The organism is Hirschia baltica ATCC 49814, assembly GCF_000023785.1.
Classification (GTDB): Bacteria; Pseudomonadota; Alphaproteobacteria; order Caulobacterales; family Hyphomonadaceae; genus Hirschia; species Hirschia baltica.
The window spans coordinates 346,030-461,372 of sequence record NC_012982.1 but is presented as its reverse complement, the minus strand read 5'-3'; the positions used below and the strand labels follow the sequence as shown (position 1 = coordinate 461,372).

At 46.4% G+C, this 115,343-nt stretch carries 109 protein-coding genes and 1 other RNA gene (2 of these 110 only partly in view); 38 read left to right on the top strand and 72 right to left on the bottom strand.

Going from position 1 to position 115,343, the window contains the following annotated elements; genetic code table 11:
• A protein-coding gene (locus HBAL_RS02125; RefSeq protein ID WP_015826277.1) for a DUF4287 domain-containing protein crosses the window boundary here: on the bottom strand, positions 1-40 show its start. The gene continues 515 nt to the left of window position 1, outside the view; the window shows 40 of its 555 coding nt (coding positions 1-40); its start codon is at positions 38-40; its stop codon lies beyond the left edge, outside the window.
• 141 nt (positions 41-181) lie between these two features.
• Between HBAL_RS02125 and HBAL_RS02120 the strand changes: the two genes are divergently transcribed.
• From HBAL_RS02120 to HBAL_RS16960, 6 genes are all read left to right on the top strand, one after another.
• A complete protein-coding gene (locus tag HBAL_RS02120; protein ID WP_015826276.1) occupies positions 182-1,558 on the top strand; it encodes a chloride channel protein in 1,377 nt (458 codons plus the stop codon).
• A 24-nt stretch (positions 1,559-1,582) separates the two neighbouring features.
• The gene (locus tag HBAL_RS02115; RefSeq protein WP_015826275.1) at positions 1,583-2,311 is read left to right on the top strand and encodes an HAD family hydrolase; all 729 of its coding nucleotides are present in this window, start codon (positions 1,583-1,585) and stop codon (positions 2,309-2,311) included.
• Positions 2,312-2,445: 134 nt separating this feature from the next.
• Positions 2,446-4,827, top strand: coding sequence for an ATP-dependent helicase (locus HBAL_RS02110; RefSeq protein WP_015826274.1), 2,382 nt, complete (start codon positions 2,446-2,448; stop codon positions 4,825-4,827).
• Between the two features lie 17 nt (positions 4,828-4,844).
• The gene (locus HBAL_RS02105; protein ID WP_015826273.1) at positions 4,845-5,678 is read left to right on the top strand and encodes a hypothetical protein; all 834 of its coding nucleotides are present in this window, start codon (positions 4,845-4,847) and stop codon (positions 5,676-5,678) included.
• Between the two features lie 433 nt (positions 5,679-6,111).
• Positions 6,112-6,411, top strand: coding sequence for a GIY-YIG nuclease family protein (locus HBAL_RS02100; RefSeq protein ID WP_015826272.1), 300 nt, complete (start codon positions 6,112-6,114; stop codon positions 6,409-6,411).
• Positions 6,412-6,425: 14 nt separating this feature from the next.
• Complete coding sequence (locus HBAL_RS16960; protein WP_015826271.1) at positions 6,426-6,548, top strand: hypothetical protein; 123 nt, start codon at positions 6,426-6,428, stop codon at positions 6,546-6,548.
• A gap of 356 nt (positions 6,549-6,904) precedes the next feature.
• Here the strand turns inward: HBAL_RS16960 and HBAL_RS02095 are convergent, their stop codons facing one another.
• Positions 6,905-8,587 carry a PKD domain-containing protein gene (locus HBAL_RS02095; RefSeq protein WP_015826270.1) on the bottom strand — a complete coding sequence of 561 codons (1,683 nt, stop codon included), beginning with the start codon at positions 8,585-8,587 and terminating at the stop codon, positions 6,905-6,907.
• Between the two features lie 522 nt (positions 8,588-9,109).
• On the opposite strand from HBAL_RS02095, the gene HBAL_RS02090 reads away from it, so the two are divergent.
• A complete protein-coding gene (locus HBAL_RS02090) occupies positions 9,110-9,673 on the top strand; it encodes a hypothetical protein (protein ID WP_015826269.1) in 564 nt (187 codons plus the stop codon).
• 71 nt (positions 9,674-9,744) lie between these two features.
• On the opposite strand, the gene HBAL_RS02085 is transcribed toward HBAL_RS02090, so the two are convergent.
• The 4 genes from HBAL_RS02085 to HBAL_RS02070 all read right to left on the bottom strand — a co-directional run bounded on the left by HBAL_RS02085 (position 9,745) and on the right by HBAL_RS02070 (position 15,378).
• Positions 9,745-10,764, bottom strand: a complete 1,020-nt coding sequence (locus tag HBAL_RS02085) for a phytase (protein WP_015826268.1) — start codon at positions 10,762-10,764, stop codon at positions 9,745-9,747.
• Positions 10,765-10,846: 82 nt separating this feature from the next.
• Complete coding sequence (locus HBAL_RS02080) at positions 10,847-13,714, bottom strand: TonB-dependent receptor (protein ID WP_015826267.1); 2,868 nt, start codon at positions 13,712-13,714, stop codon at positions 10,847-10,849.
• 463 nt (positions 13,715-14,177) lie between these two features.
• On the bottom strand, positions 14,178-14,978 hold the full coding sequence (locus HBAL_RS02075) for a hypothetical protein (RefSeq protein ID WP_015826266.1): 801 nt from the start codon (positions 14,976-14,978) through the stop codon (positions 14,178-14,180).
• Positions 14,979-15,063: 85 nt separating this feature from the next.
• Positions 15,064-15,378 carry a hypothetical protein gene (locus HBAL_RS02070; RefSeq protein ID WP_233356725.1) on the bottom strand — a complete coding sequence of 105 codons (315 nt, stop codon included), beginning with the start codon at positions 15,376-15,378 and terminating at the stop codon, positions 15,064-15,066.
• A gap of 77 nt (positions 15,379-15,455) precedes the next feature.
• On the opposite strand from HBAL_RS02070, the gene HBAL_RS02065 reads away from it, so the two are divergent.
• Together HBAL_RS02065 and HBAL_RS02060 are read left to right on the top strand one after the other, a co-directional pair.
• Positions 15,456-16,397 (top strand): 50S ribosomal protein L11 methyltransferase, encoded by a 942-nt coding sequence (locus HBAL_RS02065; RefSeq protein ID WP_015826264.1) that lies wholly within the window; start codon positions 15,456-15,458, stop codon positions 16,395-16,397.
• Positions 16,398-16,490: 93 nt separating this feature from the next.
• Entirely contained in the window at positions 16,491-18,302 is a 1,812-nt protein-coding gene (locus HBAL_RS02060; protein ID WP_015826263.1) for an aminopeptidase P family protein, read from the top strand.
• A 31-nt stretch (positions 18,303-18,333) separates the two neighbouring features.
• Here HBAL_RS02060 and ligA read toward each other — a convergent pair whose 3' ends face one another.
• The 8 genes from ligA to HBAL_RS02020 all read right to left on the bottom strand — a co-directional run bounded on the left by ligA (position 18,334) and on the right by HBAL_RS02020 (position 29,302).
• Positions 18,334-20,703: an NAD-dependent DNA ligase LigA gene (ligA, locus tag HBAL_RS02055; RefSeq protein ID WP_041301820.1), complete on the bottom strand. Its 2,370-nt coding sequence runs from the start codon at positions 20,701-20,703 to the stop codon at positions 18,334-18,336.
• A gap of 21 nt (positions 20,704-20,724) precedes the next feature.
• Positions 20,725-22,428 (bottom strand): DNA repair protein RecN, encoded by a 1,704-nt coding sequence (gene recN, locus HBAL_RS02050; protein WP_015826261.1) that lies wholly within the window; start codon positions 22,426-22,428, stop codon positions 20,725-20,727.
• A 79-nt stretch (positions 22,429-22,507) separates the two neighbouring features.
• Positions 22,508-23,290 carry an outer membrane protein assembly factor BamD gene (locus HBAL_RS02045; protein WP_015826260.1) on the bottom strand — a complete coding sequence of 261 codons (783 nt, stop codon included), beginning with the start codon at positions 23,288-23,290 and terminating at the stop codon, positions 22,508-22,510.
• 138 nt (positions 23,291-23,428) lie between these two features.
• Entirely contained in the window at positions 23,429-24,385 is a 957-nt protein-coding gene (gene lpxC, locus HBAL_RS02040) for a UDP-3-O-acyl-N-acetylglucosamine deacetylase (protein WP_015826259.1), read from the bottom strand.
• Positions 24,386-24,598: 213 nt separating this feature from the next.
• A complete protein-coding gene (gene ftsZ / locus HBAL_RS02035; RefSeq protein ID WP_015826258.1) occupies positions 24,599-26,005 on the bottom strand; it encodes a cell division protein FtsZ in 1,407 nt (468 codons plus the stop codon).
• Positions 26,006-26,226: 221 nt separating this feature from the next.
• Positions 26,227-27,522: a cell division protein FtsA gene (gene ftsA / locus HBAL_RS02030; RefSeq protein ID WP_015826257.1), complete on the bottom strand. Its 1,296-nt coding sequence runs from the start codon at positions 27,520-27,522 to the stop codon at positions 26,227-26,229.
• Between the two features lie 2 nt (positions 27,523-27,524).
• Complete coding sequence (locus HBAL_RS02025) at positions 27,525-28,406, bottom strand: cell division protein FtsQ/DivIB (RefSeq protein WP_015826256.1); 882 nt, start codon at positions 28,404-28,406, stop codon at positions 27,525-27,527.
• Positions 28,394-29,302: a D-alanine--D-alanine ligase gene (locus HBAL_RS02020; RefSeq protein WP_015826255.1), complete on the bottom strand. Its 909-nt coding sequence runs from the start codon at positions 29,300-29,302 to the stop codon at positions 28,394-28,396. Before HBAL_RS02020 ends, HBAL_RS02025 begins: the two co-directional genes overlap by 13 nt.
• Before the next feature lie 412 nt (positions 29,303-29,714).
• On the opposite strand from HBAL_RS02020, the gene HBAL_RS02015 reads away from it, so the two are divergent.
• Both HBAL_RS02015 and HBAL_RS02010 read left to right on the top strand, forming a co-directional pair.
• Positions 29,715-31,766, top strand: coding sequence for a TonB-dependent receptor (locus tag HBAL_RS02015; protein WP_015826254.1), 2,052 nt, complete (start codon positions 29,715-29,717; stop codon positions 31,764-31,766).
• A 213-nt stretch (positions 31,767-31,979) separates the two neighbouring features.
• Positions 31,980-32,441, top strand: coding sequence for a glyoxalase superfamily protein (locus tag HBAL_RS02010; protein ID WP_015826253.1), 462 nt, complete (start codon positions 31,980-31,982; stop codon positions 32,439-32,441).
• A 20-nt stretch (positions 32,442-32,461) separates the two neighbouring features.
• Here HBAL_RS02010 and murB read toward each other — a convergent pair whose 3' ends face one another.
• Positions 32,462-33,379 carry a UDP-N-acetylmuramate dehydrogenase gene (murB, locus tag HBAL_RS02005; RefSeq protein ID WP_015826252.1) on the bottom strand — a complete coding sequence of 306 codons (918 nt, stop codon included), beginning with the start codon at positions 33,377-33,379 and terminating at the stop codon, positions 32,462-32,464.
• 332 nt (positions 33,380-33,711) lie between these two features.
• Between murB and rsgA the strand changes: the two genes are divergently transcribed.
• Positions 33,712-34,788 carry a ribosome small subunit-dependent GTPase A gene (gene rsgA, locus HBAL_RS02000; RefSeq protein ID WP_015826251.1) on the top strand — a complete coding sequence of 359 codons (1,077 nt, stop codon included), beginning with the start codon at positions 33,712-33,714 and terminating at the stop codon, positions 34,786-34,788.
• A gap of 67 nt (positions 34,789-34,855) precedes the next feature.
• On the opposite strand, the gene HBAL_RS01995 is transcribed toward rsgA, so the two are convergent.
• The gene (locus HBAL_RS01995; protein ID WP_015826250.1) at positions 34,856-35,416 is read right to left on the bottom strand and encodes a carboxymuconolactone decarboxylase family protein; all 561 of its coding nucleotides are present in this window, start codon (positions 35,414-35,416) and stop codon (positions 34,856-34,858) included.
• Positions 35,417-35,578: 162 nt separating this feature from the next.
• Between HBAL_RS01995 and HBAL_RS01990 the strand changes: the two genes are divergently transcribed.
• Positions 35,579-36,022 carry a cystatin family protein gene (locus tag HBAL_RS01990; RefSeq protein WP_015826249.1) on the top strand — a complete coding sequence of 148 codons (444 nt, stop codon included), beginning with the start codon at positions 35,579-35,581 and terminating at the stop codon, positions 36,020-36,022.
• A 6-nt stretch (positions 36,023-36,028) separates the two neighbouring features.
• Here HBAL_RS01990 and HBAL_RS01985 read toward each other — a convergent pair whose 3' ends face one another.
• The 27 genes from HBAL_RS01985 to HBAL_RS01855 form a co-directional block, all read right to left on the bottom strand.
• On the bottom strand, positions 36,029-36,970 hold the full coding sequence (locus HBAL_RS01985; protein ID WP_015826248.1) for a hypothetical protein: 942 nt from the start codon (positions 36,968-36,970) through the stop codon (positions 36,029-36,031).
• Between the two features lie 74 nt (positions 36,971-37,044).
• On the bottom strand, positions 37,045-37,605 hold the full coding sequence (locus HBAL_RS01980) for a GNAT family N-acetyltransferase (RefSeq protein ID WP_015826247.1): 561 nt from the start codon (positions 37,603-37,605) through the stop codon (positions 37,045-37,047).
• A 38-nt stretch (positions 37,606-37,643) separates the two neighbouring features.
• Positions 37,644-39,068 carry a UDP-N-acetylmuramate--L-alanine ligase gene (murC, locus tag HBAL_RS01975; RefSeq protein WP_015826246.1) on the bottom strand — a complete coding sequence of 475 codons (1,425 nt, stop codon included), beginning with the start codon at positions 39,066-39,068 and terminating at the stop codon, positions 37,644-37,646.
• A gap of 73 nt (positions 39,069-39,141) precedes the next feature.
• A complete protein-coding gene (gene murG, locus HBAL_RS01970; protein WP_015826245.1) occupies positions 39,142-40,260 on the bottom strand; it encodes an undecaprenyldiphospho-muramoylpentapeptide beta-N-acetylglucosaminyltransferase in 1,119 nt (372 codons plus the stop codon).
• Positions 40,260-41,396, bottom strand: coding sequence for an FtsW/RodA/SpoVE family cell cycle protein (locus HBAL_RS01965; RefSeq protein ID WP_015826244.1), 1,137 nt, complete (start codon positions 41,394-41,396; stop codon positions 40,260-40,262). The genes murG and HBAL_RS01965 overlap by 1 nt, the downstream gene beginning before the upstream one ends.
• Before the next feature lie 32 nt (positions 41,397-41,428).
• The gene (gene murD, locus HBAL_RS01960; protein ID WP_015826243.1) at positions 41,429-42,853 is read right to left on the bottom strand and encodes a UDP-N-acetylmuramoyl-L-alanine--D-glutamate ligase; all 1,425 of its coding nucleotides are present in this window, start codon (positions 42,851-42,853) and stop codon (positions 41,429-41,431) included.
• Between the two features lie 7 nt (positions 42,854-42,860).
• The gene (gene mraY / locus HBAL_RS01955; RefSeq protein ID WP_015826242.1) at positions 42,861-44,063 is read right to left on the bottom strand and encodes a phospho-N-acetylmuramoyl-pentapeptide-transferase; all 1,203 of its coding nucleotides are present in this window, start codon (positions 44,061-44,063) and stop codon (positions 42,861-42,863) included.
• Complete coding sequence (locus tag HBAL_RS01950; protein WP_015826241.1) at positions 44,063-45,499, bottom strand: UDP-N-acetylmuramoyl-tripeptide--D-alanyl-D-alanine ligase; 1,437 nt, start codon at positions 45,497-45,499, stop codon at positions 44,063-44,065. The genes mraY and HBAL_RS01950 overlap by 1 nt, the downstream gene beginning before the upstream one ends.
• The gene (locus HBAL_RS01945; RefSeq protein WP_015826240.1) at positions 45,496-46,947 is read right to left on the bottom strand and encodes a UDP-N-acetylmuramoyl-L-alanyl-D-glutamate--2,6-diaminopimelate ligase; all 1,452 of its coding nucleotides are present in this window, start codon (positions 46,945-46,947) and stop codon (positions 45,496-45,498) included. Before HBAL_RS01945 ends, HBAL_RS01950 begins: the two co-directional genes overlap by 4 nt.
• On the bottom strand, positions 46,944-48,623 hold the full coding sequence (locus HBAL_RS01940; protein ID WP_015826239.1) for a peptidoglycan D,D-transpeptidase FtsI family protein: 1,680 nt from the start codon (positions 48,621-48,623) through the stop codon (positions 46,944-46,946). Before HBAL_RS01940 ends, HBAL_RS01945 begins: the two co-directional genes overlap by 4 nt.
• The gene (gene ftsL / locus HBAL_RS01935) at positions 48,610-48,942 is read right to left on the bottom strand and encodes a cell division protein FtsL (RefSeq protein ID WP_015826238.1); all 333 of its coding nucleotides are present in this window, start codon (positions 48,940-48,942) and stop codon (positions 48,610-48,612) included. Before ftsL ends, HBAL_RS01940 begins: the two co-directional genes overlap by 14 nt.
• Complete coding sequence (gene rsmH, locus HBAL_RS01930; protein ID WP_015826237.1) at positions 48,939-49,949, bottom strand: 16S rRNA (cytosine(1402)-N(4))-methyltransferase RsmH; 1,011 nt, start codon at positions 49,947-49,949, stop codon at positions 48,939-48,941. The genes ftsL and rsmH overlap by 4 nt, the downstream gene beginning before the upstream one ends.
• The gene (locus HBAL_RS01925; protein WP_015826236.1) at positions 49,946-50,425 is read right to left on the bottom strand and encodes a division/cell wall cluster transcriptional repressor MraZ; all 480 of its coding nucleotides are present in this window, start codon (positions 50,423-50,425) and stop codon (positions 49,946-49,948) included. Before HBAL_RS01925 ends, rsmH begins: the two co-directional genes overlap by 4 nt.
• A 598-nt stretch (positions 50,426-51,023) precedes the next feature.
• Positions 51,024-51,429: RNase P RNA component class A (gene rnpB / locus HBAL_RS16510), an RNA gene on the bottom strand.
• A 40-nt stretch (positions 51,430-51,469) separates the two neighbouring features.
• Positions 51,470-52,180, bottom strand: a complete 711-nt coding sequence (locus HBAL_RS01915) for an N-acetylmuramoyl-L-alanine amidase (RefSeq protein ID WP_015826235.1) — start codon at positions 52,178-52,180, stop codon at positions 51,470-51,472.
• Positions 52,181-52,201: 21 nt separating this feature from the next.
• The gene (locus HBAL_RS01910) at positions 52,202-52,555 is read right to left on the bottom strand and encodes a hypothetical protein (RefSeq protein WP_015826234.1); all 354 of its coding nucleotides are present in this window, start codon (positions 52,553-52,555) and stop codon (positions 52,202-52,204) included.
• A gap of 53 nt (positions 52,556-52,608) precedes the next feature.
• Positions 52,609-53,388, bottom strand: a complete 780-nt coding sequence (locus tag HBAL_RS01905) for a molecular chaperone DjiA (protein WP_015826233.1) — start codon at positions 53,386-53,388, stop codon at positions 52,609-52,611.
• A gap of 95 nt (positions 53,389-53,483) precedes the next feature.
• On the bottom strand, positions 53,484-54,389 hold the full coding sequence (locus HBAL_RS01900) for an ion transporter (protein ID WP_015826232.1): 906 nt from the start codon (positions 54,387-54,389) through the stop codon (positions 53,484-53,486).
• Positions 54,390-54,400: 11 nt separating this feature from the next.
• A complete protein-coding gene (locus HBAL_RS01895) occupies positions 54,401-54,679 on the bottom strand; it encodes a putative quinol monooxygenase (protein ID WP_015826231.1) in 279 nt (92 codons plus the stop codon).
• Positions 54,680-54,742: 63 nt separating this feature from the next.
• On the bottom strand, positions 54,743-55,237 hold the full coding sequence (locus tag HBAL_RS01890) for a DUF4440 domain-containing protein (RefSeq protein WP_015826230.1): 495 nt from the start codon (positions 55,235-55,237) through the stop codon (positions 54,743-54,745).
• A 137-nt stretch (positions 55,238-55,374) separates the two neighbouring features.
• Entirely contained in the window at positions 55,375-56,097 is a 723-nt protein-coding gene (locus tag HBAL_RS01885) for a hypothetical protein (protein ID WP_015826229.1), read from the bottom strand.
• 18 nt (positions 56,098-56,115) lie between these two features.
• A complete protein-coding gene (locus HBAL_RS01880; RefSeq protein ID WP_233356724.1) occupies positions 56,116-56,736 on the bottom strand; it encodes a hypothetical protein in 621 nt (206 codons plus the stop codon).
• A 209-nt stretch (positions 56,737-56,945) separates the two neighbouring features.
• Positions 56,946-59,600, bottom strand: coding sequence for a methionine synthase (metH, locus tag HBAL_RS01875; RefSeq protein ID WP_015826227.1), 2,655 nt, complete (start codon positions 59,598-59,600; stop codon positions 56,946-56,948).
• A gap of 2 nt (positions 59,601-59,602) precedes the next feature.
• Entirely contained in the window at positions 59,603-59,875 is a 273-nt protein-coding gene (locus HBAL_RS01870; protein ID WP_015826226.1) for a hypothetical protein, read from the bottom strand.
• A 12-nt stretch (positions 59,876-59,887) separates the two neighbouring features.
• On the bottom strand, positions 59,888-60,940 hold the full coding sequence (locus HBAL_RS01865; protein WP_015826225.1) for a homocysteine S-methyltransferase family protein: 1,053 nt from the start codon (positions 60,938-60,940) through the stop codon (positions 59,888-59,890).
• Positions 60,937-61,809: a methylenetetrahydrofolate reductase [NAD(P)H] gene (metF, locus tag HBAL_RS01860; RefSeq protein WP_015826224.1), complete on the bottom strand. Its 873-nt coding sequence runs from the start codon at positions 61,807-61,809 to the stop codon at positions 60,937-60,939. Before metF ends, HBAL_RS01865 begins: the two co-directional genes overlap by 4 nt.
• Positions 61,806-62,834 (bottom strand): ArsR/SmtB family transcription factor, encoded by a 1,029-nt coding sequence (locus HBAL_RS01855; RefSeq protein ID WP_015826223.1) that lies wholly within the window; start codon positions 62,832-62,834, stop codon positions 61,806-61,808. Before HBAL_RS01855 ends, metF begins: the two co-directional genes overlap by 4 nt.
• A 230-nt stretch (positions 62,835-63,064) precedes the next feature.
• Between HBAL_RS01855 and HBAL_RS01850 the strand changes: the two genes are divergently transcribed.
• Positions 63,065-63,805 (top strand): MlaA family lipoprotein, encoded by a 741-nt coding sequence (locus HBAL_RS01850; protein WP_015826222.1) that lies wholly within the window; start codon positions 63,065-63,067, stop codon positions 63,803-63,805.
• A 36-nt stretch (positions 63,806-63,841) separates the two neighbouring features.
• On the top strand, positions 63,842-64,513 hold the full coding sequence (locus HBAL_RS01845; protein ID WP_015826221.1) for an MlaC/ttg2D family ABC transporter substrate-binding protein: 672 nt from the start codon (positions 63,842-63,844) through the stop codon (positions 64,511-64,513).
• A 91-nt stretch (positions 64,514-64,604) separates the two neighbouring features.
• Here HBAL_RS01845 and HBAL_RS01840 read toward each other — a convergent pair whose 3' ends face one another.
• Both HBAL_RS01840 and HBAL_RS01835 read right to left on the bottom strand, forming a co-directional pair.
• On the bottom strand, positions 64,605-65,462 hold the full coding sequence (locus HBAL_RS01840) for a response regulator (RefSeq protein ID WP_015826220.1): 858 nt from the start codon (positions 65,460-65,462) through the stop codon (positions 64,605-64,607).
• 184 nt (positions 65,463-65,646) lie between these two features.
• Positions 65,647-66,249 (bottom strand): glutathione S-transferase family protein, encoded by a 603-nt coding sequence (locus HBAL_RS01835; RefSeq protein WP_015826219.1) that lies wholly within the window; start codon positions 66,247-66,249, stop codon positions 65,647-65,649.
• A gap of 224 nt (positions 66,250-66,473) precedes the next feature.
• Here HBAL_RS01835 and HBAL_RS01830 point away from each other — a divergent pair, with 224 nt between their 5' ends.
• Positions 66,474-68,228, top strand: coding sequence for a cation:proton antiporter domain-containing protein (locus tag HBAL_RS01830; RefSeq protein WP_015826218.1), 1,755 nt, complete (start codon positions 66,474-66,476; stop codon positions 68,226-68,228).
• Positions 68,225-68,719: a hypothetical protein gene (locus HBAL_RS01825; protein WP_015826217.1), complete on the top strand. Its 495-nt coding sequence runs from the start codon at positions 68,225-68,227 to the stop codon at positions 68,717-68,719. The genes HBAL_RS01830 and HBAL_RS01825 overlap by 4 nt, the downstream gene beginning before the upstream one ends.
• A gap of 22 nt (positions 68,720-68,741) precedes the next feature.
• Here HBAL_RS01825 and HBAL_RS01820 read toward each other — a convergent pair whose 3' ends face one another.
• From HBAL_RS01820 to HBAL_RS01810, 3 genes are all read right to left on the bottom strand, one after another.
• Positions 68,742-69,620, bottom strand: coding sequence for an aldose 1-epimerase family protein (locus tag HBAL_RS01820; protein ID WP_015826216.1), 879 nt, complete (start codon positions 69,618-69,620; stop codon positions 68,742-68,744).
• Between the two features lie 74 nt (positions 69,621-69,694).
• Positions 69,695-71,359, bottom strand: a complete 1,665-nt coding sequence (gene ettA, locus HBAL_RS01815; protein ID WP_015826215.1) for an energy-dependent translational throttle protein EttA — start codon at positions 71,357-71,359, stop codon at positions 69,695-69,697.
• 79 nt (positions 71,360-71,438) lie between these two features.
• On the bottom strand, positions 71,439-71,933 hold the full coding sequence (locus HBAL_RS01810; RefSeq protein ID WP_015826214.1) for a hypothetical protein: 495 nt from the start codon (positions 71,931-71,933) through the stop codon (positions 71,439-71,441).
• Positions 71,934-72,110: 177 nt separating this feature from the next.
• Between HBAL_RS01810 and HBAL_RS01805 the strand changes: the two genes are divergently transcribed.
• Complete coding sequence (locus HBAL_RS01805) at positions 72,111-72,539, top strand: hypothetical protein (RefSeq protein WP_015826213.1); 429 nt, start codon at positions 72,111-72,113, stop codon at positions 72,537-72,539.
• Positions 72,540-72,548: 9 nt separating this feature from the next.
• Here the strand turns inward: HBAL_RS01805 and HBAL_RS01800 are convergent, their stop codons facing one another.
• Positions 72,549-73,004, bottom strand: coding sequence for a thioredoxin domain-containing protein (locus tag HBAL_RS01800; protein WP_015826212.1), 456 nt, complete (start codon positions 73,002-73,004; stop codon positions 72,549-72,551).
• A 203-nt stretch (positions 73,005-73,207) separates the two neighbouring features.
• Here HBAL_RS01800 and HBAL_RS01795 point away from each other — a divergent pair, with 203 nt between their 5' ends.
• A complete protein-coding gene (locus HBAL_RS01795; protein WP_015826211.1) occupies positions 73,208-75,529 on the top strand; it encodes a S9 family peptidase in 2,322 nt (773 codons plus the stop codon).
• 293 nt (positions 75,530-75,822) lie between these two features.
• On the opposite strand, the gene HBAL_RS01790 is transcribed toward HBAL_RS01795, so the two are convergent.
• Together HBAL_RS01790 and HBAL_RS01785 are read right to left on the bottom strand one after the other, a co-directional pair.
• Positions 75,823-76,902, bottom strand: a complete 1,080-nt coding sequence (locus tag HBAL_RS01790; protein WP_015826210.1) for a YqiA/YcfP family alpha/beta fold hydrolase — start codon at positions 76,900-76,902, stop codon at positions 75,823-75,825.
• Positions 76,903-76,920: 18 nt separating this feature from the next.
• Positions 76,921-77,415 carry a GAF domain-containing protein gene (locus tag HBAL_RS01785; protein ID WP_015826209.1) on the bottom strand — a complete coding sequence of 165 codons (495 nt, stop codon included), beginning with the start codon at positions 77,413-77,415 and terminating at the stop codon, positions 76,921-76,923.
• Positions 77,416-77,571: 156 nt separating this feature from the next.
• Here HBAL_RS01785 and HBAL_RS01780 point away from each other — a divergent pair, with 156 nt between their 5' ends.
• Positions 77,572-78,090: an SPOR domain-containing protein gene (locus tag HBAL_RS01780; protein ID WP_015826208.1), complete on the top strand. Its 519-nt coding sequence runs from the start codon at positions 77,572-77,574 to the stop codon at positions 78,088-78,090.
• A gap of 13 nt (positions 78,091-78,103) precedes the next feature.
• Here HBAL_RS01780 and HBAL_RS01775 read toward each other — a convergent pair whose 3' ends face one another.
• Complete coding sequence (locus HBAL_RS01775; protein WP_015826207.1) at positions 78,104-78,511, bottom strand: MarR family winged helix-turn-helix transcriptional regulator; 408 nt, start codon at positions 78,509-78,511, stop codon at positions 78,104-78,106.
• A gap of 137 nt (positions 78,512-78,648) precedes the next feature.
• Between HBAL_RS01775 and HBAL_RS01770 the strand changes: the two genes are divergently transcribed.
• Positions 78,649-79,593 (top strand): radical SAM protein, encoded by a 945-nt coding sequence (locus HBAL_RS01770; protein ID WP_015826206.1) that lies wholly within the window; start codon positions 78,649-78,651, stop codon positions 79,591-79,593.
• A 25-nt stretch (positions 79,594-79,618) separates the two neighbouring features.
• Here HBAL_RS01770 and HBAL_RS01765 read toward each other — a convergent pair whose 3' ends face one another.
• From HBAL_RS01765 to HBAL_RS01750, 4 genes are all read right to left on the bottom strand, one after another.
• A complete protein-coding gene (locus HBAL_RS01765; RefSeq protein ID WP_015826205.1) occupies positions 79,619-79,837 on the bottom strand; it encodes a helix-turn-helix transcriptional regulator in 219 nt (72 codons plus the stop codon).
• Positions 79,838-79,842: 5 nt separating this feature from the next.
• Complete coding sequence (locus HBAL_RS01760; protein WP_015826204.1) at positions 79,843-80,286, bottom strand: hypothetical protein; 444 nt, start codon at positions 80,284-80,286, stop codon at positions 79,843-79,845.
• A 1-nt stretch (position 80,287) separates the two neighbouring features.
• Positions 80,288-80,698, bottom strand: a complete 411-nt coding sequence (locus HBAL_RS01755) for a hypothetical protein (protein ID WP_015826203.1) — start codon at positions 80,696-80,698, stop codon at positions 80,288-80,290.
• Positions 80,699-80,770: 72 nt separating this feature from the next.
• On the bottom strand, positions 80,771-81,808 hold the full coding sequence (locus HBAL_RS01750) for a 2'-deoxycytidine 5'-triphosphate deaminase (RefSeq protein ID WP_015826202.1): 1,038 nt from the start codon (positions 81,806-81,808) through the stop codon (positions 80,771-80,773).
• Between the two features lie 63 nt (positions 81,809-81,871).
• Here HBAL_RS01750 and metZ point away from each other — a divergent pair, with 63 nt between their 5' ends.
• The 3 genes from metZ (at position 81,872) to HBAL_RS01735 (ending at position 85,064) form a co-directional block, all read left to right on the top strand.
• Positions 81,872-83,077, top strand: coding sequence for an O-succinylhomoserine sulfhydrylase (gene metZ, locus HBAL_RS01745; RefSeq protein ID WP_015826201.1), 1,206 nt, complete (start codon positions 81,872-81,874; stop codon positions 83,075-83,077).
• Positions 83,078-83,192: 115 nt separating this feature from the next.
• Positions 83,193-83,600, top strand: coding sequence for a Co2+/Mg2+ efflux protein ApaG (apaG, locus tag HBAL_RS01740; protein WP_012778208.1), 408 nt, complete (start codon positions 83,193-83,195; stop codon positions 83,598-83,600).
• A 15-nt stretch (positions 83,601-83,615) separates the two neighbouring features.
• Complete coding sequence (locus HBAL_RS01735; RefSeq protein WP_012778207.1) at positions 83,616-85,064, top strand: TrkH family potassium uptake protein; 1,449 nt, start codon at positions 83,616-83,618, stop codon at positions 85,062-85,064.
• Here the strand turns inward: HBAL_RS01735 and hslO are convergent.
• The 5 genes from hslO to HBAL_RS01710 form a co-directional block, all read right to left on the bottom strand.
• A complete protein-coding gene (gene hslO / locus HBAL_RS01730; RefSeq protein ID WP_012778206.1) occupies positions 85,061-86,011 on the bottom strand; it encodes an Hsp33 family molecular chaperone HslO in 951 nt (316 codons plus the stop codon). The two genes, HBAL_RS01735 and hslO, sit on opposite strands and share 4 nt — an antisense overlap.
• A 65-nt stretch (positions 86,012-86,076) precedes the next feature.
• A complete protein-coding gene (cysK, locus tag HBAL_RS01725; RefSeq protein ID WP_012778205.1) occupies positions 86,077-87,066 on the bottom strand; it encodes a cysteine synthase A in 990 nt (329 codons plus the stop codon).
• Positions 87,067-87,235: 169 nt separating this feature from the next.
• Complete coding sequence (argF, locus tag HBAL_RS01720; protein ID WP_012778204.1) at positions 87,236-88,162, bottom strand: ornithine carbamoyltransferase; 927 nt, start codon at positions 88,160-88,162, stop codon at positions 87,236-87,238.
• Positions 88,159-89,358 (bottom strand): aspartate aminotransferase family protein, encoded by a 1,200-nt coding sequence (locus HBAL_RS01715; RefSeq protein ID WP_012778203.1) that lies wholly within the window; start codon positions 89,356-89,358, stop codon positions 88,159-88,161. Before HBAL_RS01715 ends, argF begins: the two co-directional genes overlap by 4 nt.
• A 99-nt stretch (positions 89,359-89,457) precedes the next feature.
• A complete protein-coding gene (locus HBAL_RS01710) occupies positions 89,458-90,318 on the bottom strand; it encodes an ABC transporter permease (protein ID WP_012778202.1) in 861 nt (286 codons plus the stop codon).
• A gap of 258 nt (positions 90,319-90,576) precedes the next feature.
• On the opposite strand from HBAL_RS01710, the gene HBAL_RS01705 reads away from it, so the two are divergent.
• A complete protein-coding gene (locus tag HBAL_RS01705) occupies positions 90,577-91,110 on the top strand; it encodes a GcrA family cell cycle regulator (RefSeq protein ID WP_012778201.1) in 534 nt (177 codons plus the stop codon).
• A gap of 122 nt (positions 91,111-91,232) precedes the next feature.
• On the opposite strand, the gene phoB is transcribed toward HBAL_RS01705, so the two are convergent.
• From phoB to HBAL_RS01690, 3 genes are all read right to left on the bottom strand, one after another.
• On the bottom strand, positions 91,233-91,979 hold the full coding sequence (phoB, locus tag HBAL_RS01700; RefSeq protein WP_012778200.1) for a phosphate regulon transcriptional regulator PhoB: 747 nt from the start codon (positions 91,977-91,979) through the stop codon (positions 91,233-91,235).
• Entirely contained in the window at positions 91,969-92,652 is a 684-nt protein-coding gene (gene phoU, locus HBAL_RS01695) for a phosphate signaling complex protein PhoU (RefSeq protein ID WP_012778199.1), read from the bottom strand. Before phoU ends, phoB begins: the two co-directional genes overlap by 11 nt.
• Before the next feature lie 257 nt (positions 92,653-92,909).
• The gene (locus tag HBAL_RS01690; protein WP_233356722.1) at positions 92,910-94,415 is read right to left on the bottom strand and encodes a sensor histidine kinase; all 1,506 of its coding nucleotides are present in this window, start codon (positions 94,413-94,415) and stop codon (positions 92,910-92,912) included.
• Between the two features lie 240 nt (positions 94,416-94,655).
• On the opposite strand from HBAL_RS01690, the gene HBAL_RS01685 reads away from it, so the two are divergent.
• The 9 genes from HBAL_RS01685 (at position 94,656) to HBAL_RS01645 (ending at position 106,176) form a co-directional block, all read left to right on the top strand.
• Positions 94,656-96,047 (top strand): efflux transporter outer membrane subunit, encoded by a 1,392-nt coding sequence (locus tag HBAL_RS01685; protein ID WP_012778197.1) that lies wholly within the window; start codon positions 94,656-94,658, stop codon positions 96,045-96,047.
• Between the two features lie 4 nt (positions 96,048-96,051).
• Positions 96,052-97,554, top strand: coding sequence for an efflux RND transporter periplasmic adaptor subunit (locus HBAL_RS01680; protein ID WP_012778196.1), 1,503 nt, complete (start codon positions 96,052-96,054; stop codon positions 97,552-97,554).
• Positions 97,554-100,763: an efflux RND transporter permease subunit gene (locus tag HBAL_RS01675; RefSeq protein WP_012778195.1), complete on the top strand. Its 3,210-nt coding sequence runs from the start codon at positions 97,554-97,556 to the stop codon at positions 100,761-100,763. Before HBAL_RS01680 ends, HBAL_RS01675 begins: the two co-directional genes overlap by 1 nt.
• A 96-nt stretch (positions 100,764-100,859) precedes the next feature.
• Positions 100,860-103,040 carry a M13 family metallopeptidase gene (locus tag HBAL_RS01670; protein WP_012778194.1) on the top strand — a complete coding sequence of 727 codons (2,181 nt, stop codon included), beginning with the start codon at positions 100,860-100,862 and terminating at the stop codon, positions 103,038-103,040.
• A 75-nt stretch (positions 103,041-103,115) separates the two neighbouring features.
• Complete coding sequence (locus HBAL_RS01665; RefSeq protein WP_012778193.1) at positions 103,116-103,646, top strand: hypothetical protein; 531 nt, start codon at positions 103,116-103,118, stop codon at positions 103,644-103,646.
• A gap of 106 nt (positions 103,647-103,752) precedes the next feature.
• A complete protein-coding gene (locus HBAL_RS01660) occupies positions 103,753-104,271 on the top strand; it encodes a hypothetical protein (protein WP_012778192.1) in 519 nt (172 codons plus the stop codon).
• Between the two features lie 56 nt (positions 104,272-104,327).
• Entirely contained in the window at positions 104,328-105,077 is a 750-nt protein-coding gene (locus tag HBAL_RS01655; RefSeq protein WP_012778191.1) for a sulfite exporter TauE/SafE family protein, read from the top strand.
• Between the two features lie 49 nt (positions 105,078-105,126).
• On the top strand, positions 105,127-105,564 hold the full coding sequence (locus HBAL_RS01650; RefSeq protein WP_012778190.1) for a hypothetical protein: 438 nt from the start codon (positions 105,127-105,129) through the stop codon (positions 105,562-105,564).
• Positions 105,565-105,897: 333 nt separating this feature from the next.
• Positions 105,898-106,176, top strand: coding sequence for a hypothetical protein (locus HBAL_RS01645; protein ID WP_012778189.1), 279 nt, complete (start codon positions 105,898-105,900; stop codon positions 106,174-106,176).
• A 164-nt stretch (positions 106,177-106,340) separates the two neighbouring features.
• Here HBAL_RS01645 and HBAL_RS01640 read toward each other — a convergent pair whose 3' ends face one another.
• The gene (locus tag HBAL_RS01640) at positions 106,341-106,541 is read right to left on the bottom strand and encodes a hypothetical protein (RefSeq protein ID WP_012778188.1); all 201 of its coding nucleotides are present in this window, start codon (positions 106,539-106,541) and stop codon (positions 106,341-106,343) included.
• Between the two features lie 256 nt (positions 106,542-106,797).
• Here HBAL_RS01640 and HBAL_RS01635 point away from each other — a divergent pair, with 256 nt between their 5' ends.
• Positions 106,798-107,418: a S24 family peptidase gene (locus HBAL_RS01635; RefSeq protein WP_012778187.1), complete on the top strand. Its 621-nt coding sequence runs from the start codon at positions 106,798-106,800 to the stop codon at positions 107,416-107,418.
• Positions 107,419-107,438: 20 nt separating this feature from the next.
• Here HBAL_RS01635 and HBAL_RS01630 read toward each other — a convergent pair whose 3' ends face one another.
• The 3 genes from HBAL_RS01630 to HBAL_RS01620 form a co-directional block, all read right to left on the bottom strand.
• Positions 107,439-107,765 carry a transcriptional regulator gene (locus HBAL_RS01630; protein ID WP_012778186.1) on the bottom strand — a complete coding sequence of 109 codons (327 nt, stop codon included), beginning with the start codon at positions 107,763-107,765 and terminating at the stop codon, positions 107,439-107,441.
• Positions 107,766-107,773: 8 nt separating this feature from the next.
• On the bottom strand, positions 107,774-109,393 hold the full coding sequence (locus tag HBAL_RS01625) for a lysine--tRNA ligase (protein ID WP_012778185.1): 1,620 nt from the start codon (positions 109,391-109,393) through the stop codon (positions 107,774-107,776).
• Between the two features lie 121 nt (positions 109,394-109,514).
• The gene (locus HBAL_RS01620) at positions 109,515-110,579 is read right to left on the bottom strand and encodes a CFI-box-CTERM domain-containing protein (RefSeq protein WP_012778184.1); all 1,065 of its coding nucleotides are present in this window, start codon (positions 110,577-110,579) and stop codon (positions 109,515-109,517) included.
• Positions 110,580-110,680: 101 nt separating this feature from the next.
• On the opposite strand from HBAL_RS01620, the gene HBAL_RS01615 reads away from it, so the two are divergent.
• Both HBAL_RS01615 and bfr read left to right on the top strand, forming a co-directional pair.
• A complete protein-coding gene (locus HBAL_RS01615; protein WP_233356721.1) occupies positions 110,681-110,920 on the top strand; it encodes a (2Fe-2S)-binding protein in 240 nt (79 codons plus the stop codon).
• Between the two features lie 155 nt (positions 110,921-111,075).
• Complete coding sequence (gene bfr / locus HBAL_RS01610; protein WP_012778182.1) at positions 111,076-111,552, top strand: bacterioferritin; 477 nt, start codon at positions 111,076-111,078, stop codon at positions 111,550-111,552.
• A 67-nt stretch (positions 111,553-111,619) separates the two neighbouring features.
• Here bfr and HBAL_RS01605 read toward each other — a convergent pair whose 3' ends face one another.
• The gene (locus HBAL_RS01605) at positions 111,620-113,200 is read right to left on the bottom strand and encodes an FMN-binding glutamate synthase family protein (protein WP_012778181.1); all 1,581 of its coding nucleotides are present in this window, start codon (positions 113,198-113,200) and stop codon (positions 111,620-111,622) included.
• A 232-nt stretch (positions 113,201-113,432) separates the two neighbouring features.
• Between HBAL_RS01605 and HBAL_RS01600 the strand changes: the two genes are divergently transcribed.
• Complete coding sequence (locus tag HBAL_RS01600; RefSeq protein WP_012778180.1) at positions 113,433-113,936, top strand: SixA phosphatase family protein; 504 nt, start codon at positions 113,433-113,435, stop codon at positions 113,934-113,936.
• A 26-nt stretch (positions 113,937-113,962) separates the two neighbouring features.
• Here HBAL_RS01600 and HBAL_RS01595 read toward each other — a convergent pair whose 3' ends face one another.
• The 3 genes in view from HBAL_RS01595 to HBAL_RS01585 are tightly spaced (at most 3 nt apart) and all read right to left on the bottom strand, a layout consistent with a single transcriptional unit that may run on beyond the window.
• Positions 113,963-114,337 carry a dihydroneopterin aldolase gene (locus HBAL_RS01595; protein ID WP_012778179.1) on the bottom strand — a complete coding sequence of 125 codons (375 nt, stop codon included), beginning with the start codon at positions 114,335-114,337 and terminating at the stop codon, positions 113,963-113,965.
• Positions 114,338-114,340: 3 nt separating this feature from the next.
• Entirely contained in the window at positions 114,341-115,102 is a 762-nt protein-coding gene (locus tag HBAL_RS01590; protein ID WP_012778178.1) for an SDR family oxidoreductase, read from the bottom strand.
• Positions 115,099-115,343, bottom strand: the final stretch of a protein-coding gene (locus HBAL_RS01585; RefSeq protein WP_012778177.1) for a calcium/sodium antiporter. It continues 793 nt past the right edge of the window; 245 of the gene's 1,038 nt are visible here — the last part of the coding sequence; its start codon lies off the right edge, out of view; its stop codon occupies positions 115,099-115,101. Before HBAL_RS01585 ends, HBAL_RS01590 begins: the two co-directional genes overlap by 4 nt.

Here is a 115,343-nt window from a genome sequence, read left to right as displayed (position 1 = left end):
TCTGTATCATTGTTTCTAAGTATTGATCTTGTAATGCCATAATTTCTATCCCACATTTTAACCACGACCCGATCAGTATTACATATTAATCGCCAAATATAATGCTCTATAACTAAATTTCCCGATCTCACTCTCTACAAGCGGTTGACGCGACGCCATTTGGGTGTGTCTAACAAGAAGCATGAAACGTTTATTCTCACCCGCCCGAAAACTCCTAAACAAACAAACATCGACGGCATCAAAGCTGTGGCCGATCGCGCTTGAAATGTGGGTTGTCGCCGCCGTTATCGGCATTGTGGTAGGGCTTGCGGTGATCGGTTTGCGCCGAGTGATCATGGCAGGAGAATTCTTTTTCTTCAGTGCAAAACATGAAAATCTAGCGACAGCTGCTGCTAGTCTTCCCCTATGGCAAATTATTGCTGCGCCGGTGACAGGTGGTTGTTTAGTTGGGATTTTATTGTGGATTGGTAGCAAGCTTGGATGGGGAGATGACCCGCGAGCCTATGGTATTGCAGATGTCATCAAAGCCCGCCGTTTTCCCAAACGTATCGAAAAAACTGGCTTAAATTTTAAAGAAGGTCTGCTTTCGGTTGCGATCTCTGCCATTGCGCTGGGGTCGGGTGCATCAGCAGGTCGAGAAGGCCCTGCCGTGCATATGGGAGCCATGCTTGCACGCGCTGGAACCGTTTGGTTAAACCTAGATATGCGCAATGTTCGCACACTGATTGGGTGTGGGGCAGCAGCTGCGGTTTCGGCTTCTTTTCATGCGCCTTTAGCGGGTGTTTTGTTTGCGCGAGAAGTCATTTTACAACGCTATAGAACTGTGGATATCGGGCCTGTTTCTGTGGCATCTGTTGTTGCTGCATTGCTAGCCAGAGACAGCTTTGGAAACGAGCCAATTTTCGTTGCAAACATCATAGAAAACCCAGATGCGGCTCTCTTTTTAGGGACGCCTTTCATGGGGTTACTTGCCGCTGGTCTTGCCCTAATTATGATCTGGCTGTGGTCAAAAGCACCAGAAACTGGCGAACAATTTGCCAAACACTTACGACTTCCTGTGTGGTTACTGCCGCCTTTGGGTGGACTTGCTATCGGTTTATTTGCGACTGCCTTCCCACAAATTTTGGGGGTTGGGTATGAAAGTACAGCCGCCGCGCTCGCCGGAAGTTATGGTGCACTATTTATGCTGGTTCTGGTGTTTGCCAAAATGGCCGCGACGGCAATTTGTCTGGGTGCCAGATTTGGTAGCGGTGTTTTCTCACCATCGATTTATGTGGGCGCAATGCTAGGCGGAGCCTTTGGGGCTTTTTATGGCTGGATCACAGGTGACACTGAAACGGGTATGGCCTTTTTCACAATTGTGGGTATGGGCGCAGTGTCGGGCGCGGTTTTGGGGGCACCTGTTTCAACCACTTTGATCGTATTTGAACTCACCTCATCCTATGAAACCGCTGCCGCCTGTCTGATATCTGTGTCTTTGGCCACTGTACTGGTGCAATCTCGCGGCGGCGGTATCTTTGAGCGTCAGGTTAAAATGCGGATGCGCCAGAGTTATTGATCTGAGTTTTGAAACGGAGCCAATATGCCAGATGCACCCCTCAATATTGCAGACGCAAGCTTTGATCTGATCGGTATAGATGGAGATGACACGCTCTGGCATGATATCGGCAATTACAATCTTACCGAAGAAAAATACCGCACCATTTTGAGCGCTTATTGCGACTTGGAAAACATGGGGGACATTCTTCTAAAAACAGAACGTAAGAACCTGAAAATATTTGGTTTTGGTGTAAAGGGCTACACGCTTTCTCTCATTGAAACTGCAATTGAAATCACCAATGGCCAGATCAAAGCCGAGGGTATTCAGCAAATCATTGATCTTGGCAAGGAGATGATGTCGGGCTCAATCGACATTCTCGATAATGTGATTGAAGCATTAGAATTGCTGCGCCCAAGTTATAAAATCATCGTCATTACTAAAGGTGATCTCTTCCACCAAGAAGCCAAGTTTGCACGCTCTGGATTGACCCATTTTTTCGATGGATTGGAAGTTGTCAGCAATAAAGATGTGCAGACATATGGTGCGCTTTTATCCCGCTATAAAATTGCGCCTGAGAATTTCTTGATGGTGGGTAACTCTTTGCCATCTGATATTCTGCCTGTGCTGGAATTGGGCGCCTGGGGCGTTCACATCCCCTATCATACCGTGTGGGAAATGGAGCATTCAGACAAGGATATCAGCGATATCTCACGCGCTGTGACGTTGGATAACCTGGTGGATGTTCCCAATCTCTTATTGGGGGATAAATAAGCTTTAAGCCGACTCCCCCTTTCCTCATTCCTGCCACTTGTTTACTATAGAACAAAATGCGAATCGTTGGGCCACAGAGATGCGCGCTAAACGGTTGACCGCATATTAGTTTTCCCAGACGTGAAGAGCCGATAATGAGCCATTCAGACGATTTTGATAATCTACCCATTTCCCAGCGCGCAATGGCGAGACCGCCGAGTGCGCCTGCGCGAGATGCCGATTATCTGGACGGGCTAAATGCCGAACAACGCGATGCTGTGGAGACAACCGACGGTGCTTTATTGGTATTGGCGGGTGCAGGAACAGGAAAAACCCGTGTATTAACAACACGTTTGGCGCATATTCTGAACCAACGCAAAGCTTGGGCCAGCCAAACACTGACCGTGACTTTTACCAACAAAGCCGCGCGAGAAATGCGCGAACGGGCTGAAAAATTGATTGGTGATGAAGCCCAATCTTTGAGTTGGCTGGGGACATTTCACTCTGTTTCGTCGAAGATTTTGCGCCGTCATGCAGAGATTGTGGGGCTGGAAAGCAATTTCACCATTATCGACACGGATGACCAATTACGCCTTTTAAAACAAATCATTGAAGCCGAAAACATCGACACGAAGCGCTGGACTCCGCGCTTTATGGCGGGGCTGATTGATGGCTGGAAAAACCGCGCTGTGACGCCGGATAAAGTGCCTGCTGGTGAAGGGCATGAATTTGCCAATGGGCGCGGCATAGAAATTTACAAGACATATCAACACCGTTTGCGGGTTTTGAATGCATGTGATTTTGGCGATTTGCTGATGCATTGTATCGCGATTTTCCAAAAAAGCCCCGATATTCTGGCCGATTATCACAAGCGTTTTAAGTATATTCTGGTCGATGAGTATCAAGATACTAACGTGGCGCAGTACCTTTGGTTACGACTTCTTGCGCAAGGAACGGGTAATATCTGTTGTGTTGGTGATGATGATCAGTCGATTTACGGTTGGCGCGGCGCGGAAGTGGACAACATATTACGATTTGAGAAAGATTTCCCCGGCGCGAAAGTGATCCGGCTTGAGCGCAATTATAGATCGACCGCAAAAATCCTCGCCTGTGCCTCGCATTTGATTACGGCCAACCAAGACCGGCTTGGCAAAACATTGCACACAGAAGACGAAGATGGCGACGCGGTGAAAGTGCGCGGGCTTTGGGATGGCGAAGCTGAGGCGCGCTTGATTGGGGAAGATATTGAAAGCTGGCGCTCATCTGGCCGCAAATATGCGGAATGCGCGGTTATGGTGCGGGCCTCATGGCAGATGCGTCTGTTTGAGGAACGCTTCATCATGCTGGGCATTCCTTACAAGGTGATTGGTGGGCCGCGCTTTTTCGAGCGGGCTGAAATTCGCGATGCGATGGCGTATCTGCGGCTGATCCGATCTGAAAATGATGATTTGGCATTTGAGCGCGTGGTCAACCAGCCCAAACGCGGCGTTGGCGCAACCTCAATCCAGAAAATCCAAGTTGTGGCGCGGGAGATGGAACGCCCCCTCACCGTGACCGCCGAGATTATGCTGCGCGGCAATGAGATACGCGGCAAGGCGCAAACAGGTATTCGGGCTTTCCTGAATGATTTAGAACGCTGGCGGGCGCAGGCGCGGGAAATGGAGCATCCGCGCATTATGGAAATCATCCTTGATGAGAGCGGCTATACCGCCATGCTGAAGGCCGACAAAACACCCCAAGCGCAAACCCGCCTAGAAAACCTCAAAGAGCTTGTGCGGGCTATGGGTGAATTTGAAAGCCTGAATGCATTTATGGAGCATGTTGAGCTGGTGATGGATGCATCACAGGGCAATGAATCCGATGATCAGGTGCAAATTCTGACGCTGCACGGGGCCAAAGGGCTGGAATGGCCACAAGTGTTTTTGCCGGGTTGGGAGGAAGAGGTTTTCCCATCCAAACGGGCCATTGATGAAGGCGGGATAAAATCGCTGGAAGAAGAGCGCCGCCTTGCCTATGTGGGCATTACGCGCGCGCGGGAGCGTTGCTATATATCCTTTGTGGCCAACCGCATGATTTTTGGCCGCTGGCAATCTGTGATGCCGTCTCGTTTTGTGGATGAATTGCCGCCTGAACATGTGGATGCCGTCTCGGAAACGGGATATTCGGCTGCGCCCGATGGCTTGAATAGCGCGGGATTTGGCGGGGTAAGCCGATTTGATAGCGATGAAAGCTTTGGTGGCTCCACCTATGAAAGCCCCGGCTGGAAACGCGCCCAAGCGGCCCGCAACACAACCGATGGCAGAGCCCAATATGGCAATTGGCCCCAGAAAAAACGCCCGCCGGATATCAACCCATCAGGCCGCCTCACCGCCACATCGGACCCCGAAGCAGCCTCTGGCCTGAAGCTGGGCCAACGCGTCTTCCACATCAAATTTGGCTATGGGAAAATCAAACAAATCGACGGCACCAAACTCACCGTCGACTTTGAAAAAGCCGGCGTGAAAAAGGTGGTCGAAAAGTTTGTTGAGGCGGCTTAGGTAAGGGGTTGGGGGATATGGATAACTGGTTCAAAAAAGCAACAAAAGACGAGGAAAGTACAAATTTCTTTCTCGTTAGATTGTTTTGGGTCGCTGGAATTGCCTTTGCCTTAGTAGTTTTCCTAGCACTAATACCGCACATTCTGCGATGGTGTTTTTATCTTTTTACTGGAGAGATTCCTAGCTTCGTTACAACGGAAAAACTTGGTGAAATTGGAGCATTTGGAGACTTCATTGGCGGTGTCCTAAACCCGATACTCACCTTCATTTCATTTATGGCTCTGATTATCACGATCATACTTCAACAACGCGAATTATCAGACGCGAGAAAAGAATTTCAACGCACTGCCAATGCTTTAGAAAAAGAGAACATCGAAAACACATTTTTCAAACTTTTAGACAGAGTGGATACTGCGCTGAACAACGTAACAAAGAATCAAAAAAATGGCCGAGTGGTAATCGATAATGCAGTGGACATATTCAAAAAAAGCTTCAACGGCCAAAAAGGCGTTCAATGGCCTCATGTTGGAAAGCTCAAAGAAGCCCGCGAAGAAACTTACGCAAACAACAATTCATTCAACTATTTCAGCGCTATCTCTTCAGCAGCTCAACTTGCTATACAGGCCGACAATACCCTCCCCTCTCCAATCGAGAAAAATTTTTATACCGAATTGCTAAAAGACCAACTCACGCCTGAGGATATTTGGTCATTTTACTATTTTCTTCGTTGTAACAAATCAGACGAAGAATTAAAAACACTCATCCCAAAATTTAGAGTTATTTGGCTAAAAATGGATCACACCACCCTGCTAGAGAGTAGCGACAAAGAACCATTCCATATTTATGAATAGTTATACCGTCATCCCCGACGCGATAGCGTCTGGGGATCCATCTCCCCATGTCTCACCAAGCAACCGCTTCGTGATGGATACCCTGATGGCAAGCCATCGGGCATGACGGTTATAAGAGCGCAATGTCGCTCTCAACCTCTGGCACAAAAACACGCAGGCACTCAAACCCAATAATTCACAGACTTGTCCCAACCCTAACCGTCATCCCCGACGCGGAGCGTCTGGGGATCCATCTCCCAATGTCTCACCAAGCAACCGCTTCGTGATGGATACCCTGATGAGCTAGCTCATCGGGCATGACGGTGATAAGAGCGCAATATGCGCTAAATAATCCCTCCGTCAAACACGATAGATTCAACTCCAAGAAGAATCCCATTGCATACAAACTAAGCTTTTTCACATGATATAAACGGGATATCAGGGGGGTAACCACGTGGCACATTGGGATCGCATCACAGCCGTCTATATTGTTGCAAATCGCAAAAACGGCGCACTTTATACAGGCGTTACCAGTCATTTAATCCAACGCATTCACCAACATAAACAGGGCGTCGCTGATGGGTATACAAAGCGATATGGATGCAAAAATCTCGTCTGGTATGAATTGCACGAGGATATTCGCGAAGCTATACGCCGAGAAAAATCTCTCAAATCCTATCGACGTCAAAATAAGATCAACATGATTGTCAAAAACAATCCCCATTGGTCAGACTTATATTTTTCCTTGTTATAGTGAGCTTATCGGGCATGACGCGGGAAGAGATTGAAAAGCCAGTCTCAATTGCGCAAGATACCTGCCTTCGCAGGCATGAGCGGACAGGGTTTGAAGCTTGGTTTTTACATGCCTTACGCCTTATTCCTGATGGCTAGCTATCGGGCATGATGTGGGAAGAGATTGAAAAGCTAGTCTCATTGGTCAGTGGATCCTGACTTTCGTCAGGATGACAATTTGAATGTCGGGCTTGGCAGTGTGCGTCAGGGTGACGGCGTAGGTTAGGTTGGCAGATTCAGCGTGTTGGGTGAGTGGTCGGCAAACATCTAACTGTCATCCCAAACTTGATTTGGGATCCACGCAGCAACAAGACTGGCCTTTCTATTCCATGACAAATCTTGGCGTGATTAACCATGTGACAGTGTCACAGTCACTCAAACAATTACTTCCCCTCAGAGAGCCAATCCTATCTCCATTGCGATGGATATCAGACTGTTTGGGTTTACGGGGAAGGCTAATTCACCGTGGCTGAATGCGAGAACACACGCACTCGGCCTTCTTCTGCATAGGCCACATACATATCTTCGTCGACGCGATAATAGTCATCAGAATCGAAATTGAGAAATGAGCCGCCAAACCCGACATCTATGTATTGCGCATCCTCGAAATTCGTTGCGTCGGCATAGCCTGTGCCTTGAGCGGCATTATTTTCAAAATACACAACATAAGGACTATCTGGACTGATAATAAAAAGGTCTGATGTTTGCTCATTATAGGGAATGCCATCTGATTGATGCGGAATGGCATAAATATCCGTGGGGACACCATTGGGCAGGCGCATGTATTTCATTTCGTTGAAATTTTCATTTATGACAATGACATAATGCTCTCCATCATGCGTTTTTGTAGTTAGACCAATTGCCCAAAAGTGGTTTGCGGTGCCATGGTCTTCATAAATGCTGGCTTGGACTTGCGGTATCCCGCTGAGTGTCTCGCTGGTGATGCTAGCTGTGCTCATCTGGGCTATCGGCGCTGCGTTGACAAATGGCTCTACACCTGAGGCCGCGAACAATTGCAAATTCTGGCTATCTTCATCAAAGAGAATAAAATTATGACCGGTAACCTCCAATGCGTGTCCGTCACTTGTAGGTGTTTTCACCACCTGCTTACCGAGTAAGCCTGAGCAATAATTTCCGCCTTCTTTAAAAACGCTGCTAGTCTCTGCATATTTACCCCAATTCATCGAATTTGCAGTATCGGGAAAGCCTGTAGCGGTCAAAACTCTATTGCCAAGGTTTTCATATTCAATGATTCCCCCCGTATCCAGCGCAACCAGTAAATTAGGAAATACCTTTGGCGAATTTGAATTGGCGACTGAATCAAAACCCTCTATAAACTCAGAATTAAACACAGCACATGCTGCCGAAGGAAGCTGAAGTATTTGAGGGTTTTCTAAGTCCGCATTATCTCTAATTTCAATGGTGTTATTGGAAGATACGTATTGATAAAAATCATTCCAAACAGACGTATCTAATCTATAATTAACTGGGGGCGTAAAAGGCTCGCTAAAATTGGCTGGATGATTATAGCTCAAGCTGTAATCATAGTTTCCGGCCCCTCTAGGTTCGTAATAATACTCAGAATATTTACCTTCTTGCGTGTCAGTAGCTGGTGTATAAACATTGGTCAGGAAATAACTTCCATTATTTGACCAGAATGGTGGAACGATCTGTCCATCTGTTTGATACCCACCAAATTGATTGCCCCACTCTGTCGCCAGAGGAGTCAGCACAATTTTGCGGCCGATGATCTCGATTGTTTGGGTTGTTGAGGCTTGCCCATCGGAGGCAGTAAGCTCGATTGTGTAGGTTTCATCGGCTGTGAGTTCTGGGACTTGAGCGGTGAAAGTGTCTCCGGTTTGCGTGCCTGCGCCAAGGTCGGGTCCGGCGATTTGCGACCAGCTATAAGTGAGGCTATCTCCGTCAGCATCGCTTGATCCTGCGGCGGAAAGGGAAATCTCTTGACGTTCATCCGTGACCACATTGGTCGTGGATATATCAGCATTTGGAGGCGTGTTCACTGCGGGTGCGCTTGGTGAAGGAGGCGTCGGGCTGGAAGATCCACCGCCGCCACCGCATGCGCTAAGTGTTGTTGCAAGCGCGAATGCTCCAAGTGCTACGCACGATTTTAATTTCATCGGATTTCCCCCAACTCCTAATTTTTTATTTTCATCTTCGATAACAGCTATTTAGCCATTTTAGAATACAAATTCGTGACAGAAAAACGGATAAAGTCATGAATAACAACGCTGTTAGTTCACACAACACCCCTCACCGCCCCCAAAAGCAAATCAGATGCAGGAAATTTTCGGGGGACGATTTGAACACAGGAGCCAGTCTGCATTGATACGTGGATCCTGACTTTCGTCAGGGTGACAGGTTGAACGTCGCAGTGACAGCGTGCATATGGGTGACGGCGTGCGTTCGGATGGCAGGTTGAGCGTGTTGGGTGAGTGGTCGGCAAATATCTAAATGTCATCCCAAACTTGATTTGGGATCTACGCCACAACAAGACTGGCCCTTCTATTCCATGACAAATATTGGCGTGTCTTTGCTGGTTCAGCAATCTGTACGCTTAATTTAATCTCCGTCTTGATCATGGCTTAAAATTGCAGAATATAGATTTTCGTTTAGGTATTTTTTTGGGGAGATGCATCTAAATGCGAATGAAATTTTTAGCGCTTGGTGTCGCCGCATTATTTGTCTGCAACGCTGCGATGGGTCAGACGAAATCGGTTGATGAATATAAATCTATGAGCACATTCTGCTCGCTGGAGGCCAGTCAGCTTGATTGGCGAAAGTCGACTGAAGAAGCCAATCAAGTGAAGAATCTGAACCGGTGTAAAATGTCTTGTAAGACAGCTGCCGACATGATGCAGCAGGGTTTAAATCATCCGCAATTGAAAAATAATGTGTTGGTTTGCGATCAATCTTTTTCAGAATTACCCGCCTCTATTTCATCCAAATACAATGGGCAGGTAACGCCCAAAGCCGAAACCCTGTTTACGGAGACAGAATTGTTGGCTTTTTCAGATGAATGCACCGCACTTGCGCAGCAATATCCGCAAATGTCAGCTAATAATAGAGAGCCTAATTTCTTGAAATGCGCGCGTTTTTGTAAAAGTGCAGCACAGGAAGTTGCGAAAAATAGTCCGCGACAAGGGTCGAAAATTCTTGCGTGTGAACGTGAATATACTGGCTCGAAAGCCCGCCTCAATCCATAGATCGGGAAGGCGTTGAAAGCTTAAAACGAGCGGGCTGAATAAAGAAAAGCCCGCTCGTTTTACTTTATGGATTAATCGATTTGGAGCGCAGTTTGAATGCTTTCCCAATCTACGATTTTGAAGTTCTGGTCGACACCGCTTTTTGGGTTTCCATCATCTTGAACAACCAATATGCCCGCTGGATAACCCGGCAATGATGCGGATGACACATCAAGGCCATCTGTGTGCGTGACAGCGTCAATTGCACCATCTGCACTGGCTGTGATTGTGATAATGCCGCGTGGTGCGTGCGGCGCTTTGCGGTCATAGACGACGAAACGGTCGGAAGCTTGCGCAGAAGCGACAAGATAGCCCTCGCCGTTTTCACCGCGCCACAGAGAAAGACCTTCTGTGTCTGCGACAAGGCCGTTACCATCTTCGATGAAGTCAACTTTTTGGGGTGCAGAATCCGCATTGGCCAGATCAAGCGACCAGATGCCTTTTGTTTCTTCACCGATGAACAGCAGGCTTTGCTCATCATCAAACACGCAGCCTTCAAGCTGAGTTTCGAGCTTGGCTGAACGCTCAAATTTCGCGCTGACTGTGCCATCTTCTTGGAGCGTGCCTGTCCAGATTTGAACAGTCCCATCTTTATAGGTCACACCGGCTTGGTAGCTATTATCAAGATTGCCCATGCAAATGCCGTATGGCTCGACGATGTCGACAGGTGTGTCGTTTAGGTGTTGGACATTGCTTGTGGCCGGATCGATAGAGAACCAACTAATACCGCCGGTTTCATCATTGGAAGCAACAGCAAGATTACCGCGCACATCAACATTATTGACAGCACCCACATCAAGAAACTGAAGTTCTTTACCTGCAAGCGAATACACATGCAGGCCTTCGTCTTTGTTTGTGCCTAGAATGAGTGAATTCGCGACATCATTTGGCGATACCCATACGGCTGGATCATCAGCGCGATCACCAACGCCGACCATTGGGTCTGTTTCAACTTGAGCAGGAATGCTCTTGATTTCAAAAGGAAGAACTTCTGGAGTTGTACAAGCAAAAGCAGCAAGCATTAGCGGAGCAAGACAGATTGAGCGCAACATAGGATTATCCGATCTATAAAATAAATAAAGCGAGGGCTGGAAACAGGAAGCCCCGTTTCCAGCCCTGATCTTTTGAACTTTACTAATAAGTGAAGCGTGCGCCTATAATGAATGTACGTCCAAATTCGTCATATTGTGACAGACGACGTTGGTTTCCAAAATAGTAATATTCTGGCGCGTCAGTGAGGTTTTTACCCTCAACATAGAGCTGAATATTGTCATTTACAGTGTATTTGGCAGACGCTTCGACCAATGTGCGATCATCTGTGTAACGATCGAGATCTTCATCAACCAATTCATCAATTTGGTTGCCACGGAAATTGGCAGATACGCGCAGATCCCACGGACCTTTGTCATAGCCAAGTGCCATGTTCCAAACTGTGTTAGATTGTTGAAGGAAGGATACTTTGCGGCCATCCGGCAATGTGCTTTCGGAGTCGCTTAATGTCAGGTTGGCGGACAGAAGGAAACCATTTAATGCTTCTGATAAATCACCAAGGTTTTGAACATAGTTGAACTCAACCCCGTAAATCTCACTGTCACCGACATTGATAAAGGTGGCAACTTCTTCGATTTCGCCTGTGTCTACAACACCTGGAGAAATTTCATCACCCTCTTCGATACCATTGAGGAATTCTCCCGGGATAGCGGAGAGGTCGATACTGTCTGGAAGGTCTTCAATGTCATATGTGGTTGGGAATATCGCGTTAGAGATATCCTTGTAGAACACACCGACTGACATAACAGAAAGCTCTGTTGGGTAGAATTCTAAACCAAGGTCGAAATTGTTTGCTTCAAGTGGGTCAAGATTTGGGTTTCCGATTTCAGCTTCATCACGATCATCATTGATGAAGAAGAATGGTGCCATCTCGCCAAATGCAGGACGCACAACAGCCGCGTAATAAGCACCACGTGCAATCAACGTGTCAGAGAATGCATATTTCGCATTTATGCTCGGTAGAACATGCGTGTAGTCATTGGAGAAATTAGTGGTGACTGCCTCTAATTCATCTTCAAGGACGACGCGCCCTTCCAAATCAACATTTGTTTGCTCAACACGAACACCAGCAACAAGGGTTAGGTCACCAATATTGAAAGTACCCATACCGTAACCGGCAAAGATCTGCTCATCAATTTTGTAATCTTCACCATTGGAGTCAAAGAAGCTGCCTTCAACATCAAGATCATCATCGGTGAACGCATTGCGCAATGAACGCGTCAGGTTTGCATCTGGCCATGTAGGTTGCTCATTCCCGATGCGCCAGTCTGGGATAAGGTTACCAGTGGAATAATCTGCGAGGTTGATAGAATCGTCTTCATAGACAAGCACATTTACATCGCGAATTTTTTCACGATCGCGGATTTTTAGTCCACCCTTCCAAGTGACAGGAATCTGACCGAGCAGTCCATCTTTGGAAATGTTAAACTTTGCTGCGACTTCAGTATCTTCATTCGCAGTGAACTCACGCTCAAACGCATCTAGATTGTAATTGGCAGGATCGTAAATCGCATCCAGAATTGCACCTTCGCTTAAGCGCAGAATTTTCGGGTCTGAATAATCTAGCGTGATGTTGCCCGGAACAACGTCTTGGATGTCTTCAAACCGGAAAGCTGCGTCGTGATTGTCGCTGTCGTCTTCTTCTGCATATGCATAGGAGATTTCATAATCTGTTTTCCAGTCATTCAAGACTGTCTCACCACCGATGGCGATTGTTTGGATTTGACGAACTTCGCGGCGAACACGAACTTCTGCTTGTGTCTCATTCAATGGGAAACTGGCTGAAGTGTCTGTCAGAGTTGAACCATCTGCAACAACTTCATTTTCATCATCATCCTCTTCGACCACATCCCCAAGATCACGGAAGGCAAGAACATTACGCACTTCATCGTCTTCATAATTGTTGAAGAGCGTACGAAGGTAAAGGTCTGTGCTGTTGTTGACGCGCCAGTCAAAATTCCCAACAAAGCCAAGACGCTCACGGTTTAGGCCATACCAACGGTGTTCAGCACCATCAGAAAGGTAGAATGTGCCATCGTCTAACTGGCTCCACTCATCGGCTTCGTTATTGTGTGCTTCGATACGCAAATCTTGGTAATTCGCGGACAAAGCAACACCGAATTTGTCAGCAAAAACCTCAGAATATGTGAGTGCGGCTTTAGGAGAAATCTCTTCAGAAATTTCGTTGTATGCACCTTCAATTTTTGCGCGGATAAAGCGCCCATCACGGTCAAAAGCGGAAATCGTTTTAAGGTTGATCACCCCACCTAGTGTATCAGCATCGACATCTGGGGTCAGAGATTTTTGAACTTCAATACCGTCAAGCAAATCAGAGGGAACACCATCAAGCAACACACCGCGACGATCTTCCGGTGAAGGTGTACGCACACCATTGATAGAGGCAGAGATTAGGTCTGGGTTGATCCCACGCACTGATACATAACGGCCTTCACCTTGGTCTGTTTTGATGGAGAGACCTGGCAGGCGTTGAAGTGAGTCTGCCACAGTTGTGTCAGGGAAACTTCCAAGGCCATCAGAGTCGATGACTGAAAGAAAAGAGTTGGATGCACGCTGTTGGTTCAAAGCCCCCGCTTGAGCCGCCGCGCTACCCACAATAATTGTGTTTTCCATATAGCGAACATCGTCACCAAGCTTTACATCAAGCGTAGCGCGATCTGTATCGATAACCACTGGCATAGTCGCGTTCGGCGCACCGATATATGAAACAGTTAAGTTGTATGTGCCTTCAGGTACGCCGCCAAAACGGTATTTACCAAAGCGGTCTGTTGTCGTTGTGCGGTTCAGCTCTTCGAGAACGACGCGTGCGCCTTCAAGAGGTGCTGCACCTGTTTGATCCGTCACACGTCCATCAAGCACTTGTGCACTCGCGGCGCTTGCTAACCCAAGCCCCAAAAATGTTGCCGACAATAATTTTGATCGAGATAATGCCATGATTTTCCCCTCTTGGCTGAAGCCAGTGGGTTATCATCTGTAAAGCGACACTTTCGTGATATTTGTTAGACAGTTTTACGACAAAAACGCCGCCTAATAGCTTGCACTCAATCAAACTATTCAAATTGATGTATTGAAAGAAACAAAACAAACAGAAACATCCGCATAGGGACATTATGCGGGTATATTATATAAAGCCGGAAGCAGGGGCACGAGGTGCGCGCTTGGCGGATGTGATGTCAGCGCTTGGCTGACGGATATTATGTGCTGGTCCTGACCAATGATTCAGGATGCCAGCGGCCTAAATGCCTCACGACACCTCGTATGATGCGTTTAAGCACCATTCCAATCACACTAGCGTTCGCGAGCCGCCCCAATGAATGGATAGCCATAATATGGGGCGAAATGCGATCGCGTTGGAAAACTTTGCAGATATCCCCCACTCACTCAGGAGGATATGACGCTATTTCACAGCAGAGGCGGCGTCTTTTTTAGCTTGTTCTGCTTTAAAGGCTTTGTATTTTTCTTCAGCGAGCAACAATAGTCTATGCGCTTTTTGCTGGTCTTCACTTAGAGGCCCGACATAAAGCGGCATACCATCGGCTTGAAAGCCAAAATCATTTTTATTTTGACGAATATATTCGTGATAGGCTTTGGAAGACTTTACCTGAACCTGCGCAACAGACTGGTCGCCTGGTGGCAACGTATATTGCACACCCAATTGCATACGCTGTATTGGATTCAGATTTCCCACCCAATCACGAAAATGCTCTTCACTTTGCTCTAGCACATAGAACAAACCATCTTCGATATAGAGCACACCGTAATCATGCTTGACTTCCATGCCTTTATCAAAACATCCATCTCGATTTGCAGAATAAAGATGGAAAGGCCCTGTGACATGCTCAACGATGAAAAAATGGTTCTCGTCTTCGGATTCAACTTTGTAACAATGACCAACTCGTTCAAGTGTGGGATGATTGAGATTATCCAGAGGTAAAGCGATCCATTCTTGGGATTTTATAAATTTTTGTTCTGGCAAAGAAAGAAAATCCATGCCTGAAAGTTCTTCTTTGGCGATTGATTGTTTCAATTTGCTTTGGGTGACAACTCCGTAGATTTCACCTTCAGGAAAGCTAGTAATTGCATCCTTACTTGAAATGACATGCACATCATTTCTGTGGAAGGAGGCATCACACGCCGCAACAAGCAGCACAGAACACGATAGAAATACGGATTTAACTAGATTTGAAAATTGAAACATCTTTTCCCTCAACCAGAAACTTACCTAAGCGTATGATTTTAGGAAAGGACTGCCAACCGCTAATGCTGAGATTATCTCAAAACAATCAGACAAGAATATCCAATAATCGTTCTTGCATGTCATCGGCCACCTTTAAGACTGCCGTATTGGCTTTAAGTGCATGTTCAGCCTGTTTTTGATCCACGATTGCACCGACGAGATCGCCCTGCTCATTGGCAGCTTTCACCGTGTTGGTGGCTGCTCTGTTGAACATTTGGCTGGCGTGTAGCACGCCGCTAGTGGCTGAAGAAATTGCGCTCATAGAGTATGTATCGCGCATCGCATTTAAAGCTGGATTTAAAAATAGCAAAACTTTTATCCTAAATGCAGCGTTCACCATAACGGCAATAAAGCCTTGCAAACTGAGACTTCCCCAAATGCTGAGTTTGTTCTATCAACGCTGGCATGAACCCATCCCCTGATTTAAGGCTGATTTGAATGTATAAAGTGAGCGCCATTTGCGACCGCGCAACTGCTGAACGTATTTCTGATGTATTGGCAGACATGGACCCATCTCCTGCTGGCGCAGTTTCAACAGAAGAAGCCACGCGCGTATCTTGGCGCATTGATGCATTTTGCCATGATGAAGAGAGCGTCCAAGCCTGTATCTCCATCATTGAAAGCGAAGGCGAAGGTTTATCCGCCGCACACGAAAAGCTAGATGATAAAGACTGGGTTGCTGAAAGCTTGAAAGGTTTGCCTGCAGTAGAGGCTGGCCCTTATTATGTTGCGGGTGCCCATGAATTAACACGACTTGCTGGTGGCCGTATTCCTGTATGGATTGAAGCAGGTCCAGCTTTTGGAACAGGCCATCACGGCACAACGAAGGGCTGCCTTGAAGCGCTAGCCGATGTCGCCAAGAAGCGTAAATTGGGCAAAGTGCTGGATATTGGGACCGGATCTGCTGTTTTGGCGATTGCCGCGATGAAATCGGGGGCTAGCATGGCTGTCGCGTCCGACATTGACCCTGAATCAATTCGCATTGCCAAAATTAACGCAGAAAACAACAAAATGGGCCGCAATCTGCATTTGTTAGTCGCAACAGGCGCAAACAATGCATTTATTCGCAATCAAGGCAAATACGATACGGTAATGGCCAACATTTTGGCGCGCCCGCTTGTTTCGCTTTCATCTGATATCAACAAACTGACCAAGGATGGTGGTTATATCATTCTCTCTGGTTTGCTAAACCATCAAGAGCCACAAGTGAAAGCAGCTTTTGCTGGTCGCAATCTAGCGCTTGTGGACCGCCGCAGATTGGGCGCGTGGTCGACTTTGGTTTTCAAAAAGCCGTTAAAACAAAAAACCAAGAAACGTCCTGCACGTGACCCATGGATGGATGATAATCTATTTGATCCAGCAGAATATTTTGGCATATAGATAATCGTTAGAAGGATCTGGCTTGAATAACAGCTTACGATTCTAGATATATAAGCTAGACAAATAGACCCTAAATTTACGGATAGGTATGATATGCGACAGACATTTGAAGTCACTGGCGGACCAGCACTCGGGCAAAGCAATCTGCCTTTGCTTCGCGGACAGATGAAAGCGCAAAATCTGGATGCTTATTATATTCCGCATGAAGATGCCTATCAAAATGAATATCTGCCCAGCGCATTTGATAGACTGACATGGGCAACTGGCTTCACCGGCTCTGCTGGCGCGGCCATGATATTGATGAATTCAGCCGTGCTATTCGTTGATGGGCGCTACACACTTCAAGCAGCCAAACAGGTGGATTCAAAGCTTTTCACGCGGGAAAGTTTGGACAAATTAGGCCCGTTCAATTGGCTGGCCAAACAAAAGCTACACGGCAAACGCCTTGGTGTTGATCTTGAACTTGTCAGCCAAAATGCTTTTGAACAATTAGCTGATGCAGCGAGCCTTGCGGGCGTTGAAATTGTGCCGGTTGAGACAAACCCGATTGATGCCGCATGGCATGATCAACCGCCTGAACCTAAAGAATTAGTGGTGCCGCATGATGTTGTTTATGCAGGTGAAACACACGCTTCCAAACTAAAACGTGTTGGCGCATCGCTTTTAGATATTGCGGCTGACGCTGTGATTATCACATCGCCAGCTTCTCTAGCTTGGTTATTTAATATTCGCGGCGGAGATGTGAAATGTTCGCCGCTTCCGCTAGGTCGCGCCATTGTTTATGCCACTGGAAACGCTGATTTATTCTTACACCCAGTGAAGGTGAATGATGCACTGACAACCCATCTTAGCGATGTGACCGTGATGCCAATGTCTCAGCTTGAGGGGCGCATCGCCAAATTAAAAGGCAAAACAGTTTCCCTTGATCCAGCTTTAGCATCGGCTTGGTTTTTCAAAACAGTTACTGAAGCTGGCGCGAAAATAGCTGTGCAAGCCGATCCGTCAGCTCTGCCACGCGCGATAAAAAACGATGTTGAAATTTCTGGTTCTAAACAGGCACATTTACGAGATGGTGCTGCCATTACCCGTTTTTTGCGCTGGCTAGATTCTGAAGAAGTCCAGTCGGGCAAAATCAATGAAATTCAAGCCGCTCAACGCTTAGAACAACACCGTGAAGAGCTACAAGGCTTAAAAGATCTATCATTTGAGACAATCTCCGGTGCTGGCTCTAATGGTGCGCATTGTCACTACCGCGTCAATGAAGCGACTGTTCAAGTTCTAGAAAAGAACTCACTCTATCTTGTTGATTCAGGTGGCCAATATCTAGATGGCACAACGGATATCACCCGTACTGTTGCGATTGGTGAGCCGACCCAAGAAATGAAAGAACGCTATACCACAGTCCTTAAAGGGCATATTGCGCTAGCGCGATTGCGTTTTCCTGCCGGAACAACAGGATCAGCCATTGATGCGATCGCACGCCAACCTATGTGGGCGCTGGGATTGGATTATGAACACGGCACGGGGCATGGTGTTGGATCTTATCTTGGTGTGCATGAAGGCCCGCAGCGCATTTCGAAAATGCCTAACTTTACCGCGCTTGAGCCTGGTATGATCGTATCGAATGAGCCGGGATATTATAAAGAAAATGAGTACGGTATTCGCATAGAAAACCTTCAATATGTTACGCAACCAAGAGATATTGTTGGCGGCGATATTCCTATGATGGAATTTGAGGCACTCACACTTGCGCCGCTTTGCTCGCGCCTGATTGAGCGGGGTATGCTGACGCCAGATGAATGGATCTGGGTCGATCGTTATCATCAGCGTGTGCTAAAAGAGCTAACACCGCTGCTTTCTGGCGAAGATTTGGAATGGCTAAAACAAGCCTGTAAAGATTTATAAAATTGTAAAGGGAGCCAATCGGCTCCCTTTTTTATGCGCTGATCATATCCAGCCAAGCTTGTTCTGTGAGTACAGTCACACCTAAATCCTGTGCTTTTTTCAGCTTGCTTCCAGCCCCTGGACCAGCCACAACATAATCTGTTTTTTTCGAAACAGATGACGCCACTTTCGCGCCCAAGGATTGCGCCTTAGATTTCGCTTCATCGCGAGACATAAGCTCTAGGCTTCCTGTAAAAACAACAGTTTTCCCAGCCACTGCGCCGTCTGTTTGGATCGCTTGAGCAGCTTCTATCTCAATTTCAGCAAGTAATTGGGTCAGCATGTCCTGATTATGAGGTTCCATAAAGAAATCAATCAGCGCTTCAGCTGAGACATCCCCCATACCATCGATATTGGAAATGGATTTAAAGGCGGATGCAGGTTTGGTGTCATTGGCTTTTAAAAGCTCATTTCGAAACTCATCCCAATTACCATAACGTCTAGCCATAGCTTCACATGCTGCTGAATTGACGCCTTTCATTTGCAAAGCAGGGATCTGGCCCGATAGATTTGGCTCTAAGCTTGCGGGCGGCGTTTCAGGCAGGCCATTTTCTTCCACAAAGTTTAGGATATTTTCTAGCGTCGTGTCACCGATGCGATCAATGCTGCTCAATTTAAGATAAGCTGGCCCCGGACGCGCATCTATGGCGGCGTGCATGGCTGTTTGAAAAGCATCAAAAGATAAGAAATTTTGTGCGAGCAAACCAGAATTTGTTTGGCCGACATGTTGAATACCCAAACCAATCAAAAAGCGTGCAAATGGGATTTGGCGTTTTGCATTGATGGCTGCGAAGATATTTTCAGAACTGGTTTTACCAAAACCTTCCCACTCTTCGAGCGGCGGAAGGTTTAGTTCATTGATACGTTGTTCAAGCTGAAAAATATGCTGTGGGGCAGTCACCACGCCTTTATCAAAGAATAATTCGATTTGCTTGGCACCAAGACCGTCAATATCGAGCGCCTTGCGGGATACAAAATGCTTGAGGCGTTCCTTTGCCTGAGCTGGACAAATTAACCCACCCGTACACCGCCGACGCGCATCCTCCTCACCTTTTTCATCCATTTCTCGCACAGCATGCGATCCACAAGCAGGACATGTGGTTGGAAATTCATAGGGTTTTGAATGGCTTGGGCGTTCTTCTGCGATGACGCGCACGATTTGCGGGATCACATCGCCTGCCCGCTGGATGACAACTTTATCGCCCACACGAATATCTTTACGCGCAATTTCATCTTCATTATGCAAGGTGGCATTGGAGACAACAACGCCGCCAACTGTAACAGGCTCTAATTTGGCAACAGGTGTAAGAGACCCTGTACGCCCGACCTGAATTTCAATTTCACGCAATATGGTTGTGGCTTGTTCAGCTGGAAATTTATGCGCGATCGCCCAGCGCGGAAAACGCGAGACAAAACCAAGACGCGCCTGCCAATCTAGCCTGTCGACCTTATAAACCACGCCATCTATATCATAGCCAAGGCTGGCGCGATCATTGGCAATTTGATTATAAATCTCGATCAATTGGCTTGCACTATCAGCACATTTCATGAGTGGATTGATCGAAAATCCCCATTTGGAAAATGCTTCAACAGCCCCCATCTGGTTGACAGAAAATTCTTTTGATGTGTCGCCCCATGCATAGGCGAAAAACCTGAGCGGACGCGATTTTGTGACCTCAACATCGAGCTGACGCAATGACCCCGCCGCCGCATTTCGCGGATTGGCAAAAGTTTTACGGCCCGCCGCAGCTTCACGTTCATTCAATGCAGCAAAATCTGCATGAGACATATAAACTTCGCCGCGAATCTCGATGCGTTCTGGCCAGTCATCCCCTTCGAGCGTATGGGGAATATCGGCAATGGTTTTAAGATTGGCGGTGACATCTTCTCCAACACGCCCATCTCCGCGCGTAGCACCGCTGATCAGTACACCGTTTTCATATAGAAGACTGGCCGACAGACCATCAATTTTTGGCTCAGCAGTCACGTGCAGCTCAACGCTGGCATCCATGCCGAGATAACGCCGGATACGGCCCAAAAACTCTGAAACATCCTCGTCTGAAAATGCATTATCCAAAGAGAGCATTGGCTGTAAATGCGTGATTTTTGCAAAACGCCCAGAGGGTTTGACACCCACACTCTGGCTGGGGCTATCTTGGGCAACTAATTGGGGAAATTCGCTTTCTAATGCCAATAAATCCTGACGAAGCGCATCATAATCCGCATCGGATAAGTGCGGGGCATCATGCTCATAATACGCGCTATCGGCTTGGCGGATTGTCTCTGCAAGCTCTTCCCAGCGCTCGCGCGCTTGATCGAGTGTGAGGCTGGCAGGCGAAGAATCAGAAGATAAATTGCTCATACCAGCCATATACTATCCCGATTAAGCGCGCGCTAGCAGTCTTGTGGCAGCAGCGCGTGCTTCTTGTGTAATTTCCGCGCCAGCCAACATACGCGCGATTTCTTCCTGACGTTGATTACTTTGCAACACGTCAATCGCGGTTTCAATAGACCCTTTCTTGGCTTCGCTTTTAGAAATACACCATTGCGCATCTGCCATTGCCGCCACTTGCGGACTGTGTGTAATGGCCAAGACCTGACGCCCATTGGATAATTGCAATAATCGCTTCCCAATTGCTGCTGCCACCGCGCCGCCGACACCAACATCTGCTTCATCAAAGATGAGTGTTCCTGCCTGACCATCGCGCGCCAGACACACTTTAAGAGCAAGCGCAAAGCGCGCCACCTCACCGCCCGAAGCAATTTTATGCAATGGACCAAATTCCGCCCCCGGATTTGTACGCACCTCAAAGGCGATACGATCACACCCTGTCGGCCCAGCCTCTTCAGGTGCAACTTTATTCAGCATGACCCGAAATTCAGCTTTTTCCAGCTTGAGCGGCCCTAATTCCTTTTTCAATGCTTTGGATAAAGCATGCCCTGCTTTTGTACGCTTTACAGATAAATTCTCACTTGCAGCAATAAAGGCTTTTTCACCTTCAATTTCAGCTGTTTTTGCTTTGAGCAAAGCCTGATCGGAATGCACAATTTCATCCAATTGCATGCGCATACGTTCACGCACAGCGGCAAGCTGATCCACATCAACATCGTATTTTCGTGCCGCCGCCCGTAAAGCGAATAATCGCGTTTCTGAATTTTCCAGATCCGATGATGAAAAATCAGATGCAGACCTTAAACGCGATACACTCTCATAGGCCTCGCTAGCCTCTATCAAGGCGCGCTCTAATGCATCCGCCGCCTCAGATAATTGAAGTTTTAAAGGCGCATCATCAGGACTTTCCACAACAGCTGGCATGGAAGAGGCCCGCCCTAAAGCACGCGAGGCAGAAGATAAAACTTGCGCCGGATTGGATTTATCCAATTGCTTCAAGGCATCTTCGACAGCCTGAGCGACTTTTTCAGCTGATTGTAATTCAAGCCGCTCTTTCGCGAGCGCTTCAGCTTCGCCCTCATGCGGATCAAGCTTGTCTAATTCATCCACGGCAAATTCAAGATATTCACGATCAGCCTGTGCACGTAATAATCGGCCCTCAACAGCTTTTCGAGCTGCGATTGCGGCGCGCCATGCATCCCATGTATCAGCGCAAGCTTTTAGCTCTTTTTCCGTTTCAGCGAAGGAATCCAATAATTTACGATGCTGCGCAACCGCCAAAAGGCTTTGGCCTGCATGTTGGCCGTGAACTTCAACCAATAATTCGGACAAGGACTGCAATAAACGCGCGCTTACAGGCGCATCATTGAGATACCCTTTGGCTGATCCAGAGCCGCGCAAAATCCGGCGAATAACGATGGCTTCATCGCTATCTACATCAATATCATTATCTTTCAGGATCTGACGGACCGGATGATTAGCCGGTGGATCAAAAGTGGCTATCACAGTGGAGGATTGACACCCTGCCCGAATGGCCCCTTTCGCCGTTTTCGCGCCCAAGGCGAAGCCTAAAGCAGCGAGCAAAATTGACTTACCTGCACCGGTTTCACCGGTCAGAGCGGTAAAGCCCGTATCCAGATCAAGATCGAGGGTACGAACTAAAACAAAATCACGTATGGAAAGTGCTATCAACATAAGCCTATGGATAACACATCTAGAACAAAAACAGAACTAAAAATGTTCCGCTTTTGTTTCTTTTTTACAGTTTTGCTGTTTAGCTCTGCTTAGAGCCGTATTTTTCCATGAGTTTATAGCTGTCTCTATACCAGCGGCTCGATGGGTAATTATGCCCTAAAACAGCGGCTGCAGCTTGAGCTTGTCCGACAAGACCAATGGATAAATAGGCTTCAACCAATCTGTGCAGCGCTTCTGGTGCGTGCGTCGTGGTTTCATATTCATCTACAACACGTTTAAAACGATTTATGGCAGCAAGAAATTCAGATGATTTGAGATAATAGCGGCCAACTTCCATCTCTTTACCAGCCAATTGATCCCGCACCATATCAATTTTCAGTTCGGCATCACGCGCATATTCTGTTGTTGGGTAACGGCGCACGACATCCTGAAGCGCACTTAACGCCAATTCAGTCCGACCTTGATCACGCCCGACATCTGTAATTTGATCGAAATGCGAAAGCGCAATCAGATAATAAGCATAAGCTGCGCTTTTTGAACTTGGGTATAATGCTGTGTATTGGCCGGCACTTGCCTCTACTTCTGCATATTGTCTGGATTTGTATTGCACATAGGCCGTCATAAGCATTGCGCGCTCAGCCCATTCTGAATATGGGTGCTGGCGTTGCACTTCCTGAAATTCGAGAGCGGCGCGGTCCCATTGCTTGCGATCAACACTACGGCCGGCTTCATTATAAAGCTGCTCAACTGGTTTTTCGATATAAGCTAAATCTTTTTTACGGTCAGATGACGAACAGCTCGTCATTATCAATGCAGATGCACTAATAGTCACAAGCAAAAATGTGTTGCGTTTATTCGCCATCGTTCAACTCCATACAATCTGACGACTTGTCTACCCCACAGGCGCGCGCGCGCCAAGCTTTAGAAACAAGAGAGTGTGCAGTTTCTTGCTTGTCAGCCATTTATGGCAGAATTATAGGAAAAAAATACGGAAATAAAACTAGAAGACAGCCGGTGCGATCATGTCTGCATCAATTTTTTTCAAGCCAGCTGCATACATGGGTGCAGGTTCGGATACACGTACTTCATCGCTAACCCATTCCCAAGCAGATGTATCAGCCAATAATGCACGCACGAGCTTGTTGTTTATCGCATGTCCGGGGCGGTCGCCCTCAAACACACCTGCGATTGCGCCACCTGCGAGAAAGATGTCACCAATAGCATCCAAGATTTTGTGACGCACAAACTCATCTGCGACATGCAAACCTTCAGGGTTCAAGATTTTGTCCCCTTCTAGCGCAACAGTATTATCCATGGATGCACCCCGTGCGAGGCCCATGGACTTCAATTTTTCAAAATCACTTGTGAATCCAAATGTGCGCGCAAATGCCAAATCACGCGCAAAGGCACCAGGTGTCAGTTTGAATGTATAGCTTTGTTCACCAATTGCGGCGCTATCAAATTCGATGCGCACGCGCAGCTCGAACGGTGCGCCAACTGTTTTAGAAGGTAGCAAACGTGCAAATTTATCGCCTTCGACAACTTCAATCGGTTTTAGGATACGCAAACGACGGCGCGGCTCTTTCAATTCTTTAATGCCAACATGCTTCATTAATTGGCAATACAGACTGGAAGACCCATCCATAATTGGCATTTCTGGACCATCGATTTCAATAACCAGATTATCAATGCAAAGACCTGAACATGCAGCAAGTAAATGCTCAACAGTGGATACAGTAACACCAGCTTCATTGGCCAAAGTAGTGCCCAGCTGAACTGTGGTCACATTTGTACCAATGGCTTTGATCTCATTATCTTTGTCAGTAATATCAGTGCGTACAAACACAATTCCAGTATTTGCTTTGGCAGGCTTAAGCACCAATCTCGCGCGTTCTCCAGTGTGTACACCTATGCCGGCACAAACGGCAGGTCCTGCTAGAGTTTTTTGATACGCCATACTGTAACCTTCTGGAATGTACTCTACAAAACACAGATTCCTCTGCGTCGATCCAAGAAGTACAATATTGTACTTGATCGCCCTAAACTCAATTAAACGATTGTTTCGGGATGTTGCAATTTATCATGTTTACATAAAAAAACGTCCTTATATCAATACATAAGGACGTTTCAAATTGTAATATTCACCAAGAAATTATAGCAAATTATATTTCTAGTTGTTCGCAGAACGCCTCAAGAAAGCAGGAATCTCAAGCTCATCTTCTTCATATTCATCTGCATCTTGCTTAGCTACAGCTTCACCTTCGCTCTTCTCATCGCCGCTTGAAGATTTACCCCATCCAAAAAGAGAATTTCTTCCACCTTTAGAAGCGACCTCACTTTGAGGCTCAGGCTCTTCTTCGGCTACTGCTTCATCATCAACGCTTTGCGTGTCGTCAAATTCTTCAGCGTCCGACGCATCGTCATCCGCATCATAACTTGGGCGGCGATTGATAATTGGAGGCGCAGCTTTTGGTTCTGCTTCATCTATATTTGCGTCTTCTGCAGCTTCTTCGACGTCCTCGACCGCAGGTGTTGCATCTAGAGCAGCAGAAATAGCATCAGCAGCTGTTGGTTCGTTTTCGATTGTGACAGGCTGCGCAAAAGGACGGCTTGGCATATCCTGCTTGCCATTCTCGTCATATGTAATGCCAGTTGCTACGACTGACACACGAATTTTACCTTCAAGAGAGTGATCAAAAGTTGATCCAAGAATAATCTGCGCGTCAGGATCAACTTCCTTGCGCACTTCATTGGCCGCTTCATCCACTTCATACAATGTCATGTCATAGCCACCGGTAATGTTGATCAACACACCTTTGGCACCCTTCATGGACACATCATCAAGCAATGGGTTTGCAATAGCAGCTTGAGCCGCCTTCAAAGCACGATGTTCACCATCGGCTTCACCCGTTCCCATCATAGCCGCTTCCATGCCGGACATAACCGTACGCACATCCGCGAAATCCAGATTGATCAGACCCGGCATAACCATAAGGTCTGTCACACCGCGCACACCTTCATACAAGACTTCATCAGCCATGGTGAAGGCATCAGCAAATGTTGTGTTTGCATTGGCGATGCGGAAAAGATTTTGGTTTGGAATAATGATTAGTGTGTCGACAAAATTACGAAGTTCTTCAACACCCTGATCCGCAATCATCATGCGGCGCTTACCTTCAAAATCAAAAGGCTTGGTGACAACACCAACTGTGAGCACGCCCATTTCCTTGGCAACACGCGCAATGACCGGAGCTGCACCCGTTCCGGTGCCACCTCCCATGCCTGCTGCGATAAACGCCATGTGTGCGCCTTCAAGCTGAGCTTTGATTTCTTCGATTGATTCTTCGGCAGAGTCCGCGCCAACTGATGGCTTGGCACCCGCACCCAGACCTTCAGTCGTTTTCATTCCCAGCTGAACTTTGTGGTCCGCCTGAGATTGAAGCAACGCCTGACTATCGGTATTTGCTACGATGAATTCCACGCCCTGAAGCTTGGATTCGATCATGTTGTTTACGGCATTGCCTCCGGCACCACCGACTCCAAAAACGATTATACGTGGTTTCAACTCTACCGGCATGGTGCCGCACCTCGTCAGAAATATAGCCAGAACGATCCGTACCGCTAAAGTATTGGCCGTCCATAGGGGATCTTACTCATCAAACTAAGCAAATATGCCTAAGTGCAAGTTAACCTGTTACAGTATTTCTGCAATAACTTTTACGTTTATCAGACGAGACAACGGGTATTATCTCCCAAAATTAGGAAATACTATGACGAAGCCGAAAAAATTATGCGTTTCTAGAAATTTTCACGTAGCCAATTCGTGGCTTTTCGGAAAATGGATGCGCCAGTCGGTGCGACTCGCATCTTGCCTAGCATTGGCGCAACAGCACCTGCACCGCCACTCATTTCCCATTTCAGCAGACCTGAAACAGCAGAAAATGTTGGTACTTGATAGGTTTCACCAAGGCCGGTTACCCGCGCAGGACGCGCCATGCGAACAGGTGCGCGGAAGACTTCTTCAGCCACATCTCGAATACCCGGCATTTGGCTCGCGCCACCAGTAAGTACGATACGTCTCGGCAACGGCCGGTATTGTGCAGACGCTTTGGACAAACGCTTTTCGAGCAATTCCAGCATTTCTTCAAAACGTGGGCGCAACATATTTGTCAATTCGGCTTTTGACGTGGTTCCAGCTTCAAGCCGACCATCTTCACCCAACCTTGGCGCATCGACCACATCAAAGGCATGCACTTGGGTGAGCGCCACAGCGCCGTGTAGTGTTTTTAAACGTTCAGCCGCCGCAAATGTTGTACCTAAGCCTTGCGCCAAATCCGATGACGCACGTGATCCACCAACAGGAACACTGTCAAGATACACAAGATTTCCCTCATAGAAACACGCCGCACTTGTGACGCCGCCGCCCATATCAATGACAGTTGCGCCCTGCTCAATCTCATCTTCGACAAGAACAGACAAGCCAGCAGCATAAGGAGAAGCCACGATAGACACAGGATTTAGATGTGCGCGCGTGACGCACTGCGCTATATTTTTCAGCGGTGCAGATGGACCAGACACGACAAGCATTGTCACCGTCAGCCGTGTCGCAATCATACCACGCGGATCTTTAACACCGCCTGCGCCATCAAGGCCAAAGCCTAAAGGTGTGGCATGTAAAATTTGGCGATCAGGTGCTTGATAGGTTGAAAGTGCAGAATTTATCGCATCCCGCACATGCATTTGGGTGATTTCACGATTTCCAACATTCACACCGCCCTCAAGATAATTGCTCTTGAGGTTAGGGCCAGAAATTCCCAGCACAATATCTGTAATTCGAGTATCAGCGGCGCGTTCAGCTTGCTCGACTGCAACGCGGATAGAGCGCTCAAGCGCATCCATATCCGTCACAGCGCCATTTTTTACGCCGCGTGACAGCTGATGCCCAGCCCCAACGACGTGGACACTTTTACTGCCTTCAGCATTCTTGGAAATCAAACATGCAACTTTGGAGGAACCAATATCTAACGCCGCCAAGAATGGCGGTTTGCCAGCAAGTTTATCTCGCATTGTTATTCGGCTAGCCAAAGTCGACATAATTAAGCCCCCCCGGACTTGTCATCTATTTGCGAACTCTGATCATAGGCAGCACGTGCTTCGCCTAAACCAACCGCAAATCTTTCTAAGTCTCTCGCATCAATACGCGTGACTTCTGAATCTTCTGCTAACACACCGGTGGCTTCATCTAAATTATAAACGGCAAGCAAAGCTTCATCGACTTGTGCATCTTCAGGCAAAGCAATTTCAAGACCGCTATCTAAACGCAGATCCCAACGGCGCCCACCAACACGCATAGCCACTTCCAGATGTTCTGAAATTTGCGGGTGTAATTTTAATTGTGCGAGCAATTCTGGAGCAGCATATCCACCTGCCGGTCCGACAACACGCGGTAGCTCGACATATTCAGCTGGATCTTCACCATCCATCGGTTTTCCAACCTGATCGACAACTTTCCACTCGCCATCTGTCTGCCAGAGCGCCAATGGACGACGATTTTCCGCTAGAATCCATATGTCATTGGGCCATTGACGCAGTACGCGCACTTCAGAAACATTTTCGACGCTCGCTTCGATACGCTCTTTAATAACGAACGGATCAGCACGGAACATGTTTGAATCAACAGGAATAGCGACCGCATTTAAAACATCTGCTTTTGTGCGTGGGTCTAATCCCTCAATCGAAATTTTCGTAACTGTAAATCCAGCAGATTTAGCCGTAGCGTCCAGTCCACCTTGAATACGTTCATCAATGGAGGCCAAAGACCCGCCCATCCACGCCGCAACAGCGACCATGACGGCACCAGCTGTGACTGTCCCGAAAGCATAAGTAGATAATTGTTCCGTCAATATCGTTGCCGGTACAACTTCTTGAGGCTTTGCCTGCCTCTTACCTTGTTGTGACTTGCTTCTCACCTGTGACATGAAGCGTCCTCTATCATCCAACGTACCAGCTTCTCATAACTAATGCCCTTATGCGCTGCCTGTTCAGGTACAAGCGAAGTCGGGGTCATGCCTGGCTGGGTATTTGTTTCTAATATTACCAATCTTTTTGTGTCGTCATCATACCGAAAATCAGAACGTGATACGCCGCGACACCCTAATGCATCATGAGCGATAAGCGCGGCATCAAGCGCGGCTTGTGTCACTGCATCAGATATTTCTGCAGGAATTACGTGTTTTGATCCTCCCGCCTCATATTTGGCTGAGTAATCGTAATAATCTCTTAAAGTCGTGATCTCTGTGACCGCTAAAGCTTCATTTCCCATGACTGATACGGTTAATTCTCGTCCAGGAATGAATTGTTCGACTAAAACAGAGTCGCCAAAGCCCCATTTAGGATCAAGTAATTCTGCTGGTGGGCGATTAGCCCCTTCAGGCACAATCAACACACCAAAAGAAGACCCTTCCGCAATAGGTTTTACAACATAAGGCGGCTTCATCACATGTTCTGCGGCAACATCTTCTTTTGCATAGACGCCGCCCTCAGCGACAAGCAGCCCCATACGCGCATAAACATTGCGAGATTTGGCTTTGTCCATTGCTAAAGCTGAAGCCAAAACACCTGAATGCGAATAAGGTATCTCAAGAATTTCCAACAGCCCCTGTACGCACCCATCTTCTCCATACGGGCCATGCAGCGCATTCAGTACGACGTCTGGATTAGCTTCTTTTAGCTGATTGGATAAATCACGCGTGATATCTATTTCAACAACGTCGAAACCTTCATTGCGGGCAGCTTGCGCCATACCACGGCCAGACGATAACGAGACTTCTCGCTCCGATGACCATCCACCCATTATGACTGCTACGCGATTCATTCTTTGATCTCCTTGGACCTCAATTCTGGCCTCTTAAGGTTAAACAAACCTGCGCGAAAATACATAAAATTTGATCTATTTTTCTAACCACATACTATAATTTATAAATATCATTAAAAATCATACTCTTAACAAAAAATTACATCCGCTTAAGAATTGTAAAACATTGCGATAAACACCTACAAAACACCATTTTTTGTTACGTCCGCCCCTCCTGATGGTTAAGAAACGCTCTTCAACACGAAATTTGACCTAAGCTAAGCCACAAAAAGTCAGGAAATTGTGAGAACTTGCGTTTTAGAAATTGTGTTCCGACCCAATATACATTACAGAAAATTAATCTAGTTGACAGAATCAAGCTACATGCGTAACACAGGTGCTACTTAGATAGTTATTTCGCTAAAGGTTTCATATGTCCAGCTTCAAATATATTGCCGGTTTGGCAGCTTTATGTCTGACGACACCACACACCTTTGCGCAAAACACACCTGCCCAGCAGACCTCATCATCTGTCTATAAATTATCAGATTTCATCCAATTTGCACCGCGCACTGCTAAAGATCTCATCTCGAATGTTCCCGGATTTAATATTGTAGAAGCAGACCAAAAACGCGGCCTCGGACAGGCGGGTGGAAATGTTCTTATCAATGGAAAACGCATTTCAACCAAATCTAGCAGCCTGCAAGATATTCTTGATCAAATACCCGCATCGAATGTTATCCAAATTATCGTAGATGATGCATCCTACTTTAATATACCGGGCCTTTCTGGAATTATCGCCAATATCGAAACCCAATCAACGGGCTTTAAAACTCAATGGGAATGGAACCCTGTGTTTCGTAATCACCGAAGCGCTTCGCTGTCGGCTGCCAAAATGACAATGACAGGACAAAAAGGCCCTTTTGATTTCAATTTATCTCTAGAGAACGCAGCCAGTAGAAATAATAGCCGTGGCCCCGAAGAATTACGCGATAACAATGGTGTATTGTTCGAAAGACGCGATGAATATTTTCATTATGATGAAGATGCTCCTTCAATATCCACTTTCATCGGATATGAGAGCCCGACAGGAAACCTCGGCTCACTTTATATCAATTATGAAAAGGAAGACTGGGCTTTTACCGAATGGTCTAAACGCACACCTGTAAATGACACCGCTTACCTACATATTTTCACCGAGTCAGAGCAAGAAACAATAGCTGAAATTAACGCTGATTATGAGTTTGAAATTGCTGGTGGACGGTTAAAACTCATTGGCCTTCATGGTATAGAAGAAAGCCCTTATTTTAATCAGATTCATACAGCCTTAAATGATACCGATTTTGAAAATGGTCGCGCTTACACAAATACCGACACAGAAACAGAATCCATTCTTCGCAGCGAATATTCTTGGTCTGTTGATGGAAATAAGGATTGGCAGATATCGGCTGAGACAGCTTTCAATACTTTAGAAAGCAACAGTCTTGAATATAGGCAAGCAGTGGACAACCCCAAATTCGAGGCATTGGAAAACACGGCAACATTCGACGAAGTCAAAGAACAACGAGCTGAATTAAATATCACTTACGGAAGCCCGATCTCGTCCAAGATTAATCTACAATCTTCTTTGGGTGGTGAGTATTCACAGATCACACAAACGGGAACTGGCGAATCTGAGCGTTCATTCTTCCGCCCTAAAGGGTTTCTAAATCTCAGCTATGTGCCTAAAGACGATCTGACATTCACCACGCGGTTGGAACGCCAAGTTGGTCAACTCAATTTTGGTGATTTCATAGCCTCTCGTGATATTGCAGAAGGCAATGACAACGCGACCAACACAGATATCGTGCCCGAGCAATCATGGAAATTGATGCTAGAAATGACGAAACAGCACGGCCCCTATGGGTCTGTCACTTTGGTTGTTTCAGGTGAACAAGTTGAAGATATTGTTGAACAAATTCCCCTTGATGCTTTTAGCGAAGCTCCCGGGAACCTTGATTCTGCGCAACGTTTTGAAGCCGAGATATCTGGCACATTTAAATTCGAGCCATTAGGGATTAACGGCCTCAAACTCGATTACCAAGCAGCCGCATATGATTCCAACCTCAAAGACCCTCTGACCAATAATGACCGTCGCATTGGCGGACAAACAATGTCTGATGTCGAATTTGATCTACGCTATGATATTCCCAATACAGATTGGGCAATTTATGGAAATTACCATCGCGTCAGATCGACTTTTGACCCTCGCCTCAATCTAAACGTTCGCGAATATAACGACATTCCTTTCACAAAAATAATCCTCGAGCATAAAGACATATTCGGCATGCAAGCCGCTTTGGGTGTTCGTAATCTTGGAAACCAAGAAGAAAGCCTGTTTAAAGAAATCTATGTTGATCGCCGAGATGGGCCCGTCAAACGCACTGAATACCGCACGCGCAGATATGAGCCTTATGTTACGTTTTCTCTGAGGGGTGAATTCTAACGCATATTTGACAATCTAATATTTCCAAATTAAATGGCAGCAAGGTCCATGCAGCCTGCCGCTCGTTGGTTTATGCCATTGGTGAATTGCTTGGTCGGGTAACCGATCTTTTTCTTCAGAGCCTTTCCCGTTTTCGGGGCCTTTCATCAGGCGGTCTGTTGGTAATACGAGCACCAGCTTTAATTTGACCGCGTTTTAAAAGGATTTCGTCTCATGAAGACATCTTCTAAACGCCTACCCTCCACGATTTCTGGTGCAAAAGAGTTTGCCAAATCTTTGCGCCGATCGCATGCAGAAAACCATACACCCATTTCACATTCCAAAGCGCTGGAATTAGCAGCACAGAAATTGGGTTTTGTTGATTGGAACACTGCAGCGGCGCGGCTGAGCAATCGACCTAAATTTGAACCTCAAATTGGAGATATGGTCGAAGGCCTATATCTAAAACAGCCATTTACCGGCACGATTTTATCCGTTCGCATGATGGGCGGCGGTAGCCATTATCAAATCAGTGTACATTTTGATGAAGCTGTTGATGTGGTGAGTTTTGACTCATTTTCAGCCTATCGTCAGCGCATCAATATCACCCTTGATAGTGAAGGTATGAGTGTTCACTCTACAAGCGATGGCGAACCGCATATGACCATAGATAATACATTATCAGACGTGGTATAGACGCAATTCAGGCCGTGCCATTAAATGGCGCGGCCTATGCGTTTGATTTCCCAGCGCAGATCGACGCCGGAATTTTCTTTAACTTTGGCGCGCACCTTTTCGCCAAGCTCTTCAATATCAGAAGCTGTAGCATCGCTTGTATTGATCATGAAATTACAGTGTTTTTCAGACACCTGAGCACCGCCAACGCGCGCACCGCGCATGCCTGCTTCATCAATTAATTTCCAGCATTTGCGCTGATCAGGCGTTCCGGGAGGGTCTGGATTGGCAAAAGTTGATCCGCCTGTTTTCTCACGGATGGGCTGTGCTTCTTCACGGCGTTTTTTTAAGGCTTCAATCCGCTCTTTGACAATGGCAGGCTCGATAATATTGCCCCGAAACAACGCTTCCACAAATATGAGATCTTCAGGGGCCTCACTATGGCGATAGGAATAACCAAAATCTCTGTTGACGAGTGTCACCCAATCGCCTTTGCGCGTGAGTGCAATTGCCTCTACCAACACATCAGCGGTTTCTTGTTCATAGCAGCCCGCATTCATACGCAAAGCGCCACCAATTGTGCCGGGAACACCAGAGAAAAACTCAAGGCCGCTTAATCCAAACATCGCAGCCTTTTGGGATACTTTGCTATCAAGCGCAGCGGCACCTGCGACCAATTCATTGCCCTGCACACGGATTTTACCAAAAGCGGGCGTCAATCTAATCACAACACCTTCTATGCCGCCATCGCGTACAATTGTGTTGGAAGCAGCACCTAGAACTGTGATGGGTATATCTAGGGGAAGCGCTTTTAGAAAATCAGCCAGATCGTCTGGATCAGCTGGCAGATACAAGACATCCGCTTTTCCGCCCACACGAAACCATGTGAAGGGTTTTAGCTCTGCATCAGCAATCAATTTGCCGCGCACTTCAGGCATTTTAGAGATTAAATCAGTCATAAAAGGCCAATAGCGCGGTTTGCATTTGATGACTAGCTTTCATGGTAAAATCCCAATTTTGATCGCATTTTTTATGCATTCAGCGACATAAAATCGTCTTTGCAACAATATGACTTACTTGAATTAAATCATGCATTATGCGAACTTGGTGTATCAGTTTGGAGATTTTATGTCCCGTTAAGGAAGGGAAGTATGAATGCTTCCCAATGCAAATTTGAATCACATGAGACCCTACCAACGATCGGTATCGGGATTGATCATTTGCAATCTCACCCTAAACGGACACGTATGCTCTGGCTATGCCAGCTGCAAATACATGAAAGCTCAAACGCATGACGCGTGATTTTTCTCAATTTTTACCAAACCAATCCAAAGCCCAAAAAACAGAACATAAATTATCCACCCTAGACATATTAGGCTGGCAGCCTTTTTTTGCGCAGCAAGTGAGTGCTGAAGAAATATTAGAAACGCCGCCGGTGCGGATCATCGAAATCCATCGCAATAGTCTGCATGTGTTAGGTGAAGACATAGATACGCTCATCCCATCAGGACCGGATGCGACGGTCGGCGATTGGTTGCTTTATAATCCCAAATTACCAAATTCGAGCAAAGTCCTTGAACGCAAAAGCGTGTTTCAACGCCGCGCTGCTGGTACGGCATGGGATTTACAGCTCATCGCGGCCAATGTGGACACGGCCTTTATCGTCTCATCCTGCAATCAAGATTTTAATATTGCCCGCTTAGAACGCTATATCGCTTTAGCGTTAGAGGCTGAGGTAACGCCAGTTATCATTTTAACGAAAATCGACCTGTGCGAGGATGCAACGCCCTATATTGAGCAAGCACAATCCATTTCTGATCTCGTCACGGTGGTTACCCTTGATGCGCGTGGAGAAGAACCACAACAAAAGCTCGCGCAATGGTGTCGTCCGCGACAAACGCTTGTGTTTCTTGGTTCATCGGGTGTTGGAAAATCCACACTCACCAATGCCCTTGCGGGAAAATCAGATATAGCCACGCAGGCTGTTCGCGAAGACGATGACAAAGGCCGCCACACCACAACAACGCGGCAATTGCACATGTCCCCTCAAGGCTTCACGATTTTGGATACACCCGGCATGAGAGAGATACAGCTCACCGATGCTGCTGCTGGTGTAAGTGATTTATTTTCTGATTATCAAGAGATTGCACATCAGTGCCGTTTCAGGGATTGCAAGCATGAGACCGAACCGGGTTGCGCAATTCAAGCAGCACTTGAGACTGAAGAAATAGACTCAGTACGCGTGGCAAGATGGAAGAAACTTGTCGCAGAAGAACAATTCAATTCATCCACTTTGGCCCAGCGCAAATCCAAAGATAAATCCTTAGGCAAGCTAATCAAACAAGTGAAAAAGAATAGCCGCAAATAAGATGAAGGCCGCTCCAAATTTCTGGAACGGCCTTTTTCAATTCTGAGTATTGAAACGATGGAGTGTTTTATCTTTCGTCTGGGTGAGTCCATGCAAACTTAGAAAAAGCATCGTCTACTGGTGTGTGAGCGACATGGTTTGTGTAGTTAGACAGCGTTTTATGCGCCAAGCCCAAAATCACATCCAAAACGGTTGTTGTGTCATAGCCATGCGCAAATAATGCTTGCGTTTGCTCGTCTGTAACCACGCCGCGCTGTGCCAGCATTTGACGGGTAAATTCTGCAAGGGCTTCAAGTTTTGCATCAGGAATAGTTTTACCTTCACGAAGCGCTTCAATTACATCGTCTGATATGCCTTGAGATTTTGCAATCCCTGTATGCGCTGGCACACAGTAATGGCAATTATTCTCATAGTTAATCACTTGCCAGACAACATTACGCTCATCTGTAGTCAATGAGTTGGAGCTGAACGCTTCTGCTAGGTATTTATAAGATTTTAAAAGCTCTGGGCTTTGCGCCATTGTCGCATATAAATTTGGCACAAAACCGTTGGCTTTTTGTGCTCCTTCCAAAATCTCTTTGGAGGCCTCAGGTGCAGTCTCTGCAGTGTGAAGTGTGTATTCAGTCATTATCGTCTCCTTAGAGAATATGAGTGCTGCCTCACTCATAGATAGTGTTGAATACTGTGGCTCAAAGCGGCGTCTTCCTCACTTTTGCGTGAAAATGACTCAAAGCTATGCTAGCCAATAGAATATCAAATAATCTCAACCATTTTATATGAGAGACATTTCATGAAACGTTCAGTGATAAGCCTGCTCACACCTTTCGCACTTCTTATTTCCTGCAACAGTCATGAAACACATAATTCAATGCCAAAATCACCTGCTCTTCCGCCGCCACCCTTCGAAGCCCCAACAAACCCAGAAACCACAGAAATAGATAATTTTTCTGAAAAAGATTTGCTTGTCGGCGGGTATGCACCTGCTGATATCGATGATGAAAGCGCAATTAAAGCAAAAGAAATGGTGATTGACGCGATTTATAAGAAATTTCCTACGCGGGCACTCGTCGATAAAGTTGAGATGCAGGTACAAGTCGTGGCTGGATTAAACTATAAATTCCGTATTGAAATGTCGGGTCCACAAGCCACGCGTGATGTTTTCTCTGGTGTTGTCTATAGAAACCTAAAAGACAGATTTGAATTGACTAGTTTGAACCAAATACAAGGCAAATAATTAGTTTTAGGCTGCCACGGATACAAGCGTTCCCGGAATAGGCATGGCCGCTTTGACATCGCGTTCAAAGTCGATCACGTCCTCGCGCAATTCCTCAAACTCCTTGTCAGCCTCTTCAAACTCTTTGCTTTTTTCTGCCTTATCTGGAATTGTGAAGACCGCTTTTTTCTTGGTGTGCTCAAACTCTAATTCGAGCAGTTTACTAAAACCTCGCACTTCATTGATGAAGTTCATATTGTCCATATAGGCAGCATATTGAGGTGAATCTTTTGCTTTCACCCATTTAATATCAGCTTTTTCGACCTGCTCACTGTATGCGGCCTGAGCGGCATTGCGTTGAGACGCCAGCGCACTGACAGAACTATCTGTTCCATCCATATTCTGCTCTGATAAGTCTCCCCCGTTTTGAGCACTACGTTCCGCATCTTCTACCGTGTTATCAATGTCATCTTCGGTTGGAGGCTGATCTTCTGCTTGTTCATCGGTTTCACTGGTGCTTGATAAATTAGATCCTGCTGTCATAGTCGTCATGCTTGGAGCGCTTTGACCAATTTCTCCCAAAGCTTTGGACGCATCGGAAAACATTTTAACAGCCGCTTTTAATTGCTTGGCAATACGCCCCAGCTGGCGTGCCATTTCTTTTGGATCATTAGCCCAGACTTCTTTGATAACTTTAAACTCTTCCCTCAGACGCTGTATATCTTCCCGCGCTTGAGTTTTCTTCCGTTGGAGCGCTATTTCTTCGGGATCGCCCTCAAGCTCACTCACGTCTTCATCCGTCTTGTTTGCATGAATTTGACTACGAATTATCGCATTAAATTCTTCTGGGGTTTTCTTAGAAAGTTGCGTTTGCGAAGTCTCAGAATTATTGGAATCACGTCCTTGCGTCTCGCCTATAATAGGCTGACGATAGAGGGTCGCATTCGACTGAACGATCAACAAACTCATAATAAACACTCACTTTGAATGTTTATCCAAACACATTTTGCTTAAATCCAGATGTAGCGCGAGCTCAAAACCGATTAACTCTTTGAGGAATTTGTTAACGATTGGCGATTGAGCGCCCATTGGTGTGCTGTTTGCCCCCAAACATTGACAGGTTCAGTATTGAGCGGAGCAGGTAGAAAAACATCTCGCTTCATCAATACAGATCCCAGACGTTTTGCTAACTTTTCAGACGCCAAATTCTCACTGTCTATTGTATGGATAATTGTACTCCAGCCCAAATGCTCGACCGCATAATCCATGCTGATAGCTGCTGCTTCAAGCGCGTAGCCTTTTCCCTGAGCGGAATTTCGTATTCCCCATCCCACTTCAGTTCCTGGCCACCCCTCTGGTTGCCATGGACCGATGCGACCAATCCATTCATTGCTGGATTTTTCAATAACAGAAAACATGCCTATGCCGTATGCTGACCAGCTTCCCATCATTATCATCATGGCACGCCAAGCGACTGCGCGATTCATCGCACCGCCTATAAAGCGCGCATCCTCTTCATCGGCCATAAATGCTGCCCAAGCATCAAAATCGTCTGCTATGGGAGGGCGTAGGATCAGTCTTTCTGTTTCTAATACATTAGACATGATGTTCCTTTCCCGCAAATCAAGCTTTCGGCAGCGCGCTATTTCTTCAGGTTTTCCGCCAGTGAATTTGCATAATTTGTGATGTCACCCGCTCCCAAACATACGACCATATCACCCGGCTTTGCATACGCTTTTATGGCTTCTGGGAGTGCTTCTAAACTTTCAAGAATACCAACATCTTTATGGCCATGCTGACGAATAGATTTCACAAGCGTCTCGTGATTTATGCCTTCAATTGGTGTTTCTCCGGCTTCATACACAGGCGGGATCAACACAATATCAGCCATGTCAAAGCAGGTTGAAAACTCTGAGAAAAGGTCATTCAAACGTGAATATCGGTGAGGTTGCGCAACTGCGATTACGCCGCCTTGGCCTTGCATGGACCGCGCAGCCTTGAGCACAGCTTCAATCTCAACAGGGTGATGTCCATAATCGTCAATAATGCGGACAGGCTCTTTGCCTGCTTCGATTTCCCACTCCCCTGCCGGCGTGAAACGACGCTTGACGCCGCCAAAGCCAGAAAGACCTGCAAGGATTTGATCATCACTTGCACCAAGCTCTAGCGCAACTGTGACAGCAGCTAGAGCATTTTGCACATTATGATCGCCCGCCATTGGCAAAGTTGCACCTTTAATCATGCGCGGTGTCGCAGAACCAGGGCGACGTAGCGCAATATCAAAATGTGCGCCTTTTAAATCTGTTCTTAGATTAACTGCACGTACATCCGCCTGACGGTTGAACCCATAAGTAATGCGGCGGCGGTCCACAATTCGCGATGCAAGCGCCTGCACTTCAGGATGGTCCGTACACAAAACAGCAAAGCCATAAAAGGGAATATTTTCAACAAATGTATCAAAAGCAGCCCGTAGATTTTCCATAGAGCCATAGTGCTCCATGTGTTCAGGGTCTATATTCGTAACGATGGCAGCCGTTGGCGAAAGCTTGGTAAAAGTACCATCGCTTTCATCAGCCTCAAGTACCATCCAGTCACCTGCACCCGCTTTGGCATTTGATCCATATGCATTCACAATACCGCCATTGATAACGGTAGGGTCAATATCGGCAGCATCCAGCAAAGATGACACCATAGTTGTGGTTGTCGTTTTTCCATGCGTACCAGCGACACAAACGGTCCATTTCATACGCACTAATTCCGCCAGCATGTTTGCGCGGCGAACCACCGGAATCCCCGCAGCACGCGCCGCATCAACTTCAGGGTTTCCCGCTTTAATAGCTGAAGAAATAATCACCGCACCAGCATTAGCAACATTTTCCGCTTCATGACCAATGAAGATCCTAGCACCTTTTTTACGAAGACGGTCCAGATTTGGGCCTTCCCTCATATCAGACCCTTGAACCTGATATCCCATGGTGAGCATGATCTCAGCGATACCGGACATTCCAATTCCGCCAATACCAACAAGATGTGCGGGGCCGAGGTCAAATGGTGATGGGTTTTTCATAGAAATTGATCTTCTGGTCTAGTGGTCTGTGTGTAGCAGTCTTCAATTGGTATCTTCCTGACAGGGAAATACGCTAAAGATTCGCTGCTTTTATGGCAATGTCGGCTAATTCTTCAGCTGCCGTCAATGGGCCTAACGCTTTGGCCGCTGCTGCGCGCAATTCAAGGTCACCTCCAGGGCCCAATAGCTCCTCTAGGACATGCGCCAAAGCCGACTTTGTAAACTCTTTTTCGAGAATAACTTCAGCGCCGCCGCCAGCTTCTAGACTTTCCGCATTGGCACGCTGATGATCATCCATAGCAATACCAAGAGGGATTAAGATAGCGGGACGACCGGCTACGCAAAGCTCTGTCACTGTGCCTGCGCCTGAGCGGGCTATAACAAGATGCGTTACGGCAAGTCGCTGATCCATATCATTGAAAAATGGTGCTAACTCACATGTCACGCCAGCGGCATCATAAATTGCTTGTACGTTTGGAATTTGATCTTCCCTAACTTGCTGCACCATATGCAAATGGCTGCGCAGGCTTTCTGGCAATTGCTCAATAGCAGCGGGCACAACTTCACCAAACATTTTTGCGCCTTGGCTTCCGCCCGTTACAAGTAAATTGATTTTAGTATCGGCGGTCACCGCTGGATAAGGCAGATCACGGATCGCCAATATCGGCGCGCGCACAGGGTTTCCAACCTCTATGCGATGGCTTTCAGCTTCTTTGGGTATTCGATCAAGACGTCCAAAACCAGACGCAACTGTTACAGCATGTTTTGCAAATAAGCGGTTCACGCGGCCTAAGACTGCGTTTTGTTCATGAATGATAATTGGAACATGCAACGCCTTAGCGGCAGATAAAGACGGGAAACTTGGATACCCACCAAAACCAGCCACAAGTGCAGGCTTCACTCGCTTCATGTGTTTTTTTGCGGCACCGATGCCTGCTTTGATTTTTAATGCAGACACAATCAGCTTGTCAGGACGTTTTGAACCAATGGTTGCTGCTTTTACCTGCTCAATCCATTCGGCTGGAAAATTCTCAACATATTTCATGCCGCGATCATCAGTGACCAGACCAACCCGCCAACCGCGCTTGACCATTTCAGTGGCAAAAGCTTGCGCGGGAAACATGTGTCCACCCGTTCCGCCAGCTGCAATTATCACCAATGGAGAAGCATCATTTGAAGGGAGATTTGTCATCAGGGAATAAACCGTCTCATCGAAATTTCAGGGCGTCGCCGCGTTAAGGCTAATGCGAACCCCAGAGTTAGCGCCGATCCCAATAAAGAGCTACCTCCCGATGAAATAAAAGGAAGCGTCATTCCCTTATTGGGTATAAGTGCAATATTCACACTGATATTAATCGCAGCTTGGATGCCAAACAATGTGAACAAGCCAACAGCTGCTGCTCGCGGATAAGGGTCTGGATGACGTGACGCAGTGAGTACGCCGCGTACTGTGATGACTGCAAATAAAATAATAAGCGCCACACACACAAACAAGCCAAACTCTTCGCCAATCACAGAATATATAAAATCTGTATGTGCATCAGGAAGATCATGTTTGATTTGCCCTTCCCCCATACCCGCCCCCATAAGGCCGCCACGTTCAATTGCTTCACGTGCTGTATCAATCTGATAAGTGTCATATTCAGAGGGGTTTATAAATGAATTCACGCGGTGACGCACATGCGGAAAAAATGTGAACAAACTTCCACCCAAGGCGACAAACCCAGCGCCCAAACCAAACACCCAAGACAAGGAAATCCCAGAAACAAAAAATGCAGCAAGGAAACCAGCTGTTAAAAGTGCCGATTGCCCCACGTCCGGCTGAAGCAATAAAAGTCCCATTGTTGCCGCGTAGAGAATAAACGCCACTAATGTCCACGGTGCATTAGGGAAATGCTCACGCTGTGCCAAAAGCCAGCCAATAATCAAGACAAGAGCGGGTTTAACAATTTCCGAGGGTTGAAAAGTCGTTCCCGCAATACGAATCCAACGCTGCGCGCCTTTGGCTTCATGCCCAAAGAGCAGAATATAAGCCATCAGCAGAAACCCTAAGAAAAATACAATCCCCGCAACACGCCTCGCCCAAGGCGGCGTCAAAATCGACGTACCGACAAGCAATATAGCAGCACACGCCATAAAAAAGGCCTGCCGATACACAAAATGATAAGGATCAGAAAAGCCAATCCGTTCAGACGCAGCCGGCCCTGCTGCCAACGATACAAGAAGCCCCACGCCCATTAAGAGAAAAAGGCTGGCTAGCATCAATTTATCGACAGTTCTCCACCATTCCGCCAACAGTGATCTATCGGAACGCGCAAAGCTAGTCATGTATAGCCAATTCCCGGTTCTGTATCAGCCTATCAGGCGATGATTTTACTCTTTTTTTTAAAGTCCATTTCGATCGCGTGAACTTGGTTTTTAAAAGCATCACCACGCGCTTCAAAATCTTTGAACTGATCAAAACTGGCGCATGCCGGCGAAAAGAGAATAACAGGATCTTTGATACCTGATGCCAACGCATCTTTATACGCTGCAGCAACAGCTACATCCAAGGTTCCACAATTCATTGTTGGCGTCTTGCCTTTCAGCGTATTGCTGAAATCAGACATAGCGTGACCAATCAAATAGGCTTTCTTGATACTTGAAAAATACGGCGCTAGCGCATCAATGCCATCATCCTTGGCGCGGCCACCTGCAATCCAGAAAGCATTGGGATAAGCGCGCAAGGCTTGCTCAGCTGCTTGTGAATTTGTCGCTTTGGAATCGTTGACAAAGGCGACACCATTGACGCTTCCAACGCTTTCAAGACGGTGCTCCAGACCAGGGAATGAATTCAAACCATCAATTATTTCGGAGGCATCCAAACCAAGAGACTGACATGCAGCATAAGCCGCGGCGGCATTTTGGTGATTGTGCTGTCCCGGCAATGCCCGCGCGGATGAAAGATCAACGGACGTTTCTGCATGACCAGAAAGACTGTCAGATAACATTCCTTCTAGAACTGATACACCGCGTCCTAGCGCCATCTCAGCAGATACCGGACAGACACGGCGCGTGTTTTCAGCAGCTAAACGTGTGCATAATATCTGAGTACGCATGTCATCCACACCGATCACGGCAGTATCAGCAGATGTCTGGTTGCGGAAAATACGGTTCTTTGCCGCAACATAACCCTGCATTCCACCATGTCGATCAAGGTGATCAGGAGAAACATTCAAGAACACAGCGACATCGCAACGTAAACTATCAATCAAGTCCAGCTGATATGAAGACAATTCCAATACATAAATAGAGTTCGCATTCATCGCTTTTAGATCAAGAACACCAACACCTATATTCCCTCCAACGCGCACATCGCGCCCAGCACGTTCTAGAATATGACCGATAAGAGCCGTCGTTGTTGATTTACCGTTCGTGCCAGTAATTCCAACAATTTTCGGGCGTGCATAAGCGGGCAATTCTGCCACAGCACGCGCAAACAACTCCATGTCACCCACAACGGGGACACCAACCATTTTAGCCATTTTCACAACGCGGTGAGGCTCTGGGTATTTGAACGGAATGCCCGGAGATAGCACTAACGCTGAGAATTTTTGCCAGTCCATTTTATTGATGTCAGCAATTGTCAGACCTGCTTCTGCTGCTTTTTCACGTGAGATCTCATTGTCATCCCATGCATGAACACGGGCACCACCTGCCATAAGAGCACGCGCCGCAGAGATTCCTGTCCGGCCCAAGCCGAAGAGAGCAACATCTTTACCTTTGTATACGGAAACGGGGATCATGCTGCCATTACCTCAGTTTCAACGTGGCTAAGCCCATCAGCGCGAACACCGCTGACAAGATCCAAAAACGCACGACAACGCGGGTTTCAGGCCAACCATCTTTTTGGAAATGGTGATGTAAAGGAGCCATTTTGAAAATGCGTTTACCTTCACCGGTCAATTTACGAGTAAGTTTAAAATATCCGACCTGCATCATCACTGACATCACTTCTAATACGAATAAGAAGCCAATAATCACCAATGCAAACTCGTGTTTTACCGCGACGGCGACAACACCAAGTAATCCTCCCAAACCGAGAGATCCCGTGTCGCCCATAAACACTTTTGCTGGAAATGTATTATACCAAAGGAAGCCCATTCCAGCGCCAATAAGGGCAGACAATAAAACAGCCAACTCACCCGTTCCAGGCGTGAATTGAATTCCCAGATATTCGGCAAACACGAAGTTACCCGTTAAATATGCAATCAGTGCATACGCCATTGCCGAGAAAATCGTGGGAACGATTGCAAGACCATCAAGGCCATCTGTGAAGTTCACTGCATTTGCGAATCCAACGATCACAATCATGCCAAACGCAATAAACAAACCACCAAGCGGGAAGAAATAATCATTCACAAACGGAATAGCGACGCCGCCTGCGAAACTTTGAGGGTTGGGGTCTGCACTTGTGTGCGGCGCTAATGATGCAATCGCTTGAGATAAATCATTGAAACTACCCCAATCAGCATAACCAAGCGGTGTGTGAGCGCCATGAAGGCCCATGATAAATGCACAAGCAATCGCGGCGACAACGAACTCAACGCCCAGCCGCACAAGGCTAGATACACCATCAGTCGATTGCTTAGCGACTTTTGCGTAGTCATCGAGAAACCCCATCAAAGCAAATGATAAAGTTACAAACAGCACGACCCAAATATATGGATTGGTAAGATCGGTCCACAAAAGCGTGCCGATGAGCATAGACAGCCAGATTATAAATCCGCCCATTGTCGGTGTGCCCTGTTTCGACATTTGCGCTTCAAGGGAGAGATCGCGGATAGGTTGCCCTTTCCCCTGACGGGACCGCAACCAATTGATCATTGTGTCGCCAAACAACACACCAACCAACAAAGCTGTAAGCAAAGCACCACCAGAACGAAACGAAAGATATGTGAATAGGTTCAAAAACCCAAAGTCTTCAGCTAGAGGCGTTAAATATAGATAGAGCATTACTCGCCTCCTGTGATTGCAGCTGACATTTTTTCGTTTCTCTCTTCAGGCCCTTGGCTGAGTGCTTTCAGGGCATTTGCGACACTCGCTATACCGGATGCATTCGAGCCTTTTATCAAGACGACATCACCACTTATTAACGACTTATTAACCATTAAAACTAGTTCTTTTGAGGTTGACGCCCAGCAAACCCCCGGTTCGTTCTCATTATTACTGCAACTGTCACGCAATGGTAATAATCCATCACCTGCCAAAAAGAGCTCTGAAACACCCGCTTTGAGGATAGGATCTTTCAAATCTGCGTGTAATTTATCCGCGTCCGGCCCCAGTTCTCGCATCTCTCCGAGGATTGCTATTTTACGACCGGAACGCTGCCCCAATGCAGCAAGACCAGCGCGCATGCTTTCTGGGTTTGCATTATAGGAATCATCGAGCAGCGTAATTTCGCCAAATGGCATTTTCAGTATTTCAGCCGCACCGCGACCAGCTGGCGGTGTATAACCTTTCAGACCGTCTGCCGCTTCTTGGGCAGACATACCAGAGAGGCGACCAACCAAAATAGCAAGAACTGCATTCATGCCCCAATGATCACCAATTGCATTTAGCTGGAAAGAAACAGTCTCGCCCAGAATGTCTGCAGTGCCTTGCGAGCCATTTCCCTCTGGTTCAAAACTTATCAAGCGCGCATCAGCTTCACTTTGAGCACCACCAAAAGACAAAAGCGAGGCTGTCGGCTGGCAATCAAAGACACGTGCCTTCATATAATCAAAAAAATCATCTTCACGCGGCAGAATGGCGACACCATTAGGCTCAAGGCCACAAAAAATATCTGATTTTTCGTCAGCAACGGCTTCAATCGTTCCCATACCCTCAAGGTGAGCACCGGCAATTTTAGTTACCAACGCTATCTGCGGGCGCACCATTCTAGACCGAGGCGCAATCTCTCCCGGCGTGTTCATCCCAATCTCGAAAATAGCGCGTTTTGTATCGCGCGGCATCCGCGCCAAGGTAAGCGGCACGCCAAAGTGATTATTGAATGATTTCACATTCCAATGCGCTTTTCCTTTGGAGCGGAAAATTTGCGCGATCATTTCTTTCACGCTGGTTTTACCCACCGAACCAGTGATAGCAGCATGGATGGCTTTTGAGCGCGCACGTGCAGCTAGACCAAGATTTTCCAACGCGTGCAGCGTGTTATCTACGGTCACACATGGCACATCGCCACAATCGCTAGAGATCAACGCCCCGGCAGCACCTTTTTCGATGGCGGAAGACACATATTCATGTCCGTCACGCAGATCTTTCAGCGCAACAAACAAATCACCTTTTGCAACTTCTCGGCTATCAATGGAAATACCGGATACTTTCCAGTCTCCTGTCATCTCGCCTTTTGTGGCTGCAGCTATTTCTTTTGAGGTCCAGAGAGATTTATTCACTTTTCAGCGCCTCCCTCTATCTCAGCTAAAGCTGTCAACGCAGCTTCATGATCAGAGAATGGGAATGTTTCGCCTTTGATTATCTGACCTGTCTCATGACCTTTACCGGCAATCATGAGCACATCACCCTTTTTCAAACGGGAAATACCCTCTTTGATCGCAGCTTCACGGCCATCAATTTCCGTTGCATTGGGAGCGCCTGCCATTATTGCCGCGCGAATGGATGCTGGATCTTCCGAGCGTGGATTATCATCTGTGACGATAACTTCATCAGCATATTTTGCTGCTATTTCACCCATGATTGGACGTTTACCTGCGTCACGGTCACCGCCGCATCCAAACACACAAATCACGCGTCCAGCTGCGTGAGGACGCGCCGCACGTAACAATGTATCCAGTCCGTCAGGCGTGTGAGCGAAATCTACGAAAATTCCTGCTCCGTTTTGAGTTTCAGCAACTAATTCAAGCCGCCCCTTCACACCCTTTAGCTTTTCCATAGCGGCAAATACCGCCATTGGATCAGCACCAAGAGACAGCGCAATACCAGCCGCAGCCAAAGCATTGAGCGCCTGAAATTCACCGATCAATGGAAGATTTACGATTGTTTCTTTATCACCCTCAGGCGTTTCCCATTGCAATTGCAGTTTCTGTCCTGTGTTGCGAGGTGAAATTTCATCAATCCAAAGATGATCACCGCGCCAACCAACAGTGAATGGCTTTAAATTTGCCGCTGTCGCAATCGCCAAAGCCTTGTCTTTCATATCGCTGTCAGCATTGATTATTGCTGGTGCGCCTTCAGGAAGAAGTTCGGAAAACAGCTTCATCTTAGCAGCAAAATAGTCTTCAAAATCTTTGTGATAATCCAAATGATCTTGTGAAAGATTCAAAAAACCACCCGCAGCCAGTTGGACGCCATGCATACGATATTGCGCCAACCCATGAGATGAAGCTTCCATTGCACAATGGGTGACACCTTCATTCGCCAAAATCGCTAGAGTAGACTGCACAGCCACAGGGTCTGGTGTCGTGTGACCAAGCTCAACCGCACCGGATGGGCCGACGGCTCCCAACGTTCCAACAGATGCTGAAACATGCCCAAGCTCTGTCCATATTTGACGCAAGAAATCAACAGTAGACGATTTGCCATTTGTCCCCGTCACAGCAACCATGACTTCTGGCTGTTTATGATAAAAAGCGGCGGCAGCTTTCGCAAACGCCAAACGTGGCTCCGCGACTTTAATAGCAGGAATTTCCCATTCCCCATCACGTTCATCTGTCAAGACAGCAATCGCACCATTATCAATAGCTGCTTGAATGAAATCGCGCCCGTCAGACACTGTGCCTAGCAACGCTGCGAACACAAAGCCTGGCGCCACTTTTCGGCTATCACACGTCAGACCTGTGAATTCCCAATCTGGTGCATTGTCAAAAATTTGGCTTAGTTTCATAACGCCCTCTTATCTGAGACGGCGCGCACGCCAGACGAATTATCGGATGTCGAACGACGTTTTTCCAAAACTGGAGCAACATCTAACATTGGCGCTATCCGCGCGATTAATCGCCCTGTGAGAGGAGCCGCGTTCAACGCAGCTGTTTTTCCTTCACCTTCCAACGCTTCAGGCTCATCCAATACGATTAAAACGACATATTCAGGGCGAGATGTGGGAAAGAGCGACACAAAAGAACAGATATTTCTGTGTGGGTCATAACCATCGGGTCCCGGTTTCTCGGCAGTGCCCGTTTTTCCGCCAACTTCATAACCATAAACATCTGCTCGCGTACCTGTTCCGTCCGTGACCGTACGGCGCATCATGTCCGTAATTAAACGTGCAGTCGGCGCAGAAACCACACGCGTCCGCGCAATCTCATCTTCAGGCTCCGGTTCTACAAAGCGAGGACGAACCATCTCTCCATCATTTGCAAAAGCTGTATATGCAGCCGCCAATGCCAACGGAGACACGGCAAGCCCATGCCCATATGAAATAGTAGCCCCAGTTAACTCATCCCATTCTACAGGCAAGATTGGCGCAGCAGCCCCCGGATAAACAACTTGCGGACGCGACAACAAGCCTACTCTGTCCAAGAATTCTTTGTGTTGACGCAGTCCCAATAATTGCTCGATTTTCACCGTTCCCACATTGGAAGAATGCACAATGATATCCGTCACACTCGCAATTGAGCTGATTGGATGACGATCACGCACAGTCACAGCGCCGATTTGGATATTTTGAGCGACATTGAATGTTTCAGATGGACGCAATACACCCGCATCAAGAGCAGCAGCAACAGTTAGTGGTTTAAAAACAGAACCAAGTTCAAAAACAGCACCCATCGCACGATTTAAGCGCTGATCACCAGTCATATCGCCGGGACGGTTTGGATCAATGGCTGGCCAAGATGCAATCGCGCGAACCGCACCGGTTTTCGCTTCAATAACGACTCCGGCCGCGCCTTTTACGTGAAAAGCTTCAGCCGCAAATTTCAATTCATCTTCTAAGGCAAATTGTACGCCGGTATCGATGGTCAACTTAAGCGGCTTACCACCCGCCGCTAAGCGATCTTGATGAGCGAGCTCTAGCCCAGCAATGCCTTGTGAATCGACATTTGTAAAACCAATCAAATGTCCAGCAAGCGCGCCGCCAGTATAGATACGTTGCACTTCTTTTTCAAAACGCAGACCCTCAAGCCCTAAATCATAAACAGCCTGACGCTGACGCGGAGATACTTTACGGCGTATCCAGACAAATTTGCGGTTGGGGTCCTCTAAACGGGCAATCAATTGGTCGACATCTAAATCTTCAAATACTGTCGCAAGACCTTCGGCCACTTCGCGCGCATCCCAGATTTCCTGAGGTGCTGCGGCAAGGCTATCAATTGTCAACGAAGTTGCGAGCAACTCCCCATTTCGGTCCACAATATCAGACCGTTGTGCTGCAACATGTACACTTTTTTCAGCAACGCTTGCCTCATGCGTTCCGCCCATTGCAACCACGGAGGCACGCCATGTGACAACACCAAACATCAACGCAATCACACCCGCAACCATAATGGCCCGCAGCGCAGCCCAACGATCGCCTGCACCATCAAGATTAAGAGAATGAAGGAAGGAATTACTCAGCCGCATCCTGCCCCTCCACTAATGCAGCTGCATCATCACTCGCGCTCTCGGCAAGCGTTGCTTGCAGCGCCGCTTCACCCTTTAATTGCTCAGGACGCACAGGCCCCATTCCAAGTTTTTCTGCCGCCAATGGCCCAATACGCTCAGGACGAGACAAGTGCGCCTCTTCCGCTTTCAGCACGCGCAATTCTTCTTTTGCCGCCGCTATCTGCTGCTCAAGTTTCTGGATTTTAATTTCAGATGCTTGCGCCCCTTCTTTTGCTCGGTAAACCGAAACAGCCAGAAGGGCGATAACGACAAAGGAAATTGCAAATAAGCGCTTCATTCTGCTAGCAGCGCCTCCAATACATCTAATGAAGGGATACGAGAATTTAAGCCACTTTTCTCCCCCCATGTTGGTGCATCTGTTCGAATCGCCCAGCGCAATTTAGATGATCGCGAACGAGGGTTGCCTGCGACTTCCTCATCCGTTGGGTCTATCGCTTTGCGCGCAACAAGCTCAAATGTAGGTGATTTTCCAGCAGGCGCTTCTGGCGCATGACGAGAGCCGCCCCCCATTGCACCGCCGCGTTCCCGAAGGAATGTTTTAACTATTCGATCTTCAAGTGAGTGAAATGTAACAACCACCAAACGACCGCCTGACGTGATTATTTCTTCACTGGCGACCAGTGCACGCACCAACTCACCAAGCTCATCATTCACATAAAGGCGCAGCGCTTGAAATACACGTGTTGCGGGATGAGTCTTCTTACCGCGACGACCACCCACACTGGATTCAATCAAGTTTGCCAAATCTAAAGTGCGTGTAAATTTTTCTTCGTCCCTGCGCTTCACGATAAATTTTGCAATGCGGCGAGATGCTGGCTCTTCACCATAAAAATGGAAAATAGATGCAAGATCTTTTTCAGATAGCAAATTCACAGCATCTGCAGCTGAAGGGCCGTGCTGTTCCATTCGCATATCAAGAGGGCCATCGCGCATAAAAGAAAAACCGCGTTCGGCTTGGTCTATCTGATAAGATGAAACACCCAAATCAAGCATAACGCCGTCAACATATTCATGACCGGCTGCACGGGCCGCTAGATCAAGTTCTCCAAAACGTCCCGGAGCGGGCTTCAATCGAGGGTCTTTACCTGCATGATCCCAAGCGCGTTGCATCGCATCTGGATCTCTGTCCACCGCCAAAACAGTACAATCAGCAACAGCCATCACGGCACGCGAATAACCGCCACCACCATAAGTGCCATCGATATAAACACGACCATCTGTTGGAGCCAAAGCTTCAACAACAGGTTCTAGTAAGACAGGAATATGAGTACCTTCTTGGGTCACGCCACATCCTCATCATCAAAGTCAAAATCAATATCGGCCGCCTCGATCAAATCGCCGCTTTCCGCTGCAAGCTCCATAAATTCAGCTCGCTTCTCTTCTAAGCGCTCTTTTGACCAAATCTCAAAACGTTCTCCAAGACCAACAAACGCAACTTCCCCAGTAATACCGGCAGCATCTACAAATTTTTGAGGGAGAACGACACGGCCACCAGCCCCATCAAACTGAAGCTCTTTACACTCCCCGAGAATACCATATTCCAGCGCCTGACGACGCGGATCCATCGGCTTCATCTTACGGATTGATTTGTAAAGGCTATTCACCAGTTTTTTACTCCCGCCTTCTAAACAGTTTTTACTTTTACCAAATGACGGCCAGACGCAGATGAAATCATCACCACCCAAAGCTTTACGAAACGAAGCGGGTACGGATACCCGATTTTTCGCGTCGATCTTACTTTCATAGGTGGAAAGAAACATGCCCCGTCGGTAGCCCTGATAAAGTGATAAAAATTTGCTCTTATACGCGAGCGGTACTCATCACTTCAGGAACAACAGCCCCGCCCCAAAGTGATGTATAGGGATACCATGGGAATTGTTGGGACGTCGACCCTCTAAACCATTTATTAACTTTATTTAGCGCAGAACATTACGCATACATAATGAGAACATGTACTATTATCTGTGAATAGCTTGTGAAAAACCGGTCGAGCAACGTCAAAACCAAACCCAAATTCTCATTTTGAAACACTCTGGCAATGAAAGTGAATTCAAGACAAACAGCTCGCCTAAAAGAAGAAAAAATCAATATACATAGCAATTTTATACAAAAAACCACTACATACAGTAGAAGGTGTGCTCTACACCCATACACACTTCTACATCACCCCACACATTCCCATAAGAATTCCCACAAAATCCCAACACAATAAGAATGTTCTTATTTTAAATTTCCAAAATATTTTAAGAAAATGCAGCTTGACTCATGTGCGAACAAAGCTCTCCAATCTGAACATTAAAGAGATGCACATAAATTACTCAGCAACAGCCCGTTACACCCTATGGCGACGGCTAATTGCTGACTAGATGGCCTATAAGCCGGGTTCTGTCCCCCAACCCAAATTTCTTTGGAATGAGTGAGCGACCATTCATCTAGGATGATCTTTGCAGATCACCTCATGCGACCAACCCGAACAGCACGCAGAAACGCATGTGGAGACTAAACTCCTTCTGTTCCTATTCGGTCTTGCTCCAAGCGGGGTTTACCTTGCCAGTCTTGTTGCCAAAACCGCGGTGCGCTCTTACCGCACCCTTTCACCCTTACCATCAGCCAAAGCATCCGGCGGTTTACTTTCTGTGGCACTTTCCCTCAAGCCAAACACCAATGTGCATATAACTTGGGCGGGCGTTACCCGCCGCCTTGTTTCTGTGGAGCCCGGACTTTCCTCTCGCAATAAATTGCCAGCGATCGCTTAGCCACCTAGTCAGATGGCTCTGTTACCAAATGCATTTTGGAAAAGCTAGCTAAATTGTATTCTCTCGATAGATGCTGGCAATCTGAGCCACGCGACACAAAGTCTCTAAGCACGGCTCTCCCGTGACGTTATCCTGCATCCACCTCTGTTGGAACGCCCTTATAACGCAAGTAATTTCTTGATCAGAAGGAGAAGCATTTAGGCCGTAACCAATTTCAGCGAGAAGCTCAACACTCCCAACGCTTAAGGCCTTTTTGCTTTCATCAGGCCATAAACCAATACCGGCATGCGCCAATTTTTCCCAAGGAAATTTTTCACCTGGGTCATCCTTACGCCCCGGCGCAATATCGGAATGACCCACAATATCAGACTGTAATATTTGATGACGAGACAACACGTCTCGACAAAGAGCGATGACAGCATCAATCTGAATTTCAGGAAAATCTGGCAAACCATAATCATGGCCGCCATTCACAATCTCTATTCCAATGGAGCGCGAATTTATATCATCCAAGCCTCTCCATGTCCCGACACCAGCGTGCCAAGCTCTTTTGCTTTCATCCACTAGCTGAAAGATGCGGCCATCTTCCTCAACCATATAATGCGCAGCAACTTTCGCTTCAGGATCACACATACGCCCTAAAGCGGCCTGCCCTGTCTGCATGCCAGTATAATGCAAAACGAGCATCGACAATGGTTGTCGACGCTCGTCAAAATTGACACTTGGTGCCTGTATTATTGTCTCACGAATTAAAGCCAAAGCCAGTTAGCCTTATAATTCTTAATCAGGCTCGATAACCCAGCCATTTGCTGTTTTATGTGCTTCCAGCGTTTCGCCAGCTGCTTTGGAATTTTTTGTCCGTGTTGCCCCTGTGAATATCCGCTCAGTACCACCAGTTTTAGGTCCTGTGTTTTGGTGCTGATATTTAGATCCACGCATGATGCGCACACCAAAATTTAGAAACAAAGCCGCCACTGCAATCAAAACGCCAATGACTGTTGTCGCAAGCAACGCAGCACCAGCGGCAAAAACAACAAAAAAGCCAAATCCCGCACGCGCGAACCACGCACTAATACGCCGGATATAATAAGCTATTTTTGAGAAGAAATCATTGTTTGATGCAGATAGGGTCATTTATGGTCTCTGAGTTGGGGATACAGATAAGATGTGTGCTCAAAGGCAGTTCGTCAATCGGGGCTTATGAGAATTCCTCTTTCTGCGCGAATTCTTGCAAAAGCAGAAGTAATTGCAGCCGCTTTTTCATGCGCAACTGCCTCATAATCATCAGACGCTTTCTTTGTGGCAACAATACGATCAGGATGATGATCCATCATTAATTGTCTATAAGTTTTTCTGACCTCATCGTAATCGGCATCATGCGTAAGCCCGAGCACAATATATGGGTCATCTTTTTCGCTACCCATGTGAGTTGCCTGAATACGTCTGAAGTCATCATCAGAGAAGCCAAATGCATCTGATACAGATTTTAGATATTCAAGCTCTTCCAGCGTCATGATTTTATCAGCGAGCGCTATTTGGAACAGTCCGTCTAATATACCTTCGAGCAAACAAGGACGATCACCATAACGCCGCGCGATCTGCTTGGCATAAGATTCATAACCACGCACAGTCTGCCGCGCGAGATTGAAGACACGCCTTACAGAATCTTGATCCTCTGGAGCCGCGCGGAAAACACGAGAAAAAGTCTCCACTTCATCCTCAGTTACCAAGCCATCAGCTTTTGCCAATTTTGCGCCCAATCCAACGATTGCTGCTGTAAAACTAACATCACCCGGATCAGGTCCGCACACCGCATCAGCGCGCATAATCGCTTTTCCAGCGGTATGGCTCTTAGCGGGTTTCATATTTCCACATCGTGCAAGCGTCATCGTTCCTGAACTTGAAATGTTCGACGTAGGCGCGAATAAAGTGTGGGCTATGCTCGCGAGGCGAGTCCAAATACTCATACTGTTAGTATGCCTGAATTTTGCAAACTATTGAAGGGGTGCTCACGTTTTATTGATAAACGAGATGTCGCACCCTAAAAGCGATAGTGTAACGCTTACTTTTTAGGTATCCCAACACTCCTCAGAGCCTCTGCATTATCAGATACAGCATCTTTTAACTCTGCCATTTCCTCACGCATGGATTTTATCAACAGCACAAGCTCATCATGATCTAGCTGAGCTTCATGCTGGCCTTCTCGCAACTCTTCAGCGGCATCCTCAATCTCTTGCACCTCTTCACGAACATTCTCGTTCAGCGATTCAACAATAAGCGCCATAAACAAATTCAAGACCGCAAAACTAGCCAGAATAATATATGTCAGGAAAAACACCCACGCATAAGGATGGCCCGCATCCATGACAGGCTGCACGACTTCCATGCGCCAACCATCCATTGTCATCACCTGAAACAAAGACAAGGCACTCTTTGGAAGGGAACCAAAAAGATCTGGATTGGATTCAGCATAAAGCGTCGTCGCCATAACGGCGGCCACATAAACCATCAATCCCAGCACGGCGAGAATGGCTCCCATGCCCGGAATTGCCTTCAACAATGCCTCGACGATACGGCGCAACATTGGCACCACAGAAATCAATCGCAACACACGCATGACACGCATTGCACGCAAGACCGACATTGCACCCGCACCGGGGAAAAGCGCGACAGACACAATCACCAAGTCAAAGACATTCCAACCGCTATGAAAAAAGCGCCAGCGATACGCGATTAGTTTAAGTCCGATTTCTAGTACAAAAACGCTAGTCACAGCGCCATCGAATAAAATCATCGCCTGCATCATCGCAGGTGGCCAGACATCATATGTGCCCATACCAAGCGTAATCGCATTCAATACGATGACTGTCGTGATGAAAGGCGCAAACCATTTATGCTCAACAACAGAAGCCGCCCACTTACGCAGACCTATCAAATTGTCATCCGCAACCAAATCTTCGCCGTTCATTTAATAGAAACTCACTCTACTGGATTAGTTGTTGCGACACGCTCCATGCCCGCAATTAATGGTCGCCCCTTACCGATCGCAGCCTGAACAGCCGGAAGCTGCAAGGAGGCTTCATGATTGCTTTTATCCAACCAAACCTCTGTAATCCAGAGCAAATCACTCTCTTCTGTGCATTTTGCGATCGTATAGCTCACACATCCCGGCATATTTTTAGTGCCCTCTACAAGAATGCTCGCCAATTCATCACTTTTACCCGCCACAGCGGTTATTTTGCCAATCAATCCGTACACGTCCAACACCCTATAAATATGTATGACAGCCTTAATTGCTTTATCAAAACCAAAATAGAATTTTTACGAAGTATGATCAGAAACCACCAGCCATTTTCCATTTTGTTTCTCTAAGATGAGCGTAAATAACCCGCCCGCATCGCCAGCTTCAGGGCGGGTCAGATACCAACGCCCAAAAACAGTCGCATCAGTTTCAGTAAACAGCTTGAATTCTTGAATTTCTAGAGAGATTTTTCCCATTTTTTCAGGACTGTCATAACGAGATTTATATCTTTCAAGTGTCTCATTAAATCCCCAAGTGATATTGTCACCGGATGCAAAACGTAGATCTTCTGACGGCAAATAACCTTCCATAAAACCGTCAATATCTCCCTTATTCCAAGCAGCATCCTGCTTAGCAAGCAGAGCGCGAATATCATATTCGGCTTGTTTTTCAATTTTCGCGAATGCGGCCAAGCGCTCTTGCTCAAGCACAGCAGGGTCAGGTGCAGATGCACATCCGCCTAGTATAGCAAACCCTAGAAAAATTGACCCCAAAATCAAAGATGCACGCTTCATGAAAAATCCCCTCTTCACATAATAAAGAGAGGATAAACGGAGTTTGGGTATAAAGGCTAGCATTCAATCTATTTTTGCCGACCAGTAGAATTTATCGCTGCACAAAATGCCACGCAACAGCACGTAATGATATACATTTATTCAATTCGCACTTTCAGGCCATAACGCTCTTGAACAACTGGTTTTCCATCTACAATTTTAGGTGCAAACAACATTTTCGGAATATGTTTGATCAGAGAAGCCTGCACTTCATTCTGATCGCATTTCGCCTCCACTGAGATCGGTTGACCATATTCACTAATTGCAAAATTCACTTCACATAGTGTCGTTGGAACTTTTCCAGCATAATTTCTATTGTCAATAAAATCCTTATACACGTAGTGTAATGTTCGGTCCCGTATAGCAAAAGCATCTCTGTCAGCTACTTCAATATCAGCATCATGCGCGGCTTTATTTTCATCGACCCATTGGATTAATCGATCAAAAAAATTAACATCTTCTCCCTTTTTCTTGAGATGCTTACGCATGACAGGAAGAAACCCCTGAGCGCTAGAAAAATCCCTCAAGGCAACTGCTGATTTATAACCGATATCAGCAATTTCATAACGTTGCTGACAACCTAATTTGTTATCCATCAACTCACTCGCCAACGCATTGGCGCCTTTAAAGTCTTTGCTAGAATGCGCCTCCTTAAGCGCATTTTCAGAATCCTCGATATCTTTATTGGAACTAAAATTCATACATTTAGATTTCGACCAATCCTTCGTCACTGCCTGATTATTTGCATCAGCAACAGCCTCAGACTCTATTCCCATTACCAATATGGCAGCACTCATTCCAATACAAAATAGTAACTTCATATCCCCCCCACAGAACACTTATTGGTTCATAACCAACTCAAACGGGTACATCACTTCTTTTGTTTTAACGGCAACGCCACCCTCATAGCGCGGCGAGAAACGCACGCTGGCTAATGCTTCAACCATAGCTTCTTCAAACTTATCGAAACTACATTTCGCGACTAAGTTCTCCGGCTTCCCTTCCTCGGTCAGATCAAGAAAAACATAGCACATTGCATTTCCAGAGTAAGAACTTGCCGTTCTTTTGAGTTTCCAAACGGAAGGCTTCTTTATTTCGTACTCATCTCGATCAAGTGCGCCAATCAAAGCATCCGCCTTAGCTTGAGCATCTCTCTCGACATATGATTTATACTGCCATTCACCTGCGAGTAATTTTGTTTTGAATTTTGAGATGCTCTCAATTTGATAAGGTTTTAACCCTTTAAGGTTCAAGGACTTATCTAAAATTTCAACAGCCGTATCTATCTTCCCCTCGCTTGCGAAAATGACAGATTTATATCTTTGTAAAGTCAACCATTCCCAACAAGTTGCTCCAAAGCCTTCCAAAGGTGCGGTTGCATCATAAGCACCTTGCCAGTCTTTGGCCTCCAGCTTTTCATGAATTTTTCCAAGTTGATAAATAATTTCCCAACGCGCCAAATCAGGACTACAAGTTTCCTCAAAGGCCATCTTGGTTACATCTGGCTTCTGAGACTTAGCTGCGTATGCAACATTTCCCGAAAAGCAAACAATGCTAAAAAACAAAGTTATTACAAATTTCATTTTATGCCCTCCAACCAATCTCAGCCGAGCATTACACACGCAGAAATGGCATTCAAGCTGGAAGGCAGTTTTTTTAATCCATGCGTTTAAAGCGCATTTGCATCATAGTTAAGGATAGGGCCCAGCCAACGCTCAGCTTTGGAAAGGTCCCAACCTTTACGCTCGGCGTAACTTTCAACCTGATCTTTTTCGATGCGGCCAACTGCAAAATAAGCACTTTCGGGATGCGCAAAATAAAGACCAGACACAGAAGCAGGCGGGTTCATTGCGTAAGATGTCGTCAACTCAACACCTGCTCGCTCTGTTGCCTCCAGCAAATTAAAGAGCGTCTCTTTTTCAGTGTGATCAGGCTGAGATGGATAACCAGGCGCTGGACGAATACCGTCATATGCTTCTTTAACCAACGCTTCATTGTCGAAGGCTTCATCGGGTGCATATCCCCAAATAGATTTACGCACACGCTCGTGCAGCATTTCGGCGAAAGCTTCGGCAAAACGGTCCGCCAGAGCTTTGACCATAATGGATGAGTAATCATCACCGGCATCGACAAATTCTTTGGCTTTTTCAAGTTCGCCATGACCAGCAGTCACAACAAAGCCACCCATCCAATCAGCGCCCTCACCCTGAGGTGCGATAAAGTCAGAAAGTGCCGTTTGGCCGCGATCATTATCTTTGATCATTTGCTGGCGGATAGAGAAGAAACGCGCCGCCTCTTCGTCACGCTCTTCTGAATTCCAGACGATAATATCATCACCATCTGCATTGGCAGGCCAAAGCCCGACAACGCCTTTACACGTGAGCCATTGTTCTCCGATCAAACGCTGCAACATGGCCTGCGCATCTGCCCAGAGTGTGCGGGCTGCTTCGCCGCGTTTTTCATCTTCCAGAATTGCAGGGTAAGAGCCTTTCAAATCCCAACTCATGAAAAATGGCGTCCAATCAATATAACGCGCCAATTCAGCAAGATCGACATCATCAATTGTTGTCAAACCCGGCTTAAGCGGTTTAGGCGGCGTATAGCTAGACCAATCAATCTTTGTGTTATCCTTGCGTGCATCTTCGATCGGCATACGCGGTTTAGCTTTGCCACCAGAGCGGCGCTCGCGAATGCTTGCGTATTTTGCTTTTGCTTCTTCCCAATAAGCCGGACGATCGTCATCGGACAAAAGCTGGCCCACAACAGGCACGGCGCGGCTGGCGTCAAGCACGTGAATAACTGGCGCACGGTTAAATACTGGCTCAATCTTCACAGCCGTGTGCGCTGGACTTGTCGTTGCCCCACCAATCATGAGCGGTAAACTCATCTCGCGGCGCTGCATCTCCGCAGCCACAAATACCATCTCATCAAGTGACGGCGTGATCAGTCCCGAAAGCCCAATAATATCAACTTTCTGCTTGATAGCTTCCTCAAGAATTTTCTCGGCTGGCACCATCACGCCAAGGTCAATAATCTCATACCCATTACAGGCAAGCACGACACCCACAATATTCTTACCAATATCGTGAACATCACCCTTAACGGTCGCCATCAAGACCTTACCGTTGGACTCATCTTGTGTGCCAAGCTCTTCTTTTTCTTTTTCCATAAAAGGAAGCAAATGCGCGACGGCAGCTTTCATCACGCGAGCAGATTTCACAACCTGCGGCAAGAACATTTTACCAGCACCAAACAGGTCACCCACAACATTCATCCCGTCCATTAATGGACCTTCAATGACATGGAGTGGACGATCAAAACCCAATCGGGCTTCTTCAGTATCTTCAACAATAAATTCAGTGATACCGCGCACCAATGCGTGCTCGATACGTTTTTCAACAGATTGCTCGCGCCAAGACATATCTTTGACGACTTCCGCACCTTTTTGTCCGCGATACTTTTCAGCAAGATCAACAAGACGTTCCGTACTATCAGCACGGCGGTTTAATATAACGTCTTCAACAGCCACGCGAAGATCAGCATCTATATTGTCATAAATATCAAGCTGGCCTGCATTTACGATCCCCATATCCATGCCTGCTGGAATGGCGTGATATAAGAAAACAGAGTGCATTGCGCGGCGCACTGGTTCATTTCCACGGAAGGAGAATGATACATTTGAAAGCCCGCCCGAGATGTGACAACCCGGACACTCTTTACGAATCCGACGCGTTGCTTCAATAAAATCAACAGCGTAATTATTGTGCTCTTCAATACCTGTTGCGACCGCAAAAATATTAGGGTCGAATATGATATCGTTTGGATCAAACCCAACTTTTTCGGTCAGAACTTTATAAGCGCGCACACAAATCTCGACCTTACGGTCTTCTGTATCAGCCTGCCCCACTTCATCAAAAGCCATGACAACAGCAGCAGCACCATAGGACTGCACTTTGCGCGCCTGCTCGATGAATTGAGCCTCACCCTCTTTCAAGGAAATCGAGTTTACAACCGCTTTACCCTGCACACATTGAAGGCCCGCTTCGATCACATGCCATTTAGACGAGTCTATCATGATAGGAACGCGCGCAATATCAGGCTCAGCGGCGATCAGATTAAGAAATGTCACCATAGCCTTTTGGCCATCAAGCATTCCTTCGTCCATGTTGATGTCGATGATCTGCGCACCGTTTTCAACTTGCTGGCGCGCAACATCTACTGCCGTCGCATAATCATCATCTAAGATGAGCTTTTTAAAACGGGCAGAACCAGTCACATTGGTACGCTCACCAATATTGACGAAAGTGGCTGTAGTATCGGTCATATTTATTTCTTCTCAATTTCGTCATCGGGCTTATCAGAAGGACGCTTATCTTCCGGCCCATAATTACCTAGCGCTTGAACAAATGACACCAGCGCCATGACTGCCGCAAAACCAGCGATGATCACTTTCATCGTGTATGAAATATCAAATTTCTCGGCACTCGTATAAACTGCAACGGCTGCAACAAACCAAGCAAGCGCAACCGTAATTCGAAAAACGAAACGACCGATTTTAGCTTCACCAGATTGTAAATTGTCCGATTGTTGATCAGTCATTTCAAATGCTCTCTAGGCCAAAACAAACGGCTCAAGTCCAGACAAACGCATAGCCGGATCAATACTTGGTATTTTTCGCGGCGCGCTCGATTTTACGGCTTTTGCAATTGCTTCAATGTGTGCAGGCGTTGTCCCGCAACATCCGCCAAGAACATTGACGATACCATCTTGCGCCCAAGCTTTTAGGTGTACAGCTTGCTCGTCCGGTGTCACATCATACTCCCCGAATTCATTGGGTAAACCAGCATTTGGATAAGCCAACACGCGTGTATCAGCGACCCTAGACAGCGCGACCACATACTGACGCATGAGATCAGCACCCAAGGCACAATTTAATCCAATCGCCCACGGTTTTGCATGACGCACAGAATACCAGAATGCTTCCGTTGTCTGTCCCGATAATGTTCGTCCTGAGGCATCTGTGATCGTGCCTGACAACACAATCGGACGGCTCTCACCAGACTCAAATTCCCAATCTTTCACCGCTTTGATAGCAGCTTTTGCATTGAGGGTATCAAACACCGTTTCAATCAAAAACACATCTGAAAACTCAGCCATTGCGGCGATCTGTTCCTGATACGCTTTAGCAACATGTTCAAACGTGACTTCACGAAATCCTGGGTCATTCACATCGGGAGAAAGTGACAAGGTTTTGTTTGTCGGCCCAATCGCAGACCAGACAGCTTTGGGCGCATCTTCAGTTTCAAATTCATCTGCAACTTCACGCGCAATTTTCGCACCTTCACGCGCAATTTCTGCAGCAAGGGATTCCAATGCGTAATCAGCTTGCGCAATTGTGGTAGCTGAAAATGTGTTGGTTTCCGCTATATCCGCACCAGCATTAAAATAACGGCGATGCACTTCTTTCACCACGTCAGGTTTTGTTAAATTCAGTAGATCATTATTTCCTTTGAGGAAGCGATCCACATCTTTAAACTGCGCACCACGAAAATCTTCTTCAGTCAGCTTAAATGTCTGAAGCTCTGTTCCCATTGCTCCATCGAGAATAAGCACACGCTCATTCGCAATTTTGGTGATTTTTTCTAATCTTTGTTCGCGATTCATGCGCTTATGCCCTTGCTTGGCTTCACACCTAATAGACGACATGTCGCCAAAGACAGTCCCGCCCTATTCATGGTGTAAAAATGGAAATCTTTAACGCCTTCATCAACCAACTTATTGCAAAGTTCGGCCGTCAAATGAGCGGTCACCAAATCTCTTGTTTCAAGATCATCGTCTAACCCTTCATATAGTTCGGCATATTTGGGCGGCAAATAGGCACCGCACATTTCAGCCATACGCGCCAAACCCTTAAAGTTGGATTGCAACATAATGCCCGGCACAATTGGCTTATCCATACCAGCAGCTTCTGCTTTATCCCGAAAACGCAAAAATGTTTCTGGTTCGAAGAAAAATTGCGTGATCGCACGGTCAGCGCCCGCATCAAACTTGCGTTTAAGATTGGTCAGCTCGTCCTGCAAACTGCGCGCTTCAGGGTGAGACTCAGGATAGCAACCGACGGAAATATCAAAATCTGCAATTTCTCTAGCGCCTTGAATGAGATCAGATGCATAAGCATAACCATCTTCATGAGGGGTATATTTGGCACCAATGCCTTCAGCAGGATCTCCTCGCAATGCGACGATACTCGTAACACCGCGCTCCCAATAGCTTTGCAGAACTTCATTCACTTCAGCCTTGCTGGCTGCCACACAAGTAATATGGCCTGCTGCTTTGATGGAGTGAGACGTGTCAGCAGCGATTTTGCCAACGACATCTAGTGTCCGCTCACGGGTAGAACCACCAGCGCCATATGTCACCGATACAAATTTAGGCTGTAAGGGCGAAAGCCGATGAACAGAATCCCATAACCGGTTTTCAACCGCATCTGATTTTGGCGGAAAAAATTCAAAAGATATATTGAGATTGCTCACGCGTTTAATTCCTTAGAGTCCAAATGTTCAGTAGGCATAATTGGAACGATTGGTGATGTTGATTTATTTGCAGTCCAAATATTGACCGCAATTCCTGCTTGTTCTTGTTTCAATGTCGTAGTCGGAGCATCAAATCGTCGCGTAGGACCAACAATCAATCCAGCCCCTTCGCACCAATCTGCGAAATAATCGTCAGAGAAACCTAAATGACGATGCGCCTGATCTCGTCGCAAATACTCCAAATCATGTGGTGCAAAATCGACGACTAACAACAATCCATTCGGCATTAGTAATCGACTTGCTTCTTGAATCGCCCTTTCTGGCTCATCAAGAAAATGCAGAACTTGGTGAATAATGACGAGGTCCGCACTATTATTATTAAACGCGGTTTGCGTTGCATCTCCATGCCGGACATCGACATGAGAAAATTTCTCATCTGATAAATTTGAGCGCGCTATGGTCAACATTTGATGAGACAAATCTATACCATCAGCAGACTTCGCAAATGGCGCAATCAACGACAGCATACGTCCCGTACCTGTGCCCATATCAATGATGTGCTCAAAAGGTCCTTGGCCAATCTCGTCTAACACGGCTGCTTCAATATCCGCTTCTGGATAATGCAATGCGCGAATAGCGTCCCATTCTTTGGCAGAACGTTCAAAGAATTCACCGGCCTCTTTTTGACGAGCCGCACGAATTTCTTCAAGACGCACAAAATCTCTTTGTAGTCCGTCACCTTCTAGATCAATAAGCTTCAATATGGAATCAACGAGATCTCGCCCTACACCTTTGCGAGGCAATTTATAAAATACCCAAGCTCCTTCCGGCATACGTTCGACAAGACCTGCGGAAGTCAAAAATTTCATGTGGCGCGACAAACGGGGCTGGCTCTGCCCGAGAACTTGTGCAAGTTCTCCAACCGACAATTCCCCACGGCTAAGCAGTGCCAACACGCGCGCGCGTGTGGTTTCACCTGCAGCCCTAAGGCAATCCACCATATTATCTATGTATATTTTATCCATATGATCATATAAACATATCTTTATATGATCATTCAAGCGATATTATTGGTTTTTACAAAAACAAAATTGTATCGCGCTTGCGTTTTAACCCACCAACAACTATTTTAGAATAATCGTTCTATTTATTGTGACCTTTATGAAACAACGTGAGAAGAGATGCAGTTAAGACTATTGAATTTCGATATCAATAGACTCATATGCGAGCCTAGATGTGAGGGGAATTTCGCGAAATGAATAAATATGTATGCGTTTCAGCCTTAGCGTTCATTGGAATAACAGGCTGTGCATCTGCGGATGGCAATTTATCATCAGACGCAAATGACCCATTCGAGGGCTTTAACCGTAAAATGTTTGAAGTCAACAATACGTTAGACAAAGCTATTCTGGAACCGGCTGCCAAGGGATATCGGGCAATCACAACAGAAGATATTCGCGAAGGTGTCTCGAACGCACTGTCTAATCTACGAGAACCTGTCACATTCGCCAACGAAATTCTACAAGGCGACCTCGTCGCAGCCGGCGAAACAGCGGGTCGTTTTGCCATGAACTCTACATTGGGCGTCGCAGGCTTTGTAGATGTCACAGGAAGCTTTGGCGTCAAACGTACAAAAGAAGATTTTGGTCAAACTTTGGGTAAATGGGGCGTTTCAGGCGGCCCCTACCTTGTATTGCCGGTCTTAGGGTCTACCAACCCTAGAGATTTGTTTGGAAAAGGCGTTGATAGCGCATTGCAACCTCTCAATTATGCACAATTTGAGGGTGATTCAGAATTTAGAATAGCCAAGTCGGTCATTGGTACAGTGTCAGCACGAGAAGCTTTCATAGAAACTATTGATGAGCTGAAAGAACAACAAGCCGATCCATATACTGCTGTAAGGCGAATTTATGACCAAACTAGGGATGCTGCGATAAGAAATGGGCAAGAAAACCCCAATGCATACGAAGATTTGCCTAGTTATGATGAATATTAAAGATACACACAATTGAAGGCCTCCGGGAGGGCTGCAATGCATATACTAAAAAAGATCACTACGATCGCACTCGCCACGACTATGTTCGTTGGTGCAGCGTGGGCTGACGCAAACTCCGAAGCCTTTGTTGAAGAAAATGCGAACGCTGTTCTTCACACACTCAACCAACCAGAATTGACTGAGGCCGATCGCACAGCTCAATTCAACCTCTATATGAATACATTTGCGGACATGGACAAAGTCGCCCGTTTTGCTGTTGGCCGCTATGGTCGTCAGTTTTCGGATGCTGAATTCAAGGCCTATTCTGATGCCTTCATTACATATGCACTCGCTGTATACGAAGTTCAGCTCGACCGTTTCCGTGGTGAAGAAATTGAAGTAGTAGGCTCTGTCGATCTTCGCCCAGGTGATTCAGTTGTTAAAACACGTATATTGGCAACAAATGACAATAAAAAATTCAATGTCGAATGGCGTGTACTGAAAGATAAAGATTCAGCGAACTATCAAGTCCTAGACGTTGCTCTCAATATCGAAGGCAGCCAAATCTGGCTTGCCCAAGAACAAAGAGCGCAATTTGTGTCTTTGCTGGATAGATCCAACGGAAACGCGGAAGTCCTCATCGAGCGTATCAATTCGATGACCGAAAAACTGAAAAATGAAAAAGAATTGGCTAAGAACCAGCTAAAGCTGACGGGTGATGAAAGCTAACAAAAGCCAGTCATAGCCTTTACCAGCTATAGATCTATCTCGATCTAAAACATTAGCCTTCGCAATTTTTATTTACGGAGGCTAATTTATATTAGATATCTAAATACACCTTGTTACGGTTGTCTACTTTTGGCTGTAAGCCACCTGGGAGCGGTGTAACTTTCTCACCATAAATCTCTTTTTGAGCTTCCAATGCATGGCGCACTGCAGCTAGCATTTCTTCAGCACCATACGGCTTGTACAGCAATGCATTTGCACCATGACTCTTAGCTGTTTTCAACTCGCGTCCGGCGATATCAGACCCCTCTGTACCGCCTGTCATGGCAACTATCGCAACATGGGGCCACACATCTCGGACAAGCTTGATAACTTCATGTCCATTAGTGCCCGGCATAAAGAGATCCGTAATGACCACATCTACGTGATCATAACTTAATCGACCTATTGCATCTTGAGCGTTATCAAAAACAGTCACACGATAATCATTGGGACGTAAAACGCCTGCCGCGACTTTCCCGCATGTTTTACTATCATCAATCACGACAGCGTGAAGCCGCACCCCTCCGCCGGCCAAAATTGATGCGACATCGGAAACAGCTGAACGCGCTTCTTCAAGACCAAACGGCTTGCGCAAAACAAGCTTAACGCCTCTTTCACGTGCCTCAACCAAACCACTATAATTATCTGTTGAATCCGCTGTCATCACACCCACAACAGCTTTGGGCCAACGCTTCTTCACATCACCAATTAATTCAAGGCCAGATATACCGCCATAATTAATATCAATCAGAACAAGATCAAATTTAGCGTCGAATAATTCCGGCTTCCCTTTGTACTCACGTACAGATAAAGCGACCATACATTCACAGCCGGCCTGCTTCAGAATAGAAGACATAATTTTAGCTTGTGTAGCACTATCTTCTAACAATAAGCACTTGAATACTTGCATAGCTTAGCCCCGAGACGTTTGCTAATTCCACCCTCTTTGGAGGAATACTATTCCAATTGCCCTAATATACCCCTAACCAATTCTCAAAATACGCTTCCAGCCGGCACTAATATTTATAATTAAGAAAAAATGAAGATTAGACAACGTTGTAAACAGTAGTCACCAAGCAAGTATTCTATAAATACTATCTATTAGGCATAGTCGACTTAAAGCTAGGTCGCGTACTTCGTTCATCAAACCATGCCGACAATTTAGGTCTCATCTCACGCCACCGCAATTTGGGTAAACGCAATTCAATATATCCAATAGCAGACATAAATGAAATTTGTCCCAGATCAAAAGCTTCACCCAAAGCTGGAATCTGATTTTCCATTGCATTCAATGCACGATGAATAGTGTCGATGTTTCTATTGACCAACACCTTAGGCAAAGCCTCTCCAGAATGCTTTTCAAATGCAACCATCGCCACAACAGCATCCATCAAGCCATCTGCTAACGCCTGATTTCTCAAAACCACAAAACGCGCATTTTTAATCTGCGGAATTAGCTCAACCACTCCGCTCAGCGTATCAATGAATTCACAAATGACAGGACTGTCAAAAACCACCTCTCCCTCGACGGTAATCAGTGCCGGCACCTTTCCTAGAGGATTAATAGCTCTCACAATCTCCGCATCTTGCTGAGTGTCGACTTCTTGAAATGTAAAATCACCTTCCAGCTGTTTTTCTAGGATCGCAATGTGGACTTTGCGGGCATAAGGAGACGTATTTGAATAAATAAGTTTCATAATCCTATTTAGTTATCTTTCTCAAAACAGACTTGCTTCTCTCTCAAGCATCACTCTGAGGGAGTGTGCTTCATATTTCGAACTTTGTGTAGAAAGGTTAACCAAAAATCTGTTTTTATTCATATGTTGTAGAGAAAAAACAGCATAATTATGTACTTATATGGACAAGTCATTCACGAACATCTCATAGTTAACATTGTCAATGCCATAGGAGCTGCTTCCACATGCAACATGCCGGTCAGGAAATCTTGATTAAAGATGCGATCGTTTTCCTTTTCGCTGCTGGTCTTGTTATTCCTGCATTACGCTATTGTCGCATCCCCTCAGTTCTAGGTTTCATTCTAGCCGGAATTGCACTTGGGCCAATCGGGCTTGGTTCCCTCACACACCAATGGCCCTTTCTCAGCTATTTAACGATGAGCGATCCGGCAGCGGCAGCACCCTTTGCCGAATTGGGCGTCCTATTCTTGCTGTTCCTGCTCGGGCTTGAACTTTCATTTAAAAAGCTCTGGGAAATGAGAAGACTTGTCTTTGGAGCCGGTGGCTTGCAGGCAAGTATCAGCGCTGTCCTGATAGGCATTGTCGCCTATATGATCGGCCTGACAGCGCCTGCCGCCGCGCTTATCGGTCTTGCACTGGCATTATCATCCACTGCAATCGTGATGCAGCTTTTGATAGATGATCACCGCGCAACATCTCCAGCCGGCAGAACAGGACTAAGTGTCTTATTATTCCAAGACATTTTGGTTGCACCCATTCTTATTCTTGCAGGCTTTTTATCAAGAGATGCAACGCCCGCCCTTTCAGGAGCCATTCTTCAGGCCGCCTTTAACGGATTTGCCGCTCTGGTCGCCATTCTATTCATAGGGCACTTTCTGCTTCGCCCTCTTTTCCGACTTGCAGCAACAACAGGTGGCCGTGACTTTATGATCGCGACAACCTTGTTAACCGTGGTCGGAGCTGCCGTTATTACCGCAAGCGCTGGTTTATCTTTGGCGTTAGGCGCTTTTCTCGCAGGCTTAATGCTTGGTGAGACCGAATTTAAACACCAAACTGAAGTCGATCTAGAACCATTTAAAAGCCTTCTACTAGGCCTATTCTTTATGACTGTCGGTATGGGCCTAGACCTTCCAACAATGTTTAAATATTGGCCTATTGTCATTCTAGGGTTGATCTTGCTTCTTGTTATAAAGCTGGCCGTTGCTATCATTGCCTGTCGAATATTTACTGGCAAAATGTCGACTGCATTGGAGGCTGCTTTCCTTCTAGCACCAGCGGGCGAATTTGCATTTGTGGTACTGGCCGCAGGCAGCGAAGGCGGTGTCGTCACCCCCAAGGAAGCCGCATTAATTACTGCTATTGCCGGCCTATCCATGATGATCACACCCCTTATGTCTAAAATTGGCCAGATATTAGCAAAACGCTTTGATGTTGAAGGCGAAGAATCCGCAGAAGGCATAAACAATTACTCAGACCTTGAAGGTCATGTCATTATTGCCGGATTTGGCCGCGTAGGTCAGACAGTTGCGCGCATTCTGGAAGCAGAACAAACAAGCTTTGTTGCATTGGAAAGCCGACCTAAACGCGTCAACATCATGCGCAAAGAAGGTTGGCGAGTTTATCTTGGAGACGCGGCCCGCAAAGAAATTCTGGAAAAAGCCGGTATTCAAGGCGCTGCAATGGCTGTGCTCACCCTTGATGATGCAGGTTCAGTGGAAGCCATTGTCAGAACAATGCGCACCATTCGTCCACAAATGCCCATTATCGTTCGCGCAAATGACGCCATACATGCTCGTGAATTATATGCGGCAGGCGCTGATTTCGTCGTACCCGAGACAATCGAAGCCGGCCTTCAAATGGCGTCACGCACGCTACAAGAATTTGGATATGATAGCGAAACAAGTCGCGGCATCATCGCGCATGAACGCGACAGGGAATACAAACTCGCAACACAAGATGCAAAGGCAAATTCTTCATGACAACGGGCAACCTCCCTACAAACTCATCAATATCCAAGGAAGTGAATGACGAGATCCAGACCTATTTTAATGATTATGCGGATGCATTCGCCAGTTATGACTTCAAGGCCATTCGAAATATGTGGTCGCTGCCATGCCTTGTGACATCCAACAAAAGAAACCTAGCTTTCTCTGACCCCACGGAATTTTTGGAAAGCCTCACAAAGCTCGGTACGTTCGGCAAATCCGTCGGCATGACAAAAATGCAGAAAATCGTCGTCGAAAATTGCGAAATCGCCCCCGAAACTGTCAGCGCAATAACCAAGGATACGATATTCAACCAAGATGGTGAAGTAATCGTCAGCTGGGAACAGACATACATTCTCCAGCGCATTGATAATCAATGGAAAGCTATCGCAACCATCTCAACAGGCGAAGTCACAAGCTGGGCAGCAATGGGAAGCAAACTCGCTGTAAAGGCAGCCAGCTCCGACAATATCTATATCGACTAGCTTTGACTAACGCGTGTGATTATCAATTTTCAGAAATGAGTACACTGTATTGAAAGCTCTGGCTTTGTCCTGCCTGCAAAACAAATGTTGACGGACGCTCCATTATATCAGTCCCTTTGCCATCCACACCCGCCATACCATGCCACGGCTCAATGCAAATATAAGGCGCACCGGGCTTTTGCCACAGCGCGAGATTTGGTAAATTCTCAAATTCAAAATGCAGTTTAGCACCCGCCTGCGTGCCATAGCTTAACTTCGAACCTGCCCCAGCCGGAAACACCATCGCGTCATCTTCATATTGAGAATGATCAAGCTGCACTTTCCCGTCTTTAAATGGCGATGGCAAAAGCGCTTCAGCAAACAAAGATGTTTCGTTGAGACGCATCATTTGAGGCTCTGCGCCATTTTCCAGCGTGATAAAATGCGGTTCATCAGCGGACGCCCCCGGCAGTGGCCAGTTAAATGCAGGATGGAAACCCACACCAAAAGGCATGTCTTGATCATCTTGATTGATAACCTCAAGCGAATTTGTCAGCTTCGCCCCATCCAGAATATAAGCTGCCCGCAAAGTAAACTTGAACGGATAAACGCTTAGCGTGGCATCAGTCCATTCAAGCTCAAACACACAGCTTGTCTCTGTTTTCTCAACCAGCTTAAACTCGCTTTTGCGGGTAAAACCATGGCGTTGAAGCGTATAATCATTGCCATTGATAGACACTGTGTCATTGAGGGATCCACCAACTATTGGAAACAATAATGGCGCGCGCCCACTCCACCATGCTTCATCACCATTCCACAGCCATTGCCGTCCATCTTTGGAATTGATGGATTGAATTTCGGCTCCAAAAGTCGAGATTTCAACAATAAGCGCTTCGTTTTCAATTTTGATGCGTTCTGACATGATTTAAGCTTGAACTGGTTTCTGATTATACGAACATAAGGCAATAAAAAGGCCTCCAATGGAGGCCCTTCATTCTAATCGCGAGAGAATTTTTGGAAAGTAGGACGCTTTGGAGTAGCCCCTTCTTCACCCAAACGTTTCTTCTTGTCTTCAAGGTAGGATGAGAAATCACCCTCAAACCATTCCACATGGCTATTGCCTTCAAACGCAAGAATGTGGGTACACATACGGTCAAGGAACCAGCGATCGTGCGAGATGATAACAGCACAGCCCGGGAAGTCATCCAGACCCGCTTCCAGTGCTTGTAGTGTTTCCACATCAAGGTCGTTTGTCGGCTCATCGAGGAGAAGCAGGTTTCCACCTTCTTTAAGCATTTTGGCAAGGTGCACACGGTTACGCTCACCACCTGACAGCTTACCCACGATTTTAGACTGGTCCGTCTTGCGGAAGTTGAATGCAGACACATAAGCACGTGAGGACATTTCCACACCGCCAATGTCGATATAATCCAGTCCGTCAGAAATTTCCTGCCAAACATTATTGTCGTCATTCAAACTGTCACGAGATTGGTCGATATAACCCATCTGCACAGTATCACCGACCTTGAATGTCCCCTCATCTGGAACTTCTTTACCTGTGATCATTTTGAACAATGTAGTTTTACCCGCACCGTTTGGACCGATCACACCCACAATACCACCCGGAGGCAGACGGAAGCTTAGATCTTTGATCAGCAGGCGGTCGCCATAACCTTTGTGCAAGCCTTCAGCTTCCACAACCACATTCCCAAGACGCTCGCCGGGCGGAATGCGGATTTGCGCTGTTGTGACTTTTTCTTTTTCAGCTGCTTGTGCTTTTTCATTATATGCAGACATACGCGCTTTTGATTTCGCCTGACGCGCTTTAGGCGATGAACGTACCCATTCAAGCTCTTTGTTTAGCGTGCGTTTACGGCCAGCTTCTTCGCGTGCTTCTTGCTCCATACGTTTGGCTTTTTGCTCAATCCACGCAGAGTAATTGCCTTCATATGGAACACCCTGACCGCGATCCAGCTCCAGCATCCATGTGGTGATTTGGTCAAGGAAATAACGGTCGTGCGTGACGAGGATCACACAGCCCGGGAAATTCATCAGATAGTTTTGCAGCCAATCAACAGTCGTCGCATCAAGGTGGTTGGTCGGCTCATCCATCAATAGCATGTCTGGCTTAGACAATAGTAGCTGACAAATGGCGACACGGCGTTTCTCACCCCCAGATAGCGGCGCAACCAATGCATCGCGCGGCGGACAACAAAGCGCATTCATCGCCATTTCGATCTTGGAATCGATATCCCAAGCATCCATCTGGTCCACTTGCTCTTGCAGAGCCGTCATTTCTTCCATCAACTCGTCTGAGTATTCCTCAGCCATTTTCATGGAGATTTCGTTGAACTTGTCGAAAGCTTCTTTTTCAGGACAGCCAACAATCACGTTTTCCCAAACAGTGTCACCATGACTAAGCTGTGGCTCCTGTGGAAGGTAGCCGATTTTCGCGCCATCAGCTGCGCGTGCTTCCCCGCCATATTCTTTATCTACACCCGCCATAATGCGCATAAGTGTCGATTTACCCGCACCGTTGGAACCCACAACACCAATTTTCGCATCTGGTAGAAATGATAGGTGAATGTTTTCAAATACTTTTTTGCCGCCCGGATAAGTCTTGGACAAACCTTGAAGCTGGTAAACGTATTTAATAGCCATGTGCGCTGATAACTCTTCTAAATGGGGATGAATTGAGATCAGAGTTAATGCCGGAAATGAGCACGGAAAGCAAGTGTGATCAATGCGCCAATGACAGGTTGAATGAGAAGATAAGCACAACACCTCCCAAGATAAAAAAGAAAGCAGCTAAACCAAACAATATCGCGCTCCCTTTTTCTACCTCTTCCTTAGTATCCTGCAACAATTTAACGTCATCTTTCAGCAAATTCATCCTCTTCTCGTCAGCTGACTTTGATTTAATTAAAGCAACGATCACTTCTGACCCACTAGTCAATGCGCGAAGATTCAACGAGTATAAATATCCTGCCGACGCAATTGTTGCTAAAACCCCAAAAGCAAAAGCGCCCAAGCTGATTTGAGTAAGTAATGAAAATGAAATTCTTAAATTCACAACGCCATCTAGAATGAACATCGCCATTACGCCATTGCCGACAACCAGCCAGATAACTAACTGAATAGCCAATTGATGGCTTAATCTAACTCCCTCCATCATACTGGCGGTAATAAATTGGATTATTTCTGCTTGTTCTTCATCTGTGTCTATGTCAGTCATTAATCCCCCCAGCGCATATCAAATGAAACCACAATATCTCTTCATCTTCCCTAAAAATCAGCCATTAACCAAAACTCTCACAATGCTTTTTAACGGCATGTAAAACACAATCTGGCAGAACTATTCTCAGATTATTTTTAATTATTCTATTTTTAAAGTGTTGGGGAAGACAATAAAATGTCTCGGGTTCAGCGGATATTTATTGCTATAAGCATTGCGCTTGCTCTAGGCGCGGCCGGTGCAGCATTGCTCAATAAGAACACGCATATGGTTTTCCATTCCGTGAAGGTGAAACCCCAATATTACATGCCACCAGATATCCAACCCAATTGCGTCAATGAATTTGGTTGTAATATTAAAACCCGCATTCCCCTATGGCTACAAGATCACCTCACCGATGTAGAAATCACAAATCAATCCCAGCAGCATGTTGTGATCGTTGAAACGAATGTCGCCGTTTTAAAAAGTCTTGCTTATGGAACATTTGTCGGCACGCTTATATATGGCTTTTTGTTCCTCACAAATCTAACCATTCGTGCGATATACAGACACCGCAAATTAATCGTCAGCTATCTGCGATCTCAGTTTGCTATTTCAAGAGCTTAATTTTAAGCCTTAAGAAACCTGTTGAATGGAATTTTTCAAAACCTGCTTCATTTCATCAGCAGATAGTTTCACTGTCAGCTGATCTACAATCTCGCCGGAATCAGCATCAAGCAGAAGCGTGAAACCCGTTCCGCCTTTATATTTTTCATAAACAGAAGAGAAGTTATTCTCTGCTGCAATTTCAGCCGGCCCGCTGCCTTGGCCCAAGCTAAAATCCAGCTTCACAAATTTCACAGGTTTGTTTGCAAATTCTGGTGCCACTTGCGCCAGTTTTGGTTCCAAAATCTTACAAGCAGAACACCAAGCAGATGAGAAAGTTGCGGCAATAATTTCAGGCTCGCCATCATAGACATATTCAGATTCAGAGGCAGTTTTACTCAAAAAACCCATGCCGTTGAACGCAGCAAACCCACAGATTGCTAACACCATCACAACAGCGAAGCCGTATTTTTTAAGCAGTTTCATATCATATTACCTCTATCTATTTGCACATTTCATATCCCACAGCCTAAAATTTGGGAATGACACCAAATCACACAAAAGCGTGTTCTAGGGTCTCTCTGAGACAAATTCTCTTGGGTTTCTTTGAACACTTGCCACAAAATCGCATTAGGATAGATTGCCCTAAATATCTAAAAACGAGCATATCTCGGGGTCAAAATCATATCATGCTGAAACAAGTTTCTCTTCTCGCGCTTAGTCTCGGGCTAGCAAGCGCCTGTGCATCTCTTCCCGCAAGCAACCAAACAACTTCACCAATTGATGCGCCAACAAATAGCGCTATTGATGGGACACCCACATCAGCAGAAGCTAAAACTCAAATGAAACTTTTGACGCCTGAACGTATTGCCGGTTCCCCTTCTTTGACTGGCCCTTCTCCCAGCTCCGTAAAATATTCGCCCGATGGCTCAAAACTCACATTCTTACAAGCGCGCGAAGATGATCGCCAACGCCAAGACCTTTGGGCCTATGATGTCTCCACCGGCCAAGCGACCATGCTGGTCGATTCCCAATTGCTAGAACCAGAAGGCTTTGAACTTTCCGAAGAAGAAAAAGCCCTGCGCGAACGCAAACGCATCGCCGGAACCACGGGTATTGTATCCTATGATTGGGATAAACGCGGCGAACAAATTCTTATCCCAATTGGCGGCGACCTCTATGTTGTTAAACTCACGGGTGCCACACCAGAAGTTCAACAACTCACAGCCACAGAAGCCTTTGAATACAACGCAGAAATCTCTCCATCGGGAAACACCGTCTCCTTTATCCGTGATGGCGCACTCTATGCAATCAACCTCGCCAGCGGCAAGGAAAGCCAAATCTCTCCAGATGCAGATCCAGACAATGCTATCTCTTATGGTGTTTCTGAGTTTGTCGCCCAGGAAGAAATGAGCCGCTATGTCGGCACGTGGTGGTCACCTGATGACAAACACATTGTCTACACACGCGTTGATGAAAGCACTGTGGATATAATCCCGCGTTTTGATATCGCAGCCAATGATGTGACAGTCATCAACCAACGCTATCCGCGTACAGGTCGCCCAAACGCAATCGTTGATGTGTTTGTCAAAAACACACAAACAGGAGACGTTGTTCAGGTCGCGCTTGATGCATCACCCGACACCTATCTTGTGCGCGTCAATTGGGCAGGCAATAATTCTCTCTTCATTCAGCGCGTCAACCGCGACCAAACTCGCCTTGAAATGCTGCAAGTTGATCTTAAAACCGGCAGCGTGCGCGAAGCCTATGTTGAAGAACAGCCAAACTGGATCAATTTATCAAAAGACTTCAACGCGCTTGAAAATGGTGGTTTCATCTGGACCACAGAAGAAAGTGGTTACCGCCATATCACGCTTCACAATGCAGATGGCTCAAAAGCGCATCAAGTCACAAGCGGTGAATGGGTGGTCAAATCCATCGAAGCTGTGGATGAAGCAAATGGCTATGTGTATTTCTCTGCCAATAAAGATACCCCGATTGAAACCGGCCTTTACCGCACCTCTTATAAAAAAGCCAACAGCCCAATTGAACGCATCACAGAACTTGGTGGTTTGTGGTCAATCAACATGGCGGCAGATGCACAAACTTATGTTGGAACTTTCCAATCTCCAACAACACCGCCGCAAACTGCTTTGTATAAAGCGGACGGATCTCGCATCGCATGGGTAGAAGAAAACGCCCTTGATGAAACTCACCCCTATTTTGAATATCTAGACGCACATGTCACACCAGAGTTCGGCACTATTACCGCAGAAGATGGACAGATTTTGCACTATTCCATCACAAAACCTCATGATTTTGACGCCACTAAAACATACCCAGCCATCGTCGAAGTGTATGGTGGGCCGCATGTTCAGCGTGTAAATAAGCAATGGCTACTCTCTGATGTGATGAGCGCACAAAAGGGATATGTCGTCTTCCGATTGGACAATCGCGGCACATTCAATCGCGGCAAAAAGTTTGAAGATGTCATCTACCGCCTGACAGGTGAAATCGAAGTGCGCGACCAGCTTCAAGGTGTAGAATATCTTAAATCCTTATCCTTCATCGATAGCTCTCGCATTGGCCTGAATGGTTGGTCATATGGCGGCTATATGGCCCTAATGACCACGCTAAAAGCACCCGAAGGCACATTCGCGGCATCGGTTTCTGGCGCGCCAGTCACAGACTGGGCTCTGTATGATACATTCTACACAGAACGCTATATGGATACCCCTCAAGACAACCCAGACGGCTATGAACAATCCTCAGTTTTCCCACACCTGAAAAACCTCAACTCTCCCATGCTGATGATACACGGCATGGCAGATGATAATGTCACATTCGACAACTCAACCCGCGTTTATGCAGAACTTCAAAAGCTAAAAAAACCTTTTGAAATGATGACTTACCCCGGCCAACGCCACGGTGTCCGCGATACAGATATGAGCATCCATTTGATGAATACTCGCTATGCTTTCTTGGACCGATATTTGAAACCGAGTGAGTAAAGACTGGCGTTTCTTCCCCGACTTTATAATAGCCTATTGCAAGAAATAAAAACCTCTGACACACTCAAATCAGGTTTAACGTATTGAAAGGAGGTGGTCCGATGTCGAGCATTTTAACTGGTCAGGTTGGGTCTTTGTTGAATGGTAAACTTATGGGGCAGTCTTCATAAGCAAGCCATAAACCGGATTCTCATTCAGCAATATGTTGATGATATTGCGAGACCCCTCCGGATTTTTAAATGCGAGGCCGCTTCTTAATTGAAGCGGCCTTTTTATTTGCGACAATCTGGAATTTAATTTGGCCCAATTTTACCAATCACAATCCTTGCTTTATCAACATAAGTTCGAGCAATTTGACTTTCAGGGTAACGAACACGCGCCAACTCTGCGAGCGACAAACACGCCTGATATTGGCATGTTAGATAATTATGCTTGATAATCGCTTCCATCATTTTTTGCGGGGTTGAAGGCTGCCCCATGCGGCGCGATAAAGTAGCATGTTCAGTCGGCAATATGTGCGGCAACTCAATATCAATCTCATCGCACAGCTCAACATATTGTTTTACCAATCCCCATGGTGTCATAAACGGGTCATGTCCGGTCCTGATTTTTATAAGATATTCAATCTCAATGCGCGCAGCAGCTAAATCGCCATGATTTAAAGCAGCCTCCGCCTTAGCGCGTCGAGGCTGTGTAAACGCGCTGACATCAATCGCATCCTCCCCAAAATCTCCCGACCTTATAAACCCCTCAATACAAGGCCCCAGCATATTGATAGCGTTAAGCTGTTTGAGAATAAAATGACCAGCCCCATTTAGCGTGATCAATCTGGTATTCTTTCGCCCCGTCAGAAAATAAGACACAAATTTAGAGTCTGCTTCATCTTCAGGATCAAACACAACAAGCACGCTATTTTGCATACTATTTACTTGATTAAGGTCTGTATGCAGAAGTTCAATATCGGGATGGTAAGAACGCAGCCCTTCCATATAGTTATGGATAGGCAAACGCGGCGCTATCGCTAATATGCGTGCATTGAGTAAGCTTCCAAAGTAAATGGCAGCATACCCACCCAAACTCGTTCCATAAAATACAATATCTGAGTGCTGCGCAATAACCGAACTCACGGCCTGCAAAAAGCTTTCTCGTGATAAGCTTTGAAAGAAATCCTTGTGTGAGCAAGCAACATTTATCTGGCTAATATTTATCGACTTAAAAAAATGCCTGCCAAAATCATCCTCTAATATCTGCCCCATCGAATTGAAGGTAATGACGAGTTGATCAGATCCTCTGTCAAAATAAGAGATCCTATAGTGAGAAGCATCCAATAAAGTCTGTCCTGCTTCATCATTCAGCTTTGCAGATTGATCCATAAAATCAGATCATTCCCTTTAAATCACCAACAGCTTCGCGCATAATACTTCAAGCTTTTCTTTGTCTATGTCATCAAAAGAAGCGTGCTGTTCTGAATCAACATCCAGCACCGCCGCCAAGCTGCCATCTGCATTCAACACAGGCACCACGATCTCTGAATTTGAGCGGCTATCACAGGCAATGTGTCCGGGAAATGCGTGCACATCTTCAACCACTTGCGTCTCGCGCTTTGCGGCTGCTGCCCCGCAAACACCCCGCCCAAATGGAATGCGCAAACAGCCAAGTGTGCCTTGATACGGGCCAACGACTAGTTCATTTTTTTTAAGCGGATCAACAACATAAAAGCCAGTCCAGAAAAACACCGGTGCAAAAGCCTGCGCAAGCAGACATGCTGCCGTTGCATAACGTGCTGTCACACTCGTCTCACCGGAGACTACGGACAAAATCTCAGCGCACACCTCATCATATTTGGTGGCTTTATCGGCTGAATATTGCATTGGCGCATGAGACATGGGGTGGCATCCTAGAAATTGATCTATGCGTGTACATAACAACTCTGCTACAAAAACCAATATCCCGTCATCAACATGCCGCATTCTAAGCCAATGGTTAACCAATTCCTGCGTTTATTATAGATGTTTGCGTTATAGTAGTTAGGGCCGAATGCCATGTCCGTTTTCAAAAAATCCACTCTGATTTGCGCTGGTTTTGCAGCCCTCTCATTTAGCGTGATGAATGCCGCTTCCGCCCAATCTCTGCCTGTTCCTATGCCAATTGAAGAGCAAAGAGAGCTGGAAGATGCACGCCTACGTCAAAAAACAGATGAAGAATATGCAGGGCGCACACTGACCTTCACACAAGGTGTTCCCCTGGGTCGAAGCTCAGTTGCCTCCAGCCAAATCAACCCAATTTCGCGATCCAACACGCCCCAATTGCAGACCTTGCCATCCAATGCATCAGGTTACACGATTAAAGCAGGCTCATTTCAATCTTTTGAAAACGCTCAAAAATTACATGCCAAACTATACGCGATCGGGTCTTCTAAAATTATTCCGCGCCGTGCCAATGGCAAGGATTTTTACGGTGTCTATCTTGGCCCATGGGCCACAGAAGCTGAGGCATTTCAAGCCTTTACGCTAGCAATGGATGCCGGCATGCAGGACGGTCAAATCCTAGATCCGCAATAGCAATATCAATGTTTCAGTCCTCAATTAGTTTTGTATGAAGATGCTTGAGCGTTGCTTCAAACACAGTCTGCTGGTCTTGCGGCAAGTCTTTCAGTATTGTTTCCACGCGTTTGATCGGGTCATTTTCTAGTGCCGCTATGCCGGATTTAGAAAGCCGCATACGACGTTTGCGGCGGTCATCTAATCTCACCTCGCCAATCACTAACCCTTTCTCTTCCAAGGCTGCTAAAGCTCTTGAGGCTGGTCCTGCTGTGACACCTAAATACTTAGCCACACCGTTTAAATCACTTGCTTTTTCATCTGCACCAGCGAGAAAACGCAGCACAGACCATTGACCGGGATGCATGGCATTTGGGCCGCGTTCTTTATAGATCGCACGCGCTGTTGCTTCTAGCATTTGAGCCGTTTGCGAGAGGTCCATATGGCTTTTTCCTTTGCTCATCTGCTCTTTATTCAACTTTTCATTCAGGCGCAAAATCTATTCTTTTGAAATTATTCTCACATGTCGTAACGGCAAAGTGACTATGAAAATAGTAAAACATCTCTAAAACGGAATTTATGGAACAAGCGCTCTATTCTTTGAAAAAGTTCGACGATCCCCGTGTCACAGCGAAGGGTGAAACGCGGGCAATTGTGCCTTTTTCTGGCATTAAAACACTGTGGTTCAACACAGGTACGCTTTGTAATATTGAATGCGCGAATTGCTACATTGAAAGTTCACCCACCAATGATCGACTCGTCTATCTTACGCTTGCAGATATCCTTCCCTTTTTTGATGAATTGGAAAGCGAGAATGAGTGCGGCGTTGAGATAGGTTTTACTGGCGGCGAACCTTTCATGGCCCCGCAAATTATTGATATGCTAGAAGAATCTTTGGTTCGTGGGCACTCAGTTTTGGTTTTGACCAATGCCATGCATCCCATGATGCGCCCCCGCATTCAGGCCGGACTTATCAACCTAAAAGAACGCTTTGGAAACCAGCTCACATTGCGTGTCAGCCTCGACCATTTTACCTCAGAATATCACGATAAAGAACGCGGTATAGGCAGTTTTGAAACCGCGATGATGGGATTGCGGTGGCTATCAGAGCATGGCTTTCAAATCACGATAGCAGGGCGTGCTTTGTATAATGAGTGTGAACCCGCAGCGCGAAAAGGCTATGCGGAATTGTTTGATATTGAAGGATTTTCTATCAATGCCAGCGACCCGAAATCGCTGGTATTGTTCCCAGAAATGACGCCTAATTCTGACCCTCCAGAAATTACAACAGCATGCTGGGGCATTTTAAATAAAGACCCCAAAGACATTATGTGCGCCAGTCAGCGAATGATCGTCAAACGTAAAGGGCAGACGCATACAACCGCATTGCCCTGCACATTGCTGCCCTATGATACGCGCTTTGATATGGGCCAAACACTTCAAGAGGCCCGCAAACCTGTGCCACTAAACCACACATATTGTGCGACTTTCTGTGTGCTGGGTGGCGGGTCTTGTTCAGCCTAGTGTGCCTAAAATGTTGTGTTGGTCTCTATTTAGTGTCGGCCAATTGTTGATCTGCTTCGTATTCAAATATTTCTTCAATTGGTACTTCGAAAAGACGCGCGATTTTGAATGCGAGAGGTAAAGATGGGTCATATTTGCCCGTTTCGATGGCATTGATAGACTGACGCGACACATCTAGTAAGTCTGCAAGAGCCGCCTGACTAATTTTTCGATGTGCCCTGAAAACCTTGATATGGTTTTTCATATAATTCAGTCCATATTCTGTCGAAGTTTTCGTTCTTGAAGATGGATCATACCAGCTGCAAATCCCACTGCTAATGGTGGCGACACAAACAACAAACTCACAGTATTTTCATACGGTGCCATATTCATAGCCATATGATAAGCGGCCATAAAAAACACCCAACTTAGTCCAAAAAACAAAGCTGACGCTAAAGCCTTAAAAACCATGATTGACTGAAGTTCGTCCATCCGTTTCATTCTAGTGAATATAACCTTCATTACGGCTAGCGTTAAAATACCAGATATTAAGGCCATTCCAGCAGCAAGGAATTGATGAGATTCTGGTTTCAAAAAGAAAAAAGCCAATACCACCTGTAAGACTGCCCATAGAAGTACGAAAAGATAATCAAAATCTTTCACAATGCGTTGTTCAATCACAATCGCCTCTTTTGCGTTTATCGACATATCCATTCTAAGCCGCGCTCTTTTCGAATAAATGGCGAGCACACGACACTATCCCCTGACTGGCAAAGAACATCGGAACAACGAGGAATGTCCACATGTTTGGGACAACTTCAAACAATTCGAGAAAGCCCCAAAGCATACAAATTGAAAAGGTGATACCTGCGCCTAAAACAATCGCTTCGGTTTTTCTAGCTCGCGTATATTCATCCGTTTCCCGCAACAACCGCCAAGTAAGATAAAACACACCAATGACAGGTGCCGCCGTTAGGATTGAAACTAAAACCGCCATCCAAACTGGTTTTTCAGGAAAAGCACTAATTAGGAGCGGCCCAGCGAAACAAGCCACCACATAAAAACACATCAAAATCGCAAAATCACGCTTATAGCGTTTGTTTGCTAGGGAATAAGAATTTGCCACGATCAACCTCCATGTAAAGCTCGCTTTACATGTAAGGCTTCATTGTCATTTAGTCAAGCTAACTTTACAAACCTATTTCATTCCGAAATGTTTTGAGAGCTTGAGACCCTGCCCTTGATAGTTTGAGAATGATCCCGCAGCCCCATAAGGTACTTTTGGATTTGCGACCATTGGTTCAAAGACCAAACGCCCCATTGGCTGGCCATCTGTCAGGATGAATGGCACTTCGCGTGAACGAACTTCAAGCACAGCTTTGCCTTCTAATCCCTCCACCCCAAAACCTGGATCAAAGAAACCAGCATAATGGGCGCGAAACTCACCAAATTCGGGCGCAATGGGTGCCATCTCTGCTGCTTCATCTACCGGGATGACAACTTTTTCTTTGGAGGCAAGAATATAAAACTCTCCCGGATCAAGCACGAGAGCGCCATTATAGGGACGCACAGGCTCCCAAAAATCTTCGATTTTGTGTCCGTTTATATTTTTTAGATCGAGGACGCGAGAATGCCGCTTGGCACGATAACCGGCAATATCATCATTGCCCGGTTTTAGATCTATAGAGAAAATTTCATCACGAATGGTTTTCTGCTCGCCATTTCTTAAACGAAGCTGGAGCAAGCGATCGCCTTCTCGCGCAAGAATAGAGAATGTACGTGGTGAAATCTCAACATAAAGAGGACCAGAATAACCTGCTCGTGCTGCATCAAACCTATCAGAACCATCGGTAATCATGCGAACAAACACATCGATACGACCAGTTGAACTTTTAGGGTTTGCCGCGCCGGATAAACCTTCAGGAAGATTGAGAACTTCCTTCAATGGCACAAGATAAACACACCCTGTTTCAAGCACTGTGCCTTTCGTGAGGTCCAGCTCATGCATCACCAGATCATCATTGAAATAATCACTTACTTTTTTACCCAGCCCAGGCAAAAAACTGGCGCGCATTCGATAAGCTGTTTTCCCTAACCGTAAATCTATGGAAGCGGGTTGAACTTGATCATTTGCAAGTCCATCTACCGAAGAAATAACTTCAGAGTCACACAATGACTGAATTTGGGTATCTGGTAGCACTCCAATGGGAGTTTTTTCAATTTTGCGTCCGGTCATGACTTGACCCTTTGTAATTATCAAGATCCCTATGCAGACCGAACAAGAAGGAAAGATCCACCTATGGCCGACAAGAACGAACAGTCAAACCGCGACTCTGCTAAACTTGCAACAACTTTAGTACATGGCGGACGTATGCGCTCGGAATTTTGTGAGACATCCGAGGGCATGTTCCTGACATCTGGCTATTGTTACCCGAATGCAGAAACGGCTCAAGCGCGCATGGCTGGTGATGAACCCGGCTTTGTTTACTCACGCTATGCAAACCCAACAATCCAGATGCTTGAAGACAAGCTCGCCCTTATTGAAGGTGCTGAAGCATGTCGCTGTACAGCCTCAGGCATGGCTGCGATTTCTACTGCATTGATTGCACCTTGTCAGCAAGGCGACCGCATTGTTGCTGCCAAAGCGCTGTTTGGATCATGTACGTGGATTTTGAAAAACCTAATGCCAAAATTTGGCATTGAGGTGGAATTTGTCGATGCCGTGGATATGGACGCATGGAAAGCAGCGCTTTCTAAGCCGACGCGCCTTGTCTTAATCGAAAGCCCATCAAATCCTCTCCTCGAAGGCGCTGACATCAAAGCTATTGCAGACCTCACTCACGCTGCTGGCGCTGAACTTGTTGTCGATAATGTATTCGCTACGCCAATGTGTCAGAAACCGCTTGAGCTAGGCGCGGACTGGGTGGTCTATTCCTGCACCAAACACATGGATGGACAAGGGCGTGTATTGGCCGGTGCTATCCTTGGTAAAAAAGAAGCCATGGACGAAATATTCGATGGATATCTTAAACACACGGGTCCAGCGATTTCCCCCTTCAACGCTTGGGTAGTTCTTAAGGGACTAGAAACAATGGAATTACGGGTTGAACGCATGGCAAGCACAGCTGCGAAAGTGGCCGACTTTATTGCAGATCACCCTGCCATTGCTGAAGTGCGCTATCCGGGCCGCAAAGATCATCCCCAATATGACATCTTCCAGAAACAACAAACTGGTGGCGGAACGCTAATTGCACTTTCATTTAAAGGTGGCAAAGAAGCTGCTTTCAAGGCGTTCAATGCATTTGAAATCGTCACGATTTCTAATAATCTCGGCGATGCGAAATCGCTAATCTGTCATCCAACGACGACAACTCACCGAACTTTATCTGATGAGGAAAAAGCTGAAGTGGGTCTAAATGATAGCTGGGCGCGTTTGTCCATCGGTTTAGAACACCCTGATGATTTGATTGCCGATTTCTCAAATGCCCTCGATAAAGCACTATAGTTTTACAAGTTTTATGCAGATATAGAATTTAGCAAGAAATAAAGTGGCATGTCTGCTGCAATACGGTATCACTTAGTCGAAATGTATTTCGTCCATTATCAGGAGTGCGGCAGGCATGAGCCAAGCCCATACATATGAGTTAGAAACAAATGGTGTCATCGTTCGGGTGACGCCGCGTTTTCTGGATGCCGAATCCTCTCCCAAGGATCATCGCTATGTCTGGGCCTATTCCATAGAGATTAAAAACCTCAATGATCATCCAGTTCAACTCATGACACGTTATTGGAAGATTTCTGATCGCAATGGCGGTATGCAAGAAGTTGAAGGTGAAGGCGTAGTCGGAAAAACGCCGACAATAGAACCTGGCAAGACCTTCCAATACTCATCTGGTGCGCCGCTAACCGCTCCATCTGGTATAATGCAAGGCCAGTTTACTTTCGACAATGGCAGCGGCGAAGATATGTTCGTCGACATTCCAGCTTTCTCCCTAGATAGCCCTTATGACTCATCGCGACCCAATTAGAGCAACATATTAGATATGAAACTCAGGCCATTATTATACGCCATGGGATTGATGACGCTGGGGCTTGGCCTGTTCATGCTGCCCTGTGTTGTTGCCGACCTTGAAGCAGACCGGGACGAATGGCGAATATTCTTTCTTCTCTCTATCGCCTCGATCACGCTTGGCGGTGTGATGGCCTTATCTGCTCGCGTCGAGAAAGTGCCAATTCGAACGCATGATGCCTTTGTATTGACGGTATTGTTATGGGTCGTCCTTGTGTTTGTTGCTTCCGGCCCATTCTTTATTGGCTTTGGAATGAGCTTCACAGATGCTGTTTTCGAGAGCATGTCTGGCCTGACAACCACTGGTGCCACCATCATGACAGGGATTGAAAACTACCCACCCAGCCTGCATTTATGGCGATCACTTCTGCACTGGATTGGCGGTATTGGAATTATCGTCACGGCCATCGCCATTTTGCCGTCCCTTCGCTTGGGGGGAATGCAGTTATTTCACCTTGAAAGTTCGGATACATCAGAGAAATTTCTGCCTCGCATTGGAGAAATTGCCCTACAAACAACCTATGTTTATCTGGGACTTACGGTAATATGCGCGGGGCTTTATCGCCTGACTGGCATGAGCGGATTTGTGTCTATCACCATGGCGATGTCCACAGTATCTACGGGTGGTTTTGCTGTCACCGATGCTAGTTTTGCACCATATGTTGAAGGTCATGCGGATATTGTCGCGATGATTTTCATGTCGATTTGTTCCATGCCATTCGCATTAATGGTGATTGCACTTCATGGAAAATGGAAGCTTGTGATCAAAGATCCCCAGCCCTTGGTCTGGTGCTGTTTTGCAATAGCAGGTTCGGTCATTATGGCGATGTATATTGCCTACCATCAGGAAGTTGAGGTCGGGCCTGAAGGCACGCTAAGAATGGTGGCGTTCAATGTCATTTCTATTCTCTCAGGCACAGGATTTGGGACTGAAGACTTCAATACATGGGGGCCTTTTCCAGCTACTATATTTATCTTAATGATGTTTTTGGGTGGAACTGCTGGTTCAGCATCATGTGGATTGAAAACCTTCCGCGTTCACATCGCTTTTAAAGCCATGATTTCCTATACCAAGCAAATGATACGGCCTAACCAAATTTCTCCAGTGCGGTATGCTGGAAAGCGCGTCGAGGAAACGACACTTCAATCCATTATGATTTTCGTATTTCTGTTTTTGGCATCTTTTGCAGTGTTAACCTGCGGGCTCGCCATGACTGGATTAGACCCACTCACAGCCATTTCAGCAGCAGCAGCGACGATATGTAATGTCGGCCCTGGGCTGGGTGAAATCGTTGGGCCAGCAGGAACTTTTCAGCCCCTGCCGGACGCCGCGAAATGGATGTGTATCACCGCCATGCTACTTGGACGATTAGAACTCATCTCCATTTTTGTTATTCTCTCGCCTTCATTCTGGCGAAATTAAAGCTGAAGTTTAAGCACGTCTTCGGTGGGTATCCGGTAGATACGGCCGCAAAACTGACAATCAGCAACAAGCTCATCCTCATCCTTTGCAAGATAAAGCACTTCAGATTTTGGCATGGCTGCTAAAGTGGTTTTAAACCGTTCAGCAGAACATGGGCATTTATCCTGAAGGGTGATTGGCAATTCTAGGCGCACACCTTCTTCATGGAATAAACGATACAATAATCCAGAAGAAGCTAATGTTTCGGACGTAAGCTCTTCATCACTTAAGGTGTCGAAATAGGCACGCGCTGTGTCCCATTCCTCTTCAGTATCGCCCCTTGCATCATCACCAGCAACTTTCTGGATAATCATACCGCCGACACGCCAGCGAACAGTTCCACCTTCTTCTGCAATTTGCTCAACAGCAAGTCGCACGCGTGTTGGGATTTGTTCTGACTGATTAAAATAATGCTGCGCACATTCCGCCAGCGTATCACCTTCGATCGGCACTATACCCTGATAAGGCGTTGTGTTTTCCTGATCTTGAATGATGATCAGCCCCATAACACCCTCACCGATAAGATCAGGAACTTTAGGCTTCCCATCCTTAAACGTCTCGACAAGCGCGGTCCACTTTTCGTCATTTAGGCGCACATAGCCACGCACATCACCATCCGTGCGTGCTTCGGCCACCAGCAATTTGATTGGGCCATCGCCTTCAGCTTGCACCATGATCCGGCCATCGACCTTCACCGTGGCTGCTGTCATCACAGCTAATGCTAACGCCTCACCTAATATCTGCGCAGCCCATAACGGATAATCATGACGCTTTAAAATGCTGTCAATTGTCATATCACCAAGCTTGGTGACACGACCGCGAACCGTCGCGTTTTCCAACTGGAAGCTAGAAACGGTATCTATGTCGCCAGTTGGCGACGCAATATGTGTTGAAGTAAATTGAGTCATTGAGGGCAGATAACACTTCACTCACCCCATTTGCAGGGGTGAGGCCTTATTTTTTTCATTTCGACTTAAACGTCAGGTGTTTCAAACAATACTGTTGATAGGTAACGCTCTGCAAATGAAGGAATTATAACGACAATCGTCTTACCCTTCATCTCTGGACGTTTTGCAACTTCAAGCCCTGCTTTCACCGCAGCACCGGATGAAATGCCAACTGGAACGCCCTCAAGATGTGCTAAGCGACGCGCCATTCCAAGTGCATCTGCATTCGCGACTTTAACAACGCCGTCCATCAAACTCGTGTCCATATTGCCAGGAATAAAGCCGGCACCGATACCTTGAAGAGGGTGCGGGCCAGGTTCGCCACCTGACAAGACCGGACTTGCTTCAGGTTCAACGGCAAACATTTGAACGCTTGGCTTTTGCGCTTTTAAATAACGCGCACAACCTGTAAACGTGCCTCCAGTTCCGACACCAGATACGACCGCATCAACGGCACCATCTGTATCACGCCAGATTTCTTGAGCTGTTGTTGCTTCATGGATGGCTGGGTTTGCGCCATTGTCAAACTGGCTAGGCATAACTGCGCCTTCAATGCTTTCAACCAGCTCATTGGCTTTGGCAATCGCCCCGCCCATGCCTTTTTCTTTTGGCGTCAACACTATTTCTGCACCAAGAATTGTTAGCATTTTGCGGCGCTCAATCGACATGCTCTCCGGCATTGTCAGAATAAGGTGATAACCTTTAGATGCCGCCACAAATGCAAGCCCAATACCTGTATTACCCGATGTTGGCTCAACCAATGTCATGCCCGGCTTTAATTTTCCCGTCATTTCCATATCGGTAATCATACCCAAAGCAATACGGTCCTTCACGCTCGCCATCGGGTTAAAAAACTCAAGCTTTAGAAGAAAATCACACTCAAGACCTTCTGCTTTTGAAAGGGCTGGGACACGTACCAGAGGCGTGTTTCCGACAGTTTCAAGAATTGAACCATATATGCGGCCTCGGCCAGCTTCGTCCAATGTGACACCATTATAATCGCGTGTACCTGTCATGGAGTTTTCCTCACTATATAAGAGTATGTGCACAATATTTGGTAACAATTTACCGCGATTACAAGCGAGTGAACAGTAGCAGTTGGGTAAACTCATGCATTAGGGAATATAGGCACAAAAAAAGCGCCGATTTCTCAGCGCTTTTCTAGATCATTATTATGAAAGATGATTAGCTCTTCAAACACCATTCAAGCACGGCTTTTTGTGCATGAAGGCGATTTTCCGCTTCATCAAAGATAAGCGAGGCGGAACCATCAATAACCTCAGCCGCCACTTCTTCACCACGGTGAGCTGGTAGACAATGCAGGAATTTCGCGCCGCCATTGGCTTTATCCATCAAGTCTTGCGTGACTTGAAAAGGCATTAAATCCTTCAGGCGCTTATCAGCATCCGTGTCGCCCATAGATACAAATGTATCAGCGACAACAACATCAGCGCCTGCAACAGCTTCGGCAGGGTCATTGTAAATATCAATGCGGCCTTGTTCTTGACGCCCACGCTCAATATCTATTTCTGGAAGCTCATACCCTTGAGGCGTACCAAGTGCGAGAGAGAAGCCAAATTTCGGCGCAGCATGCGCAAAACTCGCCGCAACATTATTGCCATCGCCAACCCAAGCAATACGAGCGCCTTTAAGATCAAGGCCATGCTCTTCAAGTGTCTGAAGGTCAGCCATGATCTGGCAAGGGTGAGATGTGTTCGTCAGCCCATTAATGACAGGCACATCAGAAACAGCAGCAAATGCTTCAACATCTGCATGACTGTTTGCACGGATCATCACCGCATCGATCATACGCGATAACACGCGTGACGTATCTTCAATTGTTTCCCCACGCCCAAGCTGCATGTCTGCTGCGTTAAGTACAATAGATGTCCCGCCAAGCTGACGTATGCCCATATCAAAAGAAAGACGCGTACGTGTCGAGCTTTTTTCAAAGATCATAGCTAATGTGTAGCCAGCCAACACAGCATCAGGATCTACACTGCCTTTAGGCATACCAGCGCGCGCATTTTTACGTGATTTGGCATTGTCCAAAATAGCACGAAGCTCAGAAGCGGGAAGCGGGAATATATCTAGAAAGTGGCGAACGCTCATGACGAACTCTCCCCTTGTGTGTCAGCCTGCACTTCAGCCAAACATTCATCAATCAGGCTAACGGCCTTCAACACGTCTTCATCTGTTGCGATCAATGGCGGCGCAAGACGCACAACATTGCCGCCTGCGGTTCCGATAATCAGTCCTTTTTCCAATGCCTTTTTGCGAATAGCCATTGGATCAATTTTAAGCGCAATACCGCGCAACAGACCTTTACCTCGTAGGCCATCGACAAGATCAGGATAGCGATCAATTAGGCTAGACAAGGATTGCGTCAACACACCAGAAACACGCTGAACGTTTTCTAGAAACCCATCACTTGTCAGCTCATCCCAGACAGCATTACCAACGGCCATTGCCATTGGGTTTCCGCCATATGTTGAACCATGTGACCCCGGCTGCATGCCTTTGGCAGCTTCTTCTGTTGTTAGACAAGCTCCCAAAGGAAAACCACCACCGACACCTTTGGCAACAGTTACGATGTCGGGCTCAACATCCGTAAACCATTCATAAGCAAACAATTTACCGGTACGGCCAGCACCGCACTGAACTTCATCATAGATAAGCAATGCGCCAAACTCATCGCACTTTTCACGAAGGAGTTTCAAGAATGCCTCTGGCACTTCGCGGCAACCGCCCTCGCCTTGCACAGGCTCGATAAGAACAGCAGCGACATCATCGCCCATAGCTTCATTGAAAGCATCAACATCATCAAATGGCAGATGCGTAAAGCCTTCCATGGCTGGACCAAAACCTTCACGATAATTTGGGTTAGCACCCGCATTCACAGCACCAAGTGTGCGTCCGTGGAAAGAGCCCTCAAACGAGATAATACGGTATTTGTCTTCTTTGCCGCTCACATATTGATATTTGCGCGCTGTCTTAATCGCACATTCAATAGCTTCTGTTCCTGAGTTTGTAAAAAACACACGATCAGCAAACGTATCAGCAGTATAGCGCTCAGCTAAACGTTCCCCTTCGGGTACGCGGAACATATTTGAAATATGCCATAGTTTTTCAGATTGTTCCTGAAGGGTCTTTACAAGTTTTGGATGCGCATGGCCCAGACAATTAACCGAGATACCTGCAATAAAATCTAGATATTCTCGTCCCTCTGATGAGTATAGTCGCAAGCCTTCGCCGCGTTCGAAAACGACTTCAGGGGGAGCATATACGGGCATCATAGCTTCACGCATTGGGGTGTCCTCTTGCGTTTGGAGGGAAAAAACCTACGGAAGCTCATGGTCTATGAGCATCCGTAGGCAATATGTCAATGTCTGAAATAAAAGGGGCGCTTAGGCTTTCATCTTATAGCCAGATCGCAAGACAGCCCAACACACACCACAAAGCACCACTGCAAGCACTAAAGAAGCCACTATCCCAACCATAAGAGAGCCATCTGATGAGCCTGTGAAGGCATAGCGAAAGCCGTCAATCAAATGGAAAAACGGGTTAAAATGCGACATGGTTTCAAATGGCTCTGAAAACACCGTAATAGGGTAAAATGTACCCGAAAGCATAGTGAGCGGTAAGATAACAAAGTTGGTAACCGCTGCAAGATGGTCAAATTTTTCTGCCCAGATTCCGCCCAGCAAGCCAATTGCAGCCATCATAAATGATGCGGTCACGGAATAAAATAGAAAAGCGGGAATGGAATGCAGAGAGATATCGGCAACACCAAGCAGACCAATACACACCAAAGTCACACCGCCAACCAATAGCCCACGAGAGGCACCGCCGGCTAAAAATCCAAGTGCTAATTCTAAAGAAGAAAGCGGTGCCATAAGGAAATCAGTGGTATTTCCTTGAACTTTCGCAATCGTAATTGAAGAGGATGTATTCTGAAATGCATTATTCATGATCGCCATCATGATAATACCCGGCGCGATAAAGTCTCCAAAAGGAACACCACCAACATCACCGCGATCTGGAAAAGCTAGTTTGAAAATAGCCATAAACAAAAGCGCCGACACCACAGGGGCCAAAAGCGTCTGCATACCGACTTTTAAAAATCGACTGACTTCTCTTTTATAAAGGGTTTTTAGACCGATCCAGTTAAAAGCACCGAACTGACGAGGGCGCGCAATGACGCCCGTTTCCGCCAAATTCTGAAACTCTGCACTCTTATTCTCAACAACAGCTACGTTATCTACCATGACAAACAGCCTCCAATTACTATCCATTTAGAAACTGATGCCGAATTTGAAAGGCCAAAAACAAAAAAAATATGGATCAAACCATGAACATTCGATTTATCCCCACCTATATCTAGAATCAGCTGTGAATAACCCTCACGAGATGTTGTGTGTAATGATTTGTTAACTACAATATCTTGGAAACTAGGGCGCGACTTAGGCGAGTGAAAACAATATATTGATTCACCTATTTCGCTAGGGCTGATGGAGAAAAGACTAATGGCGTGGACAGAAGAACGTGTAACTGAGCTAAAAAAGCTTTGGGCCGAAGGTCACAGTGCAAGTCAAATAGCGAAACAATTGGGCGGCGTAACGCGCAATGCTGTTATTGGAAAAGTACACAGACTAGGACTTTCAGGACGAGCAACACCTTCACGCCCAGTTAAGCGTCCACCACGTTTGGCGCGTCCAAAGCCGCAAGTAACGCAACCGATTGCAGCAACAGCAAAACCGGCAAGCTCACCAAACAGAACTCCAAAAGAGTCTCTACCTGCTCTACCATCGCGCATGGCACCAGCAGCTTATGTGAAACCAAAACGCCTTGGAAATGGCGACATGGTCACTGTGATGACTGTATCTGACTCAATGTGCAAATGGCCAATCGGGGACCCAGCAGATCCAGATTTTGGTTTCTGTGGACACTCTTCAGATGGCGATTCACCCTATTGCTCAGAACATGCAAAGCTTGCTTTCCAACCATCAAAGCGCAAGCGCACTAACACGTATGGACAAGCCACTCGCATGGCCGGCTAGTCCACCCAAACTATCTTACCCAACTTAATAAAAAGCGGCGCTTCAATTTCACCCAGAAGCGCCGCTTATTTTTTTATAAAAGCTAATTTCAATATGCGCTTTCAGCACCCGATGTACACGCGCTATTTTTCGCCCGCATTTAATGCATAGCCAGCAGAACGCACAGTGCGAATAGGGTCAACTAACCCCTCCATTTTCAACGCCTTACGCAAACGCCCAACATGCACATCAACAGTTCGCGCCTCAACATATATGTCAGAGCCCCAGACCGCATCCAATAACCGCTCTCGCGAGAAAACACGCCCAGGGTGCTGGATCAAATAATCTAGCAAACGAAACTCTGTTGGGCCCAAGTGAACTTGCTGGCCAGCACGCGCGACTTTATGCGCCGTCCGATCCACTTCCAGATCACCAACCACAACTTTATCTTCTGTTAAACCAGGTCGAATACGGCGCATAACCGCACGGATACGCGCTTTCAGCTCGGTCATAGAAAACGGCTTGACGATATAATCATCTGCTCCCGTATCTAGGCCGCGTATACGATCAGCCTCTTCTGTGCGAGCCGTCAACATAATGATGGGTAGATTTCCCGTGGTGTCGCGACTACGCAACCGACGACAAACTTCGATACCAGATAATTTTGGCAACATCCAATCAAGCAGAACAATATCTGGCTGGCGCTCTTCAACCATAAGCAACGCCATCTCACCATCCATTGCAACGCCAACTTCATAACCTTCACTTTGCAGATTATATTGAAGCAATTGAACTAGCGCCTCTTCATCTTCAACAATCAAAGCATAAGGCGTTGTAGAAGAATGCTTATTCCCAGAAGCTTTTGGAGTCTCGTTAAAATTATACGTCATCTATTGTCGGCCTTTCGGTCGCTGGATAGTCACCCGTTTCAGAATAGTGAATAATTTCAGCTATCTGAGAACAATGATCACCAGCGCGCTCAAGTTTCTTGGCCATAAACATAAAGTGCGCACACGCACCAATTTTACGACCATCTTCTATCATATACGTCACCATGATACGGAAGATTGAATTGTAAAATTCGTCTACTTCCTCATCACGTTCACGCACATCAAGAGCAGTTTCAATATCCTGCTCGCTATAAGCATCCAGAACGCGTTTCAATTGAGATGAAACCAGCCGCCCCATCCGTGCAAGTGATTTGGTCTGATCTGAACGCTCATAATCTTTTAGGTGGGAGGTGCGTTTAGCAATGCTGCGAGCCAGATTTCCGATACGGCGCAATTCAACCGCGACCTTCATGCCTGCGAGAGCCTGACGTAAATTCTGTCCTTTGAGCTGTCTGCGCTCAATCAGATCAAAAATACTGCGTTCTACCTTCGATTTAAGCAAATCTAGCTGTGCGTCTCTATCAACAACTTCAAGTGCCAATTCGACATCATAGGTAATCACAGCCGATAGCGCATCACTGAGCATGTCTTCAACAAGACCACCCATGCCTGACAATTCGCCTGTGAGCAGCTCCAATTCATTGGAGATATTTAATACAGTTTGGCTATTCATAACACCCTTAATACATGCTTGCCGCGCTAAATCCAAACCTCAACATCGCACTTCAGTCGACTTTCGATCACCCCCATCAGGGACAACAAATTCAGTACACTGAGAATTTACGACCACATAATTCAAGATCGCGTTACCATGTTTTTGCGACGGTTTTGTTGCATTAACGCGTTAACACGGAAAACACGTCCGTAAACGTTCATTTGAATGCCAGATAATGAACAAAGCGATTATATGTTAAATGCCAGCAAAAGGAATTAGCTTCCTGTCGCTTCCTTGGGCACATTTTTACGAAAGGCACGCTCTTCCAGCAATTGATCCAAATCAGACAATTCCTTGTCTTCATGCGAAAGCGGAAACAATACCCCAAACGCCGTTCCTACACCCAGCTCACTCTCGACAAGAAATGCGCCGCGATGCCGGTTCATAATGTGCTTTACAATAGCTAGCCCAAGACCTGTCCCTTTTTTAAGGCCACGACCAGGATCAATGCGATAGAAACGCTCAGATAGACGCGGCAAATATTTACGGTCCATCCCCGGACCATTATCGCGCACACGTAAAACGGCATATTTTGTCGCCGCGCCACCCAAACTATTCGTGATAGAAAATTGCGCCGCGCCATCCATACGTCGCCCTGCTTTTTCCAATGCTTCGTCTTGGCTCAGCCCTGTCAGCACCTCAACTTCAACCACATCATCAGGTTCGGAATATTTAATCGCATTGTCTATGAGATTTTGAGCAACTTGGGCCAGTTCATCACGCACCCCCATCACTTCAATTCCATTGGCCTGCCCTGTAATGTTTATTTTCACCTGCTGACCATCAGCAACAGGTAATAAAGCGGCCCCCACCTCACTAACAACAGCAGCCAGATCCGCATTCGTTGACGGACGCCTATGCTCACTCAACTCAATCCTAGATAGAGATAGCAAGTCATTGATCAAGCGACGCATCCGCTCAGCTTGCCCTTCCATAATTTCAAGGAAATGATCCCATGCTTCGCGGTCATCTTTTGCAGGCCCACGCATGGTTTCTATAAATCCAGCCAAAGATGTCAGCGGTGTTCTAAGTTCGTGGCTTGCATTCGCGAGGAAGTCTGCACGGGCCAATTCCGCACGCTTAACAGCTGTCAGATCTTCCATTGTAATCAGTACACCAAGCCCAGAATTTGTTTTGACAGGAGCAGCCACACACGCATATGTGCGATCATATTCTCCACGTTCAACAAAGGCAAAATCCTGTGGTTCTTTTTCACTAAGTGCATCTTCAACAGCACCCAACATTTCAGGCCGGCGCACGACAGAAGACAGGATTGGCATTTCACCACGGAACCTAAAATTCTGACGCGCTGCTTCATTAGCAACCTCAACACGCCCTTCAGGATTTACAAAAATACACGGCTCAGTCATTGCTTTAACAAGAACAGAACGGAATTCTTTATTGGTCAATTCACCGCTATGTTTAAGAGTATCTGGCAATTCTTCACGACCAAGATAGTGCGTAATCACACTTCGTCCCACGACCACTGCCACAAAAGCACCAATACCTATTAATGCCGGCAACAATTGTACTTCACCCAGTAGATACAAACTCCCCAGCACAATAACAGCCGTGCCGCAAACCCACATAAAAGTCGCACGTTGCGCACGCAAGCTCTCAATTAGCATCTTAAATTTCAGCTCTCTTTCCCTCAAAACCGCCAAGTCGGCTATTTTTATTCTCTCAACACTTAAGCTGACATGCTCCAACGCAATATTCATGCATCAAAGACAAAGTTATGTAGTTTTTCTTTCTATTAAGCCGAAAATTACAGCGACAATCCTATTTTATCCTAAACGTAATGTCACTTTAATGTCAGACGCACAAAAAAGTCTGCCAATCATGCAATTATTGTTTTTCGATAATTATTTGTTGACTTTCGTGACATATTGAAAGATATATAGCTCAAACTCGCGCTGCCAGCGCAAGCACTTTTCTAAAAGACACGGAAAACAATTCGCATGAAACATTACTCAGCGTCAGCAATTGCAATCTTGGCCAGCGGCTGCGCCAGTATAGGTGGTGGCGATATTGCGACTGATTACACTTTAGCGACAACTTCCATTCCAAATGAGTGGGCTGTAACACTTCCTTCTCCAGCCTCACAATCTGATTGGACAACCCAATTTGATTCAGACGTTATGAATGGTCTGATTAAGGAAGCCATCCAAGCCAATCCAAGCTTATTGGCAGCCCGCGCTAGAGCTAGCGCAACATATGCAACATCACGCGCAGCTCGCGGTGACAGATTGCCCGACCTTTCAGCGTCCTCGACTCTAGGACGCGTGGGCTTAGGACAAACTGAATCTGACACTGCTTCCATTTCCCTTACAACAAGCTGGGAAGTTGATCTTTGGGGACAGGTTTCCAAACGGATTTCCGCTTCTGATGAAGATTTCAATGCGAGCCAAGCTGACCTAGATGATTTACGCCTCTCTATAGCTGGGCGCACAGCAAATGCATGGATAAGCCTATCCAATTCACGCGCTCAATTGACCTTGGCAGAAGATGAACTTGCCGCCAGAAAGCGCGCCAGAGAATTAACCGAACGCCGTGTCGGAACAGGTCTCGCAACGACATTAGATGTAAGACTAGCTCGCTCCGCTGAAGCCAGCGCAGAATCTTCCATTGCACGCGCACAACTAGACGTATCAGATTCAGCACGTGCACTAGAAGTTTTACTTGGTCGTTATCCAGCCGCTGAAATAAATGCGCCAGAAACACCACCAACTTTAGGTCCTATGGCTGATGCAAACATCTCACCGATGGACCTTCTTGCCCGCCGCCCAGATGTTGCAGCATCTGAAGCGCGTATGGCTGCGGCTGGTTTAAGAGCAGATCTGGCCAGAATCGCAATGCGCCCCTCACTGAGCCTTTCAGCTTCAGGCACAATAGAAACCACTGAAATAGGTGATTTACTTGACGTAGATCAACTTGCCGGTCGCGTCCTAGCAAACATTGCATCCCCAATCTTCAATGGTGGGAAACTAGCTAATCAAGCAAAATCTGCACGATTAAATGCTGAAGCTGCAGCCGCCAATTATGCGAGTGTTGTGCTTGCTGCATGGCAAGAAGTGGAAGGCGCACGCTCAGCCGATCTTTCACTAGAACAACAAGAATATGCATTGCAAATAGCCATGGAAGAAGCCCAAGCAGCTGAGGTCATCGCTGAACGACAATATCAACAGGGCCTGATTTCAATATTTGATCTTATCAATGCCCAAACCCGCCGCATCAGTGCGAAGAGCCAGCTTATCGCTGCGCGCGCATCTCGCGGCATCAACCGTATTAATTATCACCTTGCGTTGGGCGGCGGAGACGCGCCAGTGATCAACGCCCCTGCAGGAAGCTAAAACAATGAAAATAACAACTATCGTCAAATTTGTTGTCATACCCGTCGCTCTTTTAGGTGTTGGAGTTGTCGCTCAAGGCACCCTTGGTGCCATGAAACCGCCTCCCGAAGTTAAAGATCGCGGCCCTATTGGTCTGGCTGTGTTATCCGAACCAGCCGTTCTGGCGAATGTTTCTCTTTCCGTGGAAGCACAAGGCGTTGTCAAACCCAAACGTCAGGTTCAGCTGTCACCGCAAGTGTCTGGACGCGTAAAATATGTGTCTCCAAACCTTGAAAATGGTGGTTTTGTCAAACGCGGCGAAGTGCTGATCCGTCTGGAAGATGCAGACTATCGCTTATCCGCAGTCCGTGCGGATTCAACTGTAGCCAGCGCGCGTCAAGCCTTAGCCACAGTTATGGCGCAGGCGGAAGTTGCCAAAACTGAACTCAAAGAGCTCGGAATAGAAAACCCAAGCCCACTTGCTCTACGTGAACCACAACTTGCCGAAGCACGTGCTGCCCTAGCTGCCGCTGAAGCACAGGCTGAAGATGCTGATCTCCAACTTCAACGTACTGAAGTGCGCGCGCCATTTGATGGGCTTGTTGAACAGAAAAATGTTGAGTTGGGACAATTTGTATCTCCAGGAACGCCAGTCGGTGTCGTATTTGCGAAAGATGCAGTGGAGGTTGAGCTAGCCATTCCAAATGACGAAATGGGTGACCTTGGTCTCCCAATCGCATTCAATGCTTCTAAATCTTCACTTGGCCCTAAAGTATCTTTCACTGCGGATGTTGGCGGAAAGCCACGCAATTGGGCAGGATATGTAACGCGTACAGGTGCTTCAATTGACTCACGCACCCGCCTTGTCTCTATCTTTGCTCAAGTCAATGATCCATTTGGAGAAGGTGCAGATGGAGACACGCCTTTAGCCCCCGGCCTGTTCGTTTCAGCTAACATCGAAGGGCGTGTCCTCACTGATGTTATCCGTGCACCACGGGCCGCACTACGTGGATTAGACACTGTCTATGTCATTCAGGAAACTGAAGAAGAGATAGAAGACCGCGAAACCCGTCTGGAAAATGAAAAACAACATGAAATTGCTGAGGCACGCAAATCTGTAGAGCGCACAAAAACAGAGCTGGGATATGATATTCCTGCTGATGCAATCGACAAGAAAATAGCGGACATCAACGCAAAATACGAAAAAATTGCTCAAGAAAACAAAAAACAAGATGCTGAAAAAGCGAAAAACGGTGCTGCAAAAAAAGAACCAGACGCAAAAACTCAAATCGTTCAAACACTCGAAATACGGACAGTGGATGTGCTCCGCTCAACGAAAGAGTTTGTGTATATTGAAGCAGGTTTAAGCGACGGCGAACGTGTTATTATTTCACCGGTACAAGCTGCGATGACAGGCATGCGTGTGCGTACATTCAATGCCGACGCAACATCTCAAGCTCCATCAGAAACGGAAGAGACGCTTGCACTTGCCGCCGATACTAAAGATTCTAACGTTGGAGCAAACTAATGGGTGACATAATATCCTTTTGGGCACGCAACTCAGTTGCCGCCAATTTGCTGATGATTTGTTGTATTGTCGGCGGGCTATTTGGTTTCTCACGCCTTGAACAAGAAGTGTTTCCCGGCGGTGAATTTGCAGGTGTATCTGTAACGATTGCTTGGCCTGGCGCTTCCCCTCAGGATGCTGAGGAGCAGCTTGTTTTGCGCCTTGAAGAAGCTGTATCAGATGTCGACGGTATCGATCGCATCACATCCATTGCCTATGAAGACGGTGGAACAGTCAACATCGCAGCACTAAATTCGGTGGATACACAAAAATTCCTTGATGAAATCAAGCTACGTGTAGATTCCATCAACAACCTCCCCCCTTCTGCATACAGACCTCAGGTACAGCAGTGGAAACAAAATAACGAATATTTCGGTCTGGTTGTCGCTGGTGATATCGGCACACGCGAACTCAAGCATATTACAGATGAAATCCGTGATGAGATTGCACGTATTCCCGGTGGTGAATTGGCAAGAGTTCAAGGTACTTTATCAGAAGAAGTCACGATTGAAGTCTCGGAATCGGCTATGCGTCAGTACGGACTCACTTTTAGTGATATTGCGTCCGCTGTACAAAGCAGTTCCATCAATGGAAGCGGCGGCCAAGTCCGCACTGACACGGGCAATGTATCTATCCAGACACGTAACCTCGCTGATACTGCAGACCAGTTTAACAATCTTATTGTCAAACAAACTGCAAATGGCGGCGTTATCCGTGTAGGAGATGTAGCACGCGTTATTGATGGTTTTGTCGATGCTGACTTACAAACATCTTTTGAAGGCAAAAAAGCTGCTTTCATTATGATGCGTCAAACAGAAAAAATGAACTTGCCTCAGTATTCAAAAGCGCTGAAGCAGTACATGGAAGAGAAAAACGAAACTCTCCCAGAATCAATCACTCTAAATTTGTTATGGTCAGACCATGACTTTATGAGCAAGTTGATATCAATCATAACCAACTCTGCCATTACTGGAACAATACTTGTTCTTATTGTCCTATTGCTGTTCTTGCGTCCTATCGTGGCGTTTTGGGTTGCGGCTGGAATTATGACGGCGTTTGCCGGTGGCTTCTTCCTACTCCCCATGATGGGCGTATCTCTCAACATTCTATCACTCTTTGCCTGTTTGCTGGTGATTGGAGTTGTCGTCGATGATGCAATTGTAATTGGTGAAAGCATTCACACCGAAGTAGAAAGCGGACGCCGAGAAGGTGTTGAAGCGGCCATACATGGTGCAAAAGCGGTCGCCAAGCCTGTACTGTTTGGTGTTATCACAACAATGATTGCTTTCGCGCCTTGGGCTATGATTTCTGGCGGAGCGCGTCAATTTACACAAAACTTCACCTTAACGGTGATTGCCGCCCTAACATTCTCATTGGTTGAAGCTTTCCTCATTCTGCCCGCTCATCTTGCACATTTGAAGAAACAAAAAACCGAAGGTGGCGAATCCCTTAAATCCAGAATAGGGGCAAAATTCACACGCTTCCAACGTATTATTGCTGACAGCCTGCTTTGGGTCGCCCGCACAATTTACATGCCGATTTTGAAATTTGCGATTAAAATGCGCTATGCAACAGCAGCTGCTTTCATTGCTTTATTCATGTTTGCACTTGGTCTTGTTCAGCACGGATATGTCCCCTTCAAATTCGATCCTGAAACAGAAGGTGATTTCATATTCGTACAGATCGAAATGCCCGATGGCACGCCATTCAGCCGTGTCGATCAGGTTCGCGCACAGCTAAATGCAGGTATTCAGGCGTTGAAAGACAGCCAAAACGAAAAATGGAGTGAACTCGATTTCGATATCGTCCGTGATGCATCTATTGTTGCTTCAGAAGGTGAAGTCATGTCTTGGATCGGGCTTGCCGCTCCCGAGATTAGGCCACGTACTGTTTCAACCAAAGCACTAGCAGAAGAACTTCGTGATCTTACTGGGGATATTCCGGACGCTGAAGATGCCCAGTTTGCATTCTCATTCAATGATAATGACCCACGGCTACGTTTTGCTCTGAACCACCCCGACTTAGACGTTCTTCGTAAAGCTGCCGATGAATTACGCACCCATTTGGGAACTTATGCCCAAGCTTATAATGTAGGAGACAATTTTTCAGCCGCTGCTCAAGAAATTCGTCTAACGATGAAACCGGGTGCTGAAAGTCTTGGACTAACATTACGTGACGTCTCTAGTCAGGTACGTCAGGCTTATTACGGGATTGAAGCCCAACGTCTACCCCGTGACGGTGATGATGTTCGCGTAATGGTGAAACTCCCTCAAGAGGCACGCCGTTCCCTTGATAGTTTGGATCAATTCCGTATTCGCACAGCCGATGGCCGCGAAATTCCACTTATGGAAGTTGCCGAAATCGAGTTTGCACCAGGAATAAACCGCATTTTACGCCGTGAACGCCAGCGTTCAGTGTCCGTATTTGCCGAAGTTGCTGGAGAAGCGCAGCGCGAAATCATTCAAGCCGTCAACAAGGACTTCATGCCAAGTTTGCAAGAAAAATATCCTGGCCTGACGTCTGGAGCACTTGGTTCAGCAGAACGTGAAGCTGAGTTCTTCCAAGAAATCATTGGTCTTCAGCTTGGTGCGTTCTTTATGATGTATTGTTTGCTAGCGATTGCTTTCAAATCCTACTCACAACCGCTCCTCATCATGTCAGCTATTCCATTTGGATTTGCGGGTGCTGTATTTGGGCATGCCCTTTTGGGTGTACCCATGGCGATGTTCTCCATCTTTGGGATCGCGGCAGCAGCCGGTGTCGTCATCAATGATAACCTCGTGCTGATTGACTACCTCAATAAACGGAGAGAGCACGGAGTGGGCGCATTTCAGGCGATAGTAGAATCAGGTGTGTCCCGTTTCCGTCCCATCTTGTTAACGTCCATCACAACATTCATCGGTATTTTGCCGATGATAATGGATCGCTCCATGCAGGCACAATTCCTAAAGCCAATGGTTGTCTCGCTTGGGTGCGCTGTGATCTTCGCTCTCTTCCTCAGCCTACTTCTTGTGCCATCCTTGTATGCAATTGGTGTCGAAATCGGCCGTATCTCTGCGCGAATCTTTAAAGGCAAGAAATATCAACCGATTGGCCACACATTTGATGAAGAGACACTCGACATTTCTGGTGATGCAGATGCAGAGGGCTTAGCAGTCCCGGCTGAATAAGTCGTATTCTTAACAAACGTACAGAATAATTTTGTGCGTTTGTTTACTTTTCAGAGTAGTGCGTATTAGCTCTTGCGCATATCTTAGGAGAACCACATGCTAAAACACTTAAAACTAGCAACATCAGTGCTAGCTCTTTCTTTAGCGGCGGCGTGCGCAAGCGTTGAGCCGGCCATCGAAGACACTAACGCTGCAGAACAAGCCGTCACTGAAGTCACGGAAGTTGTTGAAGAGACCAAAACTGCAGTCACACCCCAAACACCAGACTTTGGCGCATTTGGTCTAGACCTGAGCGCAATGGATGAAAGCGCTGCTGCTGGTGATGACTTTTTCCGTCACGTGAACGGGAAATGGTATGACACGTTTGAAATACCAGCCGACAAATCACGTTATGGCTCATTCAACCTACTTGCTGACCAATCAGAAATTCAAGTTCGTACAATCATTGAAGACCTTGCCAAATCCACACCAGATTTGAGCACATCTTCCGGCAAGATTGGCATGTTCTACAAAGCCTTCTCCGACACAGATGCAATCAATGCAGCCGGCCTCACACCTGCCCAGCCTTATCTTGATCGCATTAGTTCGTTAAACAACCTAGACGACCTTGCAAACATCTTCGCGTCCGCAGGTTTTGCGTCTCCTTTTGGTGGATATGTCTTTGCGGATCCAAAAGAAACAGATGTTTACATTTTCCAAGCTGGACTTTCTGGACTTGGCCTGCCTGACCGCGACTATTACTTCAAAAGCGATGAGAAATCTGTCGAACAGCGTTCCAAATATGTGGAATTCCTGACATTCCTTCTCACAGAAGCGGGCTTTGATTCTCCATCGGAAGCCGCAACACAAGTGATGGACCTTGAAACGAAAATCGCTGCAGCACACTGGGATCGTGCGATCTCACGTAATCCTGAAATCACCTACAACAAAATCTCTGTTGAAACTTTAGAAGCTATGGCCACGCAATTTCCTGTTGCCACTTTCCTCGATGGAATCGGTCTAGCAGGACAAACAGAACTTATCGTAGGCGAAATCCCGCCAACTCAAGAAGAGCTTGATGAAGCTGGTTTATCAGCAGAAGACGCAGCAAAATTGGGCGGCGGTTTCCCTGAAGCTTTCCAAGTTATAGAAGACACACCACTGGATGTCTGGAAAGCTTATCTTACAGCGCATTTCTTATCAGATCACGCCAGTGTACTTCCATCAAACATTGATGACGCAAACTTTGATTTTTACGGCAAAACTTTGCGTGGCCAGCCAGAACAACGCGCACGCTGGAAACGTGCTGTTGGTGCCACAGAAAATATTCTAGGTGAAGCCATCGGGAAAGAGTATGTTGCCCGTCACTTCCCTGAAGAAAATAAAGTGGCAATGGATGCACTCGTCGCAAACCTACGCCTTGCAATGGCGGAAAACCTCAAAGAGCTTGAGTGGATGGGCGATGACACAAAAGTCAAAGCCAAAGAAAAGCTCGACACATTCAACCCGAAAATTGGATACCCAAAAGAGTTTGAAACATTCGACACTCTTATTGTAACAGACCATGCCTTGGACAACAAAATCGCAGCATCAGACTGGCAGTGGAAAGACAATATTTCGCAACTAGGCACTGAAATGGACCGTGATGAATGGTTCATGACACCCCAAACAATCAACGCTTATTATAACCCACTCTTTAATGAGATCGTGTTCCCAGCAGCAATTCTGCAACCACCATTTTTCAACATATCAGCCGACCCGGCCGTAAATTATGGTGCCATCGGCGGTGTGATCGGTCACGAAATCGGGCATGGTTTTGATGACCAAGGATCAAAATTCAGTGCTGACGGATCTTTATCCAATTGGTGGACAGAAGATGACCTCAAAAGTTTCCGCTTACTTACCAAAGCATTAGTTGCTCAATACAATGATTTTTGCCCGCTAGACGATGGTGAAACATGTGTAAACGGCCAACTCACTCTTGGTGAAAACATCGGGGACCTTGGCGGTTTGTCTTTGGCGTATAAAGCCTACAAATTGTCCTTGAATGGCGAAGAAGACAAAGTCATTGATGGCCTAACTGGCGATCAACGTTTCTTCATGTCTTGGGCACAAGTTTGGCGGTCTAAATACCGTGATGAAGCGACACGCCAGCAACTCATCACTGACCCTCACTCCCCTCCATATTACCGTGTAAACGGCCCCGTGCGTAACCTAGACGCTTGGTATGAAGCATTTGGGATCACCGAAGATCACGCTCTCTATTTACCACCAGAGAAACGCATAAAAATCTGGTAAAACAAACGACTAACAGCTCTCTCCTGATATTTTTATGGTGTCAGGAGAGAGTTTTACCAATTAGGAATCTTTCAAATGTTGACCCCAAATCTGATTCGGTCTTGCTTGGCAGGAACCGTCGCCATTACAGCTTTGTCCGCTTGCACATTTGCTGAAACAAACGACACCATCACAATGAGTGTACAGAAGCCGGACGTCATCGCATTTGAATCTTCCGTGGCAGACATGGAATCCGCCCTTAAAAACAAGTGCTCATCATTGGAGATTCGGGAAATTGATCCACCACGTATCCCTGATGTGAACAGCCAAACTCAAATTGATTGCGAAGGATTTGGTTATTTTGGCGCGCCACGCAAGGCTGAATTTGTGTTTGTAAATAATGCTCTTATGCTCACATGGATTTTGGTAGAAGCAGAAGAAATTCCGGCGCTGGAATTGGCTTTCTCAAGTCTTTTTGGCGAGCCAACCTCTTCAAAAGATACAATATTAGCGTATGCCCATAATTTTGCGGCTGTTCGCAACGATACGCCTGAAGCGCTATATTATAGCCAAACGGCAGCCCCATTTGTCATTGATCGCGTCAATAAATTACCTGACCGAGATTAAGCTTAATAGAAACAATTGTATCAAAGACTTGGTTTAACGAAATCATTGAGTGATACTGGCATAATTGAAGCTTCCTATCTGAGTTACCAGCAAAAGGAATGTTCGAATGCTAAATTCAAAACGCCTTCACATCGCTGCAATTGGTTTGCTCGCTGCTCCCTTTTTATCGGCCTGTAATCTTCCCCGCGATCCAATGTCGGTTAAGAAACCAACCGTTATCGAATTTGCTAGCCGCATGGGGTCAATGGAAAATGACCTCAAAGGCAAATGTGACGCCACCGAAGTTATTCCTTTCGACATGATTGATAGCCCAGATGTCACATCTCAATTTCAGCTAAATTGCTACGGATTCAAATATTTCGGACAACCCCGCCTTGCTGAATTCCTCTTCGTGAATGACGCACTTGCAGTCACGGTCATCAATGTTGAGCCAAATGAAATTCCAGCTCTGGAAGCTGCATTTATAGATACTTTCGGCCCCCCCACACACAGCAAAGACACCGTCCTTGCTTTTGCCGATACTTATGCCGGTGTTCGCAACGATCCAACACAAGCGGTTTATTTTGCTGAATTTGCAGCACCTTATCTTATAGATGCACTAGAAATACGCCCTGACCGCGAATAGTTCAGTTTGGCCAGATAGATTTTGACATATTTCAAACTAAGCGATACCGCGTCTGAATGACCCCCGACATTCTCTTCTATATTTGCGCTGCTATCGCTGTATTCTTTACCGGATTATCTAAAGGTGGATTTGCTGGCATAGGCGCGATCGCCATGCCAATAATGGCATTGGGCGGAGATCCTATTGCGGGCGCAGCCATTTTACTCCCTATTCTAATCTGTCAGGATGCTGTCGGCATATGGTCCTATCGTAAAACCGTCGATAAGCGCATTGTCTTCATAATGCTCCCCAGCATGACATTGGGTGTCTATATTGGATATCTTTATGCGGACATGCTCTCACGCGATGCCATTATGGGTGCAGTGGGTGCAATTTCGTTATTTTTCGGACTTCATAATCTCTGGAAAAAATTCAAGGGCAAAATTCAAATCGCAGCCAGCTCTAAACTAAGCTCAGGTTTGCTTTTTGGAACTATAACAGGATTTACCAGCCAGATAGCCCACGCAGGTGGACCGCCCTTCTATATGTGGATTTTACCGCAAAAACTTCAGCGTGATGTTCTTGTGGGCACCAAATCAATCGCGTTTGGATATGTTAATTGGATCAAAGTCCCAGCATTCCTTGCGCTTGGGCAGATGACAACACAGAACCTGAAAACATCCGCAATTTTATTGCCTCTCGCCATCATCTCCACATTCATCGGGGTCGCAATTGTAAAGCGGATAGAAACCGAAAAATTCTACCTGATTATTTATGTAATGATGTGCCTGCTAGGTGCAAAACTATTATTTGAAGCGATTTATTAAAAGAAACGCCCCAAACTACTAATGGAATAACGAAACTGGGGCTTAATCCATGAAACACTCAATACTTGCTCTATATTTTGGCATATCCAGCTTCGCTCTGATTGCATGTAAGAATGAAACTCCCCCTCAGGCACTTTCACCTGAAGCCACAACAAACGGCACAGCCTTCTCTGATAAAAATCTAGAGAAAATTCAGCTAGCATCCGGCACCACGACAGCCAGCATGTTATGCATGCAAAATATGCAACGCAAACAAGATTATGAAACAATCAAAACAGCTCATGATGCATACACCAAGCGCAACATGCTGAAACTGGCTAGCATAATGAAACTCAACTTGAATGCGACCCAAAACAAAGAAGCTAAAAAGCAGATTGATGCCGAAAGTTATAAAATAGCCATGGAATTAGTGCGCACGGATAAACCAACTGCCATTCGTTGTAATGGATTAGCGAAACGCCTGAATGCGAAAGAGTTTGATCTATAGACAAAGAAACACCCCGTCAGGTCCCTCGCCAATCGATCTGGCAAAACCCTCTGGCGGGGTGCATATTGGCTTTAAAAATCCGCCGGATATGGCTTGTAAGCAAGCCCTACTTCTCACCTTAGCAGGTGGGCACTGGCAATAAGTGCCGTCAGTCTCCGACCAAGCCAATGAAGCTCATCATTCTATTTTGTATGCCCTTAGGTTAACACAATTTTGAATAGATTTGAAGGGGGCTCAAAACCAAGCCCCTCACAACTACTTATATCAAGCAATTGCACTCAGTCGTAAGCTTGGTTTATAGATCGAAACCCTTCCATCCATAAGGATTTTTAAATGGCCGTTTTTCTTATTTCCTATGATCTGCACAACGACCGAAATTATGATGCATTGTATGAAGCATTTGACGAACAAAATGTGGGCCGCATATTAGAAAGCACATGGTTAGGAGAGCTACACGCAAGTACTCGCGAAGTACGCGAATGGGTGCAAAGCCTGCTCGATGAAGATGACACAATTCTTGTCATCAAAATGAAACCCAAACATGGTTGGGCCGGCACTCAGTTAGTCGAAGGTGCCAGTAGCTGGATTAGGTCTTTGCTCAACCCGAGTTAGGGATATAAAATATCATTCTGATACGCCACTTTTGTATCAACCTCAGACACTGAACCTAAAACCTCAAGTAAGATCTCTTAAAAAGAGGTTCCTACGTACGCAAGATTGATCAAGTTCACAAAGATTAACACTAACCCAAAAAATTTGAGTTGGTGTGTCCTCCGTTAGTCTGTCTGCCTATATCCTCGTACAGCTATTAAGCACTCTGCATAAGTATCCAGGATATAAATACGATCAGCGCGGTTTGGACCAGAATCGTTAAACCCTACTCCTTTATTTTCGCTTCTCATAATTTTTTCTAAAAGCTTAAATGCAACTTGTTCAGGTGAGTTCTCACCGATATGCACAACCGTTTCTTCTGTCAATTTAGTCTCCTGCTATTTGCAGGTGATTGACGGGAAGTCCCGATTCAAGCGATATACTCCCCTTCAATCGTCCTGCGATTGTTAGATGCACCCAAATGAGACCTTTTCGACGAGCGAATCATTTGGGTGCTTACTTTTACTAGATTTCATACACTTTGCAGAGTCTTTTTTAGAACATAGCAAAAACGTATAGGTTTATTTTCCTTTTTATATAGTATATAGTCCCATTATCTCACGATGACAGGACATAAAACATATGCGACATAGCGATATCTGGAATGGTATTGATGCGCTGGCGGCGCGTCATGGATTATCTGTCTCAGCCTTAGCGCGGGCGGCGGGCCTTGATGCCACGGCATTTAACAAATCCAAGCGCGCAAGTGCAGATGGCTCCAAACCGCGTTGGCCTTCTACCGAAAGTCTATCCAAAGCGCTTGCTGCCGTTGGCACTGGCTGGGAAGAATTTGCAGATATGGCGCAAGGCCGCCAAGGGCGCACAATCCCGCTAATCGGGTTGGCGCAAGCTGGTGATGGCGGTTTCTTTGATGATGCAGGTTTTCCCGTAGGCGCGAGCTGGGATGATATCCATTTCCCCGATATGGGCGATGAAACCGTCTATGCCTTGGAAATATCAGGCGATTCAATGGAGCCCGTTTTCCGCGAAGGTGATCGCATCATCGTCGCGCCCGGCATGGATGTTCGGCGCGGTGACCGCGTGGTCGCAAAGACAAAAGAAGGCGAAGTGCTGGCCAAATTCCTTGGTCATTTATCAGCTAGCCGCGTTGAGTTGATATCTGCCAACCCCGCCTACCCGCCACGCGAATTTGCCGCGAGCGACATAGAATGGATTGCACGCATTTTGTGGGCTAGCCAGTAGCCAAATCCAAACTCAAACCTTTATCTACTTTGAACATTTTTGTTCGCTAGAGCTTCACCAACATTCAACCATGTTTGTCTGTCACCTTCGTCAATAAGGCGGCTCCAAATGTCCAAAACTGATTGACAGCTTTCATTTTCCACACAACCTTCTCCGGTCAACAACCAACCGGGATGGACGCCCAAAACTTTTGCAAGAGCAATAAGATTATCAGTATTTATTCCCTTAGAAGTATTCGATAAAACTTTTTGTAGAAAATGAGAATTTAATCCTGCCTGAAGCGACGCAGCGCGAGGGGACAGCTCCAACTCTATCAACCTCGCTTCAATGCGGTCTGCCATGCTCATAAAGAAGACTAACCTAACTCACCCGCTAGACCTTTGCGCACAAGTGCTGCTGTTTCTTTCACGCCATAAAGCGCGGCAAATCCACCAAAACGCGGGCCTTGAGATTGGCCAAGCAAAACTTCATAGATAGCCTTAAACCAGTCACGCAGGTTTTCAAATTCATGCTCTTTACCAACACTAAAAACCAATGATTGAAGCGCCTCTCCTGTTTCTTCACCGTCATAGCTTTCAAGGCTTTCGGCAAGGCTTTCAAGCGCAGCACGCTCTTGGTCTGTTGGCGCACGATATGTCTTAGTCGGCTTCACGAAGTCTTGGTAATATTCCATCGCAAAACCAACAAGATGATCTAGCAAGGGTGTGTTCTCAGGTGTCGCATCTGGTGCATATTTAGAGATGAAACCCCACAACACTTCCTTTGTGTCTGCATTGGCCGCCGACACAAGATTTAGAAGCAAGGCAAATGAGATAGGTGAGCTTTCTGTTGGCGGGTTACCCGAATGAATGTGCCAAACGGGATTTTCCACCTGACGCGCAGGCTCTTCCTCAGGGAATTTTCCAAGAAATGTCAGATACTCATCCACAGCTTTAGGAATCACATCAAAGTGCAATTTCTTGGCTGTACGTGGCTTTTGGAATTGGAATAAGGCCAAGCTTTCTTGCGGCGCATATTGCAGCCATTGCTCCACCGTGATCCCATTTCCTTTAGACTTGGAGATCTTTTCACCCTTATCATCTAGGAATAGCTCATAGACATATTGTGTCGGTGGCTCATTGCCCAAGATTTTACAAATACGCGAATAAATGGGTGCATTGGCTTGGTGATCTTTTCCAAACATTTCAAAGTCCACACCCAACGCCGCCCAGCGCATACCAAAATCCGGCTTCCATTGAAGTTTGACGTTTCCGCCAGTCACAACAAGTGTTGTCTCTGTGCCATCTTCATCATCAAATGTGATTTCGCCTTTTTGCGCATCAACATTTTTCATCGGCACATAAAGCACGCGCCCTGTTTTAGGAGAGATTGGCAAGAAAGGTGAATACGTCGCCTGACGCTCAGCCCCCAGTGTTGGTAACATCACTTTCATGATGTCATCAAATTTCTCAGCCGCTTGTAAAAGCGCGGCGTCATAATCACCGTTTTTATAAAATTTCGTCGCGGAGTGGAATTCATATTCAAAGCCAAAGCTATCAAGGAATGCACACAAACGCGCATTCATGTGGTCACCATAGCTGTCATGCGTGCCAAACGGATCAGGGATAGCTGTTAGCGGCTCCTGCATGTGCTGAGCTAGCATGTCTTGTTGCGGCAAATGCGGTGGCACTTTGCGCATCCCGTCCATGTCATCTGACACACAGATAAGCTTGCTTGTGTATGCACCAGCCGTTAGCTGATCAAACGCAGACATCACCATCGTGGTGCGCACGACTTCACCAAAAGTTCCGATATGCGGCAAACCAGATGGACCATAGCCTGTTTCAAATATAACCGGCTGATCTTTAGAACGACCCTGTTTTTCCTCTAGCTTCTGGATACGTTTAAGCAAAGCGCGCGCTTGCTCAAAAGGCCAGGCTTTTGCCGCTTCAGCAAGCGGCGTAAGGATATCTGCTGATAGAACAGGGTTTGTCATTTTAGATTTTTTCTCCAGTTAGAACATGGCAGTTAGCCTTGCTCTAAGCGTGGGTCAATATTGCGATGTTGAATACATACTCAACACCGCTCAAATAGGTCTCAATTTTAAGAATGAAGCGTTAAACCGCTAGTTTTTGCAGTTTCTTGGTCATACTGAAATAGATAGACCGCGCAACGGAATTCAATCCAAATTTTGCAGCAATAGCCGCTGGAACAATTCCAAATCCCCATGTGCGCCGCCATATATCAGCCGCATCTGATCGCGCATTGATACGATCCACAATATCAGGTGCAATGTCATAATATTCTTTGACCAACAAACGTCCTTTTAAGGTCGTCTTCAACACATTATCTCGGAATTTACGAAGCGTCTGCAATTCCCAACAATCATCTGCCAATCCAATTGCACCAACTGTTGCTGTCGTTAAGAAACAACCTTCCTTTTCGGGTGGCAAGAAATCAGGTTCGGAAGGGATTGAGCATTCCATTTGATTAGCCGCCAGCGCAGCCACGCGTTCTTCAGCAACTTTAACAGCAGCCTCAAGTCCAGCTTGGTCCACCATATTCCCGATAGCGATCGCATTTTGATCCGACCAGTTGGGGACATATAATTCCAACCGCAAAGGCGTATGTTTATGGGCCAATGCATGTGCAAATGCTTTTGCAATCTTTGGCTTCTCCAAATCCATCTTCGTGCTGAATTGCCCATCAGAAGGATACCAGAATTCATTTTTCTCTATCCAATAACGACGCGTCCCAAATCCGACTGTACGGTGGTAGGAATGTCCCAATTGGTTTCCGAACACGAAATAAGGTTCTCCGTGTGAACTGGCTAATTCTATCTCCGGCACATTATACCAAACTTTGGTTTCATCCTGATAGACATAACCACCCGCAGTCCGGCGCTGTTTATTAACTTCAATGAAAAAACCTGTCGTAACAACCTTATCCAAAGTTGTCGCAATCATCCACTCAATCTCGGTCGTGTCACTCATCACCCGCCATGTCGCGGCATCATATTCAATAAGCCATGAGCCCACCAATTCTTTTCCACATGTGATGACTTCATCTTCGGATTCTTCGTCTTTTTTTTCAGACTTAGATTCGCCCGCAAATGCAGATGGACTCACGCCCGCCAAAAGCATAGCAGCAACAAGACGGCGGCGATTTAAAGAAACTGGCACGTTTGGCTGCCTCCCATAGCAAGACGATATATTTCGTCCACTTTTTCATTCAGTCGTTAAAAAAGAACAACTGTCTACCAAACCAATTCTAAAAAAACGTAGTGAATGAGCTTGACAATCATTCGCAACGCTTGCAAATAATTCTTATGATCGTTTGTATTTGCCGCCGTCTTAATGAGAAAAAGATAACCGAAGCCATCGAGGCCGGTGCCGATTCTGCGCCTGCGGTTATGAAACATCACCAAACACGCTTCAATTGCGGCCAATGCCGCCATGATATCGCAGATATGATCTCAGAGCGCCAAGGTTCTGAAACATCTAATGATATTGCTGCTGAATGATTTTCATTCGCATACCGAAGTAATTCACATTCTCAAAAGCTACTGATTAAATTAGATTTTTTTGAAAATTTCGTTGCTTCGTGCACCAAATAAAATTAGTGTTGCCGCAAATTTCAGGCTCGCCCCTTTGGGCTGCAAAAAAAAAGGATCCGGCCATGAAGGGCGATACTAAAGTCATTGAATTCCTCAACAAAGCTTTGAAGAATGAACTCACAGCGATCAACCAATATTTCTTACATTCACGTATGTTGAAAGACTGGGGCGTTTCTGTTCTAGCTGAAAAAGAATACAAAGAATCTATAGAAGAGATGCAACATGCCGATTGGCTCATCGATCGTATTCTCTTTTTAGAAGGACTTCCAAACCTTCAAGATCTGGGAAAATTGCGCATTGGTGAGAACGTAGAAGAAATTCTTGAGGCTGACCTAAAACTAGAACATGACGCTATTCCACTTCTAAGAGACGCAATCGAATATAGTGATAGCATTCGTGACTATGTGTCTCGTGACCTATTCAACAAAATCCTAGAAAACGAAGAAGAGCACGTCGACTGGATTGAAACACAGCAATCTCTCATCGAAAAAATGGGTATTCAAAATTACATCCAGCTGCAAAGTAAATCAGCCGAATAACACCCGTATAAAAGCCCAGCTCTCTCAGGACATGTAGAGAGCTGGCTGCTACCTAATACATATATTTCTAATGGAACACATGCGGGTTCGCTTTAGCCCAATCCTTAGCAAGATAAGTCTCTTCAGGCGCATTCAGCAGAATATCTTTTTCTAACAATTCATAATATTCAGATGCCGGAACTGACTTCAAATTTGCCTCTCTAATCATCAAACGATCAGGTTCCAATTCATAAGGGTGGCTCGCACCAGCAGCTGCAATCACCTCCGCCAGTGCATGTAATGTGTTGTGATGGAAATGATAGACATACTCCGCCTTTTCAGGGATTACCAAACCACGTTCTCGACTTGGGTCTTGCGTCGCAATACCCGTGGGACAAGTGTTGTCATGACAATGCAAAGACTGAACACACCCAAGCGAAAACATGAAACCACGTGCTGAATTAATCCAGTCAGCGCCCAATGCTAACGCTGCCGACATACCATAGCCAGACACTAATTTACCTGATGCTGCAAGACGTATCTCATCCTTCAACCCAGCACCAATTAGAGCATTCCTTGCTAAAATAAGCCCATCTCGCAATGGCGATCCTATGTGGTCTTGAAATTCCATTGGTGCCGCACCCGTCCCGCCTTCTGCGCCATCAACAACGATAAAATCAGGTTTGATACCTGTTTCTAGCATCGCCTTGATAATCGCCAGAAATTCATAGGCCGGACCCATACACAATTTGAATCCAACAGGCTTACCGCCAGACAAATCCCTCAATTTTTCTACAAACTGCAACAACTCTACAGGCGTTGAGAAGGCTTTATGAAATGGTGGTGAAACAACGGTTTCACCAATAGGTACACCGCGTGCCTCAGCAACAGCTTCTGTCACTTTCGCACCCGGAAGCAGACCACCATGGCCAGGTTTTGCGCCTTGAGATAATTTAATCTCGATCATTTTAATCTGCTCAAGTGCAGCCGTATCTTTGAATTTATCTGGATCAAAATTTCCGTCCGCAGTGCGACATCCAAAATATCCAGACCCCAATTCCCAAACGAGATCACCACCACCCGCTTTATGAAAACGTGATACCCCGCCCTCACCTGTATCGTGATAAAAGCCTCCCTTAGCTGCCCCGCGATTTAAAGCTTCAATCGCATGTCCACCAAGTGACCCATAACTCATGGCGGAAATATTCAAGACACTCGCTGAATAGGGTAATTTACAACTCTTCCCGCCGACTTTGACCCGCAACGTCTCAATTGGTGCGGGTTGGACGGCACCAATTGAGTGCGCGATCCATTCAAAACCAGCCCTGTCATTATCAACATGTGACCCAAAAGGCTCCACACTACTGACATTCTCCGCCCGCTTATAGACCAAAGCACGCTGCTCATTATTGAAGGGACGCCCTTCTGTTTCACTTTCGACGATGTATTGGCGTAAAAATGGACGCAGCCAGTAAAAGAAACTACGGAAACGCCCAGTCACAGGATAATTACGACGCACGGCATGTCGTACCTGAATGAGATCAGAAAAACCAATCCAAACCAAAATAGCGAACGGTAAGGCAGCGATCCATACCCATTTTGAGTAAAAGCCCGCAGCTAGCGCCACCAGAAAAAATAAACAACTCAAAATAAACGGAAAAAATCTCATCTCGATTCAAGCTCTTTCAAATTCCAATTTGCTTAAACCCATAACCGATGCTCAGAAAATTACACCCTTGCTCGACACAAAAAAATGCTTAGAGCTAATAAGAAACACCTATTGCACTATATTTTTTAAACGAAGTGCGTCCCCTAAATGAAGAATGCGCTAGCCAGCTATGACAAACACAGAGTATATCTTCTTAAAAATTAAATGACTCAAAGACTTCGCAGGGCATATTATGATCGAGTTCATTCTGTTTCGTCACGCAAAAACTCAACCTGCTAAACATGGCCAATCTGACCATGATAGACGTTTAACACCACGCGGTATTAACGATGCGAAACTTGTCGCAACCAAATTATACAGTCTTGGCGCGCGACCAGATCTTATTTTACATTCTGACGCGCAGCGCTGTTGTGAGACTTTGAACGCAGTGCAATCAATTTTTAATACACCGCCAGCCAGCTCAATACCTGAACTCTATTTAGCAGAATCACATGTCGTTATGGCGCAGGCTAATTTGATGGCAGCGACGACAGACTGCAAAAGCATCCTTCTCATCGGCCACAATCCTGGCTTACAATTACTGGCGATGGATTTAGCCAATGGTCAGGAAGAAAACGACATCCGCATTCGTATGGCCTTCCCAACGTCTGCTGCAGCATTTTATCGTAGAGAAAATGATCAACAGGATTGGGCGTTGAATACATTCATCACACCCAAAGAATTGAAGCACGGATAAGCAATCCCGAGCGTATCCGCCCTCACTTATCGTGTGCGATATATGACCGCTCCAGCGCATTCAGCTCCAGCTATAGCTTCAGGCTTTTCCGCTCTAAACTCAGCCGCCACAATCTGTGAATTTTTCATCACTTTATCAGCCAACGCGTTCAGAAAAGTCTCCACCAGATCGAAGTGCTGATTGTCAGCTAAATAACGTGCAGAATCCGAAAACAGATTGTAATCGACTGTTTCAACCAAATCATCATTCACTGGTGCGACCTTCGCCCAAGCCCGCATACTTAGAATAAGCGGTTGCGTTCGTCCTTTTTCATGTGTGAACACACCCAACTGCGCTCTGACCGTGAGACGCTTTAAAAAAATTTCTGTGTATTCAGGGTTACGCTCATATGAAATCGTCATAATCTATTCCACAACGCCATCTATATCTGGCGTCTTCCATACTAAATGCTGACCGCCATCCACTGCAAGCATCTGCCCCGTCACTGCTTCTGCGTCCAGAAAATAAAGCAAAGCCTTACATATTTCTTCTGGTGAAGAACCTTCGCCTGTTAAAGTCGCATCAACTTGTTGCTGAAAATCTGCAGTAGACTGACGTTCATTTTGCAATGTCGGCCCCGGACCAATTCCGTTGACACGGATATTGGGCGCAAGCGCTTGTGCCATTGTCTGAGTTGCCGTCCATAAAGCAGATTTTGACAAGGTATAGCTGAAAAATGTTGGATTAAGTTTCCACACGCGTTGATCAACCAGGTTTACAATCAAACCTTTCGCGTCTTTATCAATCTGCGCTGCAAACGCCTGAGATAAAGCTATCGGCGCACGCAGATTTATAGCCATATGTTTGTCCCAGCTTTCAAAAGTATGGCTTTGCAGTCCATCTTCTTCAAAAGCCGATGCATTATTTACCAACAGACCTAATGGCCCAGACAATAAATTTGATGATGTTTGCACCAAAGAAGCCAGATCCGCTTCACTTTTCAAATCAGCTTGCACAATAGCGCCATCGCCACCGGCTTGACGGACAGCATCTAAAGTTTGCTGCGCGCCTTCTTTGGATGAGCGATAATGGATAGCAACTTTAAACCCGCGTGCACCAAGGCACGTCGCCATAGCTTGGCCAAGCCGCCGCCCAGCCCCCGTTATGAGCGCACGCTTCTCTATCACTGTGTAACAGTTTCAATCGCTGGAGGCTCAACAACGAGGTCCGGTAAATCCACAAACGAAAATCCATTCACCAAGCCGATGATATACGCAATGTATGTCGCGAGTAGAATTACACCGACAAAACGTCCAATTTTCCATTTAAAAGCGACAAATATTGTCACTGCGATTGTAGCTGCCCCCATAACCCAATGGCTATAATCGTGAAAACTATTACCGATTGTCTGTGTCTTCACCAATGCCA

Bases quoted from the DNA above. Each gene is read 5' to 3' on its own strand.
- HBAL_RS02120 (WP_015826276.1), top strand. From the start codon at position 182: ATGAAACGTTTATTCTCACCCGCCCGAAAACTCCTAAACAAACAAACA.
- HBAL_RS02115 (WP_015826275.1), top strand. From the start codon at position 1,583: ATGCCAGATGCACCCCTCAATATTGCAGACGCAAGCTTTGATCTGATC.
- HBAL_RS02110 (WP_015826274.1), top strand. From the start codon at position 2,446: ATGAGCCATTCAGACGATTTTGATAATCTACCCATTTCCCAGCGCGCA.
- HBAL_RS02105 (WP_015826273.1), top strand. From the start codon at position 4,845: ATGGATAACTGGTTCAAAAAAGCAACAAAAGACGAGGAAAGTACAAAT.
- HBAL_RS16960 (WP_015826271.1), top strand. From the start codon at position 6,426: ATGACGCGGGAAGAGATTGAAAAGCCAGTCTCAATTGCGCAAGATACC.
- HBAL_RS02095 (WP_015826270.1), bottom strand. From the start codon at position 8,587: ATGAAATTAAAATCGTGCGTAGCACTTGGAGCATTCGCGCTTGCAACA.
- HBAL_RS02090 (WP_015826269.1), top strand. From the start codon at position 9,110: ATGCGAATGAAATTTTTAGCGCTTGGTGTCGCCGCATTATTTGTCTGC.
- HBAL_RS02085 (WP_015826268.1), bottom strand. From the start codon at position 10,764: ATGTTGCGCTCAATCTGTCTTGCTCCGCTAATGCTTGCTGCTTTTGCT.
- HBAL_RS02080 (WP_015826267.1), bottom strand. From the start codon at position 13,714: ATGGCATTATCTCGATCAAAATTATTGTCGGCAACATTTTTGGGGCTT.
- HBAL_RS02075 (WP_015826266.1), bottom strand. From the start codon at position 14,978: ATGTTTCAATTTTCAAATCTAGTTAAATCCGTATTTCTATCGTGTTCT.
- HBAL_RS02065 (WP_015826264.1), top strand. From the start codon at position 15,456: ATGTATAAAGTGAGCGCCATTTGCGACCGCGCAACTGCTGAACGTATT.
- HBAL_RS02060 (WP_015826263.1), top strand. From the start codon at position 16,491: ATGCGACAGACATTTGAAGTCACTGGCGGACCAGCACTCGGGCAAAGC.
- ligA (WP_041301820.1), bottom strand. From the start codon at position 20,703: ATGAGCAATTTATCTTCTGATTCTTCGCCTGCCAGCCTCACACTCGAT.
- recN (WP_015826261.1), bottom strand. From the start codon at position 22,428: ATGTTGATAGCACTTTCCATACGTGATTTTGTTTTAGTTCGTACCCTC.
- HBAL_RS02045 (WP_015826260.1), bottom strand. From the start codon at position 23,290: ATGGCGAATAAACGCAACACATTTTTGCTTGTGACTATTAGTGCATCT.
- lpxC (WP_015826259.1), bottom strand. From the start codon at position 24,385: ATGGCGTATCAAAAAACTCTAGCAGGACCTGCCGTTTGTGCCGGCATA.
- ftsZ (WP_015826258.1), bottom strand. From the start codon at position 26,005: ATGCCGGTAGAGTTGAAACCACGTATAATCGTTTTTGGAGTCGGTGGT.
- ftsA (WP_015826257.1), bottom strand. From the start codon at position 27,522: ATGTCGACTTTGGCTAGCCGAATAACAATGCGAGATAAACTTGCTGGC.
- HBAL_RS02025 (WP_015826256.1), bottom strand. From the start codon at position 28,406: ATGTCACAGGTGAGAAGCAAGTCACAACAAGGTAAGAGGCAGGCAAAG.
- HBAL_RS02020 (WP_015826255.1), bottom strand. From the start codon at position 29,302: ATGAATCGCGTAGCAGTCATAATGGGTGGATGGTCATCGGAGCGAGAA.
- HBAL_RS02015 (WP_015826254.1), top strand. From the start codon at position 29,715: ATGTCCAGCTTCAAATATATTGCCGGTTTGGCAGCTTTATGTCTGACG.
- HBAL_RS02010 (WP_015826253.1), top strand. From the start codon at position 31,980: ATGAAGACATCTTCTAAACGCCTACCCTCCACGATTTCTGGTGCAAAA.
- murB (WP_015826252.1), bottom strand. From the start codon at position 33,379: ATGACTGATTTAATCTCTAAAATGCCTGAAGTGCGCGGCAAATTGATT.
- rsgA (WP_015826251.1), top strand. From the start codon at position 33,712: ATGACGCGTGATTTTTCTCAATTTTTACCAAACCAATCCAAAGCCCAA.
- HBAL_RS01995 (WP_015826250.1), bottom strand. From the start codon at position 35,416: ATGACTGAATACACACTTCACACTGCAGAGACTGCACCTGAGGCCTCC.
- HBAL_RS01990 (WP_015826249.1), top strand. From the start codon at position 35,579: ATGAAACGTTCAGTGATAAGCCTGCTCACACCTTTCGCACTTCTTATT.
- HBAL_RS01985 (WP_015826248.1), bottom strand. From the start codon at position 36,970: ATGAGTTTGTTGATCGTTCAGTCGAATGCGACCCTCTATCGTCAGCCT.
- HBAL_RS01980 (WP_015826247.1), bottom strand. From the start codon at position 37,605: ATGTCTAATGTATTAGAAACAGAAAGACTGATCCTACGCCCTCCCATA.
- murC (WP_015826246.1), bottom strand. From the start codon at position 39,068: ATGAAAAACCCATCACCATTTGACCTCGGCCCCGCACATCTTGTTGGT.
- murG (WP_015826245.1), bottom strand. From the start codon at position 40,260: ATGACAAATCTCCCTTCAAATGATGCTTCTCCATTGGTGATAATTGCA.
- HBAL_RS01965 (WP_015826244.1), bottom strand. From the start codon at position 41,396: ATGACTAGCTTTGCGCGTTCCGATAGATCACTGTTGGCGGAATGGTGG.
- murD (WP_015826243.1), bottom strand. From the start codon at position 42,853: ATGATCCCCGTTTCCGTATACAAAGGTAAAGATGTTGCTCTCTTCGGC.
- mraY (WP_015826242.1), bottom strand. From the start codon at position 44,063: ATGCTCTATCTATATTTAACGCCTCTAGCTGAAGACTTTGGGTTTTTG.
- HBAL_RS01945 (WP_015826240.1), bottom strand. From the start codon at position 46,947: ATGAAACTAAGCCAAATTTTTGACAATGCACCAGATTGGGAATTCACA.
- HBAL_RS01940 (WP_015826239.1), bottom strand. From the start codon at position 48,623: ATGCGGCTGAGTAATTCCTTCCTTCATTCTCTTAATCTTGATGGTGCA.
- ftsL (WP_015826238.1), bottom strand. From the start codon at position 48,942: ATGAAGCGCTTATTTGCAATTTCCTTTGTCGTTATCGCCCTTCTGGCT.
- HBAL_RS01925 (WP_015826236.1), bottom strand. From the start codon at position 50,425: ATGTTTCTTTCCACCTATGAAAGTAAGATCGACGCGAAAAATCGGGTA.
- HBAL_RS01910 (WP_015826234.1), bottom strand. From the start codon at position 52,555: ATGACCCTATCTGCATCAAACAATGATTTCTTCTCAAAAATAGCTTAT.
- HBAL_RS01905 (WP_015826233.1), bottom strand. From the start codon at position 53,388: ATGAGTATTTGGACTCGCCTCGCGAGCATAGCCCACACTTTATTCGCG.
- HBAL_RS01900 (WP_015826232.1), bottom strand. From the start codon at position 54,389: ATGAACGGCGAAGATTTGGTTGCGGATGACAATTTGATAGGTCTGCGT.
- HBAL_RS01890 (WP_015826230.1), bottom strand. From the start codon at position 55,237: ATGAAGCGTGCATCTTTGATTTTGGGGTCAATTTTTCTAGGGTTTGCT.
- HBAL_RS01885 (WP_015826229.1), bottom strand. From the start codon at position 56,097: ATGAAGTTACTATTTTGTATTGGAATGAGTGCTGCCATATTGGTAATG.
- metH (WP_015826227.1), bottom strand. From the start codon at position 59,600: ATGACCGATACTACAGCCACTTTCGTCAATATTGGTGAGCGTACCAAT.
- HBAL_RS01870 (WP_015826226.1), bottom strand. From the start codon at position 59,875: ATGACTGATCAACAATCGGACAATTTACAATCTGGTGAAGCTAAAATC.
- HBAL_RS01865 (WP_015826225.1), bottom strand. From the start codon at position 60,940: ATGAATCGCGAACAAAGATTAGAAAAAATCACCAAAATTGCGAATGAG.
- HBAL_RS01855 (WP_015826223.1), bottom strand. From the start codon at position 62,834: ATGGATAAAATATACATAGATAATATGGTGGATTGCCTTAGGGCTGCA.
- HBAL_RS01850 (WP_015826222.1), top strand. From the start codon at position 63,065: ATGAATAAATATGTATGCGTTTCAGCCTTAGCGTTCATTGGAATAACA.
- HBAL_RS01845 (WP_015826221.1), top strand. From the start codon at position 63,842: ATGCATATACTAAAAAAGATCACTACGATCGCACTCGCCACGACTATG.
- HBAL_RS01840 (WP_015826220.1), bottom strand. From the start codon at position 65,462: ATGCAAGTATTCAAGTGCTTATTGTTAGAAGATAGTGCTACACAAGCT.
- HBAL_RS01835 (WP_015826219.1), bottom strand. From the start codon at position 66,249: ATGAAACTTATTTATTCAAATACGTCTCCTTATGCCCGCAAAGTCCAC.
- HBAL_RS01830 (WP_015826218.1), top strand. From the start codon at position 66,474: ATGCAACATGCCGGTCAGGAAATCTTGATTAAAGATGCGATCGTTTTC.
- HBAL_RS01825 (WP_015826217.1), top strand. From the start codon at position 68,225: ATGACAACGGGCAACCTCCCTACAAACTCATCAATATCCAAGGAAGTG.
- HBAL_RS01820 (WP_015826216.1), bottom strand. From the start codon at position 69,620: ATGTCAGAACGCATCAAAATTGAAAACGAAGCGCTTATTGTTGAAATC.
- ettA (WP_015826215.1), bottom strand. From the start codon at position 71,359: ATGGCTATTAAATACGTTTACCAGCTTCAAGGTTTGTCCAAGACTTAT.
- HBAL_RS01810 (WP_015826214.1), bottom strand. From the start codon at position 71,933: ATGACTGACATAGACACAGATGAAGAACAAGCAGAAATAATCCAATTT.
- HBAL_RS01805 (WP_015826213.1), top strand. From the start codon at position 72,111: ATGTCTCGGGTTCAGCGGATATTTATTGCTATAAGCATTGCGCTTGCT.
- HBAL_RS01800 (WP_015826212.1), bottom strand. From the start codon at position 73,004: ATGAAACTGCTTAAAAAATACGGCTTCGCTGTTGTGATGGTGTTAGCA.
- HBAL_RS01795 (WP_015826211.1), top strand. From the start codon at position 73,208: ATGCTGAAACAAGTTTCTCTTCTCGCGCTTAGTCTCGGGCTAGCAAGC.
- HBAL_RS01790 (WP_015826210.1), bottom strand. From the start codon at position 76,902: ATGGATCAATCTGCAAAGCTGAATGATGAAGCAGGACAGACTTTATTG.
- HBAL_RS01785 (WP_015826209.1), bottom strand. From the start codon at position 77,415: ATGTCTCATGCGCCAATGCAATATTCAGCCGATAAAGCCACCAAATAT.
- HBAL_RS01780 (WP_015826208.1), top strand. From the start codon at position 77,572: ATGTCCGTTTTCAAAAAATCCACTCTGATTTGCGCTGGTTTTGCAGCC.
- HBAL_RS01775 (WP_015826207.1), bottom strand. From the start codon at position 78,511: ATGGACCTCTCGCAAACGGCTCAAATGCTAGAAGCAACAGCGCGTGCG.
- HBAL_RS01770 (WP_015826206.1), top strand. From the start codon at position 78,649: ATGGAACAAGCGCTCTATTCTTTGAAAAAGTTCGACGATCCCCGTGTC.
- HBAL_RS01765 (WP_015826205.1), bottom strand. From the start codon at position 79,837: ATGAAAAACCATATCAAGGTTTTCAGGGCACATCGAAAAATTAGTCAG.
- HBAL_RS01760 (WP_015826204.1), bottom strand. From the start codon at position 80,286: ATGGATATGTCGATAAACGCAAAAGAGGCGATTGTGATTGAACAACGC.
- HBAL_RS01750 (WP_015826202.1), bottom strand. From the start codon at position 81,808: ATGACCGGACGCAAAATTGAAAAAACTCCCATTGGAGTGCTACCAGAT.
- metZ (WP_015826201.1), top strand. From the start codon at position 81,872: ATGGCCGACAAGAACGAACAGTCAAACCGCGACTCTGCTAAACTTGCA.
- apaG (WP_012778208.1), top strand. From the start codon at position 83,193: ATGAGCCAAGCCCATACATATGAGTTAGAAACAAATGGTGTCATCGTT.
- HBAL_RS01735 (WP_012778207.1), top strand. From the start codon at position 83,616: ATGAAACTCAGGCCATTATTATACGCCATGGGATTGATGACGCTGGGG.
- hslO (WP_012778206.1), bottom strand. From the start codon at position 86,011: ATGACTCAATTTACTTCAACACATATTGCGTCGCCAACTGGCGACATA.
- cysK (WP_012778205.1), bottom strand. From the start codon at position 87,066: ATGACAGGTACACGCGATTATAATGGTGTCACATTGGACGAAGCTGGC.
- argF (WP_012778204.1), bottom strand. From the start codon at position 88,162: ATGAGCGTTCGCCACTTTCTAGATATATTCCCGCTTCCCGCTTCTGAG.
- HBAL_RS01715 (WP_012778203.1), bottom strand. From the start codon at position 89,358: ATGCGTGAAGCTATGATGCCCGTATATGCTCCCCCTGAAGTCGTTTTC.
- HBAL_RS01710 (WP_012778202.1), bottom strand. From the start codon at position 90,318: ATGGTAGATAACGTAGCTGTTGTTGAGAATAAGAGTGCAGAGTTTCAG.
- HBAL_RS01705 (WP_012778201.1), top strand. From the start codon at position 90,577: ATGGCGTGGACAGAAGAACGTGTAACTGAGCTAAAAAAGCTTTGGGCC.
- phoB (WP_012778200.1), bottom strand. From the start codon at position 91,979: ATGACGTATAATTTTAACGAGACTCCAAAAGCTTCTGGGAATAAGCAT.
- phoU (WP_012778199.1), bottom strand. From the start codon at position 92,652: ATGAATAGCCAAACTGTATTAAATATCTCCAATGAATTGGAGCTGCTC.
- HBAL_RS01690 (WP_233356722.1), bottom strand. From the start codon at position 94,415: ATGAATATTGCGTTGGAGCATGTCAGCTTAAGTGTTGAGAGAATAAAA.
- HBAL_RS01685 (WP_012778197.1), top strand. From the start codon at position 94,656: ATGAAACATTACTCAGCGTCAGCAATTGCAATCTTGGCCAGCGGCTGC.
- HBAL_RS01680 (WP_012778196.1), top strand. From the start codon at position 96,052: ATGAAAATAACAACTATCGTCAAATTTGTTGTCATACCCGTCGCTCTT.
- HBAL_RS01675 (WP_012778195.1), top strand. From the start codon at position 97,554: ATGGGTGACATAATATCCTTTTGGGCACGCAACTCAGTTGCCGCCAAT.
- HBAL_RS01670 (WP_012778194.1), top strand. From the start codon at position 100,860: ATGCTAAAACACTTAAAACTAGCAACATCAGTGCTAGCTCTTTCTTTA.
- HBAL_RS01665 (WP_012778193.1), top strand. From the start codon at position 103,116: ATGTTGACCCCAAATCTGATTCGGTCTTGCTTGGCAGGAACCGTCGCC.
- HBAL_RS01660 (WP_012778192.1), top strand. From the start codon at position 103,753: ATGCTAAATTCAAAACGCCTTCACATCGCTGCAATTGGTTTGCTCGCT.
- HBAL_RS01655 (WP_012778191.1), top strand. From the start codon at position 104,328: ATGACCCCCGACATTCTCTTCTATATTTGCGCTGCTATCGCTGTATTC.
- HBAL_RS01650 (WP_012778190.1), top strand. From the start codon at position 105,127: ATGAAACACTCAATACTTGCTCTATATTTTGGCATATCCAGCTTCGCT.
- HBAL_RS01645 (WP_012778189.1), top strand. From the start codon at position 105,898: ATGGCCGTTTTTCTTATTTCCTATGATCTGCACAACGACCGAAATTAT.
- HBAL_RS01635 (WP_012778187.1), top strand. From the start codon at position 106,798: ATGCGACATAGCGATATCTGGAATGGTATTGATGCGCTGGCGGCGCGT.
- HBAL_RS01630 (WP_012778186.1), bottom strand. From the start codon at position 107,765: ATGAGCATGGCAGACCGCATTGAAGCGAGGTTGATAGAGTTGGAGCTG.
- HBAL_RS01625 (WP_012778185.1), bottom strand. From the start codon at position 109,393: ATGACAAACCCTGTTCTATCAGCAGATATCCTTACGCCGCTTGCTGAA.
- bfr (WP_012778182.1), top strand. From the start codon at position 111,076: ATGAAGGGCGATACTAAAGTCATTGAATTCCTCAACAAAGCTTTGAAG.
- HBAL_RS01605 (WP_012778181.1), bottom strand. From the start codon at position 113,200: ATGAGATTTTTTCCGTTTATTTTGAGTTGTTTATTTTTTCTGGTGGCG.
- HBAL_RS01600 (WP_012778180.1), top strand. From the start codon at position 113,433: ATGATCGAGTTCATTCTGTTTCGTCACGCAAAAACTCAACCTGCTAAA.
- HBAL_RS01595 (WP_012778179.1), bottom strand. From the start codon at position 114,337: ATGACGATTTCATATGAGCGTAACCCTGAATACACAGAAATTTTTTTA.